Consider the following 111,608-nt stretch of genomic DNA (forward strand, 5'->3'; position numbering starts at 1 on the left):
ATATCGAGATCGAGGATGGCGACGTCGGGTCGTAATCGCCGCATTTCGCTGATGGCCGTGCAGACATCGGGAGCTTCCGCGACGCAATGGATGTCGGGCTGGGCGCCGATCACGGCGCGCATGCCCGAGCGGAAGACGAGGTGATCGTTGGCGAGCAGGACCGAGATCGTCGACTGCTGTGCGGCTCGCAGGACGCTGTCCCGGCCGGCGACCGTGGTCTCGGCTTGCGCGTAGCCGACCGACAGCATGGTGGCGGTGATCGCGAGCAGCAGCGATGACACCACCCGGAGCAGCGTGCGGGTGGACGTGGTCGTGGCCATATTGTCAGACCGTAGATTCAAGATCCGTCCGCGTATATAGGCAATCGGGTGTATCCGGGGCTCCCCCGATGGAGGGAGCCGGTCAGCGCAGGAATCCCGCGTAGTTCTTGTTCATGAGTTGGCTCTCGAGCTGTTTGACGGTGTCGAGGCCGACGCTGGACACGATCAGCAGCGAGGTGCCGCCGAAGGTGAGGGTCTGTGCGGGACCGGCGGCGCCGAAGTGCAGCAGCAGGTTCGGTATCACCGCGACGGCGCCGAGGTAGATGGAGCCGGGCAGGGTGATGCGGCTGAGGACGAAGTTCAGGTAGTCGGCGGTCGGTCTGCCGGGGCGGTAGCCGGGGATGAAGCCGCCGAATTTCCGCATCTCGTCCGCGCGTTCCTCCGGGTTGAAGGTGATCGCGACGTAGAAGTAGGTGAAGAACAGGATCAACGCGACGTATGTCCCGACATAGACGGGGTTGCCGGGGTTGACCAGGTATTTCTGGATCAGCTCCTGCCATTTCGCCGGATTGCCCGTGTTCTGCTGTGTCAACTGCGCCAACAGGTTCGGCAGGTACAGCAGCGAGGACGCGAAGATGACCGGGATGACACCCGCCTGGTTCACCTTCAACGGCAGATACGTCGAGGAACCGCCGTACATCTTCCGGCCGACCACGCGTTTCGCGTACTGCACCGGAATGCGGCGTTGCCCCTGCTCGACGAAGATCACTCCCACCAGCGTGAGCAGGACCGCGGCGCAGATCGCGGCGAACAGCAGTCCGCCCTCGCTGTCCAGAATCGCCTTGCCCTGGGCCGGGATTCGCGCGGCGATACCGGCCAGGATCAGCAGCGACATGCCGTTGCCGATGCCGCGGTCGGTCATCAGCTCGCCGAACCACATGACCAGTGCGGCGCCCGCGGTCAGCACCGCCACGATGACCAGCATGCCGAAGAACGATCTGTCCGTGAGTATGTCGGTCTGGCATCCGCGCAGCAACTGCCTGCGCGCGGCCAGCGCCACCAAGGCGGAGGCCTGCAGTACCGCCAAGGCGATGGCGAGATACCGGGTGTATTGCGTGAGTTTCGCCTGACCGGACTGGCCTTCCTTGCGCAGCTCGTCGAAGCGCGGGATCACCACGGTCAGCATCTGCACGATGATTCCGGCCGTGATGTAGGGCACGAAACCTATTGCGAATACCGAGAGTTGCAGCATCGCGCCGCCCGAGAAAAGGTCGATGAGCTGGTAGATGCCGGCGGACCTGCCATCGGAGACGACGTGCAGGCAGGCGCGGACCGCCTTGTAGTCGACACCTGGCGACGGGAGGAGCGCACCGAATCGGAACAGGGCGAGTATGCCCAGGGTGAAGAGGATCTTCCGCCGTAGGTCCGGAGTCCGGAGGGCCGAAGCGTAAGCGGAAAGCACAGATCCTCCTTGACAAGGGACGGACCGATTCGGTCTGTATTGCTGCGACCGTACGGGCGGGCAGGCCCTCGGCACGTCGGCCGCGAGTCGCACTTCGGACTCCCCCGATAGCGGGAATTACCGCTGGTACAGGCGTTTCGGGCAGGGCGGCGAAACTCGGGTGACAAGCGGTCCGCTCGTCTTTAGCGTCTTGCTGCGTGACAGTGACGACCTCTGACCTTGCCGCCCGGCAACGGGTCAGATCCGGCGTGGTGTGCGCGGTGGTATCCGCGGCGTCGTTCGCGGCTTCCGGTCCGCTGGCACGCGGGCTGATGGATGCGGGCTGGAGTTCCGCGGCCGTGGTTGCAGTCCGGGTGCTGGTGGGGGCCGTCGCGCTCGCGCCGATCGCGGTGCGGCAGTTGCGCGGCGACTGGCGGATATTGCGCCGCAATGCATCTCTGATCAGCGCTTATGGGCTGATTGCGGTGGCCGGTACGCAGCTTGCGTATTTCAATGCGGTCGCGCGCATGAATGTGGGTGTGGCGCTGCTGATCCAGTTCGCGTCGCCGATTGCCGTGGTGGCTTGGTTGTGGCTGCGGCATCGGCCCGGTGCGGCGACGCTCGCCGGCGGCACGATCGGCCTTGCCGGTCTGGTTCTGGTTATCGACCCGCATCCGGGCCTGTCCACCAGCTGGCCCGGTATTGCCTGGGCGTTGCTGTCCATGGCCGGTGGGGCGGCTTACTTTCTGCTCTCCGCGCGCGCCGGCGGCACGCTACCGGGAACGGTGCTGGCCGCCGGTGGGGTGCTGGTCGGCGGCCTGATGCTGCTGGTCGCCGGGGCGATCGGGGTCGTCCCGCTGCATGCCGGCACCGAACAGGTTGTCTTCCATAACTTCACGACTCCGTGGTGGGTGCCGGTGCTGGTGCTGGGTACGGTGACCGCCGCGCTCGCCTATGTCTCCGGTATCGCGGCGACTCGGCTGATCGGGTCCCGGCTGGCCTCGTTCACGGCATTGCTGGAGGTCCCGGCGGCGCTGGCCTTCATCTGGGCGTTGCTGGGCGAGGCTCCGCATGCCATCCAATTGCTCGGTGGCGCACTGATCCTCGCCGGTGTGGTGGTCGTCCGCCGCGGTGAGAACACCGGCCACTAGGTGATCACCCCGAGTTGCTACATCCTTCGGCACCCGGAGATCCACCCAGGGGTGGACAAATCGAAGACCAAGGGTCGATGACCCGGGCCGGATTTCGGCGCAGAATTTCCGGTATGAGCTCGTGATCACAGGGTGCTCTAGGGAAGCTCTCAGCCGCAACGGATTAGACGCACAGGTGCGGATGTGAGGGTAGTGATTGCGACAAATGTCAACGAGTGAACACGATCAACCTGGTGAATGGGAGAACACAGTGGCCACAACGTTTCCGAGCATTGTCCCCTCGGCAACTTCGCACGCTGTGCAGGACTACCGAAGCCTCGGCTGGAATGTCACCGAGACATCCACCGGCATCGACCTGACCACCGACAACCAGATCGCCGCAGTCGAACTGACCGGCGCCCAGGCCGCTTCCGTCCGCCGCTATCTCCGCGCGAACAACCTCTCCGGCCCCGTGATCGAACTCCGCGGCCCCCACCGCCGCGAAATCCACCTGGTAGTAGGCGCCGCCAAGGCCGCCCTGGCCATCGAGGCCCTCCGCACCGCCGGCGCCACCGTCCACACCAACGGCGCCACCATCCCCCTCCCCTGCACCAACCCCGCCATCACCTGGGGCGTCTCCCCCACCGAGGCCCGCTGGACCCCACCCTTGGTGGCCATCTCCGCCGCGGTCCGCGCCACCGCCGCCACCACGGTCCGCCCCCAACTCCGCAACGTAGCCTGCTGAGCCCTACTCCCTCATGAGGATTGACTGCGGCGTACCGCCCGAGCGGTACGCCGCTTCCGCGTTTCCACTCGAGACGATCAGAGAGTCGGCCCGTGATAGACGAACTCGCCGATCTCGCCGGGGCGACATCGTTCATCTCGTCATCGACGATGCGCGCCTGGACTCCATGAGTCTCGTGCTGCGCTACTCTGGCGGCGGCAATAGCTTGACGGCCGGTAAGGTAGTTCTCTAGCGTGCGAGGGGTCGGCGCTGGAGACGGAGGTGGGGACCGTGGCGGGTGTCAGTGTGTTGTGGCCCGGGGGAATTGGGGCGGCGGAACCGGTCGGGGTGGATGCGGTGGGGCGGGCGGATCTCGATATCGGGGTGGTGATCAGGGGCATCGTGGGGGCGGATGAGTATGGGCTGCGGGGGTGGTTCGAGCAGCCGGTGCGGGAGCCCGAGGTGGTGCGGTATCGGCAGGAGGTGTTTGCCGATTTGGGGGGTGAGGGGGTTCGGGGGGTGTTCGAGACTTTTGCGGGGGATATGCGGGTGGTGCGGAAGCGGTTGGAATGGGTTGGGCGGCAGCAGCATCCGATTCAGCGGGAGCGGTGGCTGGTGGGGGCTGCCGCGGAGTATGTGGATGCGGTGGGGCGGGTGGTGGAGGGGTTGGGGACGCTCTCGCTCGAGTCGCGGGGATTGCGGGGGTGGCGGGAGTTCGTCGGCGCGTACGTGGATGGGACCGAGTTCGGGCGGCTGGCGGGGGCGGTGCGGCGGGTGCAGCGGGGGTTGGATGCGGTGCGGTATGGGATTCGGATCGTGGGGCGGAGTTTGGAGGTGGGGCGGGCCGGGGAGGAGGCGGATTACAGTGCGGGGATCGCGGAGCTGTTCTCGCGGTTCGGGACCGGCGCACCGGGGGCGGCTCGGGAGCCTTCGGAGTGGGACGATATGGCCCAGCTGGAGGAACAGGTGCTGGATCGGGTTGCCGCGTTGCATCCGGACGTATTCGGGGAGCTCGGTGAATTCGCCGAGGAGTACGGGGAATTCGCTGATGCCGAGGTGACGAGGTTCGATCGGGAGATTCAGTTCTATCTGACGTATCTGGCGTTCGGGCGGCGGGTCTGTGGGGCGACGCGGGCGATGTGCCTGCCGGAGCTGGCATCTCGGCGCGACGAGATTCGTGCCGAGGGGATGTTCGATCTCGGCTTGCTCACTCGGCGCGGGCGCGGCGGAGACACTGTGGTGTGCAATGATTTCCGGCTCACGTCCGCGGAACGGGTGATCGTGGTGACCGGGCCCAATCAGGGTGGGAAGACTACCTTCGCTCGCGCGTTCGGGCAGTTGATGTATTTCGCGGCGCTCGGGTGCCCGGTACCGGCGCGGAGTGCGTGTCTGCCGTTGGCGGATCGGGTGTTCACGCATTTCGAGCGGGCGGAGCAGGCTACCGATCCCGATGGGAGGCTCGCGGACGAACTCATCCGCATCCGTGATGTGCTGGAACAGGCCACCGAGGACAGCGTGATCGTTCTCAATGAGAGTTTCAGTTCGACCAGCACCGCCGATGCGGTGCGGATCAGCCGGGACGTATTCGAGCGGATCGCCGAGCGCGGGTCGATCGCGGTGTGGGTCACCTTCTTCGACGAGCTGGCTCGCGGCGGGCCGGCCACGGTGAGCATGGTTGCCGCTACCGATCCCGATGATCCGGCGCGGCGCACATTCCGGATCGAGCGGCGAGCGGCCGATGGGAATGCGCACGCGGTGGTGCTCGCCGAGCGGTTCGGGCTCACCTATGACCTTGTCACAGCGAGGATTACGACATGCGGGTGAATCTGCTGCAGCCAACCGGACACGCAGGCGGTCCGGCGGCCAATGGCGACAATGCCTTCGATGACCTGGGTCTCGAATCCCTCTGCGCCGTAATCGCCGCGGACCCGGTGGTCCTCGATGCGGTCCGGGCGGCGCTGGCGGCGCCGGTGACCGATCCCGAGGTGATCCGCTATCGCCATGCCGTGCTGGCGGACTGCCACGCCCATCCGGCGATGGTGCGCGAGCTCTACCGGATCGCCTGCGAGGCAACAGCAATCAAGCGCTGGCGAGTCGGGCCCGCGCATCACGCCAATGGCAAGCTGGTCCTCACGCTGCAACCGCTGACCGAGCTGGTCGGCTTCCTGCGGCAGTTGCGCGCGGCGTGTGACCGGGACGGCCGGGTGTTCGATTCGGCCGGATTCACCGATCTGATGTCCGTCGTCGCGACCGAGCTCGACGACCGGTATCTCGACACTATCGAAGCACAGCTGGCCGCAATGGATTTCGAGCACGGACTGCATATCAGCGCCGGACTGGGCGTCAGCAACAAGATAGCGCGCATCGTGCTGCACGAGCCGATCCGGCGGCGACGGTTCGGATTCGATCGCCGCAGCGGGTACACCTTCCGCGTCATCGAAGAACCCCAGCCGGAGTTCGATCCGCTCATGCAGCTGCGCGACCGTGCGCTGAACGTGATCGCCGATGTCGTGAACGACGCAGCCAACCACGTGCAGGACTTCTTCCGCTGCCTGCGCACCGAGCTCGCCTTCTATCTCGGCTGCCTCACCCTGCGCGACCACCTCGGCCGGGCCGGGCTGCCGCTGTGCCTGCCAACCCCGCACCCGGCGGGCGCGCCGCGCCTGCGCTGCACCGGCCTGCGCGACATCACGCTGTGCCTGTCCGCCGATCAGCCGGTGGTAGGCAATGACATCGATGCCACCGGCCGCTCGCTGATCGTCGTCACCGGCGCCAACAGTGGCGGCAAGTCCACCCTGTTGCGCGCGATCGGCGCCGCCCAGCTGATGATGCAGGCCGGCATGTTCGTGGTCGCCGACAGTTTCGAGGCCGAGGTGCACGACGGTGTGTTCACCCATTTCGTCGCCGATGAGGACCGCACGATGTCGCACGGCAAGCTGGTCGATGAGCTGGCCCGGATGAGCAAGATCATCGATCGGATGCGCCCGGATTCCCTGCTGCTGTGCAACGAGTCGTTCTCCTCCACCAGCGAAGCCGATGCCACCCGTATCGCGCTCCCCCTCATCGACGGTCTCGTCACCAGCGGCGTCCAGGTCGTCTTCGTCACCCACCTCTATGAATTCGCCGGCCGGCGGTACCGATCCGCCCAGCCGGCCGACCTGTTCCTGCGCGCCGGTCACGACACCGACGGCACGCGCACCTTCCGCTTCGTTCCCGCACCGCCCGAACCCACCAGCCACGCCGCCGACGTCTTCCGTCAGGTGTTCGACCGTGCACCGAATGCCGCACCGCGGTAAGGGACTTGCGCCGTCCGCTAGAGTGATTGGCGATGATAACCGGGACGGCCTCGAGCCATACACGGATTGGTGACCCGGCGCTCCACTGAGCGCCGCACGTGCACCGCCACCGGCCTGATTGACCACCAGCACCAAGGATCAATCGAGCCGAGGAGGCATTCATGACCGCACGTTTCAACCACACCATTATTGCCGCGAAGGACCGTACCGAGTCGGCCGCGTTCTTCCGCGACATCTTCGAACTGGACGAGGCCCCCTCGTGGGGTGTTTTCGCCAATCTGCTCTGTGAGGACGGGGTGCTGCTGCAGTTCGCGGAGCCGCCGGTGGAGATCCAGATGCAGCACTACGCGTTCCTGGTCGACGACGAGCTGTTCGATCGGGCGTATGCGCGACTGCTCGAACGCGAGATCGAGCATGCCGCCGATCCGTTCTTCCAGCGGCCGGGGCAGATCAACTCCGAGCACGACGGCCGGGGCGTCTACTTCCGGGATCCCGCCGGGCACGGGATCGAGATGATCACCCGGCCGTATCTGTGATCGGCTGCGGGGCAGCGGCATTCCTGCCGCTGCCCCGCGCACGTCAGTTGCCCTGTACGCCTACGGGATACACGTAAGGGCGTAGGTGGGTCGAGCCGAAGAGGTCTTGCACCTTCTTCCCCGGCCAGGGCCACGGAAAGCTGACCGTATCGGTGGTATTCGGCGGCGTCACCAGCAGCCGGTCGGGATCGACGGTGAGAGTAGTGCTGTTGCTGTCGGGATGGTCCGGATCGTAGATGCCCAGGCCGCCACTGGTTTTCGCGGAGACGGTCTGGCCGGGGGCAACCGTGACCGCAATGGGCTGCTTGAAGGTTTCGCGATCGAAGTCGTCGCTTTCGCCGGTCTTGGTCATCAGCGCGACGCCCGGAAACCCTTGGAGGGTGCACGATGCGGCGGACACGTTGGTGAAGTCGATCTCCCCGACCACCATCGCGGGGGCGGGCTGATCACCCCATCCCGGAATGGTCACCTTCAGATCGGCGCCCGCGCACTGGGCGAGCGCCGCGGCCGACGTCGAAGGCGCGGCGCTCGCCGAGGTGCTCGCAACAGCTGCGGCGGTGGTGGACGGCGCCGTCGTGGTCGATGTGCTGGAACAAGCGGCCGATGCCAGTGCGGCACAGGCCAGGACGATCGGCAGCCGAGTCGACCACATTCGGGTACGGAACATTTCCGGATCCCCCCTCAGCCGCGGCCGATGTAGGGCATGGCATTGGCCATGACTGTAAGGAAGGGGACATTGGTGCTCAGCGGCAGCTCGATGGTCTGCACGACGAGGCGCGCCACATCGTCGGCCGCGATGGTGGGCTCGGGCCGGATGGCGCCGTCGGCCTGGAGCGATCCACTGGCGATACCGGCGGTGAGTTCGGTTGCGGCATTGCCGATATCGATCTGCCCGGCCGCGATGTCGTAGGCACGGCCTTCGAGGGAGAGCGACTTGGTCAGCCCGGTGATGGCGTGCTTGCTCGCGGCGTAGGCGACCGTTTCGGGCCGCGGCACATGCGCGGAGAGCGAACCATTGTTGATGATCCGGCCACCGCGCGGGTCCTGCCGCTTCATCACCCGGAAGGCGGCCTGCGCGCACAGGAAGGCCCCGGTGAGGTTGGTGTCGATCACGCGCCGCCAATCCGCCACGGGCACTTCGTCTATGGGCAGGGTGGGCCCGAAGATGCCCGCATTGTTGACCAGTACGTCGAGCCGCCCCCACCGCTCGGTGACCTGCTCGAACAGGGCCTGTACGGCGTCGGGGTCGGTGACATCGGCGGGGAGGGCCACGATGCTCCCCGGCCCGGAAGCCGCGGCAACGGTCTCGTCGAGGGTCGCGGCGGTGCGCCCGGCGGCCACCACCTGGTGACCGGCCGCGCTGAGTGCGACGGCGATGGCGCGACCGATACCGGAACCGGCGCCCGTGACGAGAACAATCTTGGAAGTGGACACGACCCGAGGGTAATGGTTCACCCCCATCGCCCCCGGGCCGCCGGGCGCATCCGGCTCAGGAAGCCAGCCGGGCCAGCCGATCGAGCGTCGCCGAGCGCACGGCGGCGGTGTCCACACCGAGCGCGGCGAGGGTCTGTGCGGCAATCGAATCCGTATCGGCATCGAGTAATCCGAGCAGGATGTGCCCGGTGTCGATTCGCTCGTCGCCGAGTTCCAGCGACTCCCGCAGGGACTCCTTCAGCAACTGCTTCCCCTGCACCGTGAATGCCGGTCGGGGATAAAGGAATACGCCGCGGCCGAAGGTGTCGTCCGCGCGCCGCTGGATCTCGGTGACGTCGATCCCGATCGAGGAGAGCGCGTCGACCGCCGCCTGTCCCCCGCTCGCCGCGACCCCGGCCGCCTGTGACCGCCGGATGACTTCCGCCCGGAGGAGGCCGAGTTCCGCGCCGTGCGCGTCGAGCACTTCCCCGGCGGCTCCGGAGGTCGCGGCCAGTCCGAGCAGGAAATGCTCGGTGCCGATGAAATCGTTGCGCATCGAGATCGCGGCGTCCTGCGCGACTCTGATGACCTGTTTGGACTGTTCGGTGAGCTTCTCGAACATCGGCTACTTCTCCTTACCGGTGACTTGCCGTCGTCCCGCGTGCTTTTCGTGCACGGTCTGCTTGCTGACCTGCAGCGTGTCCGCAATCCGCTGCCAGCTCCAGCCCTGATCGCGGGCATTGTCCACATGCACGCGCTCGAGTTCCGCGAGCAGCCGGCGCAGTGCGACCACGGCCTGCAGACCGACTTCAGGGTCTTTGCTGGTGACCTGTCCGGCCAGCACGTCGGGCGGCATAGCGTCTGCGTCATCCACGATGTCAGGATATCCTGACGGCAAGGTCGGGTCAAGAAAACCTGACGCACGGCGAGCGGTGCGTCAAGGTCTTCCGAATCCGGTTCGGCCAGTGGCTGTTTCGGCTAGGCGAGCTCGACGCGGATCGAGTCACCGTCGCGGACGGTGGCGAGCAGGCGTGGATCACCATCGATGCGGCCGAGCAGATTGCAGGGACTGGCGAGGCGGCACTCGTCGCCGCGGGAGATCGGGGTCGGGCCGAACGGCAGGGCCAGGGCATCGCCATCGGTCCAGAAGGCGACCGTGCCCGCATCCACGACCTGCCGGGCGTCCGGCTCGCGCGGGACGTTGACGCCGGTGCCGAAGTACACCTCGTCACCCCAGGTGTTCGCCGTCGCGGAGATCGGGAGCGCGGCCGATAGGGCCTTTACCGTGGGCGTATCCCCCAGTGTGGCGGTCAGGTGGCCGGCCGGCCAGGTGATGCGGATGCGGGTCTCGTTCGACATGCGCACATTCAACAATGTGTTGAAATCGCCGGGAAGCGTCTCAACCTACGAACCCCGGCCCCCGCCGCGCCCGCCCCGCTGTCGGCTCCTCCGAAAGCGGCCACGGCGAGACCCGCATCACTGTGTTCAATAGCGAATCATTTGCGTCCGTAACACTTTGCGGGCTCGGGACGACGTCACTTCTGAACATGCCCCTTCGGGGTGGGGCCGTCCGTTCGCATATCGTTTGTTGGAATGGGGATCTGGGCATGGCTTTTGGCGATTATTTCGCGCGACACAGGATTGCCACGGCAGCGGCGGCGCCTGCCGTCCTGGGCATTGCTGCAATAGTTGCCGCGTCGTGGACACTGACCGCTACCACCTCGAAGACGGCCGATCCGCAGTTGACGGCCTCGGTCACGGAATGCCATGACATGGTGACCATTTCGGTCGCCGGACGCAATGATTCGCCGCAGTCGGGAACGACGAAACTGCTGGTAGACGCGAATGGCAACGAGCTGCCGGCGGCGCAGGCCGATGATTACCACAGCCAGTGGGTCGACCCCGTGGTCAATGCCCCCAACGGTGCGGTGAATCCGGGTTCGTACTCCGCGGTCTATATTTCCTATCCGGCGAATCTGTCCACCTACGAGGACGCGGTCAACACCGGTGTCGCCAATACCGAGAAGGTCATGGAGCAGATCTCCGCGGCCTGCCCGAACACCAAGTACTCGATTGTCGGCTACAGCGAAGGCTCCGATGTGGTGCGCCGCGTCGCCATGCAGATCGGTAATCAACAGGCCGGTCAGAACGGCAAATACGGCATTGTCGACCCGAATACCGTGCTCGGCGTGGTCATTCTCGCCGACTCGGGCCGCTCGGCCGGTGAAGGCCCGTTCCCGGGCGCGAAGGATCCGTTCAGCAATCCGGACGGCTACGACGTGAAGTACCAGAACGGCACCACCCCGATCTCCGGACAGGGCGCGCTACCGGGCAATGCGGGCGGCTTCGGCGCCTTGAACGGCAAGATCGCCTCCTTCTGCTCCGACGGTGACCTGACCTGCGCTGCGCCGCAGAACATTTCGCTGCTGCAGCTGGCGGTCAACGTGGGCCGGCAGGTCAATGCGGACGCCCTGCAGAACGACGGGCTGAACCCCACCACCGGCATGGATGTCGCGGTGGCGCTGGGCCGGATCACCATGGCGGCCTTCGCCGATATCGCCTCGCAGCCCAACTGGATGGCGAGCAACGAAACGTTCCTGCAAGTGCTGCTGAAGGTTTCGGACCCGAACTACAAGCCGGGCTCGGACCAGCCGGCCCCCGCGCCCGCCGATTCCATTCAGGCCACCTCGCTCTCGCCGCTGGCGTTCCTGCCGCAGAAGGTGTTCAACGAGGTCGTCGGGCTCATCGTGACGAACCAGAACACCATCCCGGTACTGCTGAACGACCCGTACAACCTGACCCTGGGACCCAACGGCACCGGCCACCACTTCGACTACTGGCGTGACTCGGACCCGAACAACGGCAAACCGCTGACCTCCGCCGAATACGCGGCCGCCTGGCTCACCCAGCTGGCCAAGCAGGCGCAGGCCGGGATCACGACGACGACCACCACCCAGCCCGCGCCGAATGTCGAGCGTGCCGCGCTGAAGGGCTCGGCGACACCCACCACCGACCCGAGCAAGACCACGACCACCACGACGACCACCCCGGGCGCCACCACAACGGACCCGAACACCACCACCAAGCCGGACACCACCACCACGAAACCCGGTGCCGCAAAAGACCCGAAGGACGTGGCCTCCGTCGTGCCGCAGCCCACCACGACCACGGTGACGACCACACCGACCACGACAACGCATGCCCCGGCACCCACCACCACGGTGCCGACCACGACAGACCCCACCACCACGACCGACCCCACCACCACGGTGGCGCCGACCACAACAACCGCACCGGCCACAACCACCACCACACCGACCACGACGGTGGCGCCGACCACCACCGCAAAGGCGAACTGACTCCGCTACAACGGATTCAGCTCGACGCCGGCGGATACGGGAACTGCCCTCCCGGATCCGCCGGCGTTTTTTCAACCGCGGCGCCGGGCCACGGCCACCGCACCGGCGGCGCCGCCGAGCGCGCCGACCGCCAGCGCGATACCGATCCCGCCCAGCCGGCGCGCGGTGCCGTCGTGATCGGCCCGCGCCGCCGCGGCGGGATGCTCATCCGACCCCTTGGCCGCCAATTCCAGTGTGGGAACCGGACGTTCGGGCTCGGTGCCGTCCTTGTTGTCCGGCATATCCCACTTCACCACCTCACCGTCCGAATAGGTCTGGGTGGCGGGGAAGGTCAGGCGATCCTGATCGGGCAGATCGTCGGCGAAGACCTGGAACTGCTGGAACTGTCCCGGCGCGATACCCGCACCCGGATCGGCGGTCCAGGTGATGCCGGTGATCTTGCCGCCGGAGTCCTTGGCAATGGCGGCCTTCCAGCCCGGAATCGGCTGGGTGTCGACGGCGAGCAGGCCCGGGAACTGCACGCTCAGCACCGTGGTCAGCGCATTGTCGCCGGATTCGTTGGGTACGCGGAAGGTGAGCACGGCGTCGCCGGACTGCGTCGCGCCGGGCGACGAGACGGAGACGTGCGCGGAGGCGACGCCCGCCCCGGCGAACAGGGCGGTGGCGCCGAGGGCGGCGGTGGCGAGAACACGGGACAGGGGTACGAGTGCCATAGCGGGAAATCCGTTCGGGTATAGCCGGATTCGCGGGAGCCCGGGTGTCCACCGCAGCGGGACACCCGGGCGCGCGGATCAGTTCTGGCTGGTCGTCAGGGTGTTGTACATCTGGATGGCGCTGATCACGGTCACCGGGATGCCGACGGCGAGGGTGCCGATGGCGGTGCCGAGACCCGCGCCGACGCCGGCGCCCGCGATACAACCGCCGGGCGCGCCGACGAGGAACGCCGGCGGCATCAGCGTGGTGCCGACCACCGCACCGGCCACACAGCCGCCGGCCAGGCCGATGGCGGCGCCGATCATGCCGCCGACCGCGGTGGCCAGGCCGATCTGGGTGCCGGCCACGCTCATCGCGTCATTGAAGTCGTCCTGCGAGAAGATCGGCTTCAGCTCCGGTGTGGCGGCGGCGACGGCCTGCGCCGGATCGGTGCCCGGAGTGAGCGTGAGGGTGTGCCCGTCGGCGTCGACCTGCGCGGCGATCGGCCAGTCCTGCTTGTCCCGCCGGTAGGTCAGCGGCATGCCGAAGGCCAGGTTGCCATTGCCGTCCAGGATCTCGAACTGGTTGCCGCGCACAGTGATCCGGCCCGCGTCGGTGCGCAGCAAGACGGACTGATCGACCACATTCGCGGTGTAGTGGATACCGGGGGCCACATCGGTGCTGACCGTCGCGCCGGGCCGCTGCGCATTGTCCGGAACGTCCGCGGACGCGGTGCCACCGGCGATGGTGAGCGCGGCGATCGCGAGCGAGGCGGTGGCGGCGACGGTGTTCAGGGTCTTCATCGGGAGGTGTGTCCTTCCTCGCGAACGGCTGGTTCGCGAGCTGAAAAGAAGTGGGAGAAAGTGGATTACTGCTGCGGCGGGGCGCCGGCGCCGGGCTGGGTCAGCGTGAAGTTGCGGGTGCCCTCGATGCGGTGCCCGTCCTTGGAGGTCACCGTGAATTGGGTGGTGTACACCCCAGCGGGGCCCAGCGGCGCCAGATCCAGGCAATGCGTGCGGCCGTCGATGTGCAGGCCGCCCTGCGACCAGACCTTGCCGTCCGGACCTGTCACGGTCATGACGGGGTCTTCGACCTTCTCGTTGAAGGTGACGCACACCTGCGGCGGTCCCGCATCCAGCACCGCGCCGTCGGCCGGTTCGGCATGCGTGACATACGAATGTGCGTCGGCCACACCGGCGCCCAGCACCGTCGTGCCGAGAGCGGCCGCGGCCAGCACTGTGAGTATCGGGCGCAAAGCACGACGGGGCCGCGTGTATTTATTGCTCGACAAAACATTTCCTTTTCTGCGCAGCACAAATCAGCGAATTGCCGAAGGCATTCCGCGTACCGAGCGATTCAGGCAGCAGGCAGCGCAAATCAATTGCCGTACCCGGCCTGGCGTGAATGAAAAGAAATCGCGTATGCGCGTGACAGAGGATCCGAACGGATCAGGAGAACGCGATCGCGGACAGGCCGAGCGGCGGACCGCGTCGTGAAATGGCGCCGAGCAGCTCAGCACCCGGGGCCCGCACCGCGACGCGCGGGATTCGGGCAAGCCGGTCATCGCCCTGCGGCAATGGCCCGAAGTCGGCCAGCAGGGTCCGGACCACGCGCGAGACCAGTGCGTAGACCCGTTCCACCGCCGCGATGACCAGCGCACACACCAAGGTCGCGGCGGCGTGCGCCGCCAGCATGAACAGTCCGGAACGACCGGATCCCTCGGTCATGTCGCCCATGCCCATTGCGGTGGCGTGATGCCCGCCGGGCGCCACCATCAGCGCATTGTGCACCAGGAACTGGCCGAGCCCGAGGATCGCGAAGAGTCCGATCCGGCTCCGGCCGGCCGGTGAACCGACCGCCGCCCCGACCACGCCGCTGACCAGCAGCAGCAAGGCGAGGGCGGTCGAATCCGGCAGCGCCCCTTCACATCCGTGCGCGGCGATCGCCAGCAGGCCGCAGAGAATTCCGGCGAGGCTGCCTCGAATACGGTCGCGCGACGTGTCACCGACACTGGTGCGCAACATCATCGACGGCAACCTTTACGAACTGCGGGGCGTGGATCGTCGAGAACTATAACGGGTGGATACCGTAATTCCTAAAGCCCGTGCCATTCCCTGAAATCGAAATCACACACCCCCGAATTGCTTCCAGCGGGAAGCAATTCGGACCCCGTCCGCAGCGTCGGCCGTCAGCGCGCCAGACCGGTGCGGTGGGCGTACGCAATGGCCTGCCCGCGATCCCGCACATTCAGCTTGGCGAACAGCGAATTGATATGACTCTTGACCGTGCTCACCCCGATGAACAATTCCTTCGCGATCTCGGAGTTGTTGCGGCCCTGCGACATCAGGCGCAGCACATCCAGTTCGCGATCGGTGAGATCGGCCGGCGGTGTCTGCGGCGACTCCAGCGCCGACACCAGGCGGGCACCGACATCGGCGGCGAGGGTGGTGTGACCCGAGGCGACCGAGCGGATGGCGGCGGCGATCTCGGCGCGGCCCGCATCCTTGGTCAGATAGCCGCGCGCCCCGGCCCGCAGCGCGCCCGCGATCGAGGCATCGTCGGCATACGTGGTCAGCACCAGCACCGCGGTCCCGGGATATTCGGCCGTAATGGTGGCCGTCGCGGTCGCCCCGTCGACGCCGGGCATGCGCAGATCCATGAGCACCACCCGCGGCGACAACCGGCGCACCAGATCCACGGCCTCCGCCCCGTCGCGGGCCTCCCCCACCACCTGCACATCCGGCAGCAGGGACAGCACCGTGGTCAGCCCGTCGCGGACCGTGGTCTGGTCATCGGCCACCACCACCGTGATCACCTGCGCGGCACCCGGATCCGCACTGTCCACCGATCGCCCTCTCTTCCGGCCTCCGCCGTACCGGCTACCGCCGACAGGCGTTCCCGCATACCCAGCAGTCCCGCACCCACACCGGAGGCGGCGAGCGACCCGAGCCGGGTCGTCATCGGATTCGACACCAGCACTTCGAGTTCCTCGCCCGCACCCCGCAGGGCGAGCGTAACCGGTTGCCCGGGAGCGTGTTTACGGGCGTTGGTCAGCGACTCCTGGATGGCCCGCGCGACGGCGATAGTCGCCTGCTCGTTGGTGAGCTGCGGGTCGGTCTCGACCTGCAGCAGCAATTGCCCGCCGGCGCCGCGATGCTCCTCGGCCAGCCGGCGCAGTTCGGTGGGCAGATCGAAGACTTCCGAGCGCAGCGTGCCCACCACGCGGCGGGCGTCCTCCAGACCCGAGACCGCCAGGCGGTGCGAAGCTCGCACCCGTTCCGCGGCGCGGTCCACCTCCCCCGCTTCCAGCAGCGCGTCCGCGGCGTCCAGCTGCATGACCAGTCCGCCCAGCGTATGGGCCAGCACATCGTGCATATCGCGGGCGATGCGGCCACGCTCGGCGAGCGCCGCGGCCCGGTCGCGTTCGGCGCGGATCACCCGATTCTGTTCCACCAGCAGGCGATTCTGCTCGGCGGAGATCCGCGCCTGCCGCCGACTCCAGCCCATGAGCGCCAGCACCGCGACACCCGCCAGCAGGCCGAGCAGTCCGGTCACCGACGTACCCGCGATGGCGACGGATACGCACAGGCCCAGTATCACCGCCAGCGTGAGCAGCCACCCGAACATCCTGGGCTGCCGCACCTGCGACAGCGCGGCCACCACCGCCACCAGCGCGCTGATCGTCGCACCCGTCTCCTGCGCGGCGGCCACCGAACCGATCGCCATGGCGCACAAGTAGATCCGCTCGAGACCGACCGCATCCGGCGGGCACAGCACGAAGATCGCCCAGCCCACCCAGATCACCACCGAGACCGCCAGCACCCACGGCCGATGAAAATTCGCCGTGCCCGCCGTTGTGGCGAGCACGACGAAGAAACCGATCAGGCGCAACAACCGGTTCAGCAGGGTCGGGATGGATGAGTCGGTCATCGGCTTCAGTGTGCCGCAACCATTCGCAGTTCCTCGGAACGCCGGGCCAGGATCAGCGTGCGGCCCGCCCGGTTCAGCGCGATGAAGATCATGATCGCGCCGGCCGAGGTGACCAGCGCACCCGCGTTCAGCACATGCCCGGCCACATCCACGCCGATCCGCACCGCCAGCATGACCAGCCACAGCATCGACCCGGCCACCCCCGTGCGCGCCTCGACCCGGCCCTCGAACTGCCGCACCTGCGACATCGTCCCCATGAGCAGCCCGACCCCGACGGCCAGCACCGCCGACACCACCAGCAGCACGATCGAGATCGGCTGCACGGTCGTCGTGCCGACCGCCGACTTCAGGCTCAGCACACCGATGATGCCCAGAATGATCGGCAACCGCCACAGCCGCGCATGATCCAGCGCCTGCCACTGCGTCTGCCGGAACACGACCCACCCGATCACCAGCACCACCAGGACGATCTCGCCCACGTTCTGCATGTTCATACCTAATACAGTCGCGCGAACAGGCCCTCCGACCCACCACCCCGGGGTGGAGCCAGGGTGGAATCCCACCGTCACAGCCTCCACCCACAACCCGATGAGGTGCGTTCACCACCGCATCCGGCTCGCGCCTGGGCGGCGAGCCGCCACGATCAGTCGGGCCAGACCGGATGGCGTTTCTGCAGGAAGGCGGCCATTCCCTCACGCGCGCCGGGCAATTGGGATGCGGCGGCCATGACCTCGCGGGCCAAGGTGTAGGCGTCGGTCTCGGGGCGATCGAGCTGGGCGTAGAGGGTGCGTTTGCCGAGGGCCTTGCTGGCTCGGGAGCCGCGGGTGGCGCGGGCCAGGAGGTTGGTGACCGCGGTGTCGAGGTCGAGGTCGGGGACGGCGTAGTTGATGAGGCCCCAGTCGACGGCGGTGCGGGCATCGATGGGATCGCCGGTGAGGGCGAGTTCCATCAGGCGTTTGCGGCCGATCGAGCGCGCGACCGGGACCGCGGGGGTGTGACAGAACCAGCCGCCCTTGCCGCCCGGCAGCGCGAAACCGGCCGATTCCGCGGCAATGGCCAGATCGCAGGAGGCGACGAGCTGACAGCCCGCGGCGGTGGCCAGGCCGTGCACGCGCGCGATCACCACCTGCGGGACCGATTCGATGGCGGTCATCACCTGCTGGCAGAGCACCAGCAGCTCCCGCACCTCGAGCAGATCCCGCGCGGCGACATCGGCGAAATCGTGGCCCGCACTGAAAACCGGTCCGGCAGCGGCCAATACGATGCCGCTCGCATCGGTCTCGCCCGCGGCGCGGAAGGCGGCCAGCAGTTCGGTCAGATGGTCGGCGGACAGCGCATTGCGGCGGTCCGGCCGGTTCATGGTGATGGTGACGGTGTCGCCATCGCGCTTCACGAGCAGATGCTGATACTCCTCGACGCTCATGGAACCACGGTAGCTACGCCGGCATCTCCGCGGCGGCGAGCGCGGCGAATTCCTCGATGAGCGGGGAGTTCCGGCCCGCCGCCCACGCCAGGCTCACCTGATTGGGCGCGATATCGGGTACTTCGGCATAGGCGATGTCCGGCCGGGTGTAGAACGCCTTGACCGACAAGGGCAGGAAGATGATCCCGCGGCCCGCCGCGACGTATTCGAGCTTCTCCTCGACACTGCGGAAGGCCGGTACGGCCGGGCGATCCGCGCGCAAACCGATTGCCGCGGCGGACCATTCGAGCGCCACGTCCCGCCATTCGGGGACGATCTCCGGATCCTGCAGCAGATGCTCGGCGGCGAGGTCCGCTATCCCCACCGTCTGCTTACCGGCGAGCGGGTGATCGGCGGTCATGGCGACCACCCGGGGTTCGGTGTACAGCGGCCGCACCTCGAGTCCGCGCGGGTCGATGGGCAGGCGCACCACGCTCACGTCGACCCGGCCGTCGTGCACCACATCGGTCTGATCGTCCCAGGTGGTGCGGATCGGATCGATGACGAGACCGGGATGCCGCTCGGCCAGCGCGCGCACCACGCCGGTCACGATCAGGCCGGGCATGAAGCCGACGGTGAACGTCTCGGCGCCGCCGTCCGCGCGAATCACCCTGCGGCGCAAGGCGTCCGCGCTCGCCAGCAACGGTCGCGCATCGGCCGGCAGCTGCTCCCCCGCGGCGGTCAGGGCGGTGCCGCGCCGGTCCCGCTGGAACAGCCGCACCCCGAATTCCTCCTCCAGCGCGCGGATCTGCCGCGACAGCACCGGCTGCGCGATGAACAGCTCTTCGGCGGCGCGCCCGAAGTGCAGGTGTTCGGCCACCGCGACGAAATAGCGCAGCTTGCGCAGGTCCACATCGGTCATGATGCCTCCAGGGTATTACAGGGCGCCGAATAGGTCTTGGACGCGGAGACGGCACGAAAGCCAAGGTTGAGGAGCAAGGCCGAACGGCTCGGGCACTCGAGCCGGCAGCTTTGTCATCCGAGCCGAAAGGCTTTCCCTCGAAAGGAATTCCGATGTCTCTCGCAGGCCAGCAGGTCCTCGTCCTCGGCGGCACCTCCGGCATCGGCCTCGCCGTCGCGCAGGCCGCCGCCGCACAGGGCGCGAAACTCACCATCGCGTCCAGCCGCCGGGACAGCGTGGACAAGGCCCTCGCGCAACTGCCCGAGGGCGCCACCGGTCACGCGGTCGACCTCACCGACGGCGACCGGGTCCGGGCGCTGTTCGACGAATTCGGCACCCTCGACCACTTCGTCTACACGGCGGGCGAACCGCTGCTGCTCGCCCCGCTCGCCGCCCTCGATGTGGCGGCGGCGCGAAAGTTCTTCGAAATCCGCTACTTCGGCGCGCTGACGGCCCTGCAGGCCGCGGTGCCGCACCTGACGCCCACCGGCTCGATCACCCTCACCACCGGTACCGCCGGGCCGCGCCCGATGCCCGGCTCGACGGTCGTCTCCAGCATGTGCGGGGCGATCGAGGCGCTGACCCGCGCGCTCGCGGTCGAACTCGCACCGCTGCGGGTCAATGCGGTCATGCCCGGTGCGGTGCGCTCACCGCTGTGGAACTTCCCGGAGGAGATGCGCGAGCAGTTCTTCGCCGACACCGCCGCGAGCACACCGGTGCAGCGCATCGGCGAAGTAGAAGATGTCGCACGCGCCTTCCTCTACTTCATGACCCAACCCCACAGCACCGGAACGATTCTCACCGTCGACGGCGGTGGCGTACTGAGCTGAGATCAGCAGCAGTCGTTGCAGCACTCGTCGGCGCAGCAGCAGCCCTCGCCGCAGCAGAGGCAGTCATCACAGCAGTCGCAGCAGGCACAGCACGCCATGCCCTCGCAGAACGGCAGGCAGGAACTGCGGCGACGCTGCGGCGGACCGTAATAGCCGGGCGGCGGACCGTAACCCTGCGGCGGGCCGTAGTAGCCACCCGGAGGCGGCGGCGGGTAACCGCGGCGGCGATCCCACCGGCTGATCGGGCGCACCGGATTCAGGGTGGTCCGATGGGTGGCGCAGGCGTGGCTCCTACCGCCGAAGGTGCGCTGCACCGAGCGGCGCAGCTCGTGGGTGAGCAGTTTGTGGATCAGCCTGCCATCGCTGAATTCCACGTCCTTCAGCGCCAATTCGATACCCAGCAGGGCGTCGGTGCACAGCCGCTGCGCCTCGGCCGCCTCGGTGCGGGTGATCACCAAGGGATTCCATTTGCCGTGCTCGACGTCGTCGTAGAGGTCCTCGACGGCGTCCAGGAGATGCGCTATGCGGCCGAACATCCGGCCCACCTCGGACAGCGGCTGCTGATTGCCGGGGCGGCCCGCCACCACGGCGGTATAGCCGAAGGCGGCGGCGGTCGCGGTCTCGGTGGGCTCGGTGATCTCCAGCAGCGGTGTGCTCGGACCGGCCGCCAACTCCATGGCGGTCTGCCGATCCACCGCGGTCAGCAGTACGCCGGTATCGAAACCGAGTCCCACGCCGGAGGATTCGCCCTGTCGCGCCCAGCGTTGTGCGATACGCCGTGCGGCGGGGCGGATTCCGGCGGCGCCCGCCATGCCGTCGCCGTCGTCGATATGGTCACGCACCTTGGCGGCGGCCAGCACCAGCGACACGGTGGCCGCCAATCGCACGGAGTCGCCGGTGGCCACATCGGCGCGCCGCATACCGCGTAGCGGGCAGGGGCCCGCCGCACGCCGGGTGGGTGGCGCGGTCGACTGCGCTTCCACCAATGCGGACACGACGAGACCGTCGTAATTGGTTGCTATACGGGCGCTTTGGCCGTGGTCGTCGCGTAGTGACAGACAGAGTCCGCACAGTTGCGCCAGCCAGGCCCGCCCGAGTTCCTCGCCCAGTCGATGACGACAGGGTCGGATGATGCCGAACACATCAACGAAGGTAACCGCTCCGCGTGAATCCGGCTTGCCGAATCGATGTGGACATCCTGAGGACTACTGTGGAGGCATGGGTGTCATCGGCGAACTTTTCCCCGGACAGAAGCTGCTCGACGAGAGCGGCGAGGACAGTGACGGGCAGAAACACCGTCCGCGACTCGCCCTCGACCTCGACGCCGGCGTCATCCGGGTATCGCCCCGGCCGCAGGCCGAAGCGAAGCAGACCGGCGAGCAGCAGGACTGACCGCACGGGGTGGCGTAGACCCCTACGGCGCAGGAGATTCCGGCGAACGGACCGGGCGGAAACGCATGGGCGGTTCGGCGTACTCCTCCAGCGTGTGCGCGACCCAGCCGATCGTGCGCGCCACGGCGAAGATCGCCTCACCGGCATCCGGGCGCATCTCGAAGGCGTGCATGAGCGCCGCCAGCGCCAGATCCACACTCGGCACTCCCGCCACCGACGCACCCAACCGTGCGGTGATCGTGTCGATGGCCTCGAGCGCGGGAGTCGCCGCCGGCACCGAACGCAGCATGGTGAGCAGCAGTTCCGCCCGCGGATCGGTTTCGCGATAGACCAGATGCCCGAAGCCCGGGAGCTGACTGCCCGTGCGCAACCGCTCCGACACCGCACCGACCGGATCGATCAGCGCCTCGGTGAGGAAGCGGTAGGCGAGAGTGCTTGCACCGCCGTGATATTGACTGTCCAGCGCACCCAGCGCCGCCCCGACCGTGCCGTAGGGGTGCACGCGCGCGCTCGCGGCCACCCGGGCGGCGACCGTCGAGATCGCGAGGCCGTGATCGGCCAGCAGGGTCAGCGTCGTATCGAGGATGTGCGTGTGCGCGGGATGGTCGGTGAGCGCGGGCCACAGTCGCTTGGCGAGGGTGCCGGAGTCCTGGGGAACCGTATTGACGGCATCGACCTCGACCGCGAGCAGAATGCCCGCGACCCGCAGCACGCCCCGGGGTGACAGGTCGAAACGCAGGCGGTCGGTCGATCCCGCGACGGCCACCGCCACTCGCATGCGATCGGTGAGCCGAGCCTCGGGCGGCAGGGCCGCCACCGCCGCGCGCGTGATCGCCAGCATCTCCGGCGGCGCCGTGAAGTGGGTCGGCGACGCGGACAGGTCGCCGGTCCACAGCAGGTCGGCCACCGAATCGACCCGATAGGCCGCCACCAGATCGGCGACATTGTGGCCGCGGTAGTACAGCTGATCGTGGTCGAGCCGGGAGATCTCGGAGGTGATGTCCTCGAGCGTGCCGCGTGGACCGGTCCCGGGCCGGCGGCTGCGCGCGAGCCGGGCCACCTCGTCCTCGCTGAAACGGCTGCCCCGCCGGTCCGAGGTCGAGACCTTGGTCAGCAAACCGCGGCTGACATAGGCGTAGACCGTCGCGGGCTTGATCTGGAGACGGGCCGCGACCTCACCGGTGGTGAGGTAACCTGCGTCACTTTCCTCGGGCATGAGCTGCGCCTTCGTAATTCATGTTGACTGGATCAATATTGACTGTAGTTGATGAGACTCGCACAGTTCAGTTCAGGAGGTCTGAACAATGACGATCAACACCGAACCCGTCGACGAACTGATCGAGGTGCCCGCCGGGCTACGGCACGTCATCGCCGCCGAGACCCGGCTGGGCGATGTCCGTGGGCGCGAAGGGTTTTATCACTACCGGCAGTACTCGGCCATCGATCTCGCGACCGGGCGCACCTTCGAAGAGGTGTGGTTCCTGATGATGGAAGGGCGGCTGCCGACCCCTGGCGAACTCGCCGAATTCACCGGGACCATTGCGGGACTGCGGGATCTGCCCGCCGAACTGCTACCGGTCCTGACGGCCGCCGCCACCGCGGGCACCCGGTTCCGGCCCATGGCCGGACTCCGCACCGCGCTGTCGATGCTCGCGGAAACCCTGGAGCTGCAACCGCTCTGGGACTCCGACCCGGCCACCCGGTCCCGCGACGCGTTGCGCATCTGCGCGGTGACGCCGACCATCCTCGCCGCCTTGCACCGGCTGCATGAGGGGCTGGAACCGGTTGCGCCGCAACCGGAGCTGTCCACCACCGCGAACTGGCTGTACATGATCTCGGGCGAGTTGCCGAAACCCGCGGCGGTGCGGGCGATCGAGCAGTATCTGATCGCGACGATCGACCATGGCTTCAATGCCTCCACCTTCACCGCGCGAGTGGTCGCCTCGACCGGGGCCGATATCGCCGCCGCGCTCATCGCCGCCATCGGCGCCTTCAGCGGGCCGCTGCACGGCGGTGCGCCCGATCGCGCGCTGGACGGGCTCGATGAAATCGGGACGCCCGATCGGATCGACGACTGGGTGCGGGGCAAGATCTCGCGCGGGGAACGGATCATGGGGTTCGGGCATGCGGTCTACCGCACCGACGATCCGCGCTCACTGCTGTTGCGCGATATCGCCACCGAGATCGGCGGGCCCCTGGTCGATTTCGCGACCACCGTGGAACGGCGGGTGGTGGAGCTGCTGGCCGAACTGAAGCCCGGTCGCACCCTGTACGCGAATGTCGAGTTCTATGCCGGGGTGGTGATGGAGCTGTCCGGCATTCCGCGATCCATGTTCACGCCCACCTTCGCCGTCAGCCGGACCGTCGGCTGGACCGCGAACATCCTGGAGCAGGCGCAGCGCGGCAAGATCATCCGGCCCGCCGCACGCTATGTCGGGCCGCCCGCGCCCCAGCCGCTGCCGTGACGAGTCGCCTCGCGCGCTCGGCCGCCGGGCGGCCGATCTGCGGAAACGGCGCTGCGCCAAGGGAATAGGTAGCGTGGGTGGCGCACTACTCCCGAGCCTGGTCACGCCACCGAAGCGAGAACGAGATGACCGACAGCGCAGCGACGGACCTGGTCGAAGAGGTCGGCGACGATTTCTTCGACGACCCGCACCGGTACTACCGGCGGTGGCGAGAAAGCGGGCCCGTCAAGCACATCCGGATGTCCGACGGCTGGGAATCCTGGGTGGTCCTCGGCTACAACGAGGCCCGGACCGCGCTGACGGACCCGCGCGTGCGCAAGGGTGTGGGCGGGCTGCGGGAGATCGCCGCGCACAAAGGCTATGCGACGAACGCGAGTTCGGATGCCCGCATGCTGGGCGAGCACATGCTCAACAGCGATCCGCCCGACCACACCCGCCTGCGCAAACTCGTCGTGAAGGCGTTCACCCCGCGCCGCACGGCCGAGTTGAAGCCTCGCATCGAGCAGCTCACCACCGCCCTGCTCGACGATCTCGAGGGCAAGGGCGAGGTCGACCTGCTGGCCGCCTTCGCCAATCCCCTACCCGTGCAGGTCATCTGCGAACTGCTCGGTATCCCGTTCGAGGACCGCGCCTCGTTCCAGTACTGGACCAAGGTCCTGGTCGGCTTACTGGGCGACCAGCCCGACCGCGAGAAGGCCGCCGCCGAAATGGCCGGCTACCTCCGCGCCCAGATCGCCGCCAAGCACGCCCACCCCGGCGACGACCTGCTCTCGGCCCTGGTCCACGCCAGCGAGGACGGCGACGCGCTCACCGAATCCGAGGTGATCGCAATGTCTTTCCTGCTCCTGGTCGCAGGCCACGAGACCACGGTCAACCTCATCGGCAACGGCACCTACAACCTCCTCCGCAATCCGGCCCAACTGGACCTGGTCCGATCCGACCCGGCCACCATCCCGAACGCGATCGAGGAACTCCTCCGCCACGACGGCCCCGTCAGCTGGGCCACCCTCCGCTACACCACCGAACCGATCCGCCTGGGCGATACCGAAATCCCCGCCGGCGAATACCTCTTCGTAGCCCTCGGCGCCGCCAACCACGACCCCACCCGCTACCCCCAGGCCGACACCCTCGACCTCACCGCCGACACCTCGGCCCACATAGCCTTCGGCTACGGCATCCACTACTGCGTAGGCGCCCCCTTGGCCCGCCTGGAAGCGGTAACCGCCTTCACCGCCCTCCTCTCCCGCTACCCCGAGCTCCGCCTGGCCGACCAAACCTTCACCCCCACCTGGCAAGCCAACCTCGTCCTCCGCGGCCTGGCCGAACTCCCGGTCATCCTGTCCCCCTAGCCGTTCTACCCAGCCCGTGGGCAACGCCCTGATATCATTGATATCAGGAGGTGAGGGCGGTGACAGATATCTTGATCCGGGACGTTCCAGATTCTGCGATCGAGGAGATCGATCGGCGTGCCCGAGACTTGGGTGTTTCACGCAGCGAGTTCCTACGACGTTGGCTGAGCAGAGACTTCCGGCCCGCAGTTCCCGTCACGACGACCGATCTGGATCGCCTCGGCCGGCTTGCGCGTGATCTCGAGGATCCTGACGTCATGGGGAAGGCATGGGATTGAATCGTCCATGGTTGATCGACAAATCGGCACTGGTACGCCTCGGCCGCTCGCCCGATGCCGCGGCGTGGGCCGAACGCATCGAACGCGGACTCGTACGCATCACGACGGTAACCGTGCTGGAGACAGGCTATTCGGCCCGATCGGCAGACGACCTCTCTGAGCTCCTCGATCTACCGCCACTTGCGAGCATGCCCATGGAGTACCTCACTCCTGCGGCCGAGGATCGAGCTGTCGAAGTGCTGCGTGCGCTTGCCGGCCACGGCCACCATCGCGTGCCGTCGATCCCCGATCTGTTGATCGCGGCGGTCGCAGAACGCGCGAAGCTCGTAGTTCTCCACGCCGACAAGGACTTCGAGCTCATTGCCGAGATCACGGGCCAGCCACTCGAACGGCTCTACTTCGATTCCTGATCACCGGGGACCGTTTCCGATTGCCTGGGGAATTCCTCGTTGCGGAAAGGACAATCCGCCGCGGGGCTGACGGGGGTCAGCGGAGGGCGCGGGCGAGGACTTCGGCGAAGATGTCGAAGCGGTCGACCAGCATGGCGTCGGCGGTGGAGTCGCCTGCGGGCCAGGAGATGTCGATGTCGGCGAGATCGGCGGGGGTCATTTCGCGGACTATGTCTTCACCGCGAGGGTCGCCGTAGACGGGGCGGTACGGTTTGGCATCTTCGCCTATGTAGATGGCCTTGTTCAGGGTGTAAGGGCCGTAGGCGCCGGAGATGATCCAGGTTTTGAAGGTGGCGTCCGGGCGGGTGGTGGTGCGCTTGATGAGGTGTTCGGTGCGGCGGGCCTTGGCTTTTGCGGCATAGTCGCGGCAGTGGCGCTCGAATTCGGGGTAGGCGCGGCGGGCCTTCTCGAGTTTCCTGGCCTGCTCTTCGGCGATGCGCTGGTCCGATCGTTGCTTCTCCAGCTGGATCCGGGTCAGTGCCAGGTCGAGATTGTCGCCGCCGACGTGACTGCTCGCCGGACTGCCGGCCCCGCGCCTGGCGGTCCACCACCACAGCGCGCCACCGATCACCGCTATCCAGAACAACACGTTCAGAGCATCCACGGCACGCCTCCCACGCGCTCCGAATATGAGAACACGTTACGCCGGTGCACCGGGGCTGGGAACTGTTGTGCGAACGTCGAAGGGGCCGGACATCGAATCGATGTCCGGCCCCTTCGGAGAGTGAAAACCCTTACGGCAGTGGGCCGCCCGCAGCGATCGCGGACAGGGTGGCGAACTCGTCACCCTTCAGGGAAGCGCCACCGACGAGCGCGCCGTCGATATCGGTCTGACCGACCAGCTCGCCGACGTTCTTGGCATTGACCGATCCGCCGTAGAGCACCCGGACGCCCGCCGCCACGTCGGGATCCGCCAGTTCGGCGAGCTCCTTGCGGATGGCGCCACAGACTTCCTGCGCATCGGCGGGGGTCGCCACCTTGCCGGTGCCGATGGCCCAGACCGGCTCGTAGGCGATGACGATCTTGGAGATCTCCTCCGCCGTCAGGCCCTTCAGCGAGTTGCGCAGCTGTTCGAGGTTGTACTCGACGTGGGTCTTGGACTCGCGGACGCCCAGGCCCTCCCCGATGCAGACGATCGGGGTGATGCCGTACTTGAGCGCCTGCTTGGTCTTGTCCAGCACGGTCGCGTCGGTCTCGTTGTGGTACTGCCGGCGCTCCGAGTGACCCACCACGACATACGAGCAGTTCAGCTTGGCCAGCATGGAACCGCTGATCTCACCGGTGTAGGCGCCCGAATCATGCGTCGAGACATCCTGCGCGCCATAGGTGATCAGCAGCTTGTCGCCCTCGACCAGAGTCTGCACGCTGCGCAGATCGGTGAACGGCGGAATCACCGTGACGTCCACCTTGGCGAAGTACTTCTCCGGCAGCGCGAACGCGATCTTCTGCACCAGAGCGATGGCCTCGAGGTGATTGAGGTTCATCTTCCAGTTGCCGGCAATCAAAGGCTTACGTGCCATGATTCAGTCCTCCAACACCGCGATGCCCGGAAGTTCCTTGCCCTCCAGGTACTCCAGCGACGCACCGCCACCGGTGGAGATATGCGAGAAACCGTCGTCCGGCAGACCCAGCGTGCGCACGGCCGCGGCCGAATCGCCGCCGCCCACCACGGTGAACGCGCCCTTCGAGGTGGCCGCCGAAATCGCCTCCGCCACACCGCGAGTGCCCGCCGCGAAGTTCGGGAACTCGAACACGCCCATGGGACCGTTCCAGAACACCGTCTTGGCCTCGGTCAGCAGCGCCGAGAAGCGCTTCACCGACTCGGGACCGATGTCCAGGCCCATCCAGCCGTCCGGAATCTCGTTGGCGGCAACCACCTTCGAGTCCGCGTCGGCCGCGAACTTGTCGGCCGCCACGATGTCCACCGGCAGGTGGATGACGTCCGCGTACTTGTCCAGCAGACCCTTGCAGGTGTCGATCATCTCCGCCTGCAGCAGCGAGGTGCCCACCGGAAGACCCTGCGCCGCAAGGAAGGTGAAGCACATGCCGCCGCCGATGACCAGCGTGTCCACCTTCGGCGCGAGCGCCTCGATGACCGCCAGCTTGTCGGAGACCTTCGAGCCGCCGAGCACCACGGCGTAGGGACGCTCCGGGTTCTCGGTGAGCTTCTTCAGCACCTCGGTCTCGGCCGCGACCAGGTTACCGGCGTAGTGCGGCAGCAACTTCGCCACGTCGTACACCGAAGCCTGCTTGCGGTGCACCACTCCGAAACCGTCGGACACGAAAGCGCCGTCGTCGCCGACCAATTCGACCAGGGCCTTGGCGAGCTTGGTGCGCTCGGCGTCGTCCTTGCTGGTCTCGCGGGGGTCGAAACGCACGTTCTCCAGCAGCATCACATCGCCGTCGGTGAGGCCCTCCGAACGCGACAGCGCGTCGTAGCCCACCACGTCACCGGCCAGCTGGACATTTCGGCCCAGCTCCTCGGCCAGCCGCGCCGCCACCGGCGCGAGGGAGAACTTCGGATCCGGCTCACCCTTCGGGCGGCCCAGATGCGCGGTCACGACCACCTTCGCGCCGGCCTCGGCCAGCGCTTTGATGGTCGGCGCCGACGCGATGATGCGGCCCGGATCGGTGATCACACCGTTGTCGAGGGGGACGTTCAGGTCGGAGCGCACCAGCACGCCCCGACCCTCGACACCCTCGTTCAGCAGATCCTGGAGTGTCTTGATCGCCATATGTTTACAGCGACTTACCGACGAGACCGATGAGGTCGACCAGGCGGTTCGAGTAACCCCACTCGTTGTCGTACCACGACGAAACCTTGACCTGCTTGTCGATGACCTTGGTCAGCGGCGCGTCGTAGATCGAGGAGTGCGGGTCGGTCACGATGTCGGAGGAGACGATCGGATCGACGTTGTACTTCAGGATGCCCTTGAGCTTGCCCTCGGCGGCTTCCTTGAACACGGCGTTGATCTCGTCGACCGAGGCCTGGGTGCGCAGATCGGCGGTCAGGTCGGTGATCGAACCGGTCGGAACCGGCACGCGCAGCGCGTAACCGTCCAGCTTGCCCAGCAGTTCGGGCAGCACCAGGCCGATGGCCTTGGCGGCACCGGTGCCGGTCGGCACGATGTTCAGGGCCGCGGCGCGGGCGCGACGCAGATCCGAGTGCGGGGCGTCCTGCAGGTTCTGGTCCTGGGTGTAGGCGTGGATGGTGGTCATCAGGCCACGCTCGATGCCGAAGGCGTCGTTCAGGACCTTGGCCAGCGGGCCGAGGCAGTTGGTGGTGCAGGACGCGTTCGAGATGATGTTCTGCGAACCGTCGTACTTGTCATCGTTGACGCCCATCACGATGGTGATGTCCTCGCCCTTGGCGGGCGCGGAGATGATGACCTTCTTGGCGCCGGCCGCCAGGTGGCCCTTGGCCTTGGTGGCGTCGGTGAAGATGCCGGTGGACTCGACGACCACGTCCACGCCCAGGTCACCCCACGGCAGGGCCGCCGGGCCCTCCTTGATGGCGAGGGCGGTGAGCCGGCGATCGCCGACGACGATGGTCTCCTCGCCGTCGAGCGAGACATCCTGCGGCAGGCGACCGAGAATCGAGTCGTACTTGAGCAGGGTGGCCAGCGTCTTGTTATCGGTGAGGTCGTTGACCGCGACGATTTCGATGTCGGTCGTGCCGAGCGCCTTCTGCGCCTCGACCGCCCTGAAGAAGTTGCGTCCGATACGGCCGAAGCCGTTGATGCCTACCCGGACAGTCACGTTATCGCTCCTCAGCTTTCAAGCGGATCGTTTCCGTTGCACTCACACCCTAGACCCGTAACAGATACATCACGGACACGCCCCTGCCACGTGTGAACCTCGAAGCGTTCACACGCGTCCCAGCGGGCACGCAGCCGCCGCAACTCACCGAGTTGCGGCGCTGACAGCGTTATTCACATCCCGCAGCGGGGTAATTCACGCCTCTTCGAGGAGCTCTGCGGTGACGGCGGATTCGGTGTCCGGGACACCGAGTTCCTTGGCACGACGATCCGCCATGGACAGCAGCCGCCGGATGCGGCCCGCCACAGCGTCTTTCGTCATGGGCGGCTCGGCCAGCTGGCCGAGCTCCTCCAGCGACGCCTGCCGGTGCAGCACGCGCAGCTTGCCCGCGGCGGCCAGATGATCCGGCACATCGTCGCCGAGTATTTCGAGGGCGCGTTCGACCCGGGCCGCCGCGGCGACGGCCGCGCGGGCCGAACGTCGCAGGTTGGCGTCGTCGAAATTCGCGAGCCGGTTGGCGGTCGCGCGCACCTCGCGGCGCATGCGACGTTCCTCCCAGGTGAGGCGGGTGTCCTGCGCGCCCATCCGGGTGAGCAAGGCGCCGATGGCTTCACCGTCGCGTACCACCACGCGATCGGTGCCGCGCACTTCACGCGCCTTGGCGGAGATGCCCATCCGGCGAGCGGCGCCGACCAGGGCCAGCGCAGCTTCCGGACCCGGGCAGCTCACCTCGAGGGCGGAGGACCGGCCCGGCTCGGTGAGCGATCCGTGCGCGAGAAACGCACCGCGCCAGGCGGCTTCGGCATCGCCGATACTCCCGCCGACCACCTGTGCCGGCAGCCCCCGCACCGGGCGGCCGCGCACATCGAGCAGTCCGGTCTGGCGCGCCAGCGCCTCGCCTTCCTTGGAAACCCGCACCACGTACCGGGAGGTTTTCCGGAGCCCGCCCGCGCCGAGGACATGCACATCCGAGCCGTATCCGTACAGCTCGAAGATCTCCCGGCGCAGCCGGCGCGCGATGGAACCCATGTCCACCTCCGCCTCGACGATCACGCGACCGCCGACGATGTGCAAGCCACCGGCGAACCGCAATAGCGCGGAAAGTTCGGCCTTGCGCGAGCTCACCTGGGAAACGGTGAGCCGGCTCAGCTCGTCCTTCACTTCCGCTGTCATCGCCACGAGACGCGCTCCTTTCCACCCAACCCGGACCGCACACGTTGGCCCATATGCCGTCCTTCGACTCGAAGCCCTGCCAATTCCGGCCGAGGTTGCCGGATCACCTGATCCAGTGCGGCGGCAAGCTTTCCGGGGTGGTGCCGGTCTGTCCCCGCCTCGGCGACATCAGCGAAGGTTACTCGTGCACGCAGCTGTTCGGCAGCTCTTGCCAGATGTTCGCGTTCCCTACCCTCGGGTACGGATTCGGAATCGACCACCACGTGATCCACTGTGAAATCCGGTGCGTGCTGGGACAATACATGCAGGTGCCGCTCGGCGGAGAATCCGGCCGTTTCGCCCGGTTCCGCAGCCAGGTTGAGCACCAGCACCTTCCGCGCCCGGGTGTGCAGCAGCGCTTCGTGCAATTCGGGCACCAGCACATGCGGGATCACACTGGTGAACCAGCTACCGGGGCCCAGCACAACGACATCCGCGTGCTCGATCGCCGAAGTGGCCTCCGGGCAGGCCGGAGGGTCGGACGGGATCAGCCGGACCCGCCGCACCTTGCCCGGCGTGGTCGCCACCGCAACCTGACCGCGAATGCAGCGGCTGACGCGCGGATCGCCTTCCAGCCCAGCCACATCCGCCTCGATGGTGAGGGCGATCGGCGACATCGGCAGCACCCGTCCGGTAATCCGGAGGATCTTGCCGGCCTCGTCGAGCGCGGCCACCGGATCGCCGAGCTCCTCGGTGAGCCCGGCCAGAATCAGGTTGCCCACCGAATGCCCGGCCAGGGCTCCGGTGCCGCCGAAGCGGTGCTGCAGGGTGCGTGCCCAGATGCCGTCGGCCTCTTCGGCCAAGGCCGCCAAGGCCATTCGCAGATCACCCGGCGGCAGCATGCCCAGTTCGGAACGCAGTCTGCCGCTGGAGCCGCCGTCGTCGGCGACGGTGACCACGGCGGTGATCTTGCGGGTCAGCCGCCGGATCGCCGTCAAGGTCGAATAGAGCCCATGTCCCCCGCCCAGCGCCACTATCGCTGGATTCGTCTCACGCGCGGTCATTCTCGCCCCAGATCCCGGTGCACCACGCGGACGACGTCCCCCGAATCGTCGTCCGTGGCGGCCAGGGTTTCGCCCAGGGCCTCCGCTATTGCCACACTGCGGTGTTTACCGCCGGTGCAGCCCACTGCCACGGTCATGTATCGCTTCCCCTCTTGGCGGTAGCCCTCGGTGGTGAGATCGACGAGGTGACGCGCGGTGCTCAGATAGTCCTGCGCACCGGGTCTCGACAGCACGTATTCACTCACCGGAGCATCCTGTCCGGTCTTCTCGCGGAGTTCGGGCACCCAATGCGGATTGGGCAGGAAACGCAAATCCAACACCAGATCGGCGTCCAGTGGTACTCCGTACTTGAAACCGAACGATTGGATTGTGAGCTGGAGGGCGGTGGCCGCGCCGCCGCCGTAAGCCTCCTCGAGCTTGCGGTGCAATTGATGGATGGATAGGGCCGTGGTGTCGATGACCAGATCCGCGGCCGTCTTCACCTTCGACAGCCGTTCCCGCTCGGCGGCGATACCGGCCGTCAAGGTGCCGTCGGCGCTCTCGCTCTGCAGCGGATGCCGGCGGCGGGCGAACCCGAAGCGGCGGATCAATACGTCATCGCTGGCCTCCAGGAACAGGATTCGCGTCCGCACTCCGGCCGCGCGCAGCTGCTCCGACACCGCGGTCAGGTTCCCGGTGAAGAAGCGGTTGCGTACATCCAGGACCAGAGCCAGTTTTCGGATCGGTGGATCGGCATGTACTCCTAGCTCGACCATGCGGACGATGAGTTCGGGTGGCAGATTGTCGGCGACGTAATACCCGAGATCCTCGAGTACACGCGCCGCGGTGCCGCGGCCCGCACCGGATAGCCCGGTGACGATAACGACCTCGACAGTGTCGGCTGCCTTGTTGTTGTCGACCGCAGTGGTGTTTCCGACCGCAGTGGTACTGGCTTCGACGCGCGTCATGTCCTACCGGTTCGTGTCTGGGGGTTCCCTCGATCATCCTGCACCGATGCGGGTTTCCGTGGCAGGCGCACGCGGGGAGCGAGATGCAGCTGTGATTATTGCTCCCGACCTGCACACACGGCGTGTCGCAAATTCGCCGCTCGGCGTGTCGGACTCTACCCGTTCGAAGCGCCGAGCGCCTCGAGAACCGCCCGCGCGGTAGCCACTCCGATACCCGGCACTTCGATGATCTGTTCCACCGTCGCCTGCTTCAGCTTCGCGACCGATCCGAAGTGCGTGACCAGCGCGGTCTTCCGCGCCTGACCCAATCCGGGGACCGAATCCAGCACGGATTCGGTCATCCGGCGGGATCGCTTGGAGCGGTGGAAGGTGATGGCGAAACGGTGCGCTTCATCACGCACCCGCTGCAAGAGATATAGGGATTCGCTCGTGCGCGGCATGATGACCGGATCCGGCTCGTTCGGCACCCACACCTCCTCCAGGCGCTTGGCCAGGCCGATCACCGCGACATCGGTGATGCCGAGTTCGTCCAGGATCTCCGCGGCGGCATTCACCTGCGGCTGACCGCCGTCGACCACATACAGATTGGGCGGATAGGCGAACCGGCGCGGCCGGCCCGTCAGCGGATCGATGCCGGGCAGCACGGGTTCCAGTGCGCCCGAATCGGATTCGAGCTCGGCCGCGGCCAGGTCGGCGGCCTCGGCGGCGTCCAGATCCCGGCGCAGCTTGGCGAAACGGCGGCGGGTGACCTCGGCAATGCTGCCGACGTCATCGGAGCGGCCGTCGCCGGCGGCCTCCTTGATGGTGTAGTGCCGATATTCGGATTTGCGCGGTAGCCCGTCCTCGAAGACGACGAGCGAGGCCACCACATCGGTGCCCTGTACGTGCGAGATGTCCACACATTCGATTCGCAGCGGAGCGCTGTCCAGATCGAGGGCATCTTGAATCCCTTGCAACGCAGCCGATCGCGCGGTCAGATCACCGGCCCGTTTGAGCTTGTGCTGAGCCAGCGCCTCCTTGGCATTGCGCTCCACGGTCTCGGCGAGCGCCTTCTTGTCCCCGCGCTGCGGCACCCGCAACTGCACCGCCGACCCGCGCAGCGCGGACAGCCACTGCTGCACCTGCTCGGCGTCCTGCGGCAGCGCCGGGACCAGCACCTCACGCGGCACCACCGCACCGGGCTGCTCGTCACCGGACTGCGCGGCCACCGAGGTCTGCTCACCGTAGAACTGGGTGAGGAACTGCTCGACCAGTGTCGGCAGCTCGCTACCGGCCCGCGCGACGTCCAGCGCGTCACCGGACTTGTCGACCACCCAGCCGCGCTGACCCCGCACCCGGCCGTCGCGCACATGGAAGATCTGCACGGCCGCTTCCAGGTCGTCGATCGCGAAGCTGATGACATCGGCGTCGGTACCGGTGCCCAGCACCACGGCCTGCTTCTCCAGCGCGCGCTTCAGCGCCTGCACGTCATCGCGCAGGCGGGCGGCGGTCTCGAAATCGAGTTCGTCGGAGGCCTCGTGCATGCGCCGCTCCAGCTGCTTGACCAGCCGGTCGGTCTTGCCGGAGAGGAAGTCGCAGAAGTCGTCCACGATCTGCCGATGCTCGCCGGCGGTGACCCGCCCGACGCACGGCGCCGAGCACTTGTCGATATAGCCGAGCAGGCAGGGCCGGCCGATCTGGTTGTGCCGCTTGAAGACTCCCGCCGAACAGGTACGCACCGGGAACACCCGCAGGAGCAGATCCAGGGTCTCGCGAATGGCCCAGGCATGCGCGTACGGGCCGAAGTAGCGCACGCCCTTCTTGCGCGCGCCACGGTAGACGAAGACCCGCGGGTACTCCTCGTTCAGGCTCACCGCGAGCACCGGATACGACTTGTCGTCCCGGTAGCGCACATTGAAGCGCGGATCGAACTCCTTGATCCAGTTGTATTCCAGTTGTAGCGCTTCGACTTCGGTGGAGACGACGGTCCACTCCACGCTCGCCGCCGTGGTCACCATCTGCCGGGTGCGCGGATGCAGGCCCGCCACATCGGCGAAGTACGAGTTCAACCGGCTGCGCAGGCTTTTCGCCTTGCCGACGTAGATGACACGCCCGTGCGCGTCCCGGAACTTGTAGACGCCGGGTTCGACGGGGATGGTGCCCGGCGCGGGCCGGTACGTCGCGGGATCTGCCACGCTCACCAGGTTAACGACACCATCCGACACTCCGGCGGCGCCTACCGGCAAGCCCCTCGCCGCCCATCCGTCACCCGGGCGGCGACGAAGTATCGGGCAAGATCACCGCTGAGAGGGGAGCCTCATGATTCGCCTTCGTCGTCCGCGCCGATCGTTCGTGATCGGGGCGGCCGCATTGCTGGCCGCCGCGGCACTCGTGGGGGTGACCATGCCGGAGGCGGCGGGTTCCGGAAACGGATCGCTCTTCGGCTACGGCGACCATCTGAAACGCGACTCGGTGGTAATCGTGTGCGCAGGTCCGGCGCGGATCATGCCCGACACGGCCACGTTCGCATAGGAATTCGCGGGCGGCGGCGGGTGACAGGGTCAGTATGGACGCGTTGTTGTCCTTGAAGATCTTGTCCGAACACTGAGGGGAGCTAGTTTCGATGAACCGTCTCCACCTGCGCCGCCGATCCGCTGCGATCGGCGCCGCACTCGGTCTCGGCGCGACCGCGCTGGTCTTCGTGACCGGCGCGCCGTCCGCCGGCGCGGCGGATGCCTGCCGCATCGACCGGACGCTCGACACCGCCACCTTCACCTGCCCGGCCGACACCTGGTACGCCGCCGTCGTGCAGTGCCTGGGCACCCGCCAGGTCGGCACCGGCACCCAGATGCCGACCTACATCATCGGCGATTCACCGCGGCCGCTGATCCCGATGACCCTGGAATGCAATGGCGACGGGCGCAAGGGCATCGTGCTCAACGCCTACCTCGACGGGCCGTTCTGATTTCCTTGTCCCGGCAAGGGCTCTAACTCAGCGCGAGCGTCAGAGCCGGAGTGAGATCTCCGCGCTCGCCGGTCTCGATGGTATCGAGTTCGAGCCATTCCGCCATTTCACGCAAGGCCGACGCGAGTTCGGCTGCGACCCTTGCGGTGTCGCAGCCGGGCTCCGCGAAGGCCCCCGGCACCAGCAGGCGGCCGGTACCGCGTTCGGCCCGCAGATCCACGCGCGCAACGAGTTTCCCGTCCAGCAGGAACGGGAAGACGTAATAGCCGTGCACGCGTTTGTGTTCCGGCGTGTAGATCTCGATGCGGTAGTGGAAGTCGAACAGCCGCTCGGTGCGGGCGCGGAAGAAGATCAGCGGGTCGAACGGGCACAGCAGGGCCCGGCCGGTGACCCGGCGCGGAGTGCGCGCGCTGCTGTGCAGATAGGCGGGCTTGTCCCAGCCCTGCACCGAAATCTGCTCCAGCTCACCCGAATCCAGCAGCTCCGCGATGGCGGGCTCGGTCTGCTTGCGGTTCAGCCGGTAGTAGTCACGCAGATCGGTCTCGGTGCCGACACCGTGCGCGGCGGCGGCGCGGCGCACGAGTTCCCGCACGGCATCCGCCTCGTCCACCTCGCGGTTCAGCACCTCGGCGGGGATGACGCGCTCGCTGAGGTCGTAATACCGCTGGAAGCCGACACGTTTGGGGACCGTCAGCTCCCCCGCCGAGAACAGCGCCTCGCACACCACCTTGGTGTCGCTGTGGTTCCAGCCCCAATTCTCTTTGGTGCGTGGACGATCCAGTTCGAGATGCTTCTCGACCTCACCGGCGGTGCTCGGCCCGAATTCCTTGATCACCCCGAGAATGTCGTCCGCCAGGGTGGGATTCCGGTCGAACACCTGCCGGAAACCGCTCCAGCGCCCGCGCCGGTAATCGACCATGCGCCAGCGCATGAGCGACCAGTCCTGTACGGGGAGCAGCGCCGCCTCGTGCGCCCAGTACTCGACCAACCGCCGAGGGCGCCGCGCGGTGTGTGTCCAGGCGGCGTCGTCGAGCAGCGCGCGATCATAGCTGCCGATGCGGCTGAACACCGGCGCGTAATGCGCTCGGACCACCGCGGACACCGAATCCAGCTGTAACAGCCGGGTGCTGTCCAGCACCTTCAGCACGGTCCGGCGGGTGGGGGCAGCGCTCGGCCGGGCGGCGGCCAAGCCCTGGGCTGCGAGCGCGGTCCGGCGCGCCGCGGCGAGTGTCATGGTCCCGGCGATGGAAGTGGGCACACTCAGACCATGCCATGCCGCACCGACACGAATGTGCCCTGTCCCATTGCCCCCAAAGTTCGATACATTGATGTATCGAACCTCTACGAACCAAGGAAACGGGCATGATCGAGAACCCGGATGTCATCGTCGTCGGCGCCGGTCTGGCCGGACTCGTCGCCACTCACGAACTGGTCGAGGCCGGCAAGCGGGTGCTGATCCTGGACCAGGAGAACCGCGCCAACCTGGGCGGCCAGGCCTTCTGGTCACTGGGCGGGCTGTTCTTCGTGGACAGTCCCGAACAACGACGCCTCGGCGTCAAGGACTCGCTCGAACTCGCACTGCAGGACTGGTACGGCTCGGCCGGCTTCGACCGCGAGGACGAGGACCACTGGGCCCGGCAGTGGGCGCGCGCCTACGTCGAATTCGCCACCCACGAGAAGCGGCAGTACCTGCACGACCTCGGCCTGCGGGTGACCCCGCTGGTCGGCTGGGCCGAACGCGGCGGCGTCTTCGCCGACGGGCACGGCAACTCGGTGCCGCGCTTCCACCTCACCTGGGGCACCGGGCCGGAGGTCGTGCGCGTCTTCCTCGAACCGGTCCTGGAAGCCGAGAAGCGCGGGCAGGTCGGCTTCGCCTTCCGGCACCGGGTGGACGAACTCGTGGTCGAGGACGACATCGTGACCGGCGCGCGCGGCAGCGTGCTGGAATCCTCGACCACCGAGCGCGGGGTGGAGTCCTCCCGGGACATCGTGGGCGAGTTCGAATTCCAGGCCAAGGCCGTCATCGTCTCCTCCGGCGGCATCGGCCACAATCACGAGCTCATCCGGCGCAACTGGCCGGTGGACCGGCTGGGCCCCTGCCCCGAGCACATGATCTCGGGCGTCCCCGCGCACGTGGACGGGCGCATGCTCGGCATCACCGAGGCGGCCGGCGGGCGCATCGTGAACCGGGATCGCATGTGGCACTACACCGAAGGCATCCATAACTGGAATCCGGTGTGGCCGGATCACGCCATCCGGATCATTCCCGGACCGTCGTCGCTGTGGTTCGACGCCAATGGAAAGCGCATGCCCGCACCGGCTTTCCCGGGTTTCGACACCAATGCGACCATGAAGCAGATCCTGTCGACCGGCTACGACTACTCCTGGTTCATTCTCACCCAGTCGATCATCGAGAAGGAATTCGCGCTGTCGGGCTCCGAGCAGAATCCCGATATCACCGGCAAGGACCTGAAACTCACCTTCCGCAGCCGGGTGGCCAAGGGCGCGCCCGGACCGGTGGAGGCGTTCAAACAGCACGGCGTGGATTTCATCGTGTCCGACAATCTCGCCGATCTGGTGGCCGGGATGAACAAGATCGCGCGCGGCCCGCACCTGGACTACGCCGATATCGAGCGCCAGATCATCGCGCGCGACCGGGATGCCGAGCACAAGTTCAGCAAGGACGCGCAGCTCATGGCCATCGGCAATGCGCGGCGCTACCTGGGCGACAAGCTGGGCCGGGTGGCCACCCCGCACAAGATCCTGGATCCCGCGCACGGCCCGCTCATCGCGGTGCGGCTCAATATCCTCACCCGAAAGACCCTGGGCGGCTTGCAGACCAACCTGGACTCCCAGGTCATGCGGCCCGACGGCACCCCGTTCCCGGGTCTGTACGCGGCCGGTGAGGTCGCGGGCTTCGGCGGTGGCGGCGTGCACGGCTACAACGCACTGGAAGGCACCTTCCTGGGCGGGTGCATCTTCTCCGGCCGCGCCGCCGGGCGGGCGCTGGGCCGCAGTCTGAAGTAGATCCGATTCTTCCGCCCGGACACTGTCCGGGCGGAAGGCGACAACTGATTTCGCGCCCGCCCGGGTAACTCACCGGGTACGCCCTGAATCGGTTCGGCACCCAACCGCCGGCACGGGTGCAGGAGGGCCAACGGCACTCACCCGCCCGCTAAAGTTCCGGGGAGGCGGAATTGAACCAGCGGTAGCAGTCGCGGCGCAGCAGTAGCGCCAGCACCACGCCGGAGGCCATCACGCCGGCCAGCACGGTGTACGGTCCCATGCCCGTGGGCATTTCGGCCGAGACCAGGGTGAAGATGCACAGGAAGGCCTGCAGGCTGGCGAATCCCAGCGCGGCGATCCACACCCAGCGCGAGCGGGTGCCGAAAAGCAGTGCGACGCCGCCGGTCAGCCAGGCCGCGAAGAAATGGCCGAGGCTGCCGAGCGCGCCGTCCACCCCGCCGATCAAGGCGAGCAGGCAATGCATTATCGCCAATCCCATTGCGGCCAGGGCCGCGTACTGAGTTTCGCGCACCTGGCGCGGAAACACGATCTCGGAACCATCACGACGCAGGTTCCGGGCCAATCCGGTGAATCTATCGAAACTCCTGGCAGGAACACCGTTTCCCGCGTCTGTCGTCGGCATATCCACCTCGTCGACCACAGCCGTATGCGAACTCACAGCACTCCTCATCGAGCAAAACCGTTGCGCGCCCCCTGCGAACGCGGCAGCACCTGACGCTAACCAACCGTTCGGATTCTGGACAATCGCGGCGGGGAACTTATGACTATGACCACGCCGATAGTGCGCACGAGTAAACAGTGATATCGAACACATAACGGCCGCACGCGAATTCCGCGTGCGGCCGTCGTAAGCGCAGGTCCCCCGGCGGTTTCGCAGTCTACCGCCGGAAGCCGGAAACTACTTGTCGTCCATCGGAATCGGCGGAATCACCGGGAATTCACCGGTGTAGCCCTCACGCATCCTGGCGATGGCCAGCACCCGCTTCTTCGCGAACATCCAGCCGATGATCAAGGCCGGGATGATGATCACGAGGCTGCCGACGGTCCAGGTACCGACCGGGTGGTCGAAGGCCATGAGGATCAGCACGGCGAACAGGAACACCAGCGTCGCGATGCTCGTATAGGGCGCGCCCCAGGTCCGGAAGGCCGGGCGCTCCATCCGCCCCTGCTGCGACCACCACCACAACTTCAACTGGCACAGCACGATGGTGGCCCAGGAGGCCAGAATGCCCAGCGACGCCACGTTCAGCACGATCTCGAACGCCTGCGAGGGCACGACGTAGTTCAGCCAGATGCCGAACAGCGCGATGCAACTGGTGAGCAGGATGCCGCCATAGGGCACACCGGCTTTCGACATCCGCGAGGTGAACTTGGGCGCACTGCCGTTCATCGACATCGACCGCAGAATGCGGCCGGTGGAGTACAGGCCGGCGTTCAGACTCGACAGCGCGGCGGTCAGCACCACGAAGTTCATGATCGAACCCATGTGCGCCACACCGAGTTTGCCGAAGAAGGTGACGAACGGGCTCTCCCCCGCCTTGTACGAGGTGTACGGCAACAGCAGCGCCAGCAGGATCACCGAGCCGCAGTAGAACACCGCGATACGCACGATGACCGAGTTGATGGCGCGCGGCATGATCTTGGCCGGGTTCTCGGTCTCACCGGCCGCGATGCCGACCATTTCGACTGCGGCATAGGCGAATACGACACCCGAGGTGACGGTGACCAGCGGCAGCACCCCGGTCGGGAACCAGCCGCCGGCATGGCTCACCATGCCGAAGCCGGTCCGCGCGCCCTCGACGTCGAAACGGCCCGCGAGGAAGATGGTGCCGACCACCAGGAAGGTGACCAGGGCGAGCACCTTGATCATGGCCGCCCAGAACTCCATCTCGCCGAACCACTTCACCGAGGCGAGGTTGATGCCGAGCACGATGATCAGCGCGCCCAGCGCCAGGATCCATTGCGCCACAGGCTGGAACGGCCCCCAGTAGTGCAGATAGGTGGCGACGGCGGTGGTGTCCACGATGCCGGTCATGGACCAGTTCAGGAAGTACATCCAGCCGGCCACGAAAGCGGCCTTCTCACCGAAGAATTCGCGCGCATACGACACGAAGGAACCGGAGGAGGGGCGGTGCAGCACCAGCTCGCCCAGGGCGCGCAGGATGAAGAATACGAAAATACCGCAGACCAGGTACACCAGGAACAGCGACGGGCCCGCGCTGGCGAGGCGTCCGCCCGCGCCGAGGAAAAGCCCGGTGCCGATGGCGCCACCAATGGCAATCATCTGCAACTGCCGAGGCTTGAGGGCTTTGTGATACCCGCTGTCCTCGGCGTTCAGGTTGGTGGCAGTAGTCCGGATCTCGGTCATTCGCCGGTAAACCCTCCGCAATCGTCAAGTGAGGCGTCCCGAGAGTACCTTGCGATTTGCTGAGCGCCACATCGCCGCTCCGTCGCAGGTAGGCGCGCTGGCGAAACACCATGTCAACCGACCTGATGGTCTTCTTGCAAGTAATAGCCTCGGAAACGCTCGAACATGAGGCCGCGGAACACCTGATCATGACGTTAGAGTCCGATCATGAGGCGCTTGCGACAACGGACCTGGGGTGGCGTTGCCGCCGCCGCGCTACTACTGCTCGGAGTGGCAACCGCTTGTTCGGCCGGCCCGGATCAGGAGCAGGCTTCCTGCACTGCGACTCCCAACGGTGTACCGGTGACTTCGGGTGTCCCCGCGGGTCCTTCGTCGACGAATCTGTCGCAGCATCCGGAGATCGCCACCGGCTACCGGACCGGCATGAAACCGGTGCGCACCGGGGGTTTCGCGGTCTCCACCGCCAACCCGGTCGCCACCGAGGCAGCCTGCAAGGTGCTGCGTGAGGGCGGCACCGCCGCCGACGCGCTGATCGTCGCGCAAACGGTGCTGGGCCTGGTCGAACCACAAGCCACCGGCATCGGAGGTGGCACGTTCCTGCTCTACTACGACGCGAACACCAAGAGTGTCGACGCCTACGACGGACGCGAAACCGCGCCTGCGGCAGCCACACCCGACTACCTGCGCTACATCAGCGCCACCGACCCGACCGTGCCCCAGCCCAATGCCCGCGCCAGCGGGCGGTCCATCGGCACCCCGGGAGTACTGCGCCTACTGGAACTCGCCCACAACGATCACGGCAGACAACCGTGGAAGGACCTCTTCACCCCGGCCACCGAAATGGCCGACCAAGGCTTCGAGATCGGGCCGCGGATGGCGAGCCAGATCGCAAGCTCGGCAACCGATCTCGCCAAGGACCCCAATGCGAGCGCCTACTTCCTGCAGCCGGACGGCAGCCCCAAAGCCGCGGGCACCACACTGACCAATCCGGCCATCGGCAAGGTCTTCTCCGCCATCGCCACCGATGGCGCGAACGCCTTCTATACCGGCGCCATCGCCGCCGACATCGTCGACGCCATCAACACCACCACCGCCGGACGCACCCCGGGCCTGACCACCACCGCGGATCTCGCTGCCTACCAGGCCAAGAAGCGCACCGTCGTGTGCTCGCCCTACCGCAGCCACGATATCTGCGGCATGCCCAACCCGTCCTCGGGCGGCATCACCGTGGAATCGACGCTCGGCATTCTGTCCAACTTCGATCTGGCATCGATGAAGCCGGACAACATCACCGGCGACAGCGATGCCGCCCGCGATGGCGGCAAACCGACCGCGCAGGCGGTGCACCTCATCTCCGAGGCCGAACGACTCGCCTACGCCGACCGCGACAAATACGTCGCGGACTCGGATTTCGTTGCGCTGCCGGGCAATTCGCCGCAGACGCTGCTCGATCCGAACTATCTGAAGCAGCGTGCCGCGCTCATCGACCCCAATCACAGCATGGGCCGCGCCCAGCCCGGCGACTTCGGCCCGGTCCAGCTCGGCAACGGACCACTACAGCCCGAGCACGGCACCAGCCATATCTCCATCGTCGACAAGTACGGCAATGCGGCCTCGATGACCACCACGGTGGAATCGGCCTTCGGCTCGTTCCACCTGGTCGACGGATTCATCCTGAACAACCAGCTCACCGACTTCTCCGCCCAGCCCGTCGACAAGGACGGCCTGCCCGTCGCCAACCGCGTCGAGGCCGGCAAACGGCCGCGCAGTTCCATGGCGCCGACCCTGGTGTTCGAGCGCAATCCCGACGGGTCCCGCGGGCAGTTGCAGTACGTCACCGGCTCACCCGGCGGCTCGGTCATCATCCAATTCGTGGTGAAAACCCTTGTCGGCATGCTCGATTGGGGCATGAACCCGCAACAGGCCGTATCCATGATCGACTTCGGCGCCGACAACAGCCCCGTGACGAATGTCGGCGGTGAACATCCCGCCGTGAACGCCGCCGACAACGGCGACCACGACCCGCTCGTGCAACAGCTACGCCGACTCGGCCATCAAGTCTCGGTCTTCCCGCAATCCAGCGGACTGTCCGCACTCGTCCGAGAAGCCAACAGCGACAACTGGACCGGCGGCGCCGACCCCCGGCGCGAAGGCGTGGTGCTCGGCGGCCCGCCGAGTTAGCGGCTAGGCGGCGGTTTCGCCGGTGTACTTGGCGCCCAGTTCGCGGAAGCGGTTCATCGCTTCCACGGCGCGCAGCTTGTCATTGGTGCGAATGGCCATCACCGGCGCGTACTCGTCGTACACCAGTTCCAGGCGGGGCCAGGACTTCTTGTCGGCGAAGGAGATTCCGCGGATGTCCTTCCACTCGTAGAAGGACTCGCCCACCACATTGCGCACCTCGACCCCGCGCGGGCCGACGCGCACCCGCGGCCGGGTGAACAACAGGGCCGAGCCGCCGAGCAGCAGGCCGAAGATGATGAGGCCGATCTGGTCGGAGATGCGGAAGTTCACGCCGGTCGACCCGTGCCGGAGCACGATCCCGCCGAAGATGAAGATCGCCGCCAGCACCACCGCGGTGATCCGGGCATTGCGGATGGAACGGAGCGGCCGCACCTCGAGATCCCACTGCGCGGCATCGGTTTTCGTCTCGACCATGGGTTCCTCGGGCTCCGCGTTCTCCTCGTCGCCGACGGCGGACTCGCCGTCCGGCTGCTCCTGTGTGGCCGGGTGCTGTCCCGATTCGTCCGGTGTGGCAGGCGCTTTCGTTGCGCGTTTGCGGGGCGGCTCCTCCGAGCCGCCGCGCTTCCAGATCCGGACGACAGGCACGACTTACACCGTCTGGCTGAGTTCGCGCAGGGTAAGCGCGGCATCGAGCGCGGCCGCGGCGGCCTGCTCACCCTTGTTCTCCACCGAACCGGGCAGCCCGGCGCGGGCGAGGGCCTGCTCCTCGGTGTTCACGGTGAGCACACCATTGGTGACCGGGGTGCCCTCGTCCAGCGACACCCGGGTCAGCCCCGCCGTCACCGAATCACAGACATACTCGAAATGCGGTGTCCCGCCGCGGATCACGACGCCCAGCGCCACCACCGCGTCATGGGTGCGGGCCAGCGCCTGCGCCACCACCGGCAGCTCCATGGCGCCCGCGACCCGGACCACCGTGATGTCCGCGACGCCGGCCTTGCGCGCGGTCTCCTCCGCATTCGCGACCAGCGCGTCGCAGATGGTGGTGTGCCAGCGCGACGCGACGATGCCCAGCTTCAGGTGCTTGGCATCGGCGAGCTCGAAAGTCGGTACGCCGGTACCGCTCATCGTTGTTCCGCCCTCTCGGTAGTCAATTCGCGGTCCGCGATCAGTTCGCGGTCTCGCCCAGGTCGAGATCGTCCAGGCCCACCAGATCGTGGCCCATGCGATCCCGCTTGGTGCGCAGGTAGTGCAGGTTGTGGCTGTTGGCGCGCACCGGCATCTGCACCCGCTCGGTGATACTCAGACCGTAGCCCTCCAACCCGGCGCGCTTGTCCGGATTGTTGGTGAGCAGTCGCATCGAGGTGATGCCGAGGTCCACCAGAATCTGTGCGCCGGTGCCGTAATCGCGGGCATCGGCGGGCAGGCCCTGATCCAGATTGGCGTCCACGGTGTCGAGCTTCTTCTCGTCCTGGATCTGGTAGGCCTGCAGCTTGTGCATGAGGCCGATGCCACGGCCCTCGTGCCCGCGCATGTACAGCACCACGCCACGGCCCTCGGCCGCCACCATCTCGAGCGCGGCATCCAGCTGCGGGCCGCAGTCGCAGCGCAGTGAGCCGAAGACATCGCCGGTGAGGCATTCGGAGTGCACGCGCACCAGTACGCCCTCGCCCTTGCCGTCGGCGCCCGCGAGATCGCCCATGACCAGGGCCACGTGCTCGGAGTCGTCGTAGGAGCTGCGGTAGCCGAAGGCGCGGAAATCACCGTGCGCGGTCGGAATCCGCGCCTCGGCGATGCGCTCGACATGCTTCTCGTTCCTGCGGCGCCAGGCGATCATGTCGGCGATGCAGATGAGCGCCAGATCGTGTTCGTCGGCGAAGACGCGCAACTCCTCGGTGCGCGCCATATCGCCCTCGTTCTTCTGCGACACGATCTCGCAGATGACGCCGGCGGGGCTGAGCCCGGCCATGCGGGCCAGATCGACCGCGGCCTCGGTGTGGCCGGCGCGGCGCAGTACGCCACCGTCCTTGGCGCGCAACGGAACCACGTGACCCGGACGGGTCAGATCCTGCGCCTCGGACTTCGGGTCGGCCAGCACCCGCATGGTGGTGGCGCGGTCGGCGCCGGAGATGCCCGTGGTGATGCCGTCGCGGGCATCGACGGAAACGGTGTAGGCGGTGCCGTGCTTGTCCTGGTTGACCGCGTACATGGGCGGCAGGCCGAGCCGGTCGCAGTCGTCGCCGGTGAGCGGCACACAGATGTAACCGGAGGTGTAGCGGATCATGAAGGCCACGAGCTCAGGGGTCGCTTTCTCCGCCGCGAAGATGAGGTCGCCCTCGTTCTCCCGGCTCTCGTCGTCGACGACGACGACGGCTTTACCGGCGGCGATGTCGGCGACTGCGCGCTCGATGGTGTCGAACCTGGTCACGTCTGTTGTGCTCCATCTCGAGATAGTTGCCCACTAACACTAGGCCAGCAGCGATGTCTGATTTGCGACGCCTCCCGGCGGCGCGCGCAATCAGCCGCGCTGGACCAGCCGCTCGACGTACTTGGCGATGATGTCCACCTCCAGGTTCACGGTGGTGCCGACCGGGGCGGTGCCCAGGGTGGTGAGCTCACGGGTGGTCGGGATGAGGGAGACCTCGAACCAGTCCTTGCTGCCATCGGCGGCCGCCTCGTCGGCGATGCCGATGCCGGAGACGGTCAGCGAGATGCCGTCGACGGTGATGGAGCCCTTCTCGACGACATAGCGAGCGATGCTGTCGGGCAACGAGATTCGGACGACTTCCCAATTCTCGTAGGGGGTGCGGGAGACGATGGCGCCGGTGCCGTCCACGTGGCCCTGCACGATGTGGCCGCCGAGGCGGCTGTTGACGGCCGCGGCGCGTTCCAGGTTCACCCGGGAGCCGGCGGCCAGGCCGCCGATGCTGGAGCGGTGCAGGGTCTCGGCCATGACGTCGACGGTGAAGGTGTCGCCCCGCACCTGCTGATCGACGACGGTGAGGCAGACGCCGTTGACGGCGATGGAATCCCCGTGTCCGGCATCGGAGGTGACCAGGGGGCCGCGAATGGTGAGTCGCGCCGAATCGTCCAGCTGTTCGGTGGCGACGATCTCGCCCAGCTCCTCGACGATGCCTGTGAACATGCCTTTACCTCTCCTGTCGCCTCGGCCCCCGATGCGGGCCCGTCGCTCCGGCCAACAGCCGCGGGTGCCGGGGGTATTCCCCCGCGCGGCGGCTGTCACCACCAGCCTAACGACGGCGGGTCGTAGGCGACATGCGGCCTCGTTCACTGGAGCGTTCGATACCGGTGGGCGGGACGAGTCGGACGAAGCCGACGAGTGGCACGAAAATGTCCGGAATTACACGGGATTACCAATTGAAATGTCGGGATTTCCTGTGGTTCCAAATTGCCGGGGTGTAAACAAAGATCGCGACGCTACCCAGTCCGCGAGTCGCTTACACCAAAATCTTGCGCGGGGGCGAAAATGGTCGCAAGATTGTTATGCAGCTGATTCCCACAGTTCAACTTCTCCGCCAGCAGTTCAACGCAGAACCGTCTCGGCGTCCACGGCCGTTCAGGCCCCTGGGCGATCATCGAAGCATTCGAACCGAAGGAAGGTTGGACCCTCGCGGGTCGGATACAGGTGGCAGACAAGACAATCGGCACAGATGGGGGTGCGGCGTGACCACGCTTCTCGATTCGACACTCGAAGTTCGCTGCGTGCAGTATCGGCGTGAATTTCATCTGCCGGCATCGATCGACCCGACGTCACGTCACATCCTGCTCGACATAGGCAACCGTTACGGCGCCATCACCATGCCCGCCGAGCTGGGCGAACGCGTCCAGCAACGACTGGAGCAAGCCGAACTGGCCGGTCCGGTCGTACACCATCCCCGGGCCCGGCGCTGGACCTTCATCACCGGCCCCGCGCGGCCGGAGACCCTCGACACCTCGGTCACGGCCCGGCTGTTCCGGCTCTACGCGACCGTCGCCTGCGCCGGCGCACAGGTGGTACTGCCGTCCGCCGACGACGAACGCACCGGATACCGCACCTGGGTGCAGCCGCCCGAGACCGTCTCCGCGGTACCGCCGCTCGAATCGGTCATCGAGGCGCTCCTGGTCCGGTAGCGGCGGACCCACCGGGCCCCGGGCCCCCGAACCTCCGTCGCTACCGGGTTGCCAAGCCGCCGTGGACTATTCGGCGTTCGCGGCGGCCTCGATGGCGATCGCCTTCTGCCGCAGGACTTCCACCGTCGCGGCCGGATCGGCGGTGCCGTAGACGGCCGAGCCGGCGACGAAACAGTCCACGCCCGCCTCGGCGGCCTGCTCGATGGTGTCCATATTGATGCCGCCGTCGATCTCCACCACCAGCCGCAGCTCACCCGCATCGACCAGCCGCCGCACCGTACGCGCCTTGTCCAGGACGTCCGGGATGAACGACTGCCCGCCGAAACCGGGTTCGACGCTCATCACCAGCAGGGTGTCGAACTCGCGCAGGATCTCCAGGTACGGCTCGATCGGCGTACCCGGCTTGACCGAAAGTCCCGCCTTCGCCCCCGCCGCGCGGATATCGCGCGCGACGGCGATCGGATCATCGGCGGCCTCGGCGTGGAACGTCACGTTGTACGCGCCCGCCTCCGCGTATCCCGGCGCCCAGCGACCCGGATCGTCGATCATGAGATGGCAGTCCATCGGAATATCGGTGGCCCGCAACAGACTCTGCACCACCGGCAGGCCCAGCGTCAGATTGGGGACGAAGTGGTTGTCCATCACATCCACGTGCACCCAATCCGAGCCTTCGATCGCCTTCAGTTCCTCGGCGAGGCGCGAGAAATCGGCGGACAGGATGGACGGTGCGATCATCGGCGCGGGCCGGGAGAACGGGGAGGAAGAGGTGCACACAGGCGGCAGTGTATCGGGCAGCGCGCCACGCCCGAGCGGCAGTAGCGGAACGACATCCGGTCGGTAGCGGAACGACATCGGACCCGCCGAACACCCCCATTGGCCTGATTGCCGAGCGCCGGAATGGGTAGCCTCTACAAGGTGATCAACATTTCGGCGGAACAAGGGTTGCGCGCCACCCCGGTCGAGATCGGAGTTGCTGCATCCGTCTCCCAGCTGCCCATCGTGCGTGGACTCGCCGAAACTCTGGTGCTGCTCAGTGATTTCACCCTCGACGAAGTCGCCGATATCCGGCTCGCCGTCGACGAGGCCGCCTCCACCCTCATCGCCGTCGCCGCGCCCGGCACCACCCTGCAGTGCCGCTTCACCGTCGGCGACACCGATTTGCTGGTACAGGTGAGCGGCGTGGCCGCCACCGAAGGACTACCGGATCAGCGCAGCTTCGGCTGGCATGTACTGCGGACCCTCTCCGATGAGGTGAAAGCCGCACAGGGCGACTTCGATCCGGCCATTTCCGGCTACCCGACCTCGGTGGAGTTCCGGCGGGTCCGGGGGAAGGGCTAGTGGCAGACGGAGACATCGTGTTCGCATCCACCGACGCATCCGAGCCCGAACCACACCAGGAAACCGCCACCGGACCCACCGAATCCGGTGATATCGGCGTGCCCGAGAACGGCGCCACCGAGAACGGCACCGGCGAGCCGGGCACCGAGAACAACGGGGACGCCGAGGAGAACGGCGAGGACGCCGCCGACGAGGCCATCGACGAGGAAGAGGCCGAGGAGGTCGCCCGCAGCGTCTCCGGCTACGACGATGTCAACGCGCTGTTCGTGCAGCTGTCCAATGCCGCACCGGAGTCCGCGCGCCGCACCGCCATTCGCGCCGAACTGATCAGCCGCTGCATTCCGCTGGCCGACCACATCGCCCGCAAGTTCAGCGGGCGCGGGGAGCCGTTCGACGATCTCACCCAGGTGGCGCGGGTCGGCCTGGTGCACGCCGTGGACCGCTTCGATATTTCCCGCGGCTCCAACTTCCTGTCCTTCGCGGTGCCGACCATCATGGGCGAGGTCCGGCGCTATTTCCGCGACAACACCTGGGCCATGCGAGTTCCGCGGCGCGTCAAGGAAACCCACCTGCGCATCGGCGGGGCCATCGACGCACTCTCGCAGAAGCTGGGCCGCTCCCCCACGGCCAAGGAGATCGCGGCCGAACTCGATATCGATCCGGACGAGGTCACCCAGGCGGTCATTGCGGGCAATGCGTATCAGCCCAGTTCCATCGACGCCGTCTCGGTCGGCCGGGATACCGAAGCCTCTCTGCTGGACACCCTCGGCGAAGAGGAATCCCAGTTCGACCGGGTCGAGGAGTACGTGGCCATCCGCCCGCTGCTGGCCGGGCTGCCCGAACGGGAGCGCAGGATTCTGACCATGCGGTTCTTCGAATCCATGACGCAGACGCAGATCGCCCAGCAGATGGGCATCTCGCAGATGCACGTCTCCCGCATCCTGTCGAAAACTCTTGCGCGCCTGCGGGAGCAGTCCGCCCGCGAGTGAAACCGGTATGGCCGATGCGGCGCCCCGTGGCGATTCGGTTAGATTGCGATCGACCATGATCGACTCTCCGGGACGCAAAGGGGTCGGTGTGACACAGCAACCGCCGCGCGAACAGGCCTTACCGTTCGACTCGCTGTATCGGCACGGATTCGCCCGGGTCGCCGTCGCCGTGCCGCCGGTGCGAGTCGCCGATCCCGCCTTCAATGCCGAGCAGACTCTGCTATTGGCCCGGCGGGCCGCGGCGGAGCATGCCGTGCTGACCGTGTTTCCCGAACTCGGATTGTCCAGTTACACCGCCGACGACCTCTTCCACCAGGACGCCCTCGACGATGCGGTCGGCCTGGCGCTCGAGCAGATCGTCGCCGAGAGCGCGGCGATCGACACCGTCCTGGTGGTCGGCGCCCCGGTGCGGGCGCAGGGCCGGCTGTTCAACTGCGGCATCGTGATCCAACAGGGCACGGTGCTCGGCGCGGTGCCCAAGAGCTACCTGCCCAACTATCGCGAGTTCTACGAGAAACGGCAGTACGCGGCCGCGCGGGAAGCCCTGGACGATCACATCGATATTGCGGGACAACGGGTTCCGTTCGGCGACGACCTGCTCTTCACCGCCGCCAATGTGCCCGGATTCGTCTTCCACCTGGAGATCTGCGAGGACGGCTGGGTGCCATTGCCGCCCAGCGGTTTCGCCGCGCTCGCCGGGGCAACGGTGCTGGTGAACCTGTCCGCCAGCAATATCGTCATCGGTAAGGCCGACTATCGGCGCGAACTGTGCGCCTCACATTCGGCGCGCTATATCGCCGCCTACCTGTATTCCGCTGCCGGACACGGTGAGTCGACCACCGATATGGCCTGGGACGGACAGGCGCTGGTCTGCGAGAACGGCAATGTGCTGGCCGAAGGCGAACGCTTCGCCGACCACCCGCAACTGGTGACGGCCGACCTCGACCTGCAGCGCCTGGCCGCCGACCGGTTACGGATGACCAGCTTCGCCGACAATGTGCACGATCACCGCGAGCGGCTGGCCCGCTTCCGGCGCATCGAGACGCGACTACCGGTGCCGGCGCGGACCGTGGCCCTCGAACGCGAAATCCCCCGCTTCCCTTATGTTCCCGCCGACCCGGCCGTCCGCAACGAGCGTTGCGCCGAGGTACACCGCATCCAGGTCGAGGGATTGAGCACCCGACTCGCGGCGACAGGTTCCCGGCATGTGGTGATCGGGGTATCCGGCGGCCTGGACTCCACGGTGGCGCTCATCGTGGCCGCCAAGACCATGGACCGGCTCGGGCTGCCGCGCTCGAATGTGCTGGCCTACACCATGCCCGGCTTCGGCACCAGCAGCCGCACCCTCGAGGATGCCCGCCGCCTCATGCACGCGGTCGGCGCGACCGCCCACGAGATCGATATCCGCCCCTCGGCCATGCAGATGCTGCGCGACCTGAATCATCCTGCCGCCGAAGGTGTTCCACAGTACGACGTCACCTACGAGAACGTGCAGGCCGGCGAGCGCACCTCCCACCTGTTCCGCCTCGCCAATATGCATCACGCGCTGGTGATCGGCACCGGCGACCTCAGCGAACTGGCCCTCGGCTGGTGCACTTTCGGCGTCGGCGACCATATGGCGCACTACAGCGTGAACGCCTCGGTTCCCAAAACGCTCATCAAATACCTCGTGGCCTGGACCATCGACACCGAAGGCCTTGGTCCCGAAGCGAGCGAAGTCCTGAAATCCGTACTGACCACCGAGATCTCCCCGGAACTCATCCCCGGCGACGGCGACGCCCCCGCCCAGAGCTCCGAGGCCACCGTCGGTCCCTACGAACTCCAGGACTTCCACCTCTACCATCTGCTCCGCTACGGCGATCGCCCCAGCCGCATCGCCTACCTGGCCCGCCACGCCTGGTCCGACAACACCCGCGGCCGCTGGCCCGACCTCGTCCCCGCCGACCAACGCCACGAATACGACCTCCCCACCATCAAGCACTGGCTATCCGAATTCCTCCGCCGCTTCATCCAGACCAGTCAATTCAAACGCTCGACCCTCCCCAACGCACCCAAAGTCGGCTCCGGCGGCTCCCTCTCGCCCCGTGGCGACTGGCGCGCTCCGAGCGACGCCGTCGCCACCGCCTGGCTCGACGAACTCGCGCGCAACGTCCCCGACGCCTGACGGCGGTTACGAGGTGACGGACCCGAGCTCGGCCGCCGCCTTGTCGATCCGGCGCTGCCGGGTTTCGGGGGTCTTCGCCTGCTCGATCGGGTTCACCAGGCGCTGTTTCCGGCTGTTGGAGAGTCCGTCGAAAACGCGTCGCTGGGAATCGTCCAGGGCCGCAGCGAGATCGGCGGGCAGCTCGACAGTGCGTGCGGCGGTATCGAGGACGAGCTCGACGTTCACCCGATCGCCCGCGCGCACGCCGGCCGCCGCGCGCACGTCGGCGCTGACACTGAGCAGGTGCCGACCGGCCATCACTCCGATGGTCGTCCGGTAGGTGTAGTCGTTGATCCGCGCCGTGACCGGTGGGCGACCGCCCGCGCCCAGCTCGGTGAGGAGGTCTGCGGGCACTTCGATTCCAGTGGTGGTCTTGCCCGTGGCCTCGACGGTGGCGTGGAACTTCAGCGGAGCCGGAACACTCATGACTCTCTACTTTCTGCACTCATCAGTACCAGAGATAGTGTACCGTACAGTACCGAGAGACACGATAGGGTGCAATAGTTGTGGACAAGGCAGGAGGCCCGATGACGGAGACGGACCCCGACACCCCCGATGACGTCCTGGTGGTGCGGATTCCGATGGCAGCGCCGGGCACAGCCGCGAGCCGCGGCCCGGACCCCCGAGTGGTCCGCACCAGGACGGCAATCGCCACCGTCGCGACGACCCTGTTCCTGAAACAGGGCTACCAGGGCACCAGCATCGACGAGATCGCCGCCGCCGCAAAGGTTTCCAAGCGCAGTGTCTACAACAACTTCGGCGACAAGCAGCGCTTGTTCACCGAGATCGTGCTCGGCGCCACCCCGACCGCCGCCGAATTCACCGAACAGCTCGTCGCCGGCCTCGCCCACGCCGACGACGTCCCGGCCGCCCTGCGCGCACTCGCCCGCCGCCACCTGGCCGCCGTGGCCCAACCCCGCGTCCTGCAACTCCGCCGGCTCATCATTCTCGAAGCCACCCGATTCCCGGACCTGGCCGCCGAGTACTACCGGCGCGCCCCCGGGCGCGTCATCGACGCACTCACCACCGCCTTCGCCGACCTGCACGTACGCGGCGAACTACATGTCCCGGACCCACGCCGCGCCGCCGAGCACTACTCGTACCTGATCCTCGGCGCAGTATTCGACGCCGCGCTGTTCGCGCCCGGCAGACCCCTCCCGACAGCCCCGGAACTGGATGAGATCGCCGATAGCGGCGCCACGGCCTTCCTCACCGCGTACCGTCCGAAGCGCTGACAACCGCTCTCGCCGAGAGCCGAACTCGACCGTGAAAGGGTGAGTCGTGAGCGATACCGAGCCGCAGACCGCGAGCGGAAAGGTGCTCTGGCACTTCACCATGTCACTGGACGGCTTCGTGGCCGGGCCCGAGCATGCGATGGACTGGCTGACCGGATTCACCGTCCGGCCCGGACTGATCGATGAGTACGTCACCACCACGGGGGCGATCCTCGGTGGGCGCTCCGGATGGGACGCGATCAATGCGAGCCGGCCCTACGGCGGCGCCTGGCAAGGACCGATCTTCGTCCTCACCCATCACCCCGAAGACGCCGCACCCGCCGCGGGGGTCACGTTCCTGAACTGCGGTGCGGCCGAAGCGATGCGGATCGCACTGGCAGCCGCGGAGGGCAAGAACCTGGAGGTCTTCTCACCATCCATCGGCCGTCAGCTCCTCGAACTCGGACTCATCGACGAGATCGACCTGCACGTGGTGCCGGTCCTGCTCGGCGACGGAATCCGGTTGTACGACAATCCCGGTGGCGTGCCGATCCGGCTGCATCAGGTCGGGCAGACCGACCCGATAGCCGCCGTGAACGTCCGTTATCGTCCGGTCCGGATCAGCTCGCCTGCATAGGTTTACGCAGCGCGGCGACGAACATGGCATCGGTGCCGTGACGGTGGGGCCACAGCTGGGCGCCGGGGCCGTCGCCGAGATCCGGTACGCCGGGGAGCAATTCGCGGGTGTCGAGTTGCTCCGCGCCCGTGCGGCGGACCATATCGGCCACCACGGAGACGGTCTCCGGTAGGTGCGGAGAGCAGGTCGAGTAGACGACCACGCCACCGGGACGCACGAGATCCCATGCGGCCGTGAGCAACTCGCGCTGCAAAGTGACCAGCTCGCGGACGTCGGAGGGCCGGCGGCGCCAGCGGGCCTCCGGGCGGCGGCGCAGGGCGCCCAGGCCGGTACAGGGGGCGTCGACCAGGATGCGGTCGAAGCCGGGGGTCAGGCCACTGTCGCGGCCGTCGGTGACGTGGATGTCGACCGGCATATCGCGGGTGGCCTTGCGGACCAGTTCGGCGCGGTGCTCGGCGGGTTCGACGGCGTCGACCCGGAAGCCGTCGATCTCGGCGATCGCACCCAGCAGGGCGGTCTTGCCGCCGGGGCCGGCGCAGAGGTCGAGCCAGCGACCGCCGTCGGGGCCTTCGAGCGGGGCCTTCGTGACCGCGAGGGCGACCAGCTGACTGCCCTCGTCCTGGACGGCGGCCATGCCCTCGCGGACGGGTTCCAGCTTGCCGGGATCGCCGCCTTCGAGGTACACCGCGTACGGCGACCAACGGCCTTCCTCGCCACCGGTGACGAGCGCGAGTTCCTCGGCGGTGATGTCACCGGGCCGCGCCACCAGATGCACCGCGGGCCGGGCGTCATCGGCCTCCAGCACCGCGCGCAGTTCACCGGCCTCCGCGCCGAGCGCATCCGCGAACGCCTGCGCGATCCACACCGGATGCGCGTACTCGAATGCCAAGTGCCCCAGCGGATCCTGCGGCGCGAGCCGCTCCACCCACTCCTCGGGCGTCCGCTCCGCCACCCGCCGCAGCACCGCGTTCACGAATCCGGCCCGCCCCTGCCCGAATTCGGACCGCGCCAGCGCCACCGACGTATCGACCGCGGCGTGCGCCCCGATCCGAGTCCGCAACAGCTGATACGTCCCCAACCGCAGCGCATCCAGCAACGGCCCGTCGATCTCCTCGACAGCCCGCCCCGCACAATCCGCGATCACCGCATCCAGCAACCCCCGCGACCGGCAGGTCCCATACGTGAGCTCGGTGGCCAATGCCGCATCCCGCCCACTGATCCGCCGCTCCCGCAACAACCCCGGCAGCACCAGATTCGCATAAGCATCCCGCTCCCGTACGGCCCGCAGCACATCCCGCGCCACCAATCGCACCGGATCCACCCCATGGTCGTTCCGCGCGCCACCCGCCCGGCCACCGTTCCCGGCCCCGCCACGCGAGTTCTCCCGCCGACCGCCGCCGGCCGGCTCATTGCCCCGCCGCCGATCCGGCTGCGCCCCAAACGATTCACGCTCACCACGATCCCGGCCGCCACGCGCGGCGCTGCCGCCGGTTTTACGGGGGCCGCGGCCCTGCGCCGCACCGGTGTCCGACTTCGATTCGCTGAATCTGCGACCGCCGGATTCGGATGTGCCGCCTGAGGCTCCGCGGCCACCACGTCCGGTGCCGTTCTGATCATCGGAGCGGCGTGCGGTGCCGCCGGTTCGATCGGGGCGGGGGGCGCGCCGATCGCCTTGGGCGGCAGCGCGTTCGCCGTTGCGGGCAGCGGGTTTGCCATCACCGCCTGCCGCGGCCGAGCGGCGGAAGCTGCCGGTCCGGTCGCGGCCGGAGTCGGTGCGGCGGTTGTCGTCGGCGTTCTCGGGGCGGGTCATCCGATCACCGTGCCCGGCTCCAGGCGGGCGCCGCGGGCCCAGTCGAGGGCGGGCATCATGCGTTTGCCGGGTGGCTGGATCTGGTCGAGGCGGACCGCGGTGGTGGCGGTGCCGATGTAGACGCCGGTTTTACGGACGTCGACGGTACGGACCGGGAGGTGCTCCTCGACGAGTTCCACGGGGCCGAGCTTAAAGCGCTTGCCGTCGATTTCGGTCCAGGCGCCGGGGGCCGGCGTGACCGAGCGGATCAGGCGGGAGATGGCGAGGGCGGGCTGGTCCCAGCGGACCTGGCCGGATTCCGGGAGCACCTTGGGGGCGTAGGAGACGCCCTCGGCGGCCTGCGGAACCGCCTGCACGATGCCGTCTTCCACCGCGTCGAGGGTGGATTCCAGCAGCTGCGCGCCGCTTTCGGCGAGCCGTTCGAGCAAGGCGCCGGAAGTGTCGTTCACGCCGACCTTCTCGACCAGCGTGCCGTAGACCGGGCCGGTGTCGAGACCCTTCTCGATCCGGAAGGTCGACGCGCCGCTGAACTCGTCACCGGCGAGGATGGCCGCCTGCACCGGCGCGGCGCCACGCCATGCGGGCAGCAGCGAGAAGTGCAGGTTGATCCAGCCGTACCGGGGAATCTCGAGCACCGGTTCGGGCAACAGCGCACCGTACGCCACCACCGGGCAACAGTCCGGCGCCAATGCCGTGAGCTGCTCGACGAATTCGGGCTCCGACGGCCGCTTCGGCGTGAACACGGGAATCCCGTGCTCATCGGCCAGCCGCCCGATGGGCGAGCGGGTGACCTTACGGCCACGTCCGGCGATCGCATCCGGTCGCGTCACCACCGCGACCACCTCGTGCCGATCGGATTCGATGAGCCGCCGCAGCGACGGAACCGCCGGCTCGGGGGTTCCTGCGAAGACCAGACGCATCAGCGGCTCCGTTCCTGAGTCCCGGCCTCGGCACGACGGCGGCTGCCGCCGAGCTGCGAGGCCGAGAGCACTGTGATTCCCTGTGTGAACCAAGAGGATTCGCGCACCGCGCGCATGGCGTCCTTACGGGCGGCCGGTTCCAGCCGCTGCAGGAACAGTATTCCATCGAGGTGATCGGTCTCGTGCTGCACGCAGCGCGCCAACAGTCCCTCGGCCCGGAACTCCACCGGCTTGCCGGTCTGGTCGACGCCACGCACCTGCACCGTCATCGCGCGCGAAACGTCTTCGCGCACACCGGGAATCGAAAGGCAGCCCTCGACCCCGGTCTGCGTCTCCTCATCCAGCACTTCCCAGACGGGATTGATGAGATGCCCGTGCGCCTCACCCGTGTCGTAGACGAACACCCGTAGCCCCACCCCGATCTGCGGTGCGGCCATACCGACCCCGCCGCTCTCGTACATGGTGTCGGTGAGGTCGGTCACCAGCTGGCGTACCTCCCGATCGAACGTCTCGACCTCCGCCGCGCGGGCGCGCAGGATCGGATCGCCGAACAGGCGGACAGGCTGGATGGTCACGGGCAGCTCCCGATTGCGAACGAATACGGTCGTCTCATTTTACGGACGCCGCAGACCGCCCCGATCAGGAATGCGCCGCCAGCACTACATCGCTGATGCCGGTGCCCAAGGCGACGGGCACGCAGTTGGGTGCGACGGCCCGATCGGGAGCGAGCAGGTTCACCACCGTCTGCTGTACGAACGGGTCGTAGACCATATGGAAATGCCCGGTCAGGTCGGCGGAACAGAGATCCTGCAGCACCAGATTGGTGGCGCCCGCACCCTTGAGCGCGATATTGCCGAAGGGCTGGATCATTTCATCCACCCGGCTGCCGATGGTGGTGTATCGCACACCCGCGACGGTGTCGCCGCCGGAGTTGAGGTCGTTCATGAACGGCGACCCGGCCGCCTGCTGCACGGCCGCCAGCGAGGACGCCGCCTGTACGAGCTTGTAGATGCCCGGCACCTTGTCGGCCACCGGAACCAGTCCGTACATGACGCCGCCGTAGCTGGGCGAAGCCAGCCCGATCCACTGATCGACCTTGGGTGCGCCGCCCAGTTTGTCGATGTAGTAGCGGGTCACGCTCGCCCCCTGCGAGAACCCGACCATGTCGACCTTCGGCGCGCCGGTGGCGGCGAGCACCTGGTCGACGAAGGTGCCGACCTGCGCCGAGCTGTCCCACACGTCCTCGGTGCCGTAGCTGTCCTTACCGGGTTTACCGCCGTAGTTCATGGCAAACACGCACAGCCCGGCCTGGGCCAGTTGCGGGCTCAGGCCCGACCAGTCGCTGTAGGCCGAGGAATCGGTGCCGTGCGCGAGCACCACCGGATACGGGTGCTGAGCGGTCGGCTTGCAGCCGAAGTCGTTGGCGCCCTGCGGCGCTGCGTCCGGATGCTGTTTCAGATAAGTGGCAGCCCCCAGATGTTCGGTCTGTGGCGGCCCGGGCACGGTCGGCACCATCATGATGCTGTCGCCGTTCGGTAGCGCCTGCGCCTGCGGTGCGACGATCGGCGGCGCCCCGATGACGGCCGCGGCCACTGCCATTACCCCCGCCGGCGCGACACGGCGCAGTGCGCGCGCGGTCCGGCTCCCGTTTTGTCCCGTCTCACAGTGCGCGACGGGGCCCAATTGTGCCATCTCATAATCATCTACGAGGGCGCGCCGAATGTCCCGGTGGCAGCGCATGTTTCGCCGCCCCAAGTTCTGGGGTTATCGTGGCCGGCATGACCTTCGTGATAGACGGTTCGATGACCTGCTATCTCATGCCCGATGATCACGACGCGGCCAAACAGAAATTCCTGGAATTGGTGGCCGCACCTGGGGAAACCTGGATCATCGCCTACACCTTCACCCTGCAGGACGCCACCGACGAGTTGATCGCGGCGCACCACAACGGGGTTCCGCTGCATCTGTATCTGGACCACAGTCAGTCGGTCGGGAACAGCGAAAAGCCGCTCGTTTCACAATTGGTCGACGCGGGTATCGAAGTGACGATCGGCACGAGTACGGCTGGGCGGCAATATATCTGCCACACCAAGGGCCTGGTGACGGACTCCCCCGCCGGGCCGCAGTGCTGGGAAGGGTCGGTCAACTTCTCCACCACCGGCTGGCAGCAGGTCAACACCGCCATGAACTTCGGCTCGCAGCCGTGGCGGGATCATTTCGTCGCACAGTTCGCGACGCTGGTGAACTACGCGTGGACGCAGGAGAGCGATCTGCAGGTCATGCCGCACGCGCCCGTGGTGGCCACCGCACTGGCCCTGAACGCCTGACCGAATCCCGTTGCCGGAGACGCGAAAGGCCTTCCCTGCGACATGGCAGGGAAGGCCTGAGGCGTGATCACCGGATCACTCGTCGGTCGACGGTGCGTCCTCGGTCGACGGTGCGTCGTCCTCGGCGAGGATGCGGTACAGGGCGCGGCGGGCCTCGGTGAGGACCTCGGCGGCCTTGCTCGCCTGTTCCGGGTTGCCGACGGCGGCGACCTGAGCGACCGCACCCATCAGCTGACCGACCAGTCCGCGCAGATCGAGCGCCTGATCGCCGACGCCGTCCTTGACGTCCTGCCAGGGATCGCCGAGATCGGTGCGGTTGGCCTCGATGTAGGCGGTGCCCGCCTCGGTGAGCTTGGCGGTCTTGCGACCGGCCACCCGCTCGATGAGGATCAGGCCCTCGTCCTCGAGCTGCGACAGCGCGGGGTAGATGGACCCCGGGCTCGGGCGCCACACATCCTGGCTGCGCTCGCGGATCTGCTGGATGAGCTCGTATCCGTGCATCGGCCGTTCCTGCAGCAGCAGGAGGATGGCCGCGCGGACGTCGCCACGCCGGCCGCGTCCGCCGCGACCGCGTCCGCGGCCGAAGTGCGGGCCAGGGCCGAAGCCGCCCGGGCCGCCGAAGCCGCCGGGTCCGCCGAAGCCGGGACCGAAGTCCGGGCCGAATCCACGGCCGTGGCCGTGCCGGTGCGGGCCGTGCTCACGCGGATCGCGCGGGCCGCCTCGCCGTGCTCGCGGGTGTTCGCGGCCCTGCTGCTCTTCTGCTCGCAGTCGCCGCCAGGGGCCGCGGCCCCATTCCTGGTTGTTGTCCATGCGTTCCATTGTGGGCCTCCTAAAGGCTCGTTGTTCTATCTGCTGCTATCGACGATATATCGTCAATCTATCTAGAACAATGTGACACGTAACACAGACCAACTGGTCTTGACTTTAGGTGAGGAGACCCCGCGCGCGGATGATATCGGCCAAGGCGGACGGACGCTGCACGGTCGGCACCGGATCCACGAGGGCGAACTCGCATCCGAGAACCGTTGCGCCGCCGTCGGCTTCGGCACTGTCGCCGATCATGAGGGCATTCGACGGATCCACGCCGAGCCGGTCCAGCGCGCCCTTGAAGATGCGGACATCCGGCTTCATGGCGCCGACCTCGAAGGACAGCGTGAAATCGTCGATCACGCGGTCCCAGCCGCGATCGACGAAGGCGGGACGGATATCGAAGGCGATATTGCTGACGATCCCGACCTTCAGGCCGTTCTCGCTCAGACCGTGCAGCACCGCGCCGGTATCGGGGTACGGCGTCCAGGCGGTCGGATCCAGCAGCCGCGCATACAGTTTCTCCGCGCTGCCCTCGGGCACACCCGACTGCTCCAGCACCTGCATATAGGCGGTGCGATGCAGGGCCGGGTCGAGATCCCGGTTGTCCCAGGCGTATTGGCCTTCCTCGTCGAACTGGACGAACTGTCCGACGGGCGCCGTCATGCGGCGCATGATCTCCGCGATCTCATGGGTATCCAGGGCCCGGCCGCCGGTATCGGTGAGATCCACGTCCCAGAATTCCGATTCCTCCAATCGGAACACTGTGCCGGAGAAGTCGAAGAGCACCGCCTCGATCGCCATAGCGACCACCCTACACAGCGGGCTCACAGCGGTGCCCGTCGAAATTCACTCCTCGACTTGTCTGAGGAGTTTGCTACCGTGGGGCCATGACGGACTCACCGGTGCTGAAGGTCGACGCGGTCGACGTGGTGCGTGGCGGAAACCCCATCCTGCAAGGGGTTTCGCTCACCGTACGGGCCGGCGAGCACTGGGCGCTGCTCGGACCCAACGGCGCCGGTAAGACCACGCTGTTGCGCATGCTGGGCGCCTTCGAGCATCCCAGCCGCGGCAGCGTCGAGGTGCTGGGGCATCGACTGGGCCGCGTCGACATGCGCGCACTGCGCGCCGGAATCGGGCACGTCGACCCCCGCCACACGCCGGACAGCCATCTCACGGTCCGCGAGGTCGTGCTCACCGGCGCCACCAATACCGCCGACCTGATTCCGCGCTGGGAAGCCACCGCCGAGCAACTGGCCGAGACCGACCGGCTCATCGATCTGCTCGGCTTGACCCACCGCCGCGACGCCGGCTGGCACATCCTGTCGCAGGGTCAGCGCGGCCGCGCCCTCATCGCCCGCGCCCTGATGCCCAGCCCGCGCCTGCTACTCCTGGACGAACCGGCCACCGGGCTGGATCTCGCCGGGCGCGAACAACTCCTGGAACGCATCGACCGCCTGCAGCGCGCGCATCCGGAGCTGTCCTCCGTGCTGGTGACCCATCACCTCGAGGAACTCCCGCCCGGCACCACCCACGCCATGCTGCTGCGCGACGGCCGCACGGTAGCCGCCGGACCCGTCGACGAGGTCATCACGACCGAGCACATCAGCGCTTGTTTCGACCACCCAGTGCGCATCCTGCGCCACGAGGGCCGCTGGAGCGTCCGCCCGGCCGAGCCCGCCCTGAACTGAGCGCTCAGGCCAGCGAGTCGATCCAGGCCTCCAGGCGGCGGCCCTCCGCCGCCATCATGTCCGGATCACGAAAGGTGTTGGTGAGCAGGGAAATCCCCTGATACGCGGCCAGCAGCGCGACGGCGAGTTCCCGTGCGTCGTCGCGTCCCATGGCGGTGAATTGCGCCTGGATCCAATCCAGCAGTCCGCGCATCACATCGGCGAGTTCGGTATCGAGTCCGTCGGCGCGCTTGTCGAGTTCGGTGGCGAGAGTGCCTGAGGGGCAACCGAATCGGGCCACCGTCTCGCGCTGGTCGACCCAGCCGCGGACCAGGGCCCTGAGCCGCTCGGCGGGCGCGTCGTACTGCTCGAGCGCCGCGATGATCTCCTGTGCCGTGTGGGCGTGCGCCCCGATCGCGGCCTGCACCAGCTGATCCTTGGTCTTGAAGTAGTAGTAGACGTTTCCGACCGGCACGTCGGCCGCGCGGGCGATATCGGCGATGGTCGTCTTCTCCACACCCTGCTCGTGGAACACCTGCGCCGCCGCGTCCGCCAGCCGCTCCCGTTTGCCCGCCTTGGGGGCCGCCGCCCGCAGTACTGAGTCAGTCATACAACTAACTATAGACAACGGCCGGTCGCATGCTCTATCGTTCTTTTCAGTCAGCCAACTAACTCAGGAGTGAGACAGATGATCGCAGTGACCGGAGCCACCGGAAATGTCGGCAGCGCACTCGTGCGCACCCTCGCCGACGCGGGCCAGAAGGTGGTCGCGGTATCGCGAGGCGAAAAGCCCGTGGACCTCCCCACCGGCGTGGAACATCGGCGAGCCGATCTCGACAACCTGGACAGCCTCGCCGAGGCGGTGAGCGGTGCCGAGGCACTGTTCCTGCTCATCACCGGACCCCAGCTGGTCAGCGGCCCGGAGCCCACCCGGGTGCTGGAAACCGCTGCGGCAGCAGGAGTTCGGCGCGTGGTGTTCGTGTCCTCGCAGGCGGCGGTGACGCGATCGGGCAGTGCGGGCTATGCACGGACGCTCGAATTCGAACGGGCGCTGGCCGCTTCGGATCTGGAGTGGACGGTGCTGCGGCCGGGCGCCTACGCCACCAATACCTTCGCCTGGATCGAGCCGGTCCGCGCACAGCGCCTCATCCCGGCCCCGTTCGGGGATGTCGGACTGCCGGTGGTGGATCCCGCCGATATCGCCGCGATGGCCGCCGCGGCCCTGACCGAGGAGGGGCACCACGGGCAGGCCTATACCGTGACCGGCCCGGAGCTCATCACCCCGCGACAGCAGGCACAAGCTCTTGCCGCGGCGTTCGGCGAGCCGTTGCAGTTCGCGGAGCTGACGCGGGATCAGGCGCTGGGCAACATGATTCGCTTCATGCCCGAACCCGTAGCCGAGCACACCCTCGACATTCTCGGCACGCCCACGCCCGAGGAGCAGCGGATCAGCGCGGATGTCGAGCGCGTACTGGGCCGTCCGGCGACCGGTTACGCCGTATGGGCGCAGCGCAATATCGCCGCGTATCGCTGAATCGCGGTCCGGCGCCGACCCCTTGCCTCAATAGTATGCATCTGCCTATCGTATGCAGATGCAGACTATCGAGGTTTCCGAACAACTCTTCTCCGAAGGCACCGTGCTCATGCCCTGGCAGCCAGGTCCGCGGCACGACCTGGCCGGGCCGGTGTTCCTCAGCGTCACCGACTTCCTCGCCGCCTCGAAGGAGGAGGTCCGGCGCATCTACGAGACCGGCATGGAACTCGGCAAGACCTGGCCGGTCATGCAGGGCGCGGTGGGCCTGTGGCTGTGGGGCCGGCCCGTCGAGCGGCGCGGCGGATCCATCACGGTGTGGGAATCCGAGCGGGATATGCGGCGATTCGTGCGGTGGCCGGTGCACGGCGCGATCGTCCGCGAGTGGCGTGGCAAGGTGCGGCTCGGCACCGATTCCTGGCAGGCCGACCGGTTCGAACCGGCCCGGGTCCTCGAGCGCGCCCGCGACACGCTGGGACAGCCACACCGCAGCCTGACCTAATCTTGTCCGCATGCCGACACCCCGTCCGGACCTCGCAGCGATGATCGCGCCGCTCGCCCGCACCCTGATGGCCGCCGAGCAACCCGTCCTCGACGCCCACGAACTGACCATGTGGGCCTACGTCGTCCTGCTGCACCTGGACGAAGACCCGGCACGCGGACAGGGAGCCCTCGCCCAGGAGATCGGCGCCGACAAGACCCGCATCATCGCGGTCCTGGACGACCTCCAGGAGCGAGGCCTCATCGAACGCCGCCCCGACCCCGCCGACCGCCGCGCCCGTCTCCTCACCCTCACCCCGGCCGGCCGCCGCCGCCGCGACGACGCCCAAGCCGCCATCCAGGCGAAAGAGGAACTGCTGCTCGGCAAGCTCTCCCCCGCCGACCGCAGTGGTTTCCTCAACGCCCTCCTGACCCTCGCAGCGCTACCGCGCGAAGAGATCATCGGCGACGATTAGCCGACTCCGGTCACGCACATACCCGGGTCGGCCGTTGCGGGGCCACCGGACGGTTCAGCTCAGAAACTCGGTCAGGGCGGCGGCGACCGCGCCCGGATTCTCCACCTGCGGGTAATGACCCGTCGCCGGTGACTCGTCGAGCACCACCAGCCGCGCGTGCGGCAAGCGCTCACGCAGGCGAGGCAGCACATGCCCGCCGCTGACGGGATCGGCCGGGCCCCAGACGAACAGCAGCGGTCCCGGGTATTGCTCCAGGGCCGACACCCAGCCGTCGCCGAGCGCGCGGCGGTCGTCGATGTAGCGCAGCAGGCGGTGCTGGACGCGCTTACCGCCGTTCATCGTGGTGGACAACCACATATCGTGCAGATCGGCGTCGGAGACCGGCCGGCCGAACACTTCCCGCAATGACTTCCGATACAGCGGCTCGGTGGTGAGGTATTGCGCCACCGCGCCCGCACGGCCGTACAGCAGTTGCTGAGTCCGTATGGGGCGGTGCAGATCCGGGTAGATGCCACCGTTGAGGAAGGCCGCGGCCGTGCAGCGGGCCGAGTCACGGTGCAGCAGTTCCTGCGCGACGGACACACCGTAATCGTGCGCGACCAGCCCCGTACTCCCGATACCCAGCTGCTGCCATAGCTCTTCGACGATCGAGGCCTGCTCGACGATCCGATAGTCGTGACCGGCCGGTTTGTCGCTGGCGCCGAACCCGAGGAAGTCGAGAGTGGTTACCCGGCAACCGGATTCGATCAGGGCCGGGAGAATCGGCGCCCAGTCGTGCGAGGAGGTCGGGAAGCCGTGCAGCAGGGTGACCGGCCGGCCGTCGGCAGGCCCGTCCTGCCGGTGGAAGATCTCGTGCCCACCCAGGCGGGTGCGCGTACCACCGGCAATCCATTCGTCGAGCCGCACGTGTGTCACCCGCTATCCATACCACGGGGCCCGCAACGGGGCCCGCGGGCACGGGCGGGGTCAGTCCCAGACGCCGCTGTCGACGACCCAGATGCCGTGGTCGCCCTGGGTTGCCGGCTGGGTGAGGTGCAGCGATACCTTGGCGCCGTCGGAGCTGGTGACGAAGACGACCATCGGTGCGCCCATACTGGTTTGCACGTTGGTCCAGCCGAATCGGGCCTGTACGAAGGACTTTGCCACTTGGACCTGGTCGAGTCGCCAGGGTTGGTGGCCACTGTCCACGGCGGTTTGCAGGCCGGTGGCTTGCTGCGGCGTGAGGGCTTCACCGGAGAAGGTGGTGCCCGGCGCCGGCGAGACGGGCGAGACCGGCACCAGCGAAGTGGTGACTTCCGGAGGCGTTGTGGTGTCGGAGGGGGTAGCCGTGGTGGGCGCCGGCGCTGTCGGCAGCATCGTGATCTCGCCGGACTGCGTGGTCGGCAGGGTGGTCGGCGACCGGCCGGGCGCCGGCGAGGTGGTCGAGCTCGTGCATCCGGCGATCGCGGCGGCACAGGTCGCGGCGCCGACCGCGGTGATCAGCAGTCGGCGCAGCAGGTGGCGGGACGCCGGTGCGGTGTGGTCGGGCTTGGCGTAAGGCATGGGATTCCCCCGGTCATGTTTCCGATCCCCGACCACGATTCACGACGAACCGTTGTCTTCACTTCGCACCGGCAGCCCGGATCGTTAATGCGCGAGGCTAGTCGGGCACGAGGGCGAAGACCTGCACAACGAATGAACCCCCGCCCGAGCCGGACGGACCAGCGATGTAGAAACCACGGCGGGACAACGACTTCTGCTCGCGCGGGACGGGGGTTTTCGACCCGGACACGATATTCGACAGGACGCGCTGGTCGTAGTTGGCTCGCACATCCGCCATCACGCTGAATCTGATCGCCGCGATATGGGGTTCGGTGCGCCACACGAGCGCCTCGGCGCCCTCCGGGATGGCGGCCAGCGAGAAGTTCGGGCTCGATCGATCCTTCTGCCCCGACCTGGGACGATCATCCGATCGAACCTCGGCGACCAGGACTTCCCGCATCCGCGTACTCCTTCGTGCCCCTGGGGTGTTCCCTGTGTTCGACCCTATCAACCGGGGTCGACGCGCGGCGATTCCGAATTCTCGGCGTCGCTTCGGGTTCCACGATGTCACCGGCCGGATGTCCGATACGCCACCTACGATCGGTAGGTGAGCGCTCGAGGTGAGGGCGAGCCGTGGCGGCTGCTCGATGACATCGACCGGCTCGTCGATGAGACCATGCGGGATGGGGAGCCCCGGTCCGGCTACGACTTCGGCGACCCGGCCTTCCCTGATTGCCCGAATCCGTACTGCGACGAGACCTGGCACGGCTTGGCGATCACCACCCACATGTACCGGATGCGGCTGCGCGGCAATGTCGATCCCGACTACGACCATCGCACCGATGACAGCCCGGTGCTCTGCCCGGGTTCCGGCCACCTCGGCGAATGGGAGGATCCGGGAGTGCTGTGGGCCGAACTCCGGAATCCCCGGGAGGAAGGCGCCCAGGACTGCGACGGTCACGAGGTGGAGCCGGAAGCCGGCGCGGACGCCGAAGCCGACGACCCACGGAAACTTCAGGCCGATGCGATGTGGATGGCGGTCACCCGGCCGGCCACCGTCGTGTGGACGACAACCCTGCTGGTCGCGCTGACGTCGATGTTCCTCACGCCCGTGCACTGGCGCTGGCTCACACCGGCGATCGGCATCGCGGCACTGGTCGCGATCGCCTGGCTGCTGGGTTCCAAACGGCGCCGCTTCCCGCCCGGTTATCTCCGCGAAAGGCTCTGTGCCAGACCGGAAACCCTGTTCGCCCTGGTGCTCATGCCGGTGGCGGGCTGGCTGCCGGCGCTGTGGTGCTGGCGCACTCCGATGCACGCGAGTCGCGATGTCGCCGACGCCTACCGGGTGCTGCTGATCGCCTGTGCGCTGGCGGGTGTGGCACATGCCATCGTGCAGCTGAGCCGCATCCGCCGGGTTCCTCGCGAAATGGTCGACGGGGCAGGCGAAACCGATCTGTCGAAGCACAGCACGAATATGCTTGCGCTCGCGATACTTTGGCTGCTGCTCGCTCTGCCTCTCGTGCTGCTCCTCGGACTGACCTTCGGAAGACTGACTTACCAACCGGATGCGGTGTGGGCCGCGACCGGGGTGCTCGCCGTGACGATGGTCTGCTTCCTGCTGGAAACCGCTGTGCTGGCGCGCATCAACCGCGACAGCAGTGAGACCGTCATCAGCATCCTGCTGTTCTTCGCCGTGAAGGCGCTCCTGTTGTGGTCGCTGCACGTCCTCGGCACCACACATTTCGCCCTGCGGTAGGCGGCCGATCAGCCGATGTCGATGGGGTCGATCTGGACGCGCAGCGGGTCGTCGGACTTGTGGGTGCTGCGGACGGCTTGCGCGGCGGCGAGGGCGCGGGACAGGCCGGCGCCCTGTGACCGGTCCGCCCGCAGGATCATGCGTTCGACCTCGACGGGGGAATCTCCACTGCTGAAAGGTTTTCGGGCGCCGGGGGGCAGTGGGACCGGGCCGAGGACTTCGACCTCGCCGGGAAGCTTTGCCTCGGCGAGCAATTCGGCGATCGAGGTGGTGGTGCCGTCGATGGCGGCGAGGCGGACGGCGGGCGGGAAGCGTACTTCGGTGCGGCCGTCGAGCTCGATTCGCGCATGCCACACCGGATCCCAGCGCAGCAGCGCCTGCACCGTGGGGATGCCCTGATCGGCCATGACGATGACCCGGCCGTCCGGGCGCACCAGTGCCGCCGCCGACATCCAGCGGCGCAGGGCGTCCTCGGCGGCGCGCAGATCGGCGCGGCCGAGCAGCGCCCAGCCGTCCAGCAGCATCGCCACCGCATAGCCGCCCGGCACCGGGGGTTCGGCGCCGATCGTCGAGACGACCACCTGCGGACCCTCGGGGACCGTGTCGAGAATCGCCGACCCACCCGAACCCCGCACCGGCACACCGGGAAACGCGCGCCCCAGCTCCTCGGCGGTACGCGCCGCACCGATCACCACGGCCCGCAGCGCCCGCGAACCACACGTCCCGCACCGGAATGCCGCCTCGGTGATCCCGCACCACCGGCACGCGGGACTGTGCGCCTCTCCCACTCCCCCGGCGGCATGCCCCACGCGGCCGCCCCCGCGCGCGGATCCGTTGTCCGGCAGGGCCAATGGTCCGTTGCAGTGCCGGCAGCGTGCGGGCGTCCGGCATTTGGCGCAGGACAGCGCCGGAATGTATCCCCGCCGCGGCACCTGCACCAGCACCGGTCCGCCGGCCGCCAGCGCCTTCCGCGCCTCCATGAACGCGACCGCCGGAATACGAATGGCCTTCGCGATGGGATCGCGCTCCAGCGCGGCATCCGAATCGCCGGGCGCGGTGATCCGCGGCGTCGCCCTCCGCAACTCCGCCCGATCCGCGAGCAGGTCATGCGCCCAACCGGATTCGACGATCGCCTGCACCTCGGCGGTACGGGAGAATCCGCCCGCAACGAATGCCGCCCCCGTCTCATGCGCCCGCAACATCGCCACCTCCCGCGCATGCGGATACGGCGAGCGCGGCTCGGCGAAGGTGTCGTCCCCGTCATCCCAGATAGCGATGAGCCCCAGATCCCGCACCGGCGTGAAAACAGCACTCCGCGTGCCGACCACCACCCGCGCGGTCCCGCGCAGCGCGGCCAGCCACCGCCGATACCGCGCCGAGGGCCCCAGCCCGGCCGCCAGCCCTACCGCCGAATCCCCCAGCAGCGCAGTACATTCCGCCAGCACCCGATTCAGATCCCGCTGATCCGGCACCATCAGCACCGCGCTGCGCCCACTCCGCACCGTCGAGGCCGCCAGCTCCGCCAACCGCCGCGCCCAATCCTCCCCCGGCAAGGCCTGCCACGCCGCCCGCGGCCCCCGCCCACTCCCCAGCGCGGTCAGAAAGGACCGCCCGTGCGCATACCGATCCCAGCCCGGAAAGTCCTCGGCCGGCGGCGCCGACTCCGCGCGCGAATCGGATTCCGCAGCAACCGAATCGGCCGATTCGCCTGATTCCGAGGCCGCTCCGACCTCATCCAGCGCAGTGGGTTCCGCCGTCGCCGCGAGCATTCCGGTGTCCGCTGCGATCGACGCGGCCACCGAGGCGTGAACATGCGAGGACGAATCCTGCGCCAACCCGGCGAGATCCGCTTCGGCTACGGCAGGACCCGCATTTTCCGTGGGTGCGGCCGCCGACTTGTGGACGGGTGCGGATGAGTCTTCCGGCGAATGGGTCAGATCCGCTCCCGATCGGGCAGGGCCGGCGATTTCCGCCGGTGCAGGGGCGGGCGCGATCAGGTCGAGGTCGAGGTCGACCACGGTAGGTGAGTCGGGCTCGGGCGCAATGGTTTCGGTCGAGGCGCGACCGCGGCGGCGTTTCGGCACGGCGGGTTCGGCGCCTTCGGTTTCGACCTTGGCGTGGCGGGGTGGGATGGCGAGGCGGAGGACGTCGGCTCGGGTGCCGGCGTAGCGGGCTGCTACCGCGGTGACCAGTTTCAGGATTTCGGGAGTGAGGACGCGTTCGCCGGAGACCACTCGCTCCAAGCGGACGAGTTTGCCGGTGTGGTCGGACCTTTCGAGGCGTTCGAGGAGGTAGCCGTCGATGAGGCGGCCGGAGAAGCGGACTCGGACTCGGACGCCGGGTTGGGCGAGGGCGTCCATTTCGGGTGGGACGAGGTAGTCGAAGTCACGGTCCAGGTGGGCGGGTTCGAGCAAGGGCAGGACCCGGGCGATGGGACGTACGACGGCGGGAGCGTCGGGCTCGGAGATCGGATTCTCCGTGCCCGACGCTCCCGTCGTCACGTTGGCTGTGTGGGCCAATTACAGCCCGGCGGCCGCGCGCAGTTTCTCCGCGCGGTCGGTGCGCTCCCAGGGCAGGTCGACGTCGGTGCGGCCGAAGTGGCCGTACGCGGCGGTCGGCGCGTAGATCGGGCGCAGCAGGTCCAGGTCGCGGATGATGGCGCCGGGACGGAGGTCGAAGACCTCGCTGATGGCCGCGGAGATCTTGGCCGGGTCGATCTGCTCGGTGCCGAAGGTCTCGACGAACAGGCCGACGGGGGCCGCCTTGCCGATGGCGTAGGCGACCTGGACCTCGGTGCGTTCGGCCAGACCGGCGGCGACGACGTTCTTGGCGACCCAGCGCATGGCGTAGGCGGCCGAGCGGTCGACCTTCGACGGATCCTTGCCGGAGAAGGCGCCGCCGCCGTGGCGGGCCATGCCGCCGTAGGTGTCGACGATGATCTTGCGTCCGGTCAGGCCGGCGTCACCCATCGGGCCACCCAGAACGAACTTGCCGGTCGGGTTGACCAGCAGGCGCACGTTCGAGATATCGAGGGGGTTCGGCAGTTCCAGCTCCGCCAGCACCGTCTCGACGACCTTCTCGCGGATATCGGGCGCGAGCAGGTTGTCCAGGTCGATGTCCGCGGCGTGCTGGGTGGAGATGACCACGGTGTCGAGCCGCTTGGGGATGGAGCCCTCGTACTCGATGGTGACCTGGGTCTTGCCGTCCGGGCGCAGGTACGGCAGCACGCCGGACTTGCGGACCTCGGTCAGGCGGCGAGACAGCTTGTGCGCCAGCGAGATCGGCAGCGGCATGAGCTCCGGGGTCTCGATGGTCGCGTAGCCGAACATCAGGCCCTGGTCGCCGGCGCCCTGGCGGGCGATCTCGTCGTCCTCACCACCGACGCGGGCCTCGTGCGAGTGATCGACGCCCTGCGCGATATCGGGGGACTGCGCACCGATGGCGACGTTCACGCCACAGGAAGCACCGTCGAAACCCTTTGCCGAGGAGTCGTATCCGATCTCCAGGACCTTCTCGCGGACGATGGTCGGAATGTCGGCGTAGGCCGAAGTGGTGACCTCACCGGCCACATGTACTTGGCCCGTGGTCACCAACGTTTCCACGGCGACACGGCTGCGCGGATCCGCGGCAAGCAACGCATCGAGGATGGAATCGCTGATGGCATCACAGATTTTGTCCGGGTGACCCTCGGTCACGGACTCACTGGTGAATAGGCGGCTGCCAGTCGTGCGCACAGTTGTTCCCTCTCCCTCAACGGGTTTCTCGTAGCGGGCCGCGACAGTAGTTCGTCTCACCACCGCACACAACCCTTTGTCTCAGGTTATGCCAATTCGATCGCCGAGGGACGGGCCCGTCACCACGGCGAACGGATTGTGACTCAGACAGTATCCGCGGGTTGCGGTACGTCTGCCCTGCGGTGCCGAGGCTTCAGCGGAGCAAGGGTCCGAGTGCATCGAGCACCCGGCTGGCCAGCAGTGCCTTGGACCCATGGTCCAAGGCGATCTCGGTACCGTCGGCACCGAGCAGCCAACCATCATTATGGTCCACCTCGAAGGCTTTGCCTTCTCCAACGGCGTTGACCACCAAGAGATCGCAGCCCTTGCGGGCCAGTTTCGCGCGAGCATGGGTGAGCACGTCGGCGTGCTCGTCACCGGTCTCGGCGGCGAAGCCGACGATCGCGGTGCCCGGTAGCTGACCGTCGCGGCGGGCCTGGACCAGGCCGGCGAGGATGTCCGGGGTCTTGGCGAGATCGATCGAATTCGGCTCGTCCGCACCCTTTTTGATCTTCGCCGCGGCCACGTTCACCGGCCGGAAGTCGGCCACCGCCGCGGCCATGATGACCGCGTCCGAGCCCAGCGCGTGCTTGTCCACCGCGACCTTCAACTGCTCGGCGGTGGTCACGTGCACGACCTCGACGGCGGCCGGCGGTTCCAGCCCGATGGTATTGCCCGCGATCAGCGTTACCTGTGCGCCACGCTGTGCGGCGAGTCGCGCCAGCGCGTAGCCCTGCTTGCCGGAACTCCGATTACCCAGGAAGCGAACGGGATCCAGCGGTTCGCGGGTGCCGCCCGCGGACACCACGACGCGGCGACCCTCGAGGTCGCGCGGGATGGCGTCGGCGCGTTCCAGCAACAGCGTCGCCAGCCCGAAGATCTCCTCGGGCTCGGGCAGCCGGCCCGCACCGGTGTCGGCGCCCGTGAGGCGGCCGTGCGCGGGTTCCATGACGATCGCGCCGCGCTCGCGCAGCGTCGCGACGTTCGCGCGCGTCGCCGGGTGCTCCCACATTTCGGTGTGCATGGCGGGCGCGATCAGCACGGGACATCGCGCGGTGAGAAGAGTGGCGGTGAGGAGATCGTCCGCGCGGCCCTGCGCGGCGCGGGCCATGAGGTCCGCGGTGGCGGGCGCGATGACGATCAGCTCGGCCTCCTGGCCGAGACGCACATGCGGCACCTCGGGCACGTCGGCGAACACACCGGTATTCACCGGGTTGCCGGACAGCGCCTCGAAGGTGGCCTTACCGATGAACTGCAATGCAGCCTCGGTAGGAATGACGCGAACCTCGTGCCCGGTTTCGGTGAACCGGCGCACGAGGTTGCATGCCTTGTATGCGGCGATGCCGCCGCCTACTCCGACGACGACCCGGGTCACCGCTCGCCCCAGACGTTGGTCGCGCATCCATGCGCGATAGGAGTGATCACTACGCCTCCAGCGCCGTCGTTACGTTGTAGCCGAGAAAGCTTGGCCTCGAACGAGATTCGAGACTACTCGCCCTCGGTGTGCTCCAGCAGATCGGCGTGGATCTCGCGCATGGCCACCGACAGCGGCTTCTCCTGCAGACCCGGCTCGACCAGCGGGCCGACGTATTCGAGAATGCCGTCGCCGAGCTGGTTGTAGTAGTCGTTGATCTGCCGGGCCCGCTTGGCTGCGTAGATGACCAGCGCGTACTTGGACGAGGTCCGTTCCAGCAGTTCGTCGATCGGCGGGTTGGTGAGGCCGACCGGAGTGTCGTAGGCGGGAACGGTCTTGATGTCCGTACTCACTAGGAAGGCTCCTGCGGGGTTGTTCGGAAGGGGATGCGGACCGGTTCGGAGCCCTGTCTGATCGATCGAGACAGCGACGAACCGGTGTTCCGGGGTCAGGACCCCGAATTTGTGCTAACGAACAACGATACCAACTGCTCGCAGGCGCTGGTCACGTGGTCGTTCACTATGACGATGTCGAACTCGTCACATGCCGCCAATTCGGTCCGCGCGGTCTGCAGCCTACGCTCGATGACCTCGGGCGATTCGGTGCCGCGCGACGTGAGCCGCGAAACCAGCTCATCCCAGCTGGGTGGGGCCAGGAAGACCAGTTTGGCTCCCGGCATGGCTTTGCGGATGGAGCGCGCTCCGGCCAGATCCACCTCGATCAAGACGTGGTGTCCGGTTGCGAGCGCCTCCCGCACGGGTGCGGCCGGGGTGCCCGACCGCTGCAGTCCACCGTGAATGTCGGCCCACTCCAGAAGTTCGCCCGCCTCGATCATGGCGTCGAACTTGTCGCGAGTGACGAACCGGTAGTCCTGACCGTCGACCTCCCCGGGCCGCGGAGCCCGGGTGGTGGCCGACACACTGAAATGCAGTTCGGGTAGTCGTTCGCGCACGCAGCGCACGACAGTGGACTTTCCGACGGCCGAGGGGCCGACCAGTACTACCAGTCGACCCTTCCGAGTGTGTTCGACCACCCTCGGATTATTCGGCGCTGAAGTCGAACCGGGCCAGCAGCGCCTTACGCTGCCGGTCGCCCAGTCCGCGCAGCCGGCGGGTGGGAGCGATTTCCAGTTCGCTCATGATTTCTGCCGCCTTGACCTTGCCAACCTTCGGCAGGGCCTCGAGCAGAGCCGAAACCTTCATCTTGCCGAGCACTTCGTCCTTCTCGGCATCGGCCAGGACCGTCTTCAGATCGGTACCGCCACGCTTCAAGCGCTCCTTGAGCTCCGCCCGAGCGCGGCGAGCGGCAGCCGCCTTCTCCAAAGCAGCGGCGCGCTGCTCGTCAGTCAGCTGGGGAAGGGCCACGGTTCCTCCGTCTCATCGTTCATTGCCAGATCTCCCGCCGGTAACCCGGCGGTCTCAGCGACCGTACCCACGACGCTTGGCGATTGCGAACCCACCCCCCAGGTCAGCGCCTGATTCGGTGCGCAACCGGGCCGGATGGGCGGCGTCACGGGTGCTCGCCGACCGGTCGTGGCGATCCTCTTGCCACGGCCCCGAATATCCTTGCAGCCAGGGGTTTTTCGACCCTCCACCGGGGGGCCCGAAGGGCCGGACTGGCCCCGTCGAAAACCGTGACCGAGCTGTAATCTCGCGACCTGGAAGTTCTTCGGATTTCTCGGCGTGTCGTTCGAATCGGTACCGCGTGTCGCGCATCACCCGGGTCGGTGGGCGGAGTTGTGAAGCACACATTTCCGACATTGCTTCGATGCAGGTAGGACAGGTTCCTCCGGGCGTCAGCAGGCCCGGATCACGGCCGCGACGGCCCGTTCGGGGCCCTGGGACGCCCGCTGACGGGCTAAACCTGCGGGGCGCGACTCCGTGCGCCATCCCGCGGCCGCGAGACGTGAGACGGGCGACCAGGACAAGCGTTCGATCGGACCCCGAACACCGAGGTGAACAACGCCACACCGCGACGAATCAGTTGCTTTCGACCGCGATCCGGATGCCCAGGCCGACCATGAACGTGCCCATGGCGGCATCCAGCAGACGCCGCACCCGGCGGCGAGTGAACACGTGCCGCAGCGCGCCGACACCGAAAGCGAGCGTGGTGAACCAGGCCAGGTTCGCGACCGTGCAGACCACCGCGAGTTCGAGGGTGCCCAGCGCCGACGGATCGTGCGGCAGGAACTGCGGGACAAGGGCGATGAAGAACACCGCGCACTTCGGATTCAGCAGATTCGTCAGCAGCCCCTGCCGGAACGCCACGAAGGACCCGCGCTGCTTCGCCGCCGCCTCGGATTCCGGCCGGTAATCACCGCGCCGCGCGGCCAGCAATGCGCGAATACCGATGTACGCCAGGTAGATCGCGCCGACCAGCTTCACCACGGTGTACGCCTCCGCGGACGCCGCGAGCAGCCCCGCGATACCGATGGCGGTGACCAGCGCCCACACGAAAACGCCCACGGCGATCCCGGCCGCACAGCCGACACCCGACCGGCGCCCGGACACCACCGAATTCCGTAGTACGACAAGAAAATCCGGCCCGGGTGACATGGAGCCGAGTACGATCACCCCGGCCAGCGTGAGAATCTCTGCGGTCGACAGCACCCGGTCATCCTACGACCCGGGTACGACACCGCCCGGACTCGTTCAGGCGGTAGGCCACACATCCTTCAGCCGCACGGCAGCCTCGCCACCCTGCCGCACGCCCTCGCGGAACGCCGGTTCCCGGGCGGCCGGATCGAACAGGTTCGAGCCGATCGCGGCGATGGCGGCCGCATCCGGCGCGATGGACTGCGTTGCGGCGCCGCCCAATTCACTGTCGCTCGGGCTGCGCGGGAAAAGATGCGCGAGCGGCTCGATGATCAGCACGAACTCCGCACCCGCGGCCAGATCCGCATTGACCGGCGAGTACAGCCCGCCGTCGATGTAGACGGTCCCGCCGATCGGAATCGGCGGGAAGACCCCGGGTACCGAGGTACTCGACGCCACCGCCTCGGCGAGCGTGGCCTTGCCGCCGGGCGTCCACACCTGCCGGCGCCCGGTGGTCACATCGACCGCGGTGACGAGCAGTTCACGCTCCGGCCAGGCCTCGGCCCCGATGAGATTCGCCATGCGAGCGACATGTTCGGCGGGATCTCCCGCACCCGCCGCCAGCGCGCGTTCACCTACCCGCCGCCGGAACTCGTCGGGCTCCAGCCCCAATGCGAAGAGCTCCCCCAGGATCTCGGTGAGCCCGTTCGGATTCACCCGCAGCTCCCCGGAAACACCCGGCCGCTCAGGCGGGTTCAGCAACCGCTCCGGATCCAGTCCCCCGGTGATCACGGCCGCCGTGATCGCACCCGCCGACGTCCCGACGATCCGATCGGCCAGCGTCGCGTCGATCCCGGCCGCACTCAGCCCGGTGACAACCCCGGCCATCCAGGTCAGCCCGACGGCCCCACCACCCCCGAGCACGAGAGCATTCCGAAATCCATTGGGCGGCACCGCGGCAGACATACCGCCACTCTAGACGAGCAATTGGAGTCTCATTCTCCAGTTCACCGGCACCACAGGACCGCCTCGACGGACCTCCGCCGCCTGAGCCGGGTTACGCCCATCCGGCGGTCGGTCAGAACGTTGCGGCCATACCCGATTCGCGGCAATCGCGGCCGCTCGAGAGGTCAGCGGGAGGCCGGCCAGACGTCGCGGAGGCGGGTCGATGCCTCGGCGGCCTGTCGCAGGCCGGCTTCGAAGGCGGGGCGGAGGGCGGCGGGGTCGAAGAGGTTCGAGCCGAAGGCGGTGATGGCCGGGGTGTCGGCGGTGATGGATATCGTTGGGGCACCGGCGAGTTCGCGGTCGGTGGCGGCGCGGCGGAAGACGTGGGCGAAGGGTTCGAGGATGACGATCAGGGGGGCGCCCGCGGCCAGGTCGGCGTTGATCGGGGAACGGAGGCCGCCGTCGAGGAAGTGGCTGCCGTCGATGGGGATGGCGGGGAAGACGCCGGGGATGGCGCTGCTGGCGGCTATGGCTTCGGGCAGAGTGGCTTTGCCGTCGCGGGTCCAGGTGCGGAGTTCGCCGGTGGTGGCGTCGACCGCGGTGATGAGAAGGTCGTGGTCGGGCCAGTCGGTGATGCCTACCAGTTGGCTCATGCGGGCGATGTGGTCTGCCGGGTCGCCGAGGTCGAGTTCGAGTGCCTGCGCACCGATCCGGCGGCGGCGCTCCAGGGGATCAGTTTCTGCTGCGTTCAGCTGGAGAGAATCCGTGGGGCTCGACTGGGCATCGGCAGGGTTCGACGTAGCGCCGGGCCGAATCGGCTCGACAGCACTGGGCGGCGTCGACTCGGGGGCATTGGACGGGCCAGGCCCAGCAGCGCTGGACGGGATCGGCTCGGCGGCACCGGGTCGCGTCGGGTCGTGGGACGGCGTGGATGATGCGGGTGGCTCGGCAGGGAGGCTTGCGAGGAGGGCTGCCAGGTCTACGCCGCCGGCCAGGTTCGCGCCGAGCACAGCGCCGGCCGAGGTGCCGACTATGCGGCGGGCCAGGGAGAGATCGATTCCGGTCTGGCGCAAGCCGAGTGTGAGGCCGAACAGCCACATCACGCCTGCGGCGCCACCTCCGCCGAGAACCAGTGCGGGGCGGGAGTTATCGGACGGCAAGGCGGGAGGCATGATCTCAACCTACCGGAGGGAGTGGGCCAAAAACCGCCTCTGAGCTGGGCATATCGTGTCCGATCCGAGCAGGATCGTGTCACTGCACGGAATGATCGGCCCGGCGTCACGTGGCGTTGCGTGACGCCGGGCCGACCTACCGTCGAGCGGATCAGCCTTGCAGGAAGGCGAATTCCGCCGCCAGCTCCGCGACCTTGGCCTTCAGAGCCGGTACCGAGGGTCCCGCTCGGAGTACTTCACGGGAGACGTTCGGCAGCACCGCGCCGAGGTCGCTGTCCGGCACCAGGTTCCGGATGGAGTCCGCTCCCCCGCCCTGCGCGCCCACGCCGGGCATGAGGATGGGCCCGTTGAGCTTGCTCAGGTCGGGCGCCTCGGTGAGAGTGGCGCCGACCACGACGCCGACGGAACCGAAGTCGGTGCCCGCGTTCAGGGCTGCCGCGTCATCGACCATGCGCTGGGCGATGGTGCGGCCGTCGGCGCCGGTAATGCGCTGCAGTTCGGCGCCTTCCGGGTTCGAGGTGGCCGCGAGCACGAACACGCCGCGGTCGTTGGCCCGCGCCAGCTCCAGCGCCGGGGCGAGCGAACCGAATCCGAGATACGGGGAGACGGTGACCGCGTCGGCGCCGAGCGGGCCGTCACCGAGCCAGGCGTGCGCGTAGGCGTCCATGGTGGAGCCGATATCGCCGCGTTTGGCGTCGGCGACCACCAGGGTGCCCGCCGCCCGCAACGCGGCAATCGTCTCCTCCAGCACCATGATTCCGGCGGAACCATAGGTTTCGAAGAACGCGACCTGCGGTTTGACCAGCGCGACCCGGCCCGCGAAGGCCCGCACGCAGGCATCCGCGAACTTGGCCACTCCGGCCGCGTCCTCGCTCAGGCCCCAGGCCCGCAGCAGCGGCGGGTGCGGGTCGATGCCCACGCACAGTGGACCGTGCTCGCGCATCGCATCCCGCAGCCGCACACCGAATGTCGTCATCGGGCTCAGCCCCGCAGGGTGGCGTGGAGTTCCTGCAGGGACCGCACCCCGATGCCGCCGTTGATGGTGGCCTCGATGCCCTGCACGGCCGCGGCCGCGCCTTGCACGGTGGTGATGCACGGGATGTTCGCGCTCACCGCGGCGGTGCGGATCTCGTAACCGTCCACGCGCGGACCGTTGTTGCCGTACGGGGTGTTGAAGACGATGTCGACCTCGCCGTCCTTGATCATGTCCACGATGCTGGGCTGATCGGTCGCCTCGTCGGAGTGCTTGCGCACCTGCTCGCACGGAATTCCGTTGCGGCGCAGCATTTCCGCGGTGCCCTCGGTGGCCAGGATGCGGAAGCCGAGATCGTGCAGGCGCTTCACCGGGAAGACCATGGCGCGCTTGTCGCGGTTGGCGATCGAGACGAAGGCGGCGCCCTCGGTCGGCAGCGAACCGTAGGAAGCGGTCTGGCTCTTGGCGAACGCGGTGCCGAAGTCGGCGTCGATGCCCATGACCTCGCCGGTGGACTTCATCTCCGGCGAGAGCAGCGAGTCGATGCCGCTGCCGTCGGGCCGCTTGAAGCGGTGGAACGGCAGCACGGCCTCCTTGACCGCGACCGGGGCGTCCATCGGCACGGTGCCGCCGTCGCCCTCGGCCGGCAGCAGGCCCTCCTTGCGGAGTTCGGCGATGGTGGCGCCCAGCGCGATTCGCGCCGCGGCCTTGGCCAGCGGCACGGCGGTGGCCTTGGACACGAACGGCACCGTGCGGCTGGCGCGCGGGTTGGCCTCGAGGACGTAGAGCACATCGTCCTTGAGCGCGTACTGCACGTTCAGCAGGCCCTTGACGCCGATGCCCTTGGCGAGCGCGGTGGTGGAGCGGCGCACGGCCTCGATATCGCTGCGGCCCAGGGTGATCGGGGGCAGGGCGCACGCCGAGTCGCCGGAGTGGATACCGGCCTCCTCGATGTGTTCCATGACGCCGCCCAGGTACACCTCGTCGCCGTCGCACAGGGCGTCGACGTCGATCTCGATGGCGTCTTCCAGGAACCGGTCGATGAGCACCGGGCGATCCGGGCTGATATCGGTGGCGCGGGAGATGTAGCCCTCGAGGGTCTGCTCGTCGTAGACGATCTCCATGCCGCGCCCGCCCAGCACGTAGGACGGGCGCACCAGCACCGGGTAGCCGATCTCGGCGGCGATCTTCTTGGCCGCCGGGAAGGTGGTGGCGGTGCCGTACTTCGGCGCCGGCAGACCCGCCGCGACAAGCACATCGCCGAACTCGGCGCGGTCCTCGGCCAGGTCGATGGCCGCGGCCGAGGTGCCGACCACGGGCACGCCCGCATCGGTCAGCTTCTGCGCCAGGCCCAGCGGGGTCTGGCCGCCGAGCTGGCAGATGACGCCGACGACGGTGCCGGATTCGGTCTCCGCGTGGTAAACCTCGAGCACGTCCTCGAAGGTGAGCGGCTCGAAGTAGAGGCGATCGGCGGTGTCGTAGTCGGTGGAGACGGTCTCGGGGTTGCAGTTGACCATGACGGTCTCGTAGCCCGCGTCCGAAAGCGTCTGCGCCGCATGCACGCACGAGTAGTCGAATTCGATGCCCTGGCCGATGCGGTTCGGGCCCGAACCCAGGATGAGCACCTTCTCGCGCTCACGCTGCGGGGCAACCTCGGATTCGGCGGCGGGATCCAGCTCGTAGGCCGAGTAGTGGTACGGGGTCTTGGCCTCGAACTCGGCGGCACAGGTGTCGACGGTCTTGAACACCGGGCGGATCTGCAGCCGGTGGCGCAGCGCGCGCACGCCGTCCTCGCCCGCGAGTTCCGGTCGCAGCGCGGCGATCTGGCGATCGGAGAGACCGTAGTGCTTGGCGGTGCGCAGCAGCGGCTCGTCCAGCACGGCGGCGTCCAGGATCTCCTGACGCAGGTCCACCAGGGCGGCGACCTCGGCCACGAACCAGGGGTCGATGCCCGAGGCCTTGGCGGTGTCCTCGACGCTCGCGCCCAAGCGCAGCGCGCGCTCCACCTGGTAGATGCGCCCCTCGGTCGGGGTGCGCAGATCCTCGAGGATCGCCTCGACATCGGTCCAGTCGCCGTCGGGCTGGGTCCAGAAGCCGGTGGCCTTGGTCTCGAGCGAGCGCAGCACCTTACCGAGGGCCTCGGAGAAGTTGCGGCCCATGGACATTGCCTCGCCGACCGACTTCATGGTGGTGGTCAGCGTCGGGTCGGCGCCCGGGAACTTCTCGAACGCGAACCGCGGGGCCTTGACGACCACGTAGTCCAGGGTCGGCTCGAAGCAGGCCGGGGTTTCCTTGGTGATGTCATTGACGATCTCGTCCAAGGTGTAGCCGATGGCCAGCTTGGCGGCGATCTTCGCGATCGGGAAACCCGTTGCCTTGGAAGCCAAGGCGGACGAGCGCGAGACGCGCGGGTTCATCTCGATGACGATGAGGCGGCCGTCGGCCGGGTCCACCGCGAACTGGATATTGCAGCCGCCGGTGTCGACGCCGACCTCGCGCAGGATGGCGATGCCGAGATCGCGCATCTTCTGGTATTCGCGGTCGGTGAGGGTCATGGCCGGGGCGACGGTGACCGAGTCTCCGGTGTGCACGCCCATCGGGTCCACGTTCTCGATCGAGCAGACGATGACCACATTGTCATTGCGGTCGCGCATGAGCTCGAGCTCGAATTCCTTCCAGCCCAGGATGGATTCCTCGATGAGCACGTTCGCGGTGGGCGAGGCGGCCAGGCCGCCGCCGGCGATGCGATCGAGATCCTCGTCGTTGTAGGCCATGCCCGAGCCCAGGCCACCCATCGTGAAGGACGGGCGCACGACGACCGGGAAACCCAGCTCCGCAACGGTTTCGTGCACCTCGGCCATGGTGTAGCAGACCTTGGAGCGGGCGCTCTCGCCGCCGACCTTGGCGACGATGTCCTTGAACTTCTGGCGATCCTCACCGCGCTGGATGGCCTCGAAATCCGCGCCGATCAGCTCGACGTTGTACTTCTCCAGAATGCCGTTCTCATGCAGGGCGACAGCGCAATTGAGCGCGGTCTGACCGCCCAGCGTCGCGAGAATCGCGTCCGGGCGCTCCTTGGCGATGACCTTCTCGACGAATTCCCAGGTGATCGGCTCGACATAGGTCGAGTCCGCGAACTCCGGGTCGGTCATGATGGTCGCCGGGTTGGAGTTCACCAGCGACACGCGCAGGCCCTCGGACCGCAGGACGCGACACGCCTGGGTTCCCGAGTAGTCGAACTCGCAAGCCTGGCCGATGACGATCGGGCCCGAGCCGATCACCAGGATGTGGTTCAGATCGGTGCGGCGTGGCATCAGGCTCCTTCCATCAGCATGGCGAAACGGTCGAACAGGTAGGCGGCGTCGTGGGGACCGGCCGCCGCCTCGGGGTGGTACTGCACGGAGAAGGCGCGGCCGTTCACCAGCTGCACGCCTTCGACGACACCGTCATTGGCGCAGATATGGGAGACCTCGGCCTTGCCGAACGGGGTATCGAAGACCTCGCCGCGCTCACCCTCCAGGGCGAACCCGTGGTTCTGCGCGGTGATCGAGATGCGGCCCGAATGATGCTCGATCACCGGCACATTGATGCCGCGGTGGCCGAACTTCATCTTGTAGGTGTTGCGGCCCAGCGCCCGGCCCAGGATCTGGTTGCCGAAGCAGATGCCGAACAGCGGGATGTTCTCCTGCAGCACACCCTGGGTGAGCGCGACCGCGCCGTCCGCGGTGGCCGGGTCGCCCGGGCCGTTGGACAGGAACACGCCGTCCGGGTTCAGTTCCTTGATCTGGTCCAGAGTCACATTCGAGGGCACCACGTGCACCCGCATACCGCGCTGCGCGAACATGCGCGGGGTGTTGGACTTGATGCCGAGATCGACTGCGACAACGGTGAATCGGTGCTCGGTGTCCGGTTCGATGGTGTACATCTCATCGGTCGAGACCTCACCGGCCAGGTCGGCGCCCAGCATGGAGGGCTGGCCGGTGACGCGCGCGAGGAGTTCCTCGTAGTCGGCGAGTTCCGCACCGGAGAAGATGCCGGCCTTCATCGAGCCGCGAGTGCGCAGGTGCCGTACCAGCGCGCGGGTGTCGATGCCCGCGATGCCGACGATGCTCTGCTTCTCCAGCTCCGACTGCAGGCTGCGGTTGGCGCGCCAGTTGGAGACGCGTCGCGAAGGGTCGCGCACGGCGTAACCGGCCACCCAGATGCGGGAGGACTCGTCGTCCTCGTCGTTCCAGCCCGTATTGCCGATCTGCGGGGCGGTGGCCACCACGATCTGCCGGTCGTAGCTGGGGTCGGTGAGGGTCTCCTGATAGCCCGTCATCGCGGTGCAGAACACCGCCTCACCCAGAGTCTGTCCTTCGGCGCCGAAGGTCGTCCCGCGGAACACGCGGCCGTCCTCGAGCACCATCACGGCGTCTTTGCCCCCTGGCCCGCCCTGATTACCGCTGCTCATGCCTCGTCTCCCGTCTTCGTCGTCTGTGTGCCGGTCCACGCCGGATACACCGCCTTGTCGTCCCCCCGGAAACCGGTATCCACCTCGGTTCCGGTCGGCAGTGTCCAGCGAATTACCAGCACTCCATCCTGTGTCATCACTTTGCCCGCATGCCCACGCTCGGTGCGGACCGCGGTAATGGATTCCTGCGGAATCCAGATCGTGCCCGCGCCGGACCGCTCCAGCAGGATGCCCCGCTCGAACCGGGTCATTTCGGCAGTGGCGCGGAAACCCAAGTCGCCCACCGTGACTCGCTGAATCCAGCTGGGCGCCAAGGTGCTACCGAGGTACATACCGGTGGTCGGCTCCAGCAACTGGGCCCCGCAATCGGCGGGCACAGCGGGCAGATCACCGATCGCGCCCGCTTGCTTCTTCGCTCGCTTCGTCCAGGCCCGGTACATGAGCCACAGGCACAAGGCGAACAGCACCACCAGCAGCAGCACTTGCAGCGTTCGCTCCATTACGGTCCTCCTCGGTTCCCCACCCGCCGCTAACCGGCGACGATCTTGCCGTCCCGGGCGGTGAGCCGGCCGCGCAGGAAGGTGGCGGTCACCTTCGCGGGCAGGGTCATCGACTGGTACGGAGTGTTGTGGGCGATCGAGGCGAGTTCCTTCGCCTGGACCGTCCATTCGGTATCCGGATCGATCAACGCCAGGTTCGCCGGTTCGCCGACCGCGAGCGGCCGGCCCTGATCGTCCAGGCCCACGATGCGGGCCGGGTTCTCGCTCATGACCTTGGCGACGCCGCGCCAATCCAGCGCACCCGTCTTGACCATGGTCTCGACGATGATCGACAGCGCGGTCTCCAGGCCCAGCATGCCGGGGCGGGCGGCCGCGAATTCGCAGCACTTGTCCTGTTCGGCGTGCGGGGCGTGATCGGTGGCGACACAGTCGATGACGCCCTCGGCCAAGGCCTGCCGCAGCGCGGCCACATCGGAAGCCTCGCGCAGCGGCGGGTTCACCCGGTTCACCGCGTCGTAGGTCTCCAGCCGCGAATCGTCCAGCAGCAGGTGGTGCGGGGTGACCTCAGCGGTGATCGAAATACCCTGGGCCTTGGCCCATTTCAGCAGTTCGACGGTGCCGGCGGTGGAGGCGTGGCAGATGTGCACGCGCGCACCGGCATCCCGCGCCAGCAGCGCGTCGCGGGCCACGATGGACTCCTCGGCCGCGCGTGGCCAACCGGCCAGGCCCAGGCGGGCGGCGGTCGGGCCCTCGTGCGCCACCGCGCCTTCGGTGAGCCGCGGTTCCTCCGCGTGCTGCGCGATGAGCACGCCGAGCGAGTTCGCGTACTCCAGCGCGCGGCGCATGATCAGCGGGTCGTAGACGCACATGCCGTCGTCGGAGAACATGCGCACCGCGCCGATTCCGGCTGCCATGGTGCCCATTTCGGCGAGCTGCTTGCCCTTCAGGCCGACCGTGACCGCACCCACCGGGTACACGTCGACGATGCCGACCTCCTGGCCACGCCGCCACACATGGTCGGTGACCACGGCGGAGTCGGCGACCGGGTTGGTATTGGCCATGGCGAAGACCGCCGTGTAGCCGCCGAGAGCGGCTGCGCTGGAACCGGATTCGATGGTCTCGGTGTCCTCGCGGCCCGGCTCGCGCAGATGCGTGTGCAGGTCCACGAAGCCCGGCAGCAGGTATTGCCCGGCGCCGTCGACGATTTCGGCGTCGTCGGCCGTCAGGCCCGCGCCGATCTCCCGGATCTCACCGTCGGCGAGCAGCACGTCGACCGGTTCGCCTTCGCCGTACAGAAGGACGTTCTTGATCAGGACGCTCATGCTGTCTCCCTTCCGCGCGACCGGGGGCCCTGCGCGGTTACGCAGGCTGCCGTCTTCGGGCCTGACCCGTTCACGCGACCACCTCATCCGTTCCCACCAGCAGGCGGAACAGCACCGCCATGCGCATGTGAACTCCGTTGTTGACCTGTTGCAGCACAGCCGCTTTGGGGGAATCGGCGACCGCCGACGCGATTTCCATGCCGCGCAGCATGGGGCCCGGATGCAGCACCACCGCGTGCTCGTCGAGCATGGCGAGGCGGCGCTCGCTCAGGCCGTAGTTGATCGAGTATTCGCGCGCCGACGGGAAGAAGCCGCCGTTCATGCGCTCGGCCTGCACGCGCAGCATCATGACCGCGTCCGCGCCCGGCAGTTCGGCATCCAGGGAGTGCGAGACCCGCACCGGCCACTGCTCCACCCCGACGGGCAGCAGCGTGCGCGGCGCGACCAGCACGACCTCGGCGCCGAGGGTGCCGAGCAGGAAAGCGTTCGAGCGCGCCACCCGGCTGTGCAGGATGTCGCCGACGATCAGCACCCGCTTGCCCTCCAGGTCGCCGAGGCGCTGACGCAAGGTCAGCGCGTCCAGCAGCGCCTGGGTGGGGTGCTCGTGGGTGCCGTCACCGGCATTGATGATCGCGGGGCCGGGACCGGCGTAACCGCCGGAGCTCTCCGTCATTTCGGCGAACCAGCGCGCGATCTGATGCGCCGCGCCGGAGGCCGGATGCCGCACGATGAGCGCGTCCGCGCCCGCCGCGTGCAGGGTCAGCGCGGTATCGCGCAGCGATTCACCCTTGGAGACAGAGGAACTCGACGCGCTCACATTGATGACGTCGGCGCTCATCCACTTGCCCGCGACCTCGAAGGAGACGCGGGTGCGGGTGGAGTTCTCGAAGAACACCGTCATGACCGTGCGCCCGCGCAGGGTCGGGAGTTTCTTGACCTCGCGCCCGAGCAGCGCCTGCTCGAAGCGTTCGGCCTCGTCCAGCAAACCGGTGGCGGCGGCACGGTCCAGGTCGGTGACCGACAACAGATGCTTCACTGGTCGGCAGCCTCCTGACGCAGGTACACACCGTCGCGACCGTCGTGTTCGCGCAGCAGCACCGAGATGTCCTCGGTGCGCGAGGTGGGCACGTTCTTGCCGACGTAATCGGCGCGGATGGGAAGTTCGCGGTGACCGCGATCGATCAGCACCGCCAGCTGCACCGCGCGCGGGCGGCCCAGATCGCGCAGCCCGTCCAGGGCCGAGCGCACGGTACGACCGGAGAAGAGCACATCGTCGACCAGCACCACCAACGCGTCGTCGATCCCGCCTTCGGGCACGGACGTGCGTTCGAGCGGGCGATGCGGACGCGAGCGCAGATCGTCGCGATACAGGGTGATGTCGAGGGAGCCGAGGGCGGGGCGCACCCCGGAGAATTCCTCGATCCGGGACGCCAGCCTGGTGGCGAGTGTGGTGCCGCGCGTGGGGATTCCGATCAGGACCACGCGGGGGACTTCGGTATCACCGGAATCGAGAGCGGTCTTCTCGATGATCTGATGCGCCATACGCGCGATCGTCCGGCCGACATCCGAATCCGAGAGCAGCTCGCGACCGGCCTGAACCTGTTCAGGGTCGTGCCGCTGCGAGTATTCGGCAGCGCTCGACTTGGCCGCCCGATCTTCGGGCACAGCCATGCCGACCTCCTTCCCCGCCTCACCGGACGGTCCGTTAAAGGATGTCTTTCGGGGAGCGAGCCTAGCAGCGTGCCAGCGAACGTCCGGCATCGGGGGCGGGCGTGTGAGCACCGCCACCAGCGCGCCAGGTGTGATCGACAGCAAAACTGTGCAATCTGAATTGCGCAATTCAGATTGTCGATCTACGGTTGAACACATGACCACTTCCCTCGGAACCCCCGCCCCCTCGGCCCTCGAAGCCGCCCAGGGACTGCGCGTACTCACCAGCCGGCTGCGGCGACGGTTCCTGGAAGTGTCGGACAACAAAGAACTCACACCCTCACAGCTCTCGACGATGAGCCGGCTGAAGCAGGGCGATGCCACCGCCAGCGAGCTCGCCGCGGCCGAACGGGTACGCCCCCAGGCCGTCGCCACCCACCTCGCCGACCTCACCGAACGCGGATTCGTCGAACGCCGGCCCGACCCCAATGACGGGCGCCGGCAGATCGTGTCCCTCACCACGGCGGGACGCGACTACATGAACGGACGCCGCGCCGCCGGCAATGAATGGCTGGCCCACACCCTCGCGGAGAAATACACCGAGGACGAGCGGCAGACCGTACTGGCGGCGCTGGCATTGCTGGAAAGACTGGGACAGGAATGACGTTCGCGCTCAAGAGAACCGACCGCACAACCGCACGATCCGAGGGGTTCGACCGCCGGCTGATGACGCCGATGATCCTCTCCTCGGTGCTCAACCCCGTGAACTCCTCGATCATCGCGGTCTCGCTGGTACCCATCGGGATCGCCTTCGGGGCACCGGCTTCGGAGACGGCCTGGCTGGTGTCGGCGCTGTACCTGGCCACCGCCATCGGGCAGCCCGTCGTCGGGCGGCTCATCGATATCTTCGGGCCGCGCAAGCTCTATCTCGCCGGGGCCGCACTGACCGGCATCGCCGGGGTGATCGGCATGATCGCCCCCGCACTCTGGGTGCTGGTCATCGCCCGGATCATTCTCGGATTCGGCACGTGCGCAGGCTATCCCGCGGCCATGTATCTGATCCGCAGCGAATCCGAGCGGACCGGGAAGGACAGTCCGGCGGGAGTGCTGACCGCACTGGCGGTCGCCGGACAGACCATCGTCGTCATCGGGCCCACGCTGGGCGGGCTGCTGATCCACCTCGGCGGCTGGCGCGCCACCTTCGCCGTGAATATCCCGCTCGCACTGGCCTGCCTGATCATCGGGTCGCGGCGGCTGCCGAAAACCGCTGTGCCGCAGGGACCGAAGACCGCCGGACTGGACCTGCCCGGCATCGGGCTCTTCGCCGCCACGCTGATCACCCTGCTGCTGTTCCTGATGAATCCGCAGGTGTCACACTGGTATCTGCCCGTCATCATGATCGCGGCGGCCGCCGCACTGGTGTGGCGTGAATTGCACACGAACGAACCATTTCTCGATGTTCGACTGCTCGGCGGCAATCTTCCACTGCTGGCCACCTACGTGCGTGCGCTGCTGACATCCCTGGTCGGATACTGCTTCCTGTACGGCTTCACGCAATGGCTGGAACAGGGCCGCGGGCTCAGCGCCGCCGGAGCGGGCATGATCCTGCTCCCCATGTCGATCACGGCGATCGGCATCTCCGCGCTCACGGGGCGGCGCAAGGAGATTCGCGGCAAGCTGCTGGTGGGCGGTGCGGCGCAGGTGCTGGCCGCGGCCGTGCTGCTGACCATGCACAGTGCCGTCGGCCTCTGGCTGCTGCTGGCCGCGGCGCTGATCATGGGCATCCCGCAGGGGCTGAACAGCCTCGCCAACCAGAATGCCGTCTACTACCAGGCCGATCCGGCCCGCATCGGATCCTCGGCGGGACTGCTGCGGACCTTCATCTACCTGGGGGCGATCGGGGCCGCGGCGGCGAGCGGTACATTTCTCTCACGCGATACCGGCGCGGCCGGGCTGCACGCACTGGCTTGGTTCATGCTCGCCGCCGCCGCACTGTTCCTCCTGCTCGCCCTGGTGGACCGCTCCCTCGCCCGGATCGGCCGCACCGCCGAACCGAAGGAGGCTCGATGATCGTCCGCAGCTTCGCCCTCGACCTGCGCAATATCCCGCCGCTTCTGGGCAGCGTGGCCCTGGCCGCCGTCTTCGGACTCGGCCTCGGCACGGGCACGGCGAATGCGACACCGCCGGAATCGCTTTCGGTATCGAGCACCGCCATGCCGGACGGCTCGGCGATCACCAACGACCAGGTGGCGCAGCTGTGCGGCGGGCATGACCTCTCCCCCGACCTCACCTGGTCGGGGGCGCCCGCGGAAACCCGCGGCTATGCGGTGGTCATGTCCGATCCCGATGCCATCGGCGGGACCGTATGGCACTGGGTCGCCTTCGACATTCCCGCCGGAACCACCTCGCTGCCAACGGGTTTGCCGTCGCACTCGCCACTGGCCAAGCAGGCGGACGGCCAGTACGCGCTCGGGTACATGGGCCCGTGTGCGCCGCCCGGACGGCCGCACATCTACCACGTGGTGGTCTATGCGCTGGATGCGCCGAGCCTGGGCCTGCCCGATGGCGTGGACAGCGCCACCGCACGAGCGGCTATCGACCAGCACGCGCTGGCGACCGGCGAGATCGCCGCCCACTACGCCCTGCTGTCCCGCGGCTGACCGGTCCCCGCCGAGGGGCGGCTACCGCACGGCTATGATCCCGACGAGTCTGTGTGAGGTCCACCGCCATCTCTCGATGTGGAGGAATCCCGGATGAACAAACCGGTGATCTGGGCAATCGCCGCGGCGCTCGCCATCGCGGGCCCTTTCGTCGGCATCACCGCCCGCCGGCTGATCGATCGCATCGCCGCCAAGACCTCGGCGCATACCCGCGCGGTGCATCGCATGACCTTCGGACTGGCGCACGATCTCGCGGTGCCGGTGGCCTCGCTCGCCGGCCTCACGCTGGCACTGGCGCTGCCCACGGGCCTGCCGGTCTCGCATACGACGGTCAAGCAGATGCTGGAAGCCGCACTGCTGCTGGCCATTACGTACGCGGTGGCGCGGCTGGCGGCCGAGGTGGTGACCACGGTGGCGCGGCGGGTCACCGGCATCTCCGGCTCGGTCACCTTGTTCTCCACCATCACTCGCATCATCGTGTTCGTGCTGGGCGTGCTCATCACCTTGCAGAGCGTGGGCATCCAGATCACGCCACTGCTGGGCGCACTGGGCATCGGCGCGCTGGCCATCGCGCTGGCGCTGGAGGGCACGCTGGCGAATCTCTTTGCGGGCGTGCACATTCTGGCGTCCAAGACGGTGCAGCCGGGCGATTTCGTGAAGCTCGACAGCGGCGAGACGGGCTGGGTCAGCGATGTGAACTGGCGGACCACCACCATCCAGGACATACCGGGCAACTTCATCATCGTGCCCAACCGCAAGTTCGCCGATGCCATCCTCACCAATTTCCATCGCCCGGAACAGGACATGGCGGTCACGGTGGAGGTGAGCGCCAGTTACGACAGCGACCTCGATTACGTCGAATCGGTGACCATGGATGTGGCGCGGCGCGTGATGAAGGAACTCGATGTGGGTTTCGCGGGCGCGGATCCACGCGTGCGGTTCCACACCTTCGGCGAGTCCGGCGTCCAATTCCGGGTGGTGCTGCGCACCCGGCACTACGAGGATCAGTACCTGCTGGTCAGCGAATTCATCAAGGCGCTGCACCGGCGCTACCGGGAACTGGGCATCGCCATTCCCTACCCGATGCGGATGCTCACGCTGACCGATCACGATCGGCAGTCCCAGCTACTGACGAGTCTTCATACACCGTAAACCGCCGTGTGCAATAGTGCGAAGGTGAGCAATGACGCCTACTCGACCGAGCCCGACCGCCTGACCTTCCACGGCTACGGCGGCCTCGACCTCGCCGGCGACAGCTGGGGACCCCAGGACGGCCCGCTGGTGGTCTTCCTGCACGGCGGCGGGCAGAACCGCCACTCCTGGAAGGACTCCGGACTCGCCCTCGCCAAGGCCGGGCTACACGCCGTCCTGCTCGACGCGCGCGGGCACGGCGACAGCGCCTGGGCGCCCGACGGCGACTACCGGCGCGAAGCCATGGTCGGCGACCTCATGGGCGTGCTCGAACAACTCGGCAGACCCGCCATCCTGGTGGGCGCCAGCATGGGCGGGCTGACCAGCCTCATCGCCACCACGCACCCGCGCCACGACCTCATCACCGGACTCGTTCTCGTCGACGTGGTGCCCCGCACCGAACGCGCCGGAGTGCAGCGCGTGCTCGACTTCCTCAGCAGCAGCCCGGAAGGCTTCGCATCCCTCGAGGAGGCCGCGGACGTCGTCGCCGCCTACCTCCCCCATCGCCGCCGGCCGCGCAATCCCGAAGGGCTGCAGCGCAATCTGCGCCGACGCTCGGACGGCCGCTGGTACTGGCACTGGGACCCGGCCATGATGTCCGGTAAGGGCGAGGACATCGACCTGCACACCGCGGCGCTCGAGGACGCCGCCCGCAAGCTCACCATTCCGGTGCTGCTGGTCCGCGGCGCGCTGTCCGACGTGGTCAGCGAGGAGGGCGTGGCCGCCTTCCGGGCCCTGGTGCCGCAGGCCGAGTACGCGGAGATCAATTCGGCCGCGCACACCGCAGCCAGCGATGCCAACGACGAGTTCACCGATGTGGTCGTGGACTTCGTGCGAGCCCACGTCCAGGTGAAATGAGATCGCATTAGCGTGCCGGGCCGATGATCGCCCACTATCGTCGAACCCGTGGCCAGTAAGTCCGGTTCGCCCGCCATCGAATTAGAGGTCGGCGACCGCACCGTCCGCTTGTCCAGCCCCGACCGGGTGTACTTCCCCGAGAGCGGGGCAACCAAGCTCGATCTGGCGCGGTACTACCTCAGCGTCGGGGACGGCATAGTCAACGCCCTGCGGAATCGGCCGTGCATGATGCACCGCTTCCCCAAAGGCCTCGCCGGCGACAAGGTGCATCAGAAACGGCTGCCCGCGGGCGCACCCGACTGGGTGCCGACCGTGCGCGTGTCCTTCCCGCGCTACGGGCGCACCGCCGATGAACTCTGCGTCGCCGAACTCGCCGACGTCATCTGGGCCGTCCAGATGTCGACCGTCGAATTCCACCCCTGGAACTCCCGCGCCGCCGACACCGAACGCCCCGACGAGTGGCGCATCGACCTCGACCCCATGCCCGACTGCCCCTGGTCCCGAGTCCAGCGGGTCGCCGGCGTCGCCCACGAGGTACTCGACGAACTCGGCGCGGTCGGCTGGCCGAAAACGTCCGGCGGCAAGGGATTACACATCTACGTCCGCATCGCCCCGGAGCGGGGTTTCACCGACGTCCGCCGCGCCGCCCTGGCCTTCGCAAAAGAAGTCGAACGCCGCGCCCCCGACGACGTCACCACCACCTGGTGGCGCAAGGACCGCGACCCGGGACAACTCTTCGTCGACTACAACCAGAACGCCCGCGACCACACCATCGCCGCCGCCTATTCGGTCCGCGGCGTCCCCGAGGCCACCGTCTCCACCCCGATCCACTGGAACGAAATCCCCGACATCGATCCCCGCGACTTCACCATGAAGACGGTCCCGGCCCGCTACGCCGAACTCGGCGACCTGCACGCAGGCATCGACCAAGCGGTGTTCCGCATCGATCAGCTGCTCGAATGGGCGGACCGCGACGGCGTCGTCGAACTCGACGAGCCCGAAGAGCAGAGCTGACCCTCCCCTTGTGATGTGCCTCTCGCACGCCGCTCAGGCATTGAGCTTTTTATGGTATGCCAATAACATCTTTTGTTGTACGTTCATATCATCAAAGACGATGAAGGGGAGGCCATGGCCAAGATCGGACGATGGAAGAGCGTTGCGGCACGCGCGGCCTACATGGCGGCCTACGAGTCGCTGAAGGAACTGTGGCCGGTCGAGACGAGCGCACTCGACGTGCCGACGACATACGGCCCGACCCGCGTGTACCGCAGCGGGGCGGGGAGCGCGACGCCGATTGTTCTGCTGCATCCGCTGGGCGGGAACGGGTTGTGCTGGTATCCGATCATCGAGCAGTTGACGCGTGACCGGGTCGTGTACACGCTCGATACGATCGGTGCGCCGGGGCTGAGCGAGCAGACCGAACCCATCACGACGGCAACCGATTACGGCATCTGGCTCGACGATGTGCTGGCGGAGCTCCGGCTCGACAGGGCTCATGTCCTCGGCTATTCCGAGGGCGCCTGGCGGGGCGCCATGGCGGGCGTGCACGGGTCGGCGCGCATTGCGAGTCTGACACTGGTGGAACCCGGTGCGGGACTGGTGAAACCGACTCTCGGATTCTTGCTGAAGGTGATGTGTTACGGCATCCGGCCCACCGACAAGAACATGCGGAAGGCCAGCGAATGGCTGACGCCGGGGCTGGAGGTGTCCGCGCAAGAACTGGCGTGCGCGAAGACCTCACTCGGTTATCGGACCCGGACGCCCTGGCCGCAGCCGCTGAAAGACGAAGAGCTGCAGGCGATCGACGCGCCCACACTGGTGATCTTCGGGGCGGAATCGGTGGTGACCGATGTGGAGCGGGCCCGCGAACGCGTTGCGGCGCATGTCCGGCGCTCGGAGTTCGAGGTCTTCCCCGGGATCGGTCACGGTGTGCTGTATCAGAGCCCGCATCGGGAGCAGGTGCTGGCGCGGGTGGACGCCTTTGTGCGGCAGCACGACATCGAGACGTCGGCTGCCGCGTCCGGGCTGTAATTCTCTTCGAGGGCAAGGAGTTTCAGATGCCGACTTTGGGGCGCTCGGTGAGCATCCAGTGGCTGAAGGCGGCGTAGCGATGTGCGTATACGCCTGCGTCGCCGGCCTGTTCGACAGCGCGCGAGTGCTCATGAACGGTCCGATACCGCGGGAGCCGATCGGATTCGTAGGCGCGCAGGGCCTCCGGGAGGGCGTCGTGGCCGGTGAGGGCGTGGGTCAGGACGCCGACGTCCTCGATGCCGAGGGTGCCGCCCGCGGCGATATGGGGCGAGAGGCCGTGGGCGGCATCGCCGATGAGGGCAACCCGGTCGGAGGTCCAGCGCGGTAGGGCGGGGACGAACATGATCCGGTTGTGCAGGATCGCGTCCTCGGGGGTCGCGTCGATCAGGTCCAGGAGGGCGTCGTTCCAGCCGTTGTCGTTGAGGAATCCGGCGACCTCCAGGGCCTGTTCACGCTTGGTGCCGGTCAGCGGCGGGCACTCGAAGCGGTTCACCATCCACATGATGGTGTCGCCGTAGGTGCGGGTGAAGCCGCCACGGCTGCGGTGTCGGCCGACGGTCAGTATCGTGCCGGCGGCGGGCCCGCTGCCGGTGGGAACCGTTGCGCGCCAAGCGTGGTGGCCGGTGTGTTCGTAGGCGTCGGTACCGGGGAGCAGGTGCTCGCGGACGCGGGAGTAGACGCCGTCGGCGCCGATCAGCAGGTCCGCCGTGGCCCGGGTGCCGTCGGCGAATTCAGCGGTGACCGAGTCCGCGGTCTCCCCGAAGCCGATGAGGCGGGCACCCAGGCGGATCGATCCGCGGCCGACCGTGTCGGCGAGTAGTTCGTTGAGTTGCCTGCGGGGTACGAGCAGGAATTCGTGGTCGGCGTCGGTGTACGCGGGGTCGCGGTGCGGGGTGCCGGTGGCGTCGTAGAACCAGGTGGCGATCGGGGCGCCGAGGGCGTCGACCGCCGCGCCCAGGCCGGCGTCGTCCAGGACGTCCAGGGCATTGCGCCACAGGCCGATCGAGGCGCCGGCGGCCCGGATCTCCGGGGCCTGTTCGCAGACCAGGACGTGGACGCCCAGTTGTGACAGCCGGACGGCCGTGGCGAGTCCGACGATGCCCGCGCCGGCAATGATTGCGCTTTCGATGACCATGATCTGCCTCCCTGCTGGGACCTGTTGGCCCGCTCCGCATTTCACGGTAGAAGCGCAGCCACATGACTTCCAGTGCACTCTTGTCAATTGAAGAGTTACCGTGGTGCATGTGGACCTCAACCTGCTGGTAGCGCTGGATGCCCTGCTCGAGGAGAACAGCGTGGCCGCGGCGGCCGATCGGCTGCATCTGTCGCCGCCCGCCATGAGCCGGACCCTCGCCCGCATCCGCCGCGCCACCGGCGATGACATCCTCGTGCGCACCGGGCGCACCATGACGCCGACGCCGCGCGCCCTGGAATTGCGGGAGGAGACCCGTGAGCTGGTGCGGCGGGCGACTGCGGTGCTCACTCCCGTCCGCACCCTGGATCTGGATCGGCTCGACCGCGTGTTCACCGTCCGCGCGAACGAGGTGCTCGTCAGCGCCCTCGCACCGGCGCTGACCACGGCCGTCGCCGCGACCGCCCCGCACGTGCGGATCAGCTTCCAGGCCGAGCAGTCCACCGACACCAGCGACCTGCAGCGCGGCCATACCGATCTGGAGGTCGGCTCCGGCCGCCCGGTACGGCCCGAGATCGCCGCGGAGGCCCTCGGAACCGACCAGTTGGTAGCGGTTTTCCGCGCCGATCACCCGCTCGCCTCCGGTGACCTGACACCGCGGCGATTCGCGGACGCCACCCACGTGACCGTGTCGCGCCGGGGCCGCCTGTACGGCGTCCTCGACGACCTGCTCGCCGAACAGGGCCTGCACCGGCGTGTACTCGCCTGTCTGCCAACCGCTTCCGCCGCGCTCGAACTCGCCGCCATCACCGATACGGTCGCCGTCGTACCGGCCCAGGCGTGTAAACCGCTATGGACACGAATGGCGTTGCGCGCGCGTCCATTACCGTTCGATCTCCCGGAACTTCCGGTGATCATGGCCTGGCATCACCGGCACGACACCGACCCGGCACACGCCTGGCTGCGCGATCATGTCCGCAAAGCGGTGCGCGCGGTCATAGAGTGCGAAAGGTGACTTCTGATTCGGAACTGGACCCCGCCGCGGTCGAGATCGGCCGCTTCTACCCGCAGTCGCCGGACGCCGTGTGGCAGGCGCTGACGGAACCGGATCTGATCGAGCAGTGGCTGCTCCTACGATCGATCGGGTTCGACGCCACGGTCGGAACACATTTCATCTTCGTGATCCCGCTGAAGCCGGCCGGTGAGATCGCCGGCGAAGTCCTGACCTCCCGGCCGGGTGAGCAGTTGACCATCACCTGGGTCGATATGCGCGCCGAGAAGCCGGCCCGCTGGGTCGTCGACTGGACCATCCAGCCGCAGGGCCGCGGCACGCGACTGCTGTTGACGCAGACCGGGTTCGACATCACCGACCGCCGGCAGAAGATGGCGCGCAACGCCATGGAACGCGGCTGGAAGACCACCCTCTCGAAACTCGGCGAGGTCCTGGAGAACGGCGAGTGGTGAAGCCGGCGACCCGGACCGGGGTCCGGGCACGCCGAAGATCACGACACTCGAACACCCGTTCGATCATGTGTTAGATTCGATCGCATGTCGACACCACTGCAGGGATCACTGCTCGACGGGTTCGGGGAGGCCACGGTCGGAGCGCTGGATCGGATGCGGCGCACCGAACTCGGCGACGGCGCCTGGGTGGACGTGCTGCCCGGCTGGCTGACCGGCGCGGACGCACTGTTCGATCGGCTCGCGACGAGTGTCCCGTGGCGAGCGGACCGGCGCCCCATGTACGACCGGGTCGTCGATGTGCCGCGACTGCTGTCCTTCTACGAGCAGGGGCGCGAACTACCGGATCCGGTCCTGAACGAGGCGCGTGACGCCTTGAGCGCGCACTACCGCGAGGAGCTCGGGGAAGAGTTCACCACGGCCGGACTCTGCTACTACCGCGACGGCAATGACAGCGTCGCCTGGCACGGCGACACCATCGGCCGCGGCGCCACCCACGACACCATGGTCGCGATCGCGTCGGTCGGCGCCGCCCGCGCCCTGCTACTCCGCCCCCGCGGCGGCGGAGCGAGCGTCCGCTACCCACTGGGCCACGGCGACCTGATCGTCATGGGCGGATCGTGCCAGCGCACATGGGAACACGCGATCCCCAAGACCCGGCGCGCGGTGGGCCCACGCATCAGCATCCAGTTCCGCCCCCGCGGCGTCCGCTGACCCGCACCAGCACACAGCCGCTCGATCCCGGACACACCGCTCGAAGAGAATGTCGCCGCAGGCGCCGTACGTCTCTCGATGAGCAATTCGCACGATTGCCCTTCCCCCGCCCCGGCCGAGGTCGGCGCTTGACCGCGGCCGACGCGAAATACCCTGCGGCACAGCGGATCGGCCCGCCGCTCCGAACTCAGGGGCGGCGGGCGAAGACCGGGGCGTGTTCGGGGAGGATGCCGCGGGCCACCAGGAAGGGTGGGAGGCTGCGGAGTAGCGGGATGCGGCGGAAGATGCGCAGGCCCAGTGGTGCGGCCGGTGCGTTCGCCAGGTTCGCGCCGCCGCGCAGGGCCGGGGCGATGGCGCGGGCATGGGCGAAGCGCTGGAAACCCTGGGTGACCATGGTGGGGACCATGCGGCGGCGCTGGACCCGGGCCAGGTCGGCCGTGGTGACCTGATGCGAAAGGAGTTTCGGGGCAAGGATTGTCGCTGTCGCGACCGCGTCCTGGACGGCCAGGTTGATGCCGACGCCGCCGACCGGGGACATGGCGTGGGCGGCGTCGCCGATGCAAAGGAGGCCGTCGGAATACCACTTATCGAGGCGATCCAGTTTGACGTCGAGCAGTTTCACGTCGTCCCAGCCGGGGATGGCGTCGAGCCGATCGGCAAGCCACGGAACGGCTTCCGTCAGCGGGCGCATGATCTCCGAGACCGGTTGCCGTGCGCGTAGCGCCGGATCGGCGCCCTTCTCGAGGAGAGTGGCGATCTGCCAATACTCGCCGCGGTCCAGCATGATGGCGACCCGGTCGGCGGTCAGCACCGGTACCGCGCCCGCCGGATCGGTGCCGCGGCGCGGGATCCGGAACCACCACACATCGAAGGGAGCGGGCCAGCTGTGCGAGGCGAGCCCGGCCGCGGCGCGCAGGGTCGATGCGCGGCCGTCGCAGGCCACCGTGAGATCGGCGTGAATCTCGCCGGTCGTGCCGTCCTCGCTGCGGTATCGGATGCCGGTGATCTTGCCGTGTTCCCGCAGCAGGCCGGTGGCCTCGGTGTTCATCCGCAGGTGGAAGGCGGGTTCGGCGTCGCCGGCCCGGGCGAGCAGATCCAGCAGATCCCACTGCGGCACCATGGCGATGTACTTGAACCGCCCCGGAATACGGGTGAAGCCGGCGATGTACTGCATTCGCCCGCCGATCGGCGCTTGCACCGAATCCAAGCGCGTCTGCGGCAGTTTCGCGAACTCCTCGAACAGCCCGAGTTCCTCGAGCAACTCCAGGGTGGTGGGATGCACGGTGTCGCCGCGGAAATCGCGCAGGAAGTCACCGTGCTTCTCCAGGACGGTGACGTCCACTCCGCCGCGGGACAGGAGCAGTCCCAGAATCATTCCCGCCGGACCCCCGCCGGCCACGAGACAGGTCGTACGTTCCATCGGGCACCTCCCGCGTCGACCCCACCCCTCATCTCGATGGTAGGCCGGATCCGCTTCCCGGACAGCGCCTTCCGGCCCGGGTCTACCGGTCCCGGTACAACACGAAGAAGTACGGCTGGTCCAATCCACGCAGGTCCATGACGCCCAGCAGCGTGTCCTCGTCCACCCGCCGGAAGATATCGATGATCGGCAGGTGGTCGTAGATCATTGCGACACCGGACTTTCCGCGAAATTCCAGCTCGCGCAGCCGGGCGCGCGGGGTGCGGGTCTCCAGCAATGGCCGCAGCACGCCGAGCGAGCGCCGCACCGGCCGCAGGCTCGACACCGGCACCTTCCCCGCCAGGAACAGCGGCACGCGCCGCGGGTCGACCGGGAACACCGTGCCGTCCGGCCCGGAGAACAGCAGGGGTTGCACGCTGTCGGCGCTGTCGAACTGCTTTCCGTACCATCCGGTTTCGACCAGCATGCCGTTCCAGGGATGTCCGGTACGCACTTCATCACCGCGCCACCGGCCGGTGGTGACCTCCGCGATCCGCACTGTCGGCAATTCATCGAACAGCTGCCACGCCCGGTCGGGTGTGGCGCCCTCCGCGAGCATGGCATGCAGTCGCGCCGCCGCGTCCGTCACCTGATCACCCATCACAGCCTCAGCCTTTCGGTGAGATAAACCGATACAACCTCTCTCACTCTATCTCGGCGTGAGCGGTGCATCACAGCGGGACGCCTTGACCTCGAGTGCGGTTGAGGGTCGAGAGTGATTCCCGAGGGCAGCGAACAGCGGCCCCGACCGAGGCCCCCGCCGATTCCGTACACCCCGGCGGGGGTCTTTTGCCGTTCGAGCCCGAGCAGACGTTTTGGTCGGATCGACAACAATTTCCCGAAATGGGTAGCGCCCACAGTTTTAGTCACCTAGCCTAAAACTCATGACGACAGCGCGAGACGCCGCGGAGACCATCCGAGCGGCACGACGACCGGAAGACCTGTTCGGCACCGCCGCAACGGATTCCGCCACCCGGCAGGCCGCGCGACGTCGATACCATCAGCTCGCCGCCCTGGTACATCCGGACCGCCTGCGCACCCCCGAGACCGAGACCGCCTTCGCACGACTGGCCGAGCTGTACCGGCAGTGGCTGGCACTCGACGGCGGCGACTTCGAAGTCATCGGCACCCACGGGCGCTACCCCGTCGCGGCGCTCCACGCCCGGGGATCGGTCGCCGACATCCAGCGCAGCGGCAGCACCCACGTCGTGAAGATCCCGCGCCGAGCGGCAGCCAACCGGCTGCTCGCCGGAGAACGGAATGCCCTGCGGGACATCGCGATCGTCACCGGCGAGCACTCGTGGCTGCGCCCCTACTTCCCGGAACTGATCGACACCGTCGATCACCGCGACGCCGCCACCGGCGAACAGCGGACGATCAACATCCTCGGCGCGCTGACCACGGAATTCGTGACCCTCGAACAGGTGCGGGCCGCCCATCCCGGCGGCCTCGATCCCCGCGACTACGCCTGGATGCACCGGCGACTGCTGCGCTGCCTGGCCGGCGCCCAGCGAGCCGGCTGGGTGCACACCGCCATCACCCCCGAGAACGTGCTCATCCACCCCCGCCTGCACGGGGTGGTGCTGGCCGGCTGGTCGTTCGCGACCCGGCCCGGCACACCGGCCGCCGCCACCCTGCGCTCGATCGACTACCCACCCGAGATCCAGGACGTGGTCTCCCCCGCTACCGACGTGCATCTCGCGCACCGCCTGCTGCTCACCATGCTCGGCGACCGCGCACCGGCAGCCATGCGCACCTTCGCATCCGGCTGCACCCAGGACGATCCCCGGCTGCGGCCCGACGCGGCCGACCTGCTCGGCGAATTCGACGACCTCCTCGACCGGCTCTACGGACAGCGACGCTTCCGGCCGTTCGAGCTGACGAAAGGACAGTGACAGCAATGGGTTACGGAAACTGGGACGACAGCGCCTACGACGCCGCCCGCACCTTCCGCGCCGCCCGCGGCCTGGACGACTTCGGCTACACCGCCGATATGCGCTCGGTGCCGTGGGATCAGTGGAAGGCGCACCCCACCCTCGACCCGCACGGCGTCACCCTGCGCGAATCGCGGGATTCCGCCGATCACGGGAACTCGCTGCCCATCGCGGTGCTGTTCGATGTCACCGGATCGATGGGCCGCGTACCGCGCATCATGCAGGAGAAGCTCGCCAAGCTGCACGGACTGTTGCAGCGCAAGGGATACGCGGACGATCCGCAGATCATGTTCGGCGCCATCGGCGATGCCGACACCGACCGGGTGCCACTGCAGGTCGGGCAGTTCGAATCCGATAACCGGATGGACGAGCAGCTGCGGATGATCCTGCTGGAAGGCGGCGGTGGCGGGCAGAAGTCCGAAAGTTATGAACTGGCCGCGTATTTCATGGCCCGGCACACCGCCACCGACGCGTGGGACAAGCGTGGGCAGAAAGGTTACCTGTTCATCGTCGGCGATGAACTGAACAAGCCGCGGCTGCCCGCACGACACATTCGCACCGTCGTCGGAGACGAGGTGACCGAGGATATTTCGGTTCCCTCGATCTACCGCGAGCTCGGCGACCGCTGGCACGTGCACTACGTGCTGCCGAATCAGTCCAGCTACTACGGGGATCCGGAGATCGCCGAGCACTGGCAGGAGCTGCTGGGTGAACGATTCCTGCGGCTCGACGATCCCGCCGCCGTGTGCGAGCTCATCGCACTGACCATCGGTATCGGCGAGGACCGTATCGACCTCGGGGCCGGACTGGCCGACCTGCGTGATATCGGCTCGACCAGCGAGGCCGATGCGGTCGGCAAGGCGCTCGCACCCATCGGCGGTACTCGGCGGACCCGCAACGGCGGCCCGCTGCCGGCCGCCACCACCGGGGACGACGACGTCGACTTCGGTCGATAGTCACCCGGACAGCACCGGGACACAGTGGTTTTCGGTGACCGGAAGTCGAAAGGACGCGGCAATGTTCGGCGACAATCATCTCATCGTGGTCGACCTCGGCTTCGGCGACGCGGGCAAGGGCGCCACCGTCGACTGGCTGTGCGCACCCGAGACCGGGCTGGATGTGGCCGCGGTGGTGCGGTTCAACGGTGGCGCGCAGGCGGCCCACAATGTGGTCGCCGGCGGGCGGCATCACACGTTCCAGCAGTTCGGATCCGGGACGCTCGCGGGTGTCCCGACCCTGCTGTCGCGGTACATGCTGGTCGAACCCATTGCCCTGGCCGTCGAAGCCCGTGCCCTCACCCGGCTCGGGGTCGCCGATCCGCTGTCCCTGCTGCACGTGGACGAGCGCGCATTGCTGACGACTCCGATCCACGGGGCCGCCAACCGCTGCCGGGAGGATGCGAGGGGTACCTCCCGGCACGGTTCGTGCGGCATCGGGATCGGCGAGACCGCACACTACGCACTCGGCCACGACGCACCCCGCGTCGCTGACTGCCTGCGACCGGATGTGCTGCGCCGCAAGCTGATCGCGCTGGCGGAGCACTACCGGCCGCTGCTGGCCGGCAGTGCGCATCGGTACGAACCGGTCGACGCACTCGTCGAGACGTACACGGCGTTCGCTGAAGCCGTCGCGATCCTCCCCGGCAATCAGCTGGCCGCGTTCGCGGACCAGGGCCGCCTGGTATTCGAGGGCGCCCAAGGCATCCTCCTGGACGAATGGCGTGGTCTGCACCCGTACACCACCTGGTCCACGGTGGAACCGCGCAACGCCCGCGCCATGCTCGCCCGCATCGGGGCACGCGCCTACGTCCTGGGCGTGACCCGCAGCTATATGACCCGCCACGGCGCGGGCCCCTTCCCCACCGAGGACGCCGGGTTGGCGATCCCGGAGCGCCACAACGGGACCGGGCGGTATCAGGGCGAGTTCCGGCGCGGCCACCTCGATCCCATCCTGCTCCGCTACGCCATCGACGCCTGCGACGGCATAGACGGACTCGCGGTCAACCATCTGGACGCCCTCGACGCATCAAGGCAGGGCACAGGTGAGGTTCCCGCGAGCAACGGGCGAGGCCCTGCCACGGAGGCCGCCACGCCCGGCCCGCAGTCGGATCCGACCGATATCCGCACGGCCACGGGATATCTCACGGCGGACGGTTATGTCGACCGGCTGGAGTGTGGCGCGTGGCAGGATCTCGCTCACCAGCAGCGGCTCACCGGGCTGTTGAGCGGGGCCACGCCGGTGTTGAGCGAGCTGCCCGCGGATGTGCCCGGTTATCTGGAAGAGCGGCTCGGGGTGCCGGTCGTGGTCACGGCGCACGGGCCGGATCGGGCCGATCGCACGATCCGGATCCCGGCTACGGCATGATTGTCCATTTGTGGAGCAACAATCCGCGGTATCCATCGATGTGATCACCCTGCGCTACGGGAGCGACGACGCCACCGTCACCGTCGGCATCGCGCCCCGGCGGTGGGCGCCGTTCGACGGTGAGCTCGCGCTGCCGGGCGTGCTGCTCCACCGCGGCGAACGTCTCGCCGACGCCGCCCGCCGGGCCGTGCACACCAAACTCGGTGTGCCCGAACCCGCTATCACCGCCGTCGGTCAGGTCGCCACCTTCGACGAACCCAACCGCGACCCGCGCGGCCCCACCCTCTCCATCGCCATGTGGGCCGTCGTCGCCGACCACGACGCCGACACCGCCGACTGGCTCCCCTTCGACGACATCCCCCACCTGGCCTTCGACCACAACCAGATCATCACCGCCGCCCGCACCCACCTGGCCGAAATCCTCTGGAAGGACCTCACTTTCACCCGCGCCCTGACCGGGCCCCACTTCCCCGCGACCCGCGCGGTGGAGCTCACCGCCGCCCTGCACGGCGCCCGCCCCGACCCCGGCAACCTCAACCGCACCCTCGCCGCCCTCCCCGGCCTCGCCCGCACCGGCGAACGCCTCCGCGTCAAAGCCACCGGCCGCCCCGCCGCCATGTGGGCCTTCACCACCGCCGAATAGCCACGCCCGCCGCGGTTTACCGCCCACATTCGCCGTGTGCGGAATCAGGGCACCAGCACGACGCGGCCGCGTAGGCCTCCTTCGCCGAGGCGGCGATGGGCGGCGGCGGAACGGTCGAGCGGATATGTCTCGGCTACACGGAGAGTAAGAGCGCCGGACTCCGCCAGGGTTGCGAGGCGGGCCAACCGGGTCCCATCGGCGCGGATCCAGGTGTTGGAGACGCGGATTCCGCGCAACGGGCGGGGCTCCCCGCCACCGACCAGCGCCACGAATGCGCCCTGCGAGCGCACCGCGTCGAGGGCTTCGGCGCCGAGGACGGCGGCATCGATCGCGGCGTCCACGCCGCCGGGGACCAGGGTGCGGACGGCCTCGCCGAGGCGGGCGCCGCGCGGGACGAAGAATTCGGCGCCCAGTTTGCGGACCAGGGGTTCGTCGGCTGCTGCGGCAGTGGCCACGACCCGGATGCCTTGTGCCGCGGCCAATTCCACTGCGAAGCCGCCCACCGCGCCCGCCGCGCCGGTGACCAGCAAGGTCCGGCCGGGCTCCAGGGCGAGGTGGTCCAGGGATTGGGCGGCGGTGAGGGCGTTGAGCGGGAGGGTCGAGGCTTCGATCGGTGAGATGCCCTGTGGTGCAGGGGCAATCGAGGTTGCGTCCAGCACCACGAAATCGGCGTGGGTGCCGAGCGGGACGTCGAGCCGGTCGGACAGGCCGATCACCTCGTCACCCGGGGCGAATCCGGTGGTCCCGGGGCCGGTCTCGTCGACCACGCCCGCGACATCCCAGCCGATACCGATCAGGTCCCGAACGGGCATGAGCCCGGCTTCGGCCAGGCCGCCCGACCTGGTGTACAGATCCGCCGGATTCAACGCGGCGGCCGTCACGCGGATGCGGACCTGCCCCGGTCCGGGCACCGGCGTCGGCACCTCGGCGATCTCCAGTACCTCGGGTCCGCCGAACGAGCGAACGATGACGGCGCGCATATGAAATCTCCTCTGCTGTACGGTTTTCCGTCTCGTCCACAAACCTACGGAGTGCTACTCTCCACTGGGAAGTACGCACTCGGAGGTGCGTACCGCACGCAAGGGAGAGCCATGGCGACCCAGACGGCAGCCGCCCGCCGCACCGCAGCCCGCCGCGCCTACGACGCCTACGTGCAGGAATGCCCCACCCGCCAACTCCTCGACCGCATCAGCGACAAATGGGTGAGCCTGCTGCTCAACGCCCTCGCCGACGGCCCGCAGCGCTACAGCGACCTCTCCCGACGCGTGGCCGGCGTGAGCCAGAAGATGCTCACCCAGACCCTCCGCATCCTCGAACGCGACGGCCTCGTCACCCGCACCGTCACCCCCGCGGTCCCGGTCCGCGTCGACTACGAGCTCACAGCCCTCGGCGAAAGCCTCCTACCGGTCATGCAGGCCATCAAGGGCTGGGCCGAAACCCATATCGAAGACGTCCTGGCCGCCCGCGAAACCTACGACGTCCAGGCCGACTGAGGCAGCCGCTCAAACAGGTTGCCGCAGGACGGATTCCACCGTCTCGCGGACAGCACGGCGGAGGCGATCGGTTTCACCGGCGCGCACCATCGCGTGGGCCGGATCCGTCCCCAGCATGCCGAACAGGAGCCGGCCCACGGCCTCCACATCGAGGTCGGGCCTGACCTCGCCCAGCAGTCCCCTGATGTGTTCGTCCCAGGTGGCGTGGAATTCGGCGGTGCGCGGATGCGGGTCGACCGAGCGGTACGCCGCGATCATCAGCTCGATATTGTCGGCCATCATCGTGGCCATCGCATCGAAGAAGGCCAGCAGGCGGTCGGCCGCGGGCGCGCCGGGGCCCAGCGGCGGCGGACCGGTGGTGATGGCGGCCAGCAGGTTCTCGGCGGGCTCCGCGATCATGGCGTGCAGCAGACCCGCACGATTGCCGAAGCGATGGAAAACCGTCCCCTTACCCACGCCGGCCGTGGCGGCCACGCGATCCATGGTGATCGCCTCGGCGCCGCCCTCGGCCAGCAGCGCACGGGTGGCGTCGAGGATGGCACGCCGGTTGCGGGCCGCATCGGCGCGCACCTTGGGCTGCTCAGCAGGCATCTCCTACACTTTCGTTGACAAGTTGACCGACGGTCCATATCGTATCGAAGCATAACTGGACCGTCAGTCAACTTATGAGGTTTCAATGCACGCAATCCTATTGACCGCGACCGGTGGACCCGAAGTCCTGGTACCGGGAGAGGTTCCCGCACCCCGACCACAGGCCGGAGAAGTGCTCCTCCGGACCGAAGCGATTCCGGCCATCTACCCCGAGACCATGCTGCGCGCGGGCGTCTACCCACTACCCATCGAACTGCCGATCGTGTTCGGCACACAGGCGGTGGGCGTCATCATCGCGGCCGGCGCGGGCGTCGACACCGCACTCATCGGACAGCGGGTACTGGTGAGCAGCAACAGCTTCGGCACCTACGCCGAACAGGTCTGCGTCCCAGCTGATTCCGTGGTCCAGGTGCCGGAGGCATTGTCCTCGGTGGAGGCGGCGGCGATCGGCATGAGTGGATCGGTGGCCATCCCACTGCTGCGGACCGCCAAGCTCACCGGGACGGAAACGGTCCTGATCGAAGCTGCCGCAACGGGTGTCGGGGCCTACCTCACGCAGCTCACCGAGGAGTCCGGGGCCGCGCGGATCATCGCCACCGCGGGCGGGCCCGAAAAAGCGCAGCAGGCGCGCGAATTCGGCGCGGACATCGTCATCGACCACAATGATCCCGAGTGGGTGAAGCGACTGGCCGAAGCCCTCGACGGCGCCACCATCGACGTCGTCTTCGACTCCATCGGCGGCGAATCCGCCCGGGCCCTGCTGGATCTCATGACACCGCTGCGCGGCACCATGCTCAGCTACGGCTGGCTGTCCGGCGCGGCCGCGGAGGTCACCACCATGGATCTGATCATGCGTGGTCTCACCCTCACCGGCTGCTCCGGCCCCGCCTGGCTCGCCGGGGTGGCGCAGGCCCGGGCGGAGGCACTGGAAAGGGCCGCAACGGGATCGCTGCGGCCCCTGGTGGATCGGGTGCTGCCACTCGATCAGGCGGCGCGGGCGCACCGGTTGATCGAGGAACGGGCGACCAGGGGAACGATCGTCCTACAGCCCGCCTGAGAAGGCCTGGCGGGTGAGAACTCCGGCACTCAGCCGGTGATCTCCCATTCGTACACGGTGAGTTCCGACGAACCGGTGGTGTGAATGGGATCCGTCCGCACCAATTCCTGTGCGGCATCGAGGCTCTCGGCGGTGATCACGTACGCGCCGCCGGTGCCGTCGGTGAACTTACCGGACTCCACCAGCTGACCGCGGGAACGAACCTCGCCGAGCCACTGCTGATGCGGCTCGATGACAGCGGAATCGAAGCGCGGGGTGCGCATGGCCATGACCAGATATTTGCGCACCCGGCGCACTCCTTCTCGCTTACTTCTCGTCGTCCGCGCGGTCGGACACGCGGGTCGCGGCCGCGGCGGCCCGGACCTGCGGTGCCACCTGAACCACCTGGCCCAGCACACCGTTCACGAACGAGGGGGAATCATCGGTGGACAGCTCCTTGGCGAGCTCCACCGCTTCGTCGACGGCCACCACCGGCGGAACGTCGTTGGCGTGGAACAACTCCCACACCGCGACCCGCAGAATGGCGCGATCCACGGCGGGCAGCCGCGACAGCGTCCAATCCTGCAGGTAGGACTCGATGGTGCCGTCCACCCGGTCCAGATCGTCGGCGACGCCTTCGACCAGGACCCGGGTGTAGGGATTCACCGGAGCGACCGATTCGTCACGCACCGACAGCGAGACCCGCTCCGACAGCAGCTCCGCGGGATCGATATCCCGGGCCTCCGCCTCGAAGAGCAGGTCCACCGCACGGCGCCGCGCTTTGTGCCGCGCACCAAGCTTCTTGAAATTCGACTTCTTGTCCACCGGCTCGGCCACGGTCACCATTATCCGTCGCGTCAGGAGTTGACGCGGCTGATGTAGGAACCGTCGCGGGTGTCGATGCGCAGCTTGTCACCCTGGTTGATGAACAGCGGCACCTGCACCTCCGCGCCGGTCTCCACGGTGGCGGGCTTGGTGCCGGCCGACGAGCGGTCGCCCTGCAGGCCCGGCTCGGTGTGGGTGACGATCACGTCGATGGCGACGGGGAGCTCGACGAACAGCGCCTCACCCTCGTGCATCGCGATCTGGACCTGCATGTTCTCCAGCAGGAAGCCCGCATTGCGGCCGAGCGTGGTCTCACCCAGGTGAATCTGGTCGTAGGTGTCCCCATCCATGAAGATGAAGTCCTCACCATCGTTGTACAGGTAGGTCATATCGCGACGGTCGACGGTCGCGGTCTCGACCTTGACACCGGCGTTGAAGGTCTTGTCGACGACCTTGCCGGAGACGACGTTCTTCAGCTTGGTGCGCACGAAGGCGGGACCCTTACCCGGCTTCACGTGCTGGAACTCGACGATCTGCTGCAGCTGATTGTCGATCTTCAGCACAAGGCCGTTCTTGAAGTCGCTGGTGTCCGCCACTGTTCTCGGATCTCCTACTAGGTCGGCAACCGGCGTCAGTCGACGACGGTCAGGTCTTTGCTGGTGCGGGTGAGCAGTTCCGGGCCCCCCTTGCGAACCACGAGCGTATCCTCGATCCGGACTCCGCCGCGGCCGGGGAAATACACACCTGGCTCGACGGTCACCGCCACGCCATCAAGCAGTGTACCTGTGCCCGTTTTGGCGAGTCCGGGCGCTTCATGGATCTGCAGGCCGACCCCGTGGCCGAGGCCGTGCACGAACAGTTCGCCGTAACCGGCCGCTTCGATCACCGAACGGGATGCGGCATCGACCGCCTTGGTGGAGACGCCGGGCTTCAGGGCCTCGCGGCCCGCCTGCTGTGAGGCGTAGACCAGGTCGTAGACCTCGCGCTGCCAGTCGTCGGGCTTGCCCAGGACGAAGGTGCGGGTCATATCGGAGTGGTAGCCGTCCACGGTGGCGCCGAAGTCGAGCTTCACGAAATCGCCGGCCGCCAGCACCGAATCGGTCGGACGGTGGTGCGGGACGGCCGAATTCGCGCCCGTGGCCACGATGGTCTCGAAAGAGACAGCGTCCGAGCCGTGCTCGAACATGAGCCACTCCAGTTCGCGGGCCACCTCGCGCTCGCTGCGGCCCGGGCGCAGGCCGCCGCTGTTGAGCAGGGCGGCGAGCGCCTCGTCGGCGGCGTCGCAGGCCGCGCGCAGGCGGCCGACCTCGTATTCGTCCTTGACCATGCGCAACTGTTCGACCAGACCGTGGACCGGGACCAGGTCCAGGCCGGTGGCCAGGGATTCGAAACCGCGATGCTGTTCGAAGGTGACCACGTGGCTCTCGAAACCGACGCGACCGGTCTGCCACTCCCCCGCGATCTCGATCACGCGGCGCGCGCTGGCGCGATTGATCTCCGCGCGCAGATCCGGGACCTGCTCGCCGACCTGGGTGATGTAGCGGCCGTCGGTGCAGATGAGGGTGCGGTGTTCGCTGCTGTCCCAGGCATACACCAGCAACGCGGCGTTCGAACCGGTGAATCCGGTCAGGTAGCGGATATTGATCAGATCCGTCACCAGCAGGGCGTCGACGCGGTTCTCCACCAGCAGGTCCCGCAGGGAGGCCCGGCGCAACGCGTAGTTGGGGCGCCGGACCGGATCGTGATCAGCAGACATGTGTCAAAGCTACCGCCGACACGCCGCAACACCGACACGCAACACGTCAATGGGGTGGGATACGGAACGCTGGATGTTCACATGCCAAGGGGTTCTCCACAATTCGCGATCACGACGCCCACGGGGGTTCCGGATGCGCGACCCTCGAATCATGAACCTGCCCGCAATCCTCCTGCTTACCGTGTGGGGTGCCGTACTGAGCGGTTTCGATTTGCGCTGGCAGCGGCTACCGAACGCACTCACACTCCCCGGCGCTGGCGCAATACTCATCTACGCCGCGGCAACCGATCGATTCACCACCGCGGCAGCCGGCGGCCTACTCCTCGCCACTCCATATCTGCTGGTCCACGTGTGCGCTCCGGACGCGCTCGGCGCGGGCGATGTGAAACTCGCACTCGGTCTAGGGGCCGCGACGGCCATGAGCGGACCGCAGACTTGGGTCTGGGCAGCACTCGCCGCACCCCTGCTGACGGCAATCGCGGGAATCGGCCGGATGCTCGCGGAGTCCCGGCCGTCTCCTCTGGTCCTGGCCTCGGGCACCCGGCCCGACCGGCGGGTGGATTCGCGCTGGCAGCGCCTGCTGTGCGCGATCGCGTCGCCGGCATCGCGGGCCGGATCCCGGTCCGGGCGGATGCTGTTCTCCGGCGCGCGGGAACGGCATTCGGCCGTGCGGGTTCACCGGTCATCGGTCGGGGGCGGCAGGCTCGCGCACGGGCCCGCGATGTGCGTGGCGAGTGTGGTTGCGCTGCTTGCGGCGCGCTGACATCGGGGCGTGGTCAGGGCGCGTGTCCGGGCGCCGGTCTTCCCATGGAAAGATGTAACCCGTGTTGCGCTGGATAACTGCCGGAGAATCCCATGGCCCTGCTCTCGTCGCCATCCTCGAGGGGATGGTGGCCGGTGTCGAGGTCACCTCTGCCGACATTGCCACGCAGTTGGCGCGACGCCGCCTCGGGTACGGCCGCGGCGCGCGCATGAAGTTCGAGGCCGACGTGGTCACCATGGTCGGCGGCGTGCGGCACGGGCGCACCATGGGCGGCCCGGTCGCCATCGAGGTCGCGAACTCGGAGTGGCCCAAGTGGACCGAGGTCATGTCCGCCGATCCGGTCGACGAGGCCGAGCTCGCGGAGATGGCCCGCAATGCGCCGCTCACCCGGCCGCGGCCGGGGCATGCCGACTACTCGGGCATGCTCAAGTACGGCTTCGACGATGCGCGTCCGGTGCTGGAACGCGCCAGTGCGCGGGAGACCGCCGCCCGCGTGGCGGCGGGCACGCTCGCCCGGAACTTCCTGCGGCAGGCGCTGGGCGTCGAGGTGATCTCGCATGTGGTGTCCATCGGCACCGCGGCCAACACCACCGGTGTGGTGCCGACCGGCACGGATCTGGCCGCCATCGACGAGTCGCCCGTGCGCGCGTTCGACAAGGACGCCGAGGCGGCCATGATCGCCGAGATCGAGGCGGCCAAGAAGGACGGCGATACCCTCGGCGGTGTGGTCGAGGTCGTCATCGAGGGGCTGCCGGTCGGGCTGGGCTCGTTCACTTCCGGTGAGGCGCGCCTGGATTCGAGACTGGCCGCCGCGCTCATGGGCATTCAGGCCATCAAGGGTGTCGAGGTCGGTGACGGGTTCGAGACCGCGCGCCGCCGCGGCAGCCAGGCCCACGACGAGATGAAGCCCGGCCCAGACGGGGTGCTGCGCTCCACCAACCGCGCCGGCGGCCTCGAGGGCGGCATGACCAATGGCGAGCCGCTGCGCGTGCGCGCCGCCATGAAGCCCATCTCCACCGTCCCGCGCGCCCTGTCCACCGTCGATATGTCCACCGGCAGTGAGGCAGTCGCCATCCACCAGCGCTCCGACGTCTGCGCCGTCCCCGCGGCCGGCGTGGTCGCCGAGGCCATGGTCGCCCTGGTCGTGGCCCAGGCCGTCCTCGAAAAGTTCGGCGGCGACTCCCTCCCCGAAACCGTCGACAACATCAATGCCTACGTGAAGCGGATCAACGCGCGCCCGCACATTCCGTCGGGCAACGCACCCCGGTGACCGCTGACAACACCCCCGAAACCGGCGCCCCCGAACCCCTCTCGACCGACCGGCCCGACACCGAGCCCGCCGACACCGACCAACTACGGGTCGCGCACCCCACACCCGATCGGACCGCGGCCGGTGCCCCCGGTTCGGACAGATCGGAAGGTGGTGCGACCGAACGCATCCCGGCCAACACGACGGTCAGCGCCGAAGCCGCAGCCGTAGCCGAAACAGCTACGGCCGAGCAGGCCGCCAGGGCGGACGCAGCCGAAGAGGTTGTCGCCGTGCCGGATTCGGGTGATGAGTTAACCGACGAGGCGGAGTCTGGCGACACGGTAGCCGACGAAGCAGAGCCGGGCGAAGCGGTGGTCGGCGAGGCACTGAGTGTGGTGCTCGTGGGGCCGCCAGGGGCCGGGAAGTCGACCATCGGGCGGAAGCTGGCTCGGGAACTCGGGCTGGAGCTGTTCGATACCGATGCGGGGATCGAGGAGCGGACCGGGCGGAGTATTCCGGAGATTTTCGCCGAGGACGGGGAACCGGAGTTCCGGCGGATCGAAGAGGAAGTCGTACGGGAGGCCGTGGTCGCCGGGCGCGGGATCGTATCGCTCGGGGGCGGATCGGTGTTGTCGGGCGCCACGCGCGCGTTGCTGCGCGGGCGGACCGTCGTATACCTGGAAATCAGTGTGGGCGAAGGACTTCGGCGGACCGGGGCCGGCACCAATCGGCCGCTGCTGGCGGGCGATGATCCGGCCAAGAAGTATCGCGAGCTCATGAAGATCCGCCGCCCCCTCTACCGCGAGGTGGCGAGCGTGCGCGTCCGCACCGACGGCCGCAGCCCGGGCCGCGTGGTCCGCATGATCATGGCCAAACTCGGCGTGGAATCGGTGATCCAGCACGAGGATCCAACCCCCGTGACCACGGCCGCCGAACAGCCCGCCACCAGCAAGTCCCGCTCGCGCCGTCGGCGGCGCCGGGGCCGCGGCGATCGCGCGGGAGCAACCCTGATGCCGAAGTCGCCTGCCGCCGAATCCGATTCGGCCTCACTCGGTGCGGGCGAAGCCGCAGGAACCAGCGACCCGGCCTCCGGCGACGCCCCGAAACGCGCCCGCCGCAACCGCCGTTCCCGCCGGCGCGGCCGCGGCACGCAGGCGACGGCCAACGGCATTACCGCAGCCGCTGCCGCGCCCGCCACAAATGGCACCGCCGCGGACCACGAGGACTCGAAACACGGTACCGGCGGCGACTCCCCAGCCGCGATGACGGCAAGCTCCGCCACTGCATCATCCGGTGGCCGATCGCGCCGCCGCCGCGCCTCCCGATCCGCCGGTAGCCCAACAGCTTCCGCGAACGGGCAGAGCACCACACAGTCCACAACGCCGACTCCGCAATCCGCGTCGGCGAACACCGATTCGACTACAAGCGGTAACTCCGCGTCGGCGAGCACGGACTCGTCCACGCGCGGTAACTCCGCGTCGACGCCTGCGGCACAACCGGATTCGCCGACGGCAGGCGTGCCCGCGGCGCCCGGCGCCGGTCGCTCGCGCCG

Annotated in this window: 116 protein-coding genes and 1 pseudogene (1 of these 117 running past the window's edge); 47 read left to right on the forward strand and 70 right to left on the reverse strand. The window is 67.8% G+C overall.

Annotated features, from left to right (window positions below):
* A protein-coding gene (locus ACIP5Y_RS29575) for a LuxR C-terminal-related transcriptional regulator (protein WP_400354961.1) crosses the window boundary here: on the reverse strand, nucleotides 1-320 show its 5' end (the start). It extends 487 nt beyond the left edge of the window; only the first 320 of its 807 coding nucleotides appear in the window; it begins with the start codon at nucleotides 318-320; its stop codon lies off the left edge, out of view.
* A gap of 82 nt (nucleotides 321-402) precedes the next feature.
* Entirely contained in the window at nucleotides 403-1,722 is a 1,320-nt protein-coding gene (secY, locus tag ACIP5Y_RS29580) for a preprotein translocase subunit SecY (RefSeq protein WP_400354963.1), read from the reverse strand.
* 197 nt (nucleotides 1,723-1,919) lie between these two features.
* Between secY and ACIP5Y_RS29585 the strand changes: the two genes are divergently transcribed.
* The 5 genes from ACIP5Y_RS29585 to ACIP5Y_RS29605 all read left to right on the forward strand — a co-directional run bounded on the left by ACIP5Y_RS29585 (nucleotide 1,920) and on the right by ACIP5Y_RS29605 (nucleotide 7,387).
* Nucleotides 1,920-2,852 carry an EamA family transporter gene (locus ACIP5Y_RS29585; protein ID WP_400354965.1) on the forward strand — a complete coding sequence of 311 codons (933 nt, stop codon included), beginning with the start codon at nucleotides 1,920-1,922 and terminating at the stop codon, nucleotides 2,850-2,852.
* A gap of 298 nt (nucleotides 2,853-3,150) precedes the next feature.
* Entirely contained in the window at nucleotides 3,151-3,576 is a 426-nt protein-coding gene (locus tag ACIP5Y_RS29590; protein WP_400354967.1) for a hypothetical protein, read from the forward strand.
* 270 nt (nucleotides 3,577-3,846) lie between these two features.
* Nucleotides 3,847-5,379 carry a DNA mismatch repair protein MutS gene (locus ACIP5Y_RS29595; RefSeq protein ID WP_400354969.1) on the forward strand — a complete coding sequence of 511 codons (1,533 nt, stop codon included), beginning with the start codon at nucleotides 3,847-3,849 and terminating at the stop codon, nucleotides 5,377-5,379.
* On the forward strand, nucleotides 5,370-6,851 hold the full coding sequence (locus ACIP5Y_RS29600) for a DNA mismatch repair protein (RefSeq protein WP_400354971.1): 1,482 nt from the start codon (nucleotides 5,370-5,372) through the stop codon (nucleotides 6,849-6,851). The genes ACIP5Y_RS29595 and ACIP5Y_RS29600 overlap by 10 nt, the downstream gene beginning before the upstream one ends.
* A 161-nt stretch (nucleotides 6,852-7,012) precedes the next feature.
* The gene (locus ACIP5Y_RS29605; protein ID WP_400354973.1) at nucleotides 7,013-7,387 is read left to right on the forward strand and encodes a VOC family protein; all 375 of its coding nucleotides are present in this window, start codon (nucleotides 7,013-7,015) and stop codon (nucleotides 7,385-7,387) included.
* 43 nt (nucleotides 7,388-7,430) lie between these two features.
* Here the strand turns inward: ACIP5Y_RS29605 and ACIP5Y_RS29610 are convergent, their stop codons facing one another.
* The 5 genes from ACIP5Y_RS29610 to ACIP5Y_RS29630 form a co-directional block, all read right to left on the reverse strand.
* The gene (locus ACIP5Y_RS29610) at nucleotides 7,431-8,054 is read right to left on the reverse strand and encodes a DUF4232 domain-containing protein (protein WP_400354975.1); all 624 of its coding nucleotides are present in this window, start codon (nucleotides 8,052-8,054) and stop codon (nucleotides 7,431-7,433) included.
* Nucleotides 8,055-8,068: 14 nt separating this feature from the next.
* Complete coding sequence (locus ACIP5Y_RS29615; RefSeq protein ID WP_400354976.1) at nucleotides 8,069-8,848, reverse strand: SDR family oxidoreductase; 780 nt, start codon at nucleotides 8,846-8,848, stop codon at nucleotides 8,069-8,071.
* Between the two features lie 28 nt (nucleotides 8,849-8,876).
* Nucleotides 8,877-9,422, reverse strand: coding sequence for a Clp protease N-terminal domain-containing protein (locus ACIP5Y_RS29620; RefSeq protein WP_400354978.1), 546 nt, complete (start codon nucleotides 9,420-9,422; stop codon nucleotides 8,877-8,879).
* A 3-nt stretch (nucleotides 9,423-9,425) separates the two neighbouring features.
* Entirely contained in the window at nucleotides 9,426-9,656 is a 231-nt protein-coding gene (locus tag ACIP5Y_RS29625) for a helix-turn-helix domain-containing protein (RefSeq protein WP_400355855.1), read from the reverse strand.
* A gap of 122 nt (nucleotides 9,657-9,778) precedes the next feature.
* A complete protein-coding gene (locus ACIP5Y_RS29630; RefSeq protein ID WP_400354979.1) occupies nucleotides 9,779-10,159 on the reverse strand; it encodes a cyclophilin-like fold protein in 381 nt (126 codons plus the stop codon).
* A gap of 248 nt (nucleotides 10,160-10,407) precedes the next feature.
* Here ACIP5Y_RS29630 and ACIP5Y_RS29635 point away from each other — a divergent pair, with 248 nt between their 5' ends.
* Nucleotides 10,408-12,159: a cutinase family protein gene (locus ACIP5Y_RS29635; protein WP_400354981.1), complete on the forward strand. Its 1,752-nt coding sequence runs from the start codon at nucleotides 10,408-10,410 to the stop codon at nucleotides 12,157-12,159.
* Nucleotides 12,160-12,230: 71 nt separating this feature from the next.
* Here the strand turns inward: ACIP5Y_RS29635 and ACIP5Y_RS29640 are convergent, their stop codons facing one another.
* From ACIP5Y_RS29640 to ACIP5Y_RS29680, 9 genes are all read right to left on the reverse strand, one after another.
* The gene (locus ACIP5Y_RS29640) at nucleotides 12,231-12,872 is read right to left on the reverse strand and encodes a YcnI family protein (protein WP_400354982.1); all 642 of its coding nucleotides are present in this window, start codon (nucleotides 12,870-12,872) and stop codon (nucleotides 12,231-12,233) included.
* 78 nt (nucleotides 12,873-12,950) lie between these two features.
* A complete protein-coding gene (locus ACIP5Y_RS29645; protein WP_400354984.1) occupies nucleotides 12,951-13,655 on the reverse strand; it encodes a hypothetical protein in 705 nt (234 codons plus the stop codon).
* A gap of 65 nt (nucleotides 13,656-13,720) precedes the next feature.
* Nucleotides 13,721-14,143: a copper resistance protein CopC gene (locus ACIP5Y_RS29650; protein WP_400354986.1), complete on the reverse strand. Its 423-nt coding sequence runs from the start codon at nucleotides 14,141-14,143 to the stop codon at nucleotides 13,721-13,723.
* A gap of 157 nt (nucleotides 14,144-14,300) precedes the next feature.
* Nucleotides 14,301-14,879 (reverse strand): hypothetical protein, encoded by a 579-nt coding sequence (locus tag ACIP5Y_RS29655; RefSeq protein ID WP_400354988.1) that lies wholly within the window; start codon nucleotides 14,877-14,879, stop codon nucleotides 14,301-14,303.
* A 161-nt stretch (nucleotides 14,880-15,040) separates the two neighbouring features.
* Nucleotides 15,041-15,697: a response regulator gene (locus tag ACIP5Y_RS29660; RefSeq protein WP_400354989.1), complete on the reverse strand. Its 657-nt coding sequence runs from the start codon at nucleotides 15,695-15,697 to the stop codon at nucleotides 15,041-15,043.
* Entirely contained in the window at nucleotides 15,664-16,782 is a 1,119-nt protein-coding gene (locus tag ACIP5Y_RS29665; protein ID WP_400354991.1) for a sensor histidine kinase, read from the reverse strand. Before ACIP5Y_RS29665 ends, ACIP5Y_RS29660 begins: the two co-directional genes overlap by 34 nt.
* A 5-nt stretch (nucleotides 16,783-16,787) precedes the next feature.
* On the reverse strand, nucleotides 16,788-17,276 hold the full coding sequence (locus ACIP5Y_RS29670) for a hypothetical protein (protein WP_400354993.1): 489 nt from the start codon (nucleotides 17,274-17,276) through the stop codon (nucleotides 16,788-16,790).
* A 149-nt stretch (nucleotides 17,277-17,425) separates the two neighbouring features.
* Nucleotides 17,426-18,205 (reverse strand): enoyl-CoA hydratase-related protein, encoded by a 780-nt coding sequence (locus ACIP5Y_RS29675; protein ID WP_400354995.1) that lies wholly within the window; start codon nucleotides 18,203-18,205, stop codon nucleotides 17,426-17,428.
* Between the two features lie 13 nt (nucleotides 18,206-18,218).
* Nucleotides 18,219-19,106 (reverse strand): LysR family transcriptional regulator, encoded by an 888-nt coding sequence (locus ACIP5Y_RS29680; protein WP_400354997.1) that lies wholly within the window; start codon nucleotides 19,104-19,106, stop codon nucleotides 18,219-18,221.
* 152 nt (nucleotides 19,107-19,258) lie between these two features.
* On the opposite strand from ACIP5Y_RS29680, the gene ACIP5Y_RS29685 reads away from it, so the two are divergent.
* Complete coding sequence (locus ACIP5Y_RS29685; RefSeq protein WP_400354999.1) at nucleotides 19,259-19,975, forward strand: SDR family oxidoreductase; 717 nt, start codon at nucleotides 19,259-19,261, stop codon at nucleotides 19,973-19,975.
* Nucleotides 19,976-19,977: 2 nt separating this feature from the next.
* Here ACIP5Y_RS29685 and ACIP5Y_RS29690 read toward each other — a convergent pair whose 3' ends face one another.
* On the reverse strand, nucleotides 19,978-21,117 hold the full coding sequence (locus tag ACIP5Y_RS29690) for a DUF5685 family protein (RefSeq protein WP_400355001.1): 1,140 nt from the start codon (nucleotides 21,115-21,117) through the stop codon (nucleotides 19,978-19,980).
* Nucleotides 21,118-21,193: 76 nt separating this feature from the next.
* On the opposite strand from ACIP5Y_RS29690, the gene ACIP5Y_RS29695 reads away from it, so the two are divergent.
* On the forward strand, nucleotides 21,194-21,367 hold the full coding sequence (locus ACIP5Y_RS29695) for a hypothetical protein (protein WP_400355003.1): 174 nt from the start codon (nucleotides 21,194-21,196) through the stop codon (nucleotides 21,365-21,367).
* A 22-nt stretch (nucleotides 21,368-21,389) separates the two neighbouring features.
* Here the strand turns inward: ACIP5Y_RS29695 and ACIP5Y_RS29700 are convergent, their stop codons facing one another.
* Nucleotides 21,390-22,583 (reverse strand): citrate synthase, encoded by a 1,194-nt coding sequence (locus ACIP5Y_RS29700; RefSeq protein ID WP_400355005.1) that lies wholly within the window; start codon nucleotides 22,581-22,583, stop codon nucleotides 21,390-21,392.
* Between the two features lie 88 nt (nucleotides 22,584-22,671).
* On the opposite strand from ACIP5Y_RS29700, the gene ACIP5Y_RS29705 reads away from it, so the two are divergent.
* The 4 genes from ACIP5Y_RS29705 (at nucleotide 22,672) to ACIP5Y_RS29720 (ending at nucleotide 25,869) form a co-directional block, all read left to right on the forward strand.
* The gene (locus ACIP5Y_RS29705) at nucleotides 22,672-23,832 is read left to right on the forward strand and encodes a citrate synthase (RefSeq protein WP_400355007.1); all 1,161 of its coding nucleotides are present in this window, start codon (nucleotides 22,672-22,674) and stop codon (nucleotides 23,830-23,832) included.
* Nucleotides 23,833-23,957: 125 nt separating this feature from the next.
* A complete protein-coding gene (locus tag ACIP5Y_RS29710) occupies nucleotides 23,958-25,181 on the forward strand; it encodes a cytochrome P450 (RefSeq protein WP_400355009.1) in 1,224 nt (407 codons plus the stop codon).
* 59 nt (nucleotides 25,182-25,240) lie between these two features.
* Nucleotides 25,241-25,459 (forward strand): ribbon-helix-helix protein, CopG family, encoded by a 219-nt coding sequence (locus ACIP5Y_RS29715; protein ID WP_400355011.1) that lies wholly within the window; start codon nucleotides 25,241-25,243, stop codon nucleotides 25,457-25,459.
* Complete coding sequence (locus ACIP5Y_RS29720; RefSeq protein WP_400355013.1) at nucleotides 25,450-25,869, forward strand: PIN domain nuclease; 420 nt, start codon at nucleotides 25,450-25,452, stop codon at nucleotides 25,867-25,869. The genes ACIP5Y_RS29715 and ACIP5Y_RS29720 overlap by 10 nt, the downstream gene beginning before the upstream one ends.
* A gap of 76 nt (nucleotides 25,870-25,945) precedes the next feature.
* Here ACIP5Y_RS29720 and ACIP5Y_RS29725 read toward each other — a convergent pair whose 3' ends face one another.
* From ACIP5Y_RS29725 to uvrC, 8 genes are all read right to left on the reverse strand, one after another.
* Entirely contained in the window at nucleotides 25,946-26,512 is a 567-nt protein-coding gene (locus ACIP5Y_RS29725) for a hypothetical protein (protein WP_400355015.1), read from the reverse strand.
* Between the two features lie 130 nt (nucleotides 26,513-26,642).
* Entirely contained in the window at nucleotides 26,643-27,428 is a 786-nt protein-coding gene (gene tpiA, locus ACIP5Y_RS29730; RefSeq protein WP_400355016.1) for a triose-phosphate isomerase, read from the reverse strand.
* Between the two features lie 3 nt (nucleotides 27,429-27,431).
* Nucleotides 27,432-28,643 (reverse strand): phosphoglycerate kinase, encoded by a 1,212-nt coding sequence (locus ACIP5Y_RS29735; RefSeq protein WP_400355018.1) that lies wholly within the window; start codon nucleotides 28,641-28,643, stop codon nucleotides 27,432-27,434.
* A 4-nt stretch (nucleotides 28,644-28,647) separates the two neighbouring features.
* On the reverse strand, nucleotides 28,648-29,667 hold the full coding sequence (gene gap, locus ACIP5Y_RS29740) for a type I glyceraldehyde-3-phosphate dehydrogenase (RefSeq protein ID WP_397001575.1): 1,020 nt from the start codon (nucleotides 29,665-29,667) through the stop codon (nucleotides 28,648-28,650).
* A gap of 195 nt (nucleotides 29,668-29,862) precedes the next feature.
* Nucleotides 29,863-30,846 carry a DNA-binding protein WhiA gene (whiA, locus tag ACIP5Y_RS29745; protein ID WP_397001574.1) on the reverse strand — a complete coding sequence of 328 codons (984 nt, stop codon included), beginning with the start codon at nucleotides 30,844-30,846 and terminating at the stop codon, nucleotides 29,863-29,865.
* Nucleotides 30,837-31,883, reverse strand: a complete 1,047-nt coding sequence (gene yvcK, locus ACIP5Y_RS29750; protein WP_397001573.1) for a uridine diphosphate-N-acetylglucosamine-binding protein YvcK — start codon at nucleotides 31,881-31,883, stop codon at nucleotides 30,837-30,839. Before yvcK ends, whiA begins: the two co-directional genes overlap by 10 nt.
* Entirely contained in the window at nucleotides 31,880-32,830 is a 951-nt protein-coding gene (gene rapZ / locus ACIP5Y_RS29755; RefSeq protein ID WP_400355020.1) for an RNase adapter RapZ, read from the reverse strand. The genes yvcK and rapZ overlap by 4 nt, the downstream gene beginning before the upstream one ends.
* 155 nt (nucleotides 32,831-32,985) lie before the next feature.
* Nucleotides 32,986-35,004 carry an excinuclease ABC subunit UvrC gene (uvrC, locus tag ACIP5Y_RS29760; protein ID WP_400355021.1) on the reverse strand — a complete coding sequence of 673 codons (2,019 nt, stop codon included), beginning with the start codon at nucleotides 35,002-35,004 and terminating at the stop codon, nucleotides 32,986-32,988.
* A gap of 124 nt (nucleotides 35,005-35,128) precedes the next feature.
* On the opposite strand from uvrC, the gene ACIP5Y_RS29765 reads away from it, so the two are divergent.
* Both ACIP5Y_RS29765 and ACIP5Y_RS29770 read left to right on the forward strand, forming a co-directional pair.
* A complete protein-coding gene (locus tag ACIP5Y_RS29765; RefSeq protein WP_400355022.1) occupies nucleotides 35,129-35,341 on the forward strand; it encodes a hypothetical protein in 213 nt (70 codons plus the stop codon).
* A 91-nt stretch (nucleotides 35,342-35,432) separates the two neighbouring features.
* Entirely contained in the window at nucleotides 35,433-35,774 is a 342-nt protein-coding gene (locus tag ACIP5Y_RS29770; protein WP_400355023.1) for a hypothetical protein, read from the forward strand.
* Between the two features lie 22 nt (nucleotides 35,775-35,796).
* Here ACIP5Y_RS29770 and ACIP5Y_RS29775 read toward each other — a convergent pair whose 3' ends face one another.
* The gene (locus ACIP5Y_RS29775) at nucleotides 35,797-37,008 is read right to left on the reverse strand and encodes a winged helix-turn-helix domain-containing protein (RefSeq protein ID WP_400355857.1); all 1,212 of its coding nucleotides are present in this window, start codon (nucleotides 37,006-37,008) and stop codon (nucleotides 35,797-35,799) included.
* A gap of 128 nt (nucleotides 37,009-37,136) precedes the next feature.
* Here ACIP5Y_RS29775 and ACIP5Y_RS29780 point away from each other — a divergent pair, with 128 nt between their 5' ends.
* Nucleotides 37,137-38,801: an FAD-binding dehydrogenase gene (locus ACIP5Y_RS29780; protein ID WP_400355025.1), complete on the forward strand. Its 1,665-nt coding sequence runs from the start codon at nucleotides 37,137-37,139 to the stop codon at nucleotides 38,799-38,801.
* 148 nt (nucleotides 38,802-38,949) lie between these two features.
* Here the strand turns inward: ACIP5Y_RS29780 and ACIP5Y_RS29785 are convergent, their stop codons facing one another.
* Both ACIP5Y_RS29785 and ACIP5Y_RS29790 read right to left on the reverse strand, forming a co-directional pair.
* Entirely contained in the window at nucleotides 38,950-39,459 is a 510-nt protein-coding gene (locus tag ACIP5Y_RS29785) for a hypothetical protein (RefSeq protein ID WP_400355027.1), read from the reverse strand.
* A 240-nt stretch (nucleotides 39,460-39,699) separates the two neighbouring features.
* A complete protein-coding gene (locus tag ACIP5Y_RS29790; RefSeq protein ID WP_400355029.1) occupies nucleotides 39,700-41,169 on the reverse strand; it encodes an amino acid permease in 1,470 nt (489 codons plus the stop codon).
* Nucleotides 41,170-41,376: 207 nt separating this feature from the next.
* Between ACIP5Y_RS29790 and ACIP5Y_RS29795 the strand changes: the two genes are divergently transcribed.
* Nucleotides 41,377-43,350, forward strand: a complete 1,974-nt coding sequence (locus ACIP5Y_RS29795) for a gamma-glutamyltransferase family protein (RefSeq protein WP_400355031.1) — start codon at nucleotides 41,377-41,379, stop codon at nucleotides 43,348-43,350.
* A 3-nt stretch (nucleotides 43,351-43,353) separates the two neighbouring features.
* Here ACIP5Y_RS29795 and ACIP5Y_RS29800 read toward each other — a convergent pair whose 3' ends face one another.
* From ACIP5Y_RS29800 to ACIP5Y_RS29815, 4 genes are all read right to left on the reverse strand, one after another.
* Entirely contained in the window at nucleotides 43,354-43,995 is a 642-nt protein-coding gene (locus ACIP5Y_RS29800; protein WP_400355032.1) for a PH domain-containing protein, read from the reverse strand.
* Nucleotides 43,996-43,998: 3 nt separating this feature from the next.
* Nucleotides 43,999-44,478, reverse strand: a complete 480-nt coding sequence (gene ribH, locus ACIP5Y_RS29805) for a 6,7-dimethyl-8-ribityllumazine synthase (RefSeq protein ID WP_400355034.1) — start codon at nucleotides 44,476-44,478, stop codon at nucleotides 43,999-44,001.
* Between the two features lie 40 nt (nucleotides 44,479-44,518).
* Nucleotides 44,519-45,778 carry a bifunctional 3,4-dihydroxy-2-butanone-4-phosphate synthase/GTP cyclohydrolase II gene (locus ACIP5Y_RS29810; protein WP_400355035.1) on the reverse strand — a complete coding sequence of 420 codons (1,260 nt, stop codon included), beginning with the start codon at nucleotides 45,776-45,778 and terminating at the stop codon, nucleotides 44,519-44,521.
* Nucleotides 45,779-45,868: 90 nt separating this feature from the next.
* Nucleotides 45,869-46,495: a riboflavin synthase gene (locus tag ACIP5Y_RS29815; RefSeq protein ID WP_400355037.1), complete on the reverse strand. Its 627-nt coding sequence runs from the start codon at nucleotides 46,493-46,495 to the stop codon at nucleotides 45,869-45,871.
* Nucleotides 46,496-47,034: 539 nt separating this feature from the next.
* Between ACIP5Y_RS29815 and ACIP5Y_RS29820 the strand changes: the two genes are divergently transcribed.
* On the forward strand, nucleotides 47,035-47,481 hold the full coding sequence (locus ACIP5Y_RS29820) for a hypothetical protein (RefSeq protein WP_400355038.1): 447 nt from the start codon (nucleotides 47,035-47,037) through the stop codon (nucleotides 47,479-47,481).
* 66 nt (nucleotides 47,482-47,547) lie between these two features.
* Here the strand turns inward: ACIP5Y_RS29820 and rpe are convergent, their stop codons facing one another.
* Entirely contained in the window at nucleotides 47,548-48,216 is a 669-nt protein-coding gene (rpe, locus tag ACIP5Y_RS29825; RefSeq protein WP_400355858.1) for a ribulose-phosphate 3-epimerase, read from the reverse strand.
* Between the two features lie 180 nt (nucleotides 48,217-48,396).
* On the opposite strand from rpe, the gene ACIP5Y_RS29830 reads away from it, so the two are divergent.
* The 3 genes from ACIP5Y_RS29830 to ACIP5Y_RS29840 all read left to right on the forward strand — a co-directional run bounded on the left by ACIP5Y_RS29830 (nucleotide 48,397) and on the right by ACIP5Y_RS29840 (nucleotide 51,972).
* Nucleotides 48,397-48,819, forward strand: coding sequence for an anti-sigma factor (locus tag ACIP5Y_RS29830; protein ID WP_400355040.1), 423 nt, complete (start codon nucleotides 48,397-48,399; stop codon nucleotides 48,817-48,819).
* 197 nt (nucleotides 48,820-49,016) lie between these two features.
* Complete coding sequence (locus tag ACIP5Y_RS29835) at nucleotides 49,017-49,808, forward strand: RNA polymerase sigma factor SigF (RefSeq protein WP_400355860.1); 792 nt, start codon at nucleotides 49,017-49,019, stop codon at nucleotides 49,806-49,808.
* Between the two features lie 55 nt (nucleotides 49,809-49,863).
* Nucleotides 49,864-51,972 carry an NAD(+) synthase gene (locus tag ACIP5Y_RS29840; protein ID WP_400355042.1) on the forward strand — a complete coding sequence of 703 codons (2,109 nt, stop codon included), beginning with the start codon at nucleotides 49,864-49,866 and terminating at the stop codon, nucleotides 51,970-51,972.
* Nucleotides 51,973-51,978: 6 nt separating this feature from the next.
* Here ACIP5Y_RS29840 and ACIP5Y_RS29845 read toward each other — a convergent pair whose 3' ends face one another.
* A complete protein-coding gene (locus ACIP5Y_RS29845; protein ID WP_400355044.1) occupies nucleotides 51,979-52,437 on the reverse strand; it encodes a YdeI/OmpD-associated family protein in 459 nt (152 codons plus the stop codon).
* 101 nt (nucleotides 52,438-52,538) lie between these two features.
* Here ACIP5Y_RS29845 and ACIP5Y_RS29850 point away from each other — a divergent pair, with 101 nt between their 5' ends.
* Nucleotides 52,539-53,246 (forward strand): TetR/AcrR family transcriptional regulator, encoded by a 708-nt coding sequence (locus ACIP5Y_RS29850; protein WP_400355046.1) that lies wholly within the window; start codon nucleotides 52,539-52,541, stop codon nucleotides 53,244-53,246.
* A 46-nt stretch (nucleotides 53,247-53,292) separates the two neighbouring features.
* Nucleotides 53,293-53,862 carry a dihydrofolate reductase family protein gene (locus ACIP5Y_RS29855; protein WP_400355047.1) on the forward strand — a complete coding sequence of 190 codons (570 nt, stop codon included), beginning with the start codon at nucleotides 53,293-53,295 and terminating at the stop codon, nucleotides 53,860-53,862.
* On the opposite strand, the gene ACIP5Y_RS29860 is transcribed toward ACIP5Y_RS29855, so the two are convergent.
* The 4 genes from ACIP5Y_RS29860 to ACIP5Y_RS29875 all read right to left on the reverse strand — a co-directional run bounded on the left by ACIP5Y_RS29860 (nucleotide 53,846) and on the right by ACIP5Y_RS29875 (nucleotide 58,284).
* Nucleotides 53,846-55,165, reverse strand: coding sequence for an RsmB/NOP family class I SAM-dependent RNA methyltransferase (locus ACIP5Y_RS29860; protein WP_400355862.1), 1,320 nt, complete (start codon nucleotides 55,163-55,165; stop codon nucleotides 53,846-53,848). The two genes, ACIP5Y_RS29855 and ACIP5Y_RS29860, sit on opposite strands and share 17 nt — an antisense overlap.
* Before the next feature lie 503 nt (nucleotides 55,166-55,668).
* Nucleotides 55,669-56,592: a methionyl-tRNA formyltransferase gene (gene fmt, locus ACIP5Y_RS29865; protein ID WP_400355049.1), complete on the reverse strand. Its 924-nt coding sequence runs from the start codon at nucleotides 56,590-56,592 to the stop codon at nucleotides 55,669-55,671.
* Nucleotides 56,592-57,167: a peptide deformylase gene (gene def, locus ACIP5Y_RS29870; protein WP_400355051.1), complete on the reverse strand. Its 576-nt coding sequence runs from the start codon at nucleotides 57,165-57,167 to the stop codon at nucleotides 56,592-56,594. Before def ends, fmt begins: the two co-directional genes overlap by 1 nt.
* A 64-nt stretch (nucleotides 57,168-57,231) precedes the next feature.
* Nucleotides 57,232-58,284, reverse strand: a complete 1,053-nt coding sequence (locus ACIP5Y_RS29875; RefSeq protein WP_400355053.1) for a lipase family alpha/beta hydrolase — start codon at nucleotides 58,282-58,284, stop codon at nucleotides 57,232-57,234.
* 86 nt (nucleotides 58,285-58,370) lie between these two features.
* Between ACIP5Y_RS29875 and ACIP5Y_RS29880 the strand changes: the two genes are divergently transcribed.
* A complete protein-coding gene (locus ACIP5Y_RS29880; RefSeq protein ID WP_400355054.1) occupies nucleotides 58,371-58,919 on the forward strand; it encodes a phospholipase D-like domain-containing protein in 549 nt (182 codons plus the stop codon).
* A gap of 75 nt (nucleotides 58,920-58,994) precedes the next feature.
* Here the strand turns inward: ACIP5Y_RS29880 and ACIP5Y_RS29885 are convergent, their stop codons facing one another.
* Together ACIP5Y_RS29885 and ACIP5Y_RS29890 are read right to left on the reverse strand one after the other, a co-directional pair.
* Complete coding sequence (locus ACIP5Y_RS29885; RefSeq protein WP_400355864.1) at nucleotides 58,995-59,729, reverse strand: PadR family transcriptional regulator; 735 nt, start codon at nucleotides 59,727-59,729, stop codon at nucleotides 58,995-58,997.
* A 114-nt stretch (nucleotides 59,730-59,843) separates the two neighbouring features.
* A complete protein-coding gene (locus ACIP5Y_RS29890; protein WP_400355056.1) occupies nucleotides 59,844-60,530 on the reverse strand; it encodes an HAD family hydrolase in 687 nt (228 codons plus the stop codon).
* Between the two features lie 86 nt (nucleotides 60,531-60,616).
* Here ACIP5Y_RS29890 and ACIP5Y_RS29895 point away from each other — a divergent pair, with 86 nt between their 5' ends.
* Nucleotides 60,617-61,417 carry an ABC transporter ATP-binding protein gene (locus tag ACIP5Y_RS29895; RefSeq protein WP_400355058.1) on the forward strand — a complete coding sequence of 267 codons (801 nt, stop codon included), beginning with the start codon at nucleotides 60,617-60,619 and terminating at the stop codon, nucleotides 61,415-61,417.
* A 4-nt stretch (nucleotides 61,418-61,421) separates the two neighbouring features.
* Here ACIP5Y_RS29895 and ACIP5Y_RS29900 read toward each other — a convergent pair whose 3' ends face one another.
* A complete protein-coding gene (locus ACIP5Y_RS29900) occupies nucleotides 61,422-62,006 on the reverse strand; it encodes a TetR/AcrR family transcriptional regulator (protein ID WP_400355060.1) in 585 nt (194 codons plus the stop codon).
* A 78-nt stretch (nucleotides 62,007-62,084) separates the two neighbouring features.
* Here ACIP5Y_RS29900 and ACIP5Y_RS29905 point away from each other — a divergent pair, with 78 nt between their 5' ends.
* Genes ACIP5Y_RS29905 through ACIP5Y_RS29915 form a run of 3 tightly spaced genes read left to right on the forward strand, consistent with a single transcriptional unit; the run spans nucleotide 62,085 to nucleotide 63,883 of the window.
* Nucleotides 62,085-62,930: an SDR family oxidoreductase gene (locus ACIP5Y_RS29905; RefSeq protein ID WP_400355062.1), complete on the forward strand. Its 846-nt coding sequence runs from the start codon at nucleotides 62,085-62,087 to the stop codon at nucleotides 62,928-62,930.
* Nucleotides 62,931-62,988: 58 nt separating this feature from the next.
* On the forward strand, nucleotides 62,989-63,429 hold the full coding sequence (locus ACIP5Y_RS29910; RefSeq protein WP_400355064.1) for a hypothetical protein: 441 nt from the start codon (nucleotides 62,989-62,991) through the stop codon (nucleotides 63,427-63,429).
* 10 nt (nucleotides 63,430-63,439) lie between these two features.
* A complete protein-coding gene (locus tag ACIP5Y_RS29915; protein WP_400355065.1) occupies nucleotides 63,440-63,883 on the forward strand; it encodes a MarR family winged helix-turn-helix transcriptional regulator in 444 nt (147 codons plus the stop codon).
* 54 nt (nucleotides 63,884-63,937) lie between these two features.
* Here ACIP5Y_RS29915 and ACIP5Y_RS29920 read toward each other — a convergent pair whose 3' ends face one another.
* From ACIP5Y_RS29920 to ACIP5Y_RS29930, 3 genes are all read right to left on the reverse strand, one after another.
* Nucleotides 63,938-64,798: an alpha/beta fold hydrolase gene (locus tag ACIP5Y_RS29920; RefSeq protein ID WP_400355067.1), complete on the reverse strand. Its 861-nt coding sequence runs from the start codon at nucleotides 64,796-64,798 to the stop codon at nucleotides 63,938-63,940.
* A gap of 51 nt (nucleotides 64,799-64,849) precedes the next feature.
* The gene (locus tag ACIP5Y_RS29925) at nucleotides 64,850-65,425 is read right to left on the reverse strand and encodes an acyl transferase (RefSeq protein WP_400355069.1); all 576 of its coding nucleotides are present in this window, start codon (nucleotides 65,423-65,425) and stop codon (nucleotides 64,850-64,852) included.
* A gap of 97 nt (nucleotides 65,426-65,522) precedes the next feature.
* Nucleotides 65,523-65,864, reverse strand: a complete 342-nt coding sequence (locus ACIP5Y_RS29930; RefSeq protein WP_400355071.1) for a hypothetical protein — start codon at nucleotides 65,862-65,864, stop codon at nucleotides 65,523-65,525.
* Between the two features lie 147 nt (nucleotides 65,865-66,011).
* On the opposite strand from ACIP5Y_RS29930, the gene ACIP5Y_RS29935 reads away from it, so the two are divergent.
* Nucleotides 66,012-67,160: a hypothetical protein gene (locus ACIP5Y_RS29935; protein ID WP_400355072.1), complete on the forward strand. Its 1,149-nt coding sequence runs from the start codon at nucleotides 66,012-66,014 to the stop codon at nucleotides 67,158-67,160.
* 8 nt (nucleotides 67,161-67,168) lie between these two features.
* Here ACIP5Y_RS29935 and ACIP5Y_RS29940 read toward each other — a convergent pair whose 3' ends face one another.
* The 16 genes from ACIP5Y_RS29940 to pyrR form a co-directional block, all read right to left on the reverse strand.
* Nucleotides 67,169-69,661, reverse strand: coding sequence for a primosomal protein N' (locus ACIP5Y_RS29940; protein ID WP_400355074.1), 2,493 nt, complete (start codon nucleotides 69,659-69,661; stop codon nucleotides 67,169-67,171).
* An 18-nt stretch (nucleotides 69,662-69,679) separates the two neighbouring features.
* Entirely contained in the window at nucleotides 69,680-70,894 is a 1,215-nt protein-coding gene (gene metK, locus ACIP5Y_RS29945) for a methionine adenosyltransferase (RefSeq protein ID WP_397001509.1), read from the reverse strand.
* 193 nt (nucleotides 70,895-71,087) lie between these two features.
* Nucleotides 71,088-72,335 carry a bifunctional phosphopantothenoylcysteine decarboxylase/phosphopantothenate--cysteine ligase CoaBC gene (gene coaBC, locus ACIP5Y_RS29950; protein WP_400355077.1) on the reverse strand — a complete coding sequence of 416 codons (1,248 nt, stop codon included), beginning with the start codon at nucleotides 72,333-72,335 and terminating at the stop codon, nucleotides 71,088-71,090.
* An 86-nt stretch (nucleotides 72,336-72,421) separates the two neighbouring features.
* On the reverse strand, nucleotides 72,422-72,700 hold the full coding sequence (gene rpoZ, locus ACIP5Y_RS29955) for a DNA-directed RNA polymerase subunit omega (protein ID WP_400355079.1): 279 nt from the start codon (nucleotides 72,698-72,700) through the stop codon (nucleotides 72,422-72,424).
* A 95-nt stretch (nucleotides 72,701-72,795) separates the two neighbouring features.
* Entirely contained in the window at nucleotides 72,796-73,380 is a 585-nt protein-coding gene (gene gmk / locus ACIP5Y_RS29960; protein WP_400355081.1) for a guanylate kinase, read from the reverse strand.
* Between the two features lie 7 nt (nucleotides 73,381-73,387).
* On the reverse strand, nucleotides 73,388-73,711 hold the full coding sequence (mihF, locus tag ACIP5Y_RS29965) for an integration host factor, actinobacterial type (RefSeq protein ID WP_033086940.1): 324 nt from the start codon (nucleotides 73,709-73,711) through the stop codon (nucleotides 73,388-73,390).
* Between the two features lie 615 nt (nucleotides 73,712-74,326).
* On the reverse strand, nucleotides 74,327-74,956 hold the full coding sequence (locus tag ACIP5Y_RS29970; protein ID WP_400355083.1) for a LysE family translocator: 630 nt from the start codon (nucleotides 74,954-74,956) through the stop codon (nucleotides 74,327-74,329).
* Nucleotides 74,957-74,998: 42 nt separating this feature from the next.
* Nucleotides 74,999-75,847, reverse strand: coding sequence for a patatin-like phospholipase family protein (locus ACIP5Y_RS29975; protein WP_400355085.1), 849 nt, complete (start codon nucleotides 75,845-75,847; stop codon nucleotides 74,999-75,001).
* Nucleotides 75,848-76,011: 164 nt separating this feature from the next.
* Nucleotides 76,012-76,998: a patatin-like phospholipase family protein gene (locus ACIP5Y_RS29980; RefSeq protein WP_400355087.1), complete on the reverse strand. Its 987-nt coding sequence runs from the start codon at nucleotides 76,996-76,998 to the stop codon at nucleotides 76,012-76,014.
* 151 nt (nucleotides 76,999-77,149) lie between these two features.
* The gene (gene pyrF / locus ACIP5Y_RS29985; protein WP_400355089.1) at nucleotides 77,150-77,974 is read right to left on the reverse strand and encodes an orotidine-5'-phosphate decarboxylase; all 825 of its coding nucleotides are present in this window, start codon (nucleotides 77,972-77,974) and stop codon (nucleotides 77,150-77,152) included.
* Nucleotides 77,975-77,979: 5 nt separating this feature from the next.
* The gene (gene carB, locus ACIP5Y_RS29990; protein WP_400355090.1) at nucleotides 77,980-81,285 is read right to left on the reverse strand and encodes a carbamoyl-phosphate synthase large subunit; all 3,306 of its coding nucleotides are present in this window, start codon (nucleotides 81,283-81,285) and stop codon (nucleotides 77,980-77,982) included.
* Complete coding sequence (gene carA, locus ACIP5Y_RS29995; protein ID WP_400355092.1) at nucleotides 81,285-82,424, reverse strand: glutamine-hydrolyzing carbamoyl-phosphate synthase small subunit; 1,140 nt, start codon at nucleotides 82,422-82,424, stop codon at nucleotides 81,285-81,287. The genes carB and carA overlap by 1 nt, the downstream gene beginning before the upstream one ends.
* Nucleotides 82,421-82,924 (reverse strand): transporter, encoded by a 504-nt coding sequence (locus ACIP5Y_RS30000; protein WP_400355094.1) that lies wholly within the window; start codon nucleotides 82,922-82,924, stop codon nucleotides 82,421-82,423. Before ACIP5Y_RS30000 ends, carA begins: the two co-directional genes overlap by 4 nt.
* Nucleotides 82,925-82,953: 29 nt before the next feature.
* On the reverse strand, nucleotides 82,954-84,246 hold the full coding sequence (locus ACIP5Y_RS30005; protein ID WP_400355096.1) for a dihydroorotase: 1,293 nt from the start codon (nucleotides 84,244-84,246) through the stop codon (nucleotides 82,954-82,956).
* A gap of 70 nt (nucleotides 84,247-84,316) precedes the next feature.
* Nucleotides 84,317-85,282, reverse strand: a complete 966-nt coding sequence (locus tag ACIP5Y_RS30010) for an aspartate carbamoyltransferase catalytic subunit (RefSeq protein ID WP_400355097.1) — start codon at nucleotides 85,280-85,282, stop codon at nucleotides 84,317-84,319.
* A complete protein-coding gene (gene pyrR / locus ACIP5Y_RS30015) occupies nucleotides 85,279-85,917 on the reverse strand; it encodes a bifunctional pyr operon transcriptional regulator/uracil phosphoribosyltransferase PyrR (RefSeq protein WP_400355099.1) in 639 nt (212 codons plus the stop codon). Before pyrR ends, ACIP5Y_RS30010 begins: the two co-directional genes overlap by 4 nt.
* A 196-nt stretch (nucleotides 85,918-86,113) precedes the next feature.
* On the opposite strand from pyrR, the gene ACIP5Y_RS30020 reads away from it, so the two are divergent.
* The 7 genes from ACIP5Y_RS30020 (at nucleotide 86,114) to ACIP5Y_RS30050 (ending at nucleotide 92,636) form a co-directional block, all read left to right on the forward strand.
* Complete coding sequence (locus tag ACIP5Y_RS30020; protein ID WP_400355100.1) at nucleotides 86,114-86,560, forward strand: MarR family winged helix-turn-helix transcriptional regulator; 447 nt, start codon at nucleotides 86,114-86,116, stop codon at nucleotides 86,558-86,560.
* The gene (locus ACIP5Y_RS30025) at nucleotides 86,557-87,966 is read left to right on the forward strand and encodes an MFS transporter (RefSeq protein WP_400355102.1); all 1,410 of its coding nucleotides are present in this window, start codon (nucleotides 86,557-86,559) and stop codon (nucleotides 87,964-87,966) included. Before ACIP5Y_RS30020 ends, ACIP5Y_RS30025 begins: the two co-directional genes overlap by 4 nt.
* On the forward strand, nucleotides 87,963-88,556 hold the full coding sequence (locus ACIP5Y_RS30030) for a YbhB/YbcL family Raf kinase inhibitor-like protein (protein WP_400355104.1): 594 nt from the start codon (nucleotides 87,963-87,965) through the stop codon (nucleotides 88,554-88,556). The genes ACIP5Y_RS30025 and ACIP5Y_RS30030 overlap by 4 nt, the downstream gene beginning before the upstream one ends.
* Nucleotides 88,557-88,649: 93 nt before the next feature.
* Nucleotides 88,650-89,708, forward strand: coding sequence for a mechanosensitive ion channel family protein (locus ACIP5Y_RS30035; RefSeq protein WP_400355106.1), 1,059 nt, complete (start codon nucleotides 88,650-88,652; stop codon nucleotides 89,706-89,708).
* 24 nt (nucleotides 89,709-89,732) lie between these two features.
* Nucleotides 89,733-90,605, forward strand: a complete 873-nt coding sequence (locus ACIP5Y_RS30040) for an alpha/beta fold hydrolase (protein ID WP_400355108.1) — start codon at nucleotides 89,733-89,735, stop codon at nucleotides 90,603-90,605.
* A 48-nt stretch (nucleotides 90,606-90,653) separates the two neighbouring features.
* Nucleotides 90,654-91,619, forward strand: a complete 966-nt coding sequence (gene ligD, locus ACIP5Y_RS30045; RefSeq protein ID WP_400355110.1) for a non-homologous end-joining DNA ligase — start codon at nucleotides 90,654-90,656, stop codon at nucleotides 91,617-91,619.
* A gap of 75 nt (nucleotides 91,620-91,694) precedes the next feature.
* A complete protein-coding gene (locus tag ACIP5Y_RS30050) occupies nucleotides 91,695-92,636 on the forward strand; it encodes an alpha/beta fold hydrolase (RefSeq protein WP_400355111.1) in 942 nt (313 codons plus the stop codon).
* Between the two features lie 22 nt (nucleotides 92,637-92,658).
* On the opposite strand, the gene ACIP5Y_RS30055 is transcribed toward ACIP5Y_RS30050, so the two are convergent.
* Nucleotides 92,659-93,771: an FAD-dependent oxidoreductase gene (locus ACIP5Y_RS30055; RefSeq protein WP_400355112.1), complete on the reverse strand. Its 1,113-nt coding sequence runs from the start codon at nucleotides 93,769-93,771 to the stop codon at nucleotides 92,659-92,661.
* A gap of 109 nt (nucleotides 93,772-93,880) precedes the next feature.
* On the opposite strand from ACIP5Y_RS30055, the gene ACIP5Y_RS30060 reads away from it, so the two are divergent.
* The 3 genes from ACIP5Y_RS30060 (at nucleotide 93,881) to ACIP5Y_RS30070 (ending at nucleotide 95,943) form a co-directional block, all read left to right on the forward strand.
* A complete protein-coding gene (locus ACIP5Y_RS30060) occupies nucleotides 93,881-94,783 on the forward strand; it encodes a LysR family transcriptional regulator (protein ID WP_400355113.1) in 903 nt (300 codons plus the stop codon).
* Nucleotides 94,780-95,232 carry an SRPBCC domain-containing protein gene (locus tag ACIP5Y_RS30065; RefSeq protein WP_400355115.1) on the forward strand — a complete coding sequence of 151 codons (453 nt, stop codon included), beginning with the start codon at nucleotides 94,780-94,782 and terminating at the stop codon, nucleotides 95,230-95,232. The genes ACIP5Y_RS30060 and ACIP5Y_RS30065 overlap by 4 nt, the downstream gene beginning before the upstream one ends.
* A gap of 84 nt (nucleotides 95,233-95,316) precedes the next feature.
* A complete protein-coding gene (locus tag ACIP5Y_RS30070) occupies nucleotides 95,317-95,943 on the forward strand; it encodes an alpha-ketoglutarate-dependent dioxygenase AlkB (protein WP_400355117.1) in 627 nt (208 codons plus the stop codon).
* A 187-nt stretch (nucleotides 95,944-96,130) separates the two neighbouring features.
* On the opposite strand, the gene ACIP5Y_RS30075 is transcribed toward ACIP5Y_RS30070, so the two are convergent.
* Together ACIP5Y_RS30075 and ACIP5Y_RS30080 are read right to left on the reverse strand one after the other, a co-directional pair.
* Nucleotides 96,131-97,363, reverse strand: a complete 1,233-nt coding sequence (locus ACIP5Y_RS30075; RefSeq protein WP_400355119.1) for an FAD-dependent oxidoreductase — start codon at nucleotides 97,361-97,363, stop codon at nucleotides 96,131-96,133.
* An 82-nt stretch (nucleotides 97,364-97,445) separates the two neighbouring features.
* The gene (locus ACIP5Y_RS30080; RefSeq protein WP_400355121.1) at nucleotides 97,446-98,003 is read right to left on the reverse strand and encodes a DUF4334 domain-containing protein; all 558 of its coding nucleotides are present in this window, start codon (nucleotides 98,001-98,003) and stop codon (nucleotides 97,446-97,448) included.
* 283 nt (nucleotides 98,004-98,286) lie between these two features.
* Here ACIP5Y_RS30080 and ACIP5Y_RS30085 point away from each other — a divergent pair, with 283 nt between their 5' ends.
* From ACIP5Y_RS30085 to ACIP5Y_RS30100, 4 genes are all read left to right on the forward strand, one after another.
* Nucleotides 98,287-99,297, forward strand: coding sequence for a hypothetical protein (locus tag ACIP5Y_RS30085; protein ID WP_400355123.1), 1,011 nt, complete (start codon nucleotides 98,287-98,289; stop codon nucleotides 99,295-99,297).
* A 5-nt stretch (nucleotides 99,298-99,302) separates the two neighbouring features.
* Entirely contained in the window at nucleotides 99,303-100,292 is a 990-nt protein-coding gene (locus ACIP5Y_RS30090) for a hypothetical protein (protein ID WP_400355124.1), read from the forward strand.
* A gap of 61 nt (nucleotides 100,293-100,353) precedes the next feature.
* The gene (locus ACIP5Y_RS30095) at nucleotides 100,354-101,700 is read left to right on the forward strand and encodes an adenylosuccinate synthetase (protein WP_400355866.1); all 1,347 of its coding nucleotides are present in this window, start codon (nucleotides 100,354-100,356) and stop codon (nucleotides 101,698-101,700) included.
* A 10-nt stretch (nucleotides 101,701-101,710) separates the two neighbouring features.
* On the forward strand, nucleotides 101,711-102,343 hold the full coding sequence (locus ACIP5Y_RS30100; RefSeq protein ID WP_400355126.1) for an NUDIX domain-containing protein: 633 nt from the start codon (nucleotides 101,711-101,713) through the stop codon (nucleotides 102,341-102,343).
* A gap of 44 nt (nucleotides 102,344-102,387) precedes the next feature.
* Here the strand turns inward: ACIP5Y_RS30100 and ACIP5Y_RS30105 are convergent, their stop codons facing one another.
* The gene (locus ACIP5Y_RS30105; RefSeq protein WP_400355128.1) at nucleotides 102,388-103,323 is read right to left on the reverse strand and encodes an NADP-dependent oxidoreductase; all 936 of its coding nucleotides are present in this window, start codon (nucleotides 103,321-103,323) and stop codon (nucleotides 102,388-102,390) included.
* A 111-nt stretch (nucleotides 103,324-103,434) separates the two neighbouring features.
* Here ACIP5Y_RS30105 and ACIP5Y_RS30110 point away from each other — a divergent pair, with 111 nt between their 5' ends.
* Nucleotides 103,435-103,836 carry a winged helix-turn-helix transcriptional regulator gene (locus ACIP5Y_RS30110; RefSeq protein ID WP_400355130.1) on the forward strand — a complete coding sequence of 134 codons (402 nt, stop codon included), beginning with the start codon at nucleotides 103,435-103,437 and terminating at the stop codon, nucleotides 103,834-103,836.
* A gap of 9 nt (nucleotides 103,837-103,845) precedes the next feature.
* Here the strand turns inward: ACIP5Y_RS30110 and ACIP5Y_RS30115 are convergent, their stop codons facing one another.
* A complete protein-coding gene (locus tag ACIP5Y_RS30115) occupies nucleotides 103,846-104,427 on the reverse strand; it encodes a TetR/AcrR family transcriptional regulator (protein WP_400355132.1) in 582 nt (193 codons plus the stop codon).
* Between the two features lie 85 nt (nucleotides 104,428-104,512).
* Here ACIP5Y_RS30115 and ACIP5Y_RS30120 point away from each other — a divergent pair, with 85 nt between their 5' ends.
* Nucleotides 104,513-105,484, forward strand: coding sequence for a zinc-binding alcohol dehydrogenase family protein (locus ACIP5Y_RS30120; protein ID WP_400355134.1), 972 nt, complete (start codon nucleotides 104,513-104,515; stop codon nucleotides 105,482-105,484).
* Between the two features lie 29 nt (nucleotides 105,485-105,513).
* Here ACIP5Y_RS30120 and ACIP5Y_RS30125 read toward each other — a convergent pair whose 3' ends face one another.
* From ACIP5Y_RS30125 to ACIP5Y_RS30140, 4 genes are read right to left on the reverse strand one after another with little or no spacing between them, the layout of a single operon-like run.
* On the reverse strand, nucleotides 105,514-105,771 hold the full coding sequence (locus ACIP5Y_RS30125) for a YciI family protein (protein WP_400355136.1): 258 nt from the start codon (nucleotides 105,769-105,771) through the stop codon (nucleotides 105,514-105,516).
* Between the two features lie 19 nt (nucleotides 105,772-105,790).
* Nucleotides 105,791-106,300 carry a transcription antitermination factor NusB gene (gene nusB / locus ACIP5Y_RS30130; protein ID WP_400355138.1) on the reverse strand — a complete coding sequence of 170 codons (510 nt, stop codon included), beginning with the start codon at nucleotides 106,298-106,300 and terminating at the stop codon, nucleotides 105,791-105,793.
* A gap of 20 nt (nucleotides 106,301-106,320) precedes the next feature.
* Nucleotides 106,321-106,884, reverse strand: a complete 564-nt coding sequence (efp, locus tag ACIP5Y_RS30135; RefSeq protein WP_400355140.1) for an elongation factor P — start codon at nucleotides 106,882-106,884, stop codon at nucleotides 106,321-106,323.
* Between the two features lie 35 nt (nucleotides 106,885-106,919).
* A complete protein-coding gene (locus tag ACIP5Y_RS30140; RefSeq protein WP_400355142.1) occupies nucleotides 106,920-108,044 on the reverse strand; it encodes a M24 family metallopeptidase in 1,125 nt (374 codons plus the stop codon).
* A 151-nt stretch (nucleotides 108,045-108,195) separates the two neighbouring features.
* Here ACIP5Y_RS30140 and ACIP5Y_RS30145 point away from each other — a divergent pair, with 151 nt between their 5' ends.
* The 3 genes and pseudogenes from ACIP5Y_RS30145 to ACIP5Y_RS30155 all read left to right on the forward strand — a co-directional run.
* Complete coding sequence (locus ACIP5Y_RS30145; protein WP_400355143.1) at nucleotides 108,196-108,807, forward strand: prepilin peptidase; 612 nt, start codon at nucleotides 108,196-108,198, stop codon at nucleotides 108,805-108,807.
* 61 nt (nucleotides 108,808-108,868) lie between these two features.
* Nucleotides 108,869-110,077, forward strand: a complete 1,209-nt coding sequence (aroC, locus tag ACIP5Y_RS30150) for a chorismate synthase (protein WP_400355145.1) — start codon at nucleotides 108,869-108,871, stop codon at nucleotides 110,075-110,077.
* Nucleotides 110,078-110,427: 350 nt separating this feature from the next.
* Nucleotides 110,428-110,934: pseudogene (locus tag ACIP5Y_RS30155) on the forward strand (shikimate kinase); the annotation flags it as partial.
* Nucleotides 110,935-111,608: the final 674 nt, after the last annotated feature.

The organism is Nocardia sp. NPDC088792 (assembly GCF_044750615.1).
Classification (GTDB): Bacteria; Actinomycetota; Actinomycetes; order Mycobacteriales; family Mycobacteriaceae; genus Nocardia.

Bases quoted from the DNA above. Each gene is read 5' to 3' on its own strand.
- ACIP5Y_RS29600 (WP_400354971.1), top strand. From the start codon at position 5,370: ATGCGGGTGAATCTGCTGCAGCCAACCGGACACGCAGGCGGTCCGGCG.
- ACIP5Y_RS29605 (WP_400354973.1), top strand. From the start codon at position 7,013: ATGACCGCACGTTTCAACCACACCATTATTGCCGCGAAGGACCGTACC.
- ACIP5Y_RS29610 (WP_400354975.1), bottom strand. From the start codon at position 8,054: ATGTTCCGTACCCGAATGTGGTCGACTCGGCTGCCGATCGTCCTGGCC.
- ACIP5Y_RS29615 (WP_400354976.1), bottom strand. From the start codon at position 8,848: ATGGGGGTGAACCATTACCCTCGGGTCGTGTCCACTTCCAAGATTGTT.
- ACIP5Y_RS29620 (WP_400354978.1), bottom strand. From the start codon at position 9,422: ATGTTCGAGAAGCTCACCGAACAGTCCAAACAGGTCATCAGAGTCGCG.
- ACIP5Y_RS29625 (WP_400355855.1), bottom strand. From the start codon at position 9,656: ATGCCGCCCGACGTGCTGGCCGGACAGGTCACCAGCAAAGACCCTGAA.
- ACIP5Y_RS29630 (WP_400354979.1), bottom strand. From the start codon at position 10,159: ATGTCGAACGAGACCCGCATCCGCATCACCTGGCCGGCCGGCCACCTG.
- ACIP5Y_RS29635 (WP_400354981.1), top strand. From the start codon at position 10,408: ATGGCTTTTGGCGATTATTTCGCGCGACACAGGATTGCCACGGCAGCG.
- ACIP5Y_RS29640 (WP_400354982.1), bottom strand. From the start codon at position 12,872: ATGGCACTCGTACCCCTGTCCCGTGTTCTCGCCACCGCCGCCCTCGGC.
- ACIP5Y_RS29645 (WP_400354984.1), bottom strand. From the start codon at position 13,655: ATGAAGACCCTGAACACCGTCGCCGCCACCGCCTCGCTCGCGATCGCC.
- ACIP5Y_RS29655 (WP_400354988.1), bottom strand. From the start codon at position 14,879: ATGATGTTGCGCACCAGTGTCGGTGACACGTCGCGCGACCGTATTCGA.
- ACIP5Y_RS29665 (WP_400354991.1), bottom strand. From the start codon at position 16,782: ATGACCGACTCATCCATCCCGACCCTGCTGAACCGGTTGTTGCGCCTG.
- ACIP5Y_RS29670 (WP_400354993.1), bottom strand. From the start codon at position 17,276: ATGAACATGCAGAACGTGGGCGAGATCGTCCTGGTGGTGCTGGTGATC.
- ACIP5Y_RS29675 (WP_400354995.1), bottom strand. From the start codon at position 18,205: ATGAGCGTCGAGGAGTATCAGCATCTGCTCGTGAAGCGCGATGGCGAC.
- ACIP5Y_RS29680 (WP_400354997.1), bottom strand. From the start codon at position 19,106: ATGACCGATGTGGACCTGCGCAAGCTGCGCTATTTCGTCGCGGTGGCC.
- ACIP5Y_RS29685 (WP_400354999.1), top strand. From the start codon at position 19,259: ATGTCTCTCGCAGGCCAGCAGGTCCTCGTCCTCGGCGGCACCTCCGGC.
- ACIP5Y_RS29695 (WP_400355003.1), top strand. From the start codon at position 21,194: ATGGGTGTCATCGGCGAACTTTTCCCCGGACAGAAGCTGCTCGACGAG.
- ACIP5Y_RS29700 (WP_400355005.1), bottom strand. From the start codon at position 22,583: ATGCCCGAGGAAAGTGACGCAGGTTACCTCACCACCGGTGAGGTCGCG.
- ACIP5Y_RS29705 (WP_400355007.1), top strand. From the start codon at position 22,672: ATGACGATCAACACCGAACCCGTCGACGAACTGATCGAGGTGCCCGCC.
- ACIP5Y_RS29710 (WP_400355009.1), top strand. From the start codon at position 23,958: ATGACCGACAGCGCAGCGACGGACCTGGTCGAAGAGGTCGGCGACGAT.
- ACIP5Y_RS29720 (WP_400355013.1), top strand. From the start codon at position 25,450: ATGGGATTGAATCGTCCATGGTTGATCGACAAATCGGCACTGGTACGC.
- tpiA (WP_400355016.1), bottom strand. From the start codon at position 27,428: ATGGCACGTAAGCCTTTGATTGCCGGCAACTGGAAGATGAACCTCAAT.
- ACIP5Y_RS29735 (WP_400355018.1), bottom strand. From the start codon at position 28,643: ATGGCGATCAAGACACTCCAGGATCTGCTGAACGAGGGTGTCGAGGGT.
- yvcK (WP_397001573.1), bottom strand. From the start codon at position 31,883: ATGACCGCGCGTGAGACGAATCCAGCGATAGTGGCGCTGGGCGGGGGA.
- rapZ (WP_400355020.1), bottom strand. From the start codon at position 32,830: ATGACGCGCGTCGAAGCCAGTACCACTGCGGTCGGAAACACCACTGCG.
- ACIP5Y_RS29765 (WP_400355022.1), top strand. From the start codon at position 35,129: ATGATTCGCCTTCGTCGTCCGCGCCGATCGTTCGTGATCGGGGCGGCC.
- ACIP5Y_RS29770 (WP_400355023.1), top strand. From the start codon at position 35,433: ATGAACCGTCTCCACCTGCGCCGCCGATCCGCTGCGATCGGCGCCGCA.
- ACIP5Y_RS29775 (WP_400355857.1), bottom strand. From the start codon at position 37,008: ATGACACTCGCCGCGGCGCGCCGGACCGCGCTCGCAGCCCAGGGCTTG.
- ACIP5Y_RS29780 (WP_400355025.1), top strand. From the start codon at position 37,137: ATGATCGAGAACCCGGATGTCATCGTCGTCGGCGCCGGTCTGGCCGGA.
- ACIP5Y_RS29790 (WP_400355029.1), bottom strand. From the start codon at position 41,169: ATGACCGAGATCCGGACTACTGCCACCAACCTGAACGCCGAGGACAGC.
- ACIP5Y_RS29795 (WP_400355031.1), top strand. From the start codon at position 41,377: ATGAGGCGCTTGCGACAACGGACCTGGGGTGGCGTTGCCGCCGCCGCG.
- ribH (WP_400355034.1), bottom strand. From the start codon at position 44,478: ATGAGCGGTACCGGCGTACCGACTTTCGAGCTCGCCGATGCCAAGCAC.
- ACIP5Y_RS29815 (WP_400355037.1), bottom strand. From the start codon at position 46,495: ATGTTCACAGGCATCGTCGAGGAGCTGGGCGAGATCGTCGCCACCGAA.
- rpe (WP_400355858.1), bottom strand. From the start codon at position 48,216: ATGATCGCACCGTCCATCCTGTCCGCCGATTTCTCGCGCCTCGCCGAG.
- ACIP5Y_RS29840 (WP_400355042.1), top strand. From the start codon at position 49,864: ATGATCGACTCTCCGGGACGCAAAGGGGTCGGTGTGACACAGCAACCG.
- ACIP5Y_RS29845 (WP_400355044.1), bottom strand. From the start codon at position 52,437: ATGAGTGTTCCGGCTCCGCTGAAGTTCCACGCCACCGTCGAGGCCACG.
- ACIP5Y_RS29850 (WP_400355046.1), top strand. From the start codon at position 52,539: ATGACGGAGACGGACCCCGACACCCCCGATGACGTCCTGGTGGTGCGG.
- fmt (WP_400355049.1), bottom strand. From the start codon at position 56,592: ATGCGTCTGGTCTTCGCAGGAACCCCCGAGCCGGCGGTTCCGTCGCTG.
- ACIP5Y_RS29875 (WP_400355053.1), bottom strand. From the start codon at position 58,284: ATGGCACAATTGGGCCCCGTCGCGCACTGTGAGACGGGACAAAACGGG.
- ACIP5Y_RS29880 (WP_400355054.1), top strand. From the start codon at position 58,371: ATGACCTTCGTGATAGACGGTTCGATGACCTGCTATCTCATGCCCGAT.
- ACIP5Y_RS29885 (WP_400355864.1), bottom strand. From the start codon at position 59,729: ATGGACAACAACCAGGAATGGGGCCGCGGCCCCTGGCGGCGACTGCGA.
- ACIP5Y_RS29890 (WP_400355056.1), bottom strand. From the start codon at position 60,530: ATGGCGATCGAGGCGGTGCTCTTCGACTTCTCCGGCACAGTGTTCCGA.
- ACIP5Y_RS29895 (WP_400355058.1), top strand. From the start codon at position 60,617: ATGACGGACTCACCGGTGCTGAAGGTCGACGCGGTCGACGTGGTGCGT.
- ACIP5Y_RS29900 (WP_400355060.1), bottom strand. From the start codon at position 62,006: ATGACTGACTCAGTACTGCGGGCGGCGGCCCCCAAGGCGGGCAAACGG.
- ACIP5Y_RS29905 (WP_400355062.1), top strand. From the start codon at position 62,085: ATGATCGCAGTGACCGGAGCCACCGGAAATGTCGGCAGCGCACTCGTG.
- ACIP5Y_RS29910 (WP_400355064.1), top strand. From the start codon at position 62,989: ATGCAGACTATCGAGGTTTCCGAACAACTCTTCTCCGAAGGCACCGTG.
- ACIP5Y_RS29915 (WP_400355065.1), top strand. From the start codon at position 63,440: ATGCCGACACCCCGTCCGGACCTCGCAGCGATGATCGCGCCGCTCGCC.
- ACIP5Y_RS29925 (WP_400355069.1), bottom strand. From the start codon at position 65,425: ATGCCTTACGCCAAGCCCGACCACACCGCACCGGCGTCCCGCCACCTG.
- ACIP5Y_RS29930 (WP_400355071.1), bottom strand. From the start codon at position 65,864: ATGCGGGAAGTCCTGGTCGCCGAGGTTCGATCGGATGATCGTCCCAGG.
- coaBC (WP_400355077.1), bottom strand. From the start codon at position 72,335: ATGCGCGACCAACGTCTGGGGCGAGCGGTGACCCGGGTCGTCGTCGGA.
- ACIP5Y_RS29975 (WP_400355085.1), bottom strand. From the start codon at position 75,847: ATGTCTGCCGCGGTGCCGCCCAATGGATTTCGGAATGCTCTCGTGCTC.
- ACIP5Y_RS29980 (WP_400355087.1), bottom strand. From the start codon at position 76,998: ATGCCTCCCGCCTTGCCGTCCGATAACTCCCGCCCCGCACTGGTTCTC.
- pyrF (WP_400355089.1), bottom strand. From the start codon at position 77,974: ATGACGACATTCGGTGTGCGGCTGCGGGATGCGATGCGCGAGCACGGT.
- carB (WP_400355090.1), bottom strand. From the start codon at position 81,285: ATGCCACGCCGCACCGATCTGAACCACATCCTGGTGATCGGCTCGGGC.
- carA (WP_400355092.1), bottom strand. From the start codon at position 82,424: ATGAGCAGCGGTAATCAGGGCGGGCCAGGGGGCAAAGACGCCGTGATG.
- ACIP5Y_RS30000 (WP_400355094.1), bottom strand. From the start codon at position 82,924: ATGGAGCGAACGCTGCAAGTGCTGCTGCTGGTGGTGCTGTTCGCCTTG.
- ACIP5Y_RS30005 (WP_400355096.1), bottom strand. From the start codon at position 84,246: ATGAGCGTCCTGATCAAGAACGTCCTTCTGTACGGCGAAGGCGAACCG.
- pyrR (WP_400355099.1), bottom strand. From the start codon at position 85,917: ATGGCTGTGCCCGAAGATCGGGCGGCCAAGTCGAGCGCTGCCGAATAC.
- ACIP5Y_RS30020 (WP_400355100.1), top strand. From the start codon at position 86,114: ATGACCACTTCCCTCGGAACCCCCGCCCCCTCGGCCCTCGAAGCCGCC.
- ACIP5Y_RS30025 (WP_400355102.1), top strand. From the start codon at position 86,557: ATGACGTTCGCGCTCAAGAGAACCGACCGCACAACCGCACGATCCGAG.
- ACIP5Y_RS30030 (WP_400355104.1), top strand. From the start codon at position 87,963: ATGATCGTCCGCAGCTTCGCCCTCGACCTGCGCAATATCCCGCCGCTT.
- ACIP5Y_RS30035 (WP_400355106.1), top strand. From the start codon at position 88,650: ATGAACAAACCGGTGATCTGGGCAATCGCCGCGGCGCTCGCCATCGCG.
- ACIP5Y_RS30055 (WP_400355112.1), bottom strand. From the start codon at position 93,771: ATGGTCATCGAAAGCGCAATCATTGCCGGCGCGGGCATCGTCGGACTC.
- ACIP5Y_RS30070 (WP_400355117.1), top strand. From the start codon at position 95,317: ATGTCGACACCACTGCAGGGATCACTGCTCGACGGGTTCGGGGAGGCC.
- ACIP5Y_RS30075 (WP_400355119.1), bottom strand. From the start codon at position 97,363: ATGGAACGTACGACCTGTCTCGTGGCCGGCGGGGGTCCGGCGGGAATG.
- ACIP5Y_RS30080 (WP_400355121.1), bottom strand. From the start codon at position 98,003: ATGGGTGATCAGGTGACGGACGCGGCGGCGCGACTGCATGCCATGCTC.
- ACIP5Y_RS30085 (WP_400355123.1), top strand. From the start codon at position 98,287: ATGACGACAGCGCGAGACGCCGCGGAGACCATCCGAGCGGCACGACGA.
- ACIP5Y_RS30090 (WP_400355124.1), top strand. From the start codon at position 99,303: ATGGGTTACGGAAACTGGGACGACAGCGCCTACGACGCCGCCCGCACC.
- ACIP5Y_RS30095 (WP_400355866.1), top strand. From the start codon at position 100,354: ATGTTCGGCGACAATCATCTCATCGTGGTCGACCTCGGCTTCGGCGAC.
- ACIP5Y_RS30105 (WP_400355128.1), bottom strand. From the start codon at position 103,323: ATGCGCGCCGTCATCGTTCGCTCGTTCGGCGGACCCGAGGTACTGGAG.
- ACIP5Y_RS30110 (WP_400355130.1), top strand. From the start codon at position 103,435: ATGGCGACCCAGACGGCAGCCGCCCGCCGCACCGCAGCCCGCCGCGCC.
- ACIP5Y_RS30115 (WP_400355132.1), bottom strand. From the start codon at position 104,427: ATGCCTGCTGAGCAGCCCAAGGTGCGCGCCGATGCGGCCCGCAACCGG.
- ACIP5Y_RS30120 (WP_400355134.1), top strand. From the start codon at position 104,513: ATGCACGCAATCCTATTGACCGCGACCGGTGGACCCGAAGTCCTGGTA.
- ACIP5Y_RS30140 (WP_400355142.1), bottom strand. From the start codon at position 108,044: ATGTCTGCTGATCACGATCCGGTCCGGCGCCCCAACTACGCGTTGCGC.
- ACIP5Y_RS30145 (WP_400355143.1), top strand. From the start codon at position 108,196: ATGAACCTGCCCGCAATCCTCCTGCTTACCGTGTGGGGTGCCGTACTG.